The following is a 115,343-nucleotide window of genomic DNA, read 5'->3' on the forward strand; positions in this document are numbered from 1 at the left end:
CCAGCGCCCCGGCCTCCCTGCGGTACGGGCCCGACGGCGGCGCCGGCGCCACCTTCACGGCAGCCTCGCGCGACGCGCCCCTGCACCCTGTCCCGGCCAGCGCCACGGCTCCCACAACCCCGGCCAACGCCGCGCGCCGGGAGGGATACCCTGTGTCATACGTCCTCATACTGGGCTTGAGTGGATTCCCCGCGGACGGGTTCCTTCCCGGGGGTGTGAGTTGCCCTACGGATCCGCGGGCGGCACGCATCGGGCGTCTCGGTCCACAGCCGCGCCCGTGGACGCAGGTCGTCCCCCCGCTGTTCCGCTGAGTGGCCGGGCGCTGTTGTGACGTCGGGGCGGTATGGCAGTTGGCGCAGGCCTCGTCGGATGGCGGTGATCAGGTCGTTCGGGTTGGCGAACGCGCGGTTGGCCGTGATGGTGCGTCGCAGCACCGACCAAATGCTCACGACGGGGTTGAGGTCGGGTGCGTAGGGCGGAAGCTGGTAGACGGTGAGCCAGTCACGCCCGGCGATGCAGCGGCGCATACCAGCGGTGAGGTGGGAGTTCACGTCGTCCCAAACCAGTACGGGCGGGCCGCCGAGCTGCTGGTGCGCGTCCTGGATCAGGTCGCGGTAGTCCTTCCAGGAGAAGCTCTTGCGGCCGTCGGGGCGGACGTCGGGGCAGGGCCGGTAGATCAGCCGGGACGGCTCGCCCGCTTTGTAGCAGGTCAGGGCGGCTACTGATAAGCGGCGGCGGGAGCGGCCCCGCACGCGGACGGGGTGTGGCCGCGGGGTGACCAGGTGCGAGTGGTCGGCGGCGTCATCGAGAACCCGGCCTCGTCCTCGAAGACGAGCCGGCCGTCGAGCGCCGCCACGGTCCTTCCGCGTCCGGCCAGGTCTCTTTCACCCAGTTCGCCACTCCTGCGTCGTCGCGCTCCACCGCCCGGCGGGGCGGCACCTGGCAGCTCCAGCCGTGTCGTTTCAGCAGCGCGGCGACACCCTGGACGGTGTAGCTCCTGTGGAACCGGCGCCCAATCAGGGTCTTGATCCGCGACAGGGTCCAGGTCTGGTCCGGCCAGCCGTGCGCCAACTCCTTCTCCAGTACGGCGAACAGTTCGTCGCTCAGGAGGGCAGGGACGCCGGCCCTTTCGAGGCCAGTGCTCTCGGCCCGTCCTGTGACCATGCCTTGCGCCGGCGCTGTACTGATCGGACGCTGAGCAGCAGGTCATGCGCAATGACCCTGTTCTCGACGCCCTGGGCAAAGCGCTCGGCCGCCTCCATCCTCAACTTCTCGCGGAGGACCTGCCGCTCGGCGGTCAGACCGCTCCGTGCCCATACCTCACGAACACGGCATACCGCAGGGATCAAGGACCGTCAGCCCCGCCGACACCGCCCTTTGAAGGTCGGTAGGTCCTGTCTGGAGTTCCCACACAGGAGCCAATCAGCACAACAGATGGTTGTTTCCATCGCGCAGAGGGTTGTTTGCGTGCCGGAGACCGCGAGGCTGTAATGCCTATCTGCACACCCACTGGTTTCCAAGGGATCACCGGGGGCGACACGTATCACTCACGGAAGATCCTGTCCCGACGGCTCAGCAGTTGGAGCACCGACCCCATGCGCAACGAACAACGCATCCGCAGTCGAACGCCCGAGTCCCGGGCCTTCGTGGAACGCGTACAACTCGTCATGACCTTGACGGCGCGTCTCAACGCCCTCCCCTTCGATGACCTCGACGCGAGGAGGACGCTGCTCGGAGAGATCTTCGGAAGACCCCTCCCCAACTCTCTGTCGATCCTGCCGCCCTTCTACTGCGACTACGGCCTCGGAGCCACCTTCGGCGAGAAGGTGTTCATCAACCAGGGTTGCTACTTCCTCGACCTCGGCGGCATCACGATCGGCGATCGGGTCCTGATCGGCCCCGGGGTGACGCTGAGCACCGCCGGTCACCCGGTCGAGCTCGATGAGCGCTACGACGGCATCACCCACGCCCCCATCGTGATCGAGGACGAGGTCTGGATCGGGGCTGCCGCCACGATCACGCCTGGAGTGACGATCGGTCGGGGCTCCGTGGTCGGAGCCGGCTCCGTGGTGGCGAAAGACGTACCAGCAATGAGCGTGGTGACGGGCACGAGCGTGGTCGAACGCCGACGGCTGAAGACACCGTCCGAAGCCGTCCGCGGTTCTGAACGCTGACTGTCCGCCTGGACCGATTCGACTTCGAGCTGCGTGTTGCGACCGTCCAGCGCAACCAGCTGCGGCCCCGCTACAAGCACGGCAGCGGCGACCGCTGCGGACGCAAGCCCGGCTTCTGCTCGCAGAAGGTCAACACCCGCCGGCGGCCTCTGGACGGAGAAGGCGTACGTGTTCGCCCCGCCCACCGGCGAGCCGCTTGAGCCGAACGCCGACCACCACGAGGGGAAGGCGCTCCTCAAGGCGGCTAAAGCACGAACGGGGTGAGCCGACACCGCACGGGCCGCCCGGCATCCAGCGCCGATCCAGCGTCCGTACCGATGACCACAACTGACGACAGGTGACGAGACGTCAGTCCAGCCCGCACGGATCCAGCGCGGATCCAGCGGGCGGTACGTCGACGGGGCCGGCCCCCACACGAGCCGACCCCATCTGACCTGCACGTTTGCGAAACAGTGCCACCTACGCCAAGGACACCCGCTACACGTTGAAGCGGAACCTTGACCGCAGACCTGCTACCTGCGCAAACAGGCCCCGCCGGTGTGCGCGTCCAGCACCGATCCAAGCACAGCGGGGCTTCATCCAGCCAGCTCACGGCACCTGACCACCGAGCAAGCCAGCCCGGCGGTACCCGATTGTGTGTTTTGTGCGGCAGACCCAGTCCCCCGAGTGGCGTGTCTGTCGGACCGAGGCACGGGGCTGGGGGCTCGGCGTTCAGGTGGGTGGCGCACGCGGGTGCCTCGGTCAGGCTCGAGGCACCCACAGCGTCGGAACCGTCTCGCAATCGTCGCGGAGCTGCGCGGGCTCGTGCCGGGGCTCGGACACCGGCTCGGCGCCCCCTGCGGGTGGGCCACTGCCGCCGAGACCGGCGACGGTGGCCCTACACGTCCACCACCGTTACCGTCAGCTACTGCCGTCAGGCGCCCCATTAGCGGCTACTGTCATGTAGGCCGTTGCGTTCGCATAGTCGAGCGTCTCGGACGAAAGATGGACCGTCTGTCCAGTCGCCTCAGAAATCACTCGCATAAATTCCACAACGTCTGCAATGTCTTTCTCCGTGTGAATACTTCGGGGGTCGCCTTGAAAGTCAATGAGTGTTGATGAATAGAACTGAGTAGTCCAGGACTGCCGACCCACTTGGACCGACAGGAGGTAGTCAACGTTATCGCCCTCATTGAACATTTCGGGATTTAGATCGACCGGCACATCCGAGTCGAAATGCTTCATTCCGAGGATGAAACCACCCACAGCGAGCCCTTCGATTACAGCGACCCATTGCTCATACGAAGCCGAAGTCACGAACACTTCGATCAGGCTATCTTCCTGCATCTTCAGGAACTGCAGGAGGTTCAAATACTCTGCATGTGTCACGGTGCGCCCATTCGGATGTTCGCATGATCCAGGAATCCAATGAATTCATCGGTGTCGGCATCCCACGCCGCACCCACGTCAGGGAGAAGGTAGCGTACGACATTGCGACCCTCAGGGTTCGTGTATCTCTGAACTGCGGACTTGGGATTCGTAAGCAAGTCGTTTACGAGATAATCCGACATGTCGACCCGATCTTTTCCAGAGTTGAGCTTGATCAGGCTTGTTCCTGGACGGTTCATGTGCTTCTGGTAGGCGCGAGAAGCTGCGCTGTCACCAGCTTTTCCATTGAGTGGATCGGTTGCGCTCCTGCTTAGATCATCGACGCTACTACAGTTGTGAACGAGGACCGGCGTGGCTCCTGCCAACACATAGTAGGTGTGTGTCGTCTCAACCGTGAGGTTGTATGTGACCATACGAGCCGCATAGGGGCGCAACGCGACGATGAGCGCGGTGGCGCCGTCACTGGTCTGGAGCAGGTGTCCTACGTGGAGCTGGCTGGCTTGCGTCCATGAGTGGGAGGTCGCGTCCCAGTACAGGTGGTGCGCCGTGCCGACGATTGACTTCGGGCCGCCTTCCGTGGCGACGGTCACGTTGACGTAGCCTCGGTCATTGAACGTGACGTGCGTGCCGGTGACGGTGTGGGCCTGGTCCTTCGTCCCGCCTTCGACTCCGGGTGAGGAATCGGCGACCGTGTCACCTGGCTTCACCTGGCTGATGGGGCGACTCTTGCCGTCGGGCATGAGGACTGGTGTGTCTCCTGCGAAGCTGTTGCATCCCGAGAACACACTAAGATTCACTTCGCTGTTTTGTGAATCGTAATGTGCGACAGCAAATGTTTCCGGTAGGCCCGCACTCCCCTTGCCACTCCATCCTTGGGCTGCACCGGTCGCATACACGAGAGCGCCACCGAAACCCTTACCGCACCCATCAAGTGAGAACTCGCACTCGGAGAACATCAGACCGGCGGTGAAGTCGTCCGTGTTCTCCATTTGTGCGAGGTGGAGAGCGTCAACGATCGCCTGGTTACACAACCCTTTGTCGTGTGCGCACACGTCTTCCCAGAGAAGGTCGTCTTCCCAGGCCGTAATGGACTCGCCAGGTTTCAGCCACCCGTAGTGCTTACGGTATTCGGCGTCGTAGTCCTTGGCGATTCGATGCAGGAGTTTGGTGTCTCCTTGAACCAGAACAGTCGGGCTGACCGCAGTGTAGAGCGGGATCGTGGGGGTGATGCCGGATCCCAGACCGGCGCCGGTGCCGGGCGTTGTTGATACGGCTGCCGGGCCCTGGATCCAGCCGCCTTCGTTGGGGCAGGGAGCGCCCTGGACCCAGCCGCCGCCGCACAGTCCTGTGGGGTCGGATTGGCCGACGGGGTTGTTGGCTGTGTAGGTGTAGCCGTTAAGGGTTTCGGGGGCGGAGTCGATGAAGAGGGGGTCGAGGCTGATGAAGTTGCCGGTGCCTGGGTCGTATTCGCGGGCGCCGATGGTGGTGAGGCCGGTGGTGGTGTCGGTGGGCTTGTTGAGGAAGCCGCGGTCGTCGAGCCAGGTGGTGGAGGTGCCGCGGGGGGCGCCGTAGGGGGTGAATTGGCGCCAGGTGGGGGTTTGGGCGGTGTTGTCGAGGTAGAGGCCGCTGGTGCCGTGGGGGTCGCTGATCTCGAAGTTGTAGTGGGTGGTGGTGCCGGTGCGGACGACGGTGCCGCCGCCGGGGAGAGCGATGTAGCGGACGGCTGTTGTGGTGTTGGTGGTGGTGTTCAGGGTGATCTGCTGGCCGGGCAGGTAGAGGGTCTTGCTGGTGGGGTCGGCCTTGATCAGCAGGTTGCCGTCAGCGTCGTAGATGTAGGAGACGCCTGCATCCGGGGTGGTGACAGCGGTGAGTTTCCCTGCGTTGTTCCAGGTCAGGGACTGGCTGCCCTGGTCGGGGGTGTTGCGGGTGATCATGTTGCCGTCGGCGTCGTAGGCGTAGGAACTGCCGCTGGTGCTCGTACCCGTGGCGGCGGTCTCGCTGGTGAGGGTGTGGGGCTGGCCCTTGCCGTTGCCGTCGTAGGCGTAGTGGGTGGTGGTGTCGGCGCCACCGGTGGTGGAGTGTTCGGTCTGGGTGTCGCGTTCGCTGCCGGCCGTGAACATCCAACTGGTCCAGTAGGCGCTGGCCGCGCCGAGCGGGTCGCCGACCATGGAGGAGTTGGTCGCGGTGGGTTCGGTGGCGCAGTCGTCTGTGGCGGTCCAGACCGTGTCGAGGCGGTCGAGGGTGTCGTAGCTGTAGCACTGGGTCTCGGCAGTGGTGCTGGAACCGAGGCGGGTGGACACCTGCTGGGTGATGTTGCCGACGGCGTCGTAGGTGTATTTCTGCTCGTCGACCTTGGCCTTGGTGACGGTGCGGGTGACGAGTTGGTCGGTCAGTGCGCCTGTGTGGTCGTCGTAGGTGTTGGTGATGTAGGCGAGGTTGTCTCCGGTGCCGAGTTCTTCCTGGAGGACCTGGCCGTAGGCGTTGTAGGTGGTGTTGCGGGTGTAGCCGTAGTCGGTGGTGCCGAGCCCGTTGGGCAGGTCGAAGCCGGTGGCGTAGGTGTGGGTGACGATCTCGTTGGGGAGGCCGCTGCCCAGCGGGTAGTTGTCCGTGTCGGGTAGGCCGGTGGTGGGGGTGTAGGTGTGCTTGAAGGTGTAGGACTTGCCGAGTTGCGTGCCCTGTGCGGCCGACGGGATGGTGACGGTCTCGCCGAGTGATTCGCCGAAGACGTTGAAGCCCAGGGCTTGGGTTTTGTAGGCGTAGCCGCCGGTGTAGGAGGTGGCGGTGGTCAGGTGACCGATCGCGTTGGTCACGCCGCTGACGCCGTTGGCGTTGTCGTACACCCACGAGGCCGTCTCGTTGTCCGCGGACTGGCTCGCGGTGTCCGCGGCGTACTGGGCGGTCTTCCGGTTGAAGGCGTCGTAGGTGGTGGAGGTGTACGTGCTGCGGGCGTCCTCAATCTGGGTGAGGTTGCCGTTGGCGTCGTACCACATGCTGCTTTTGCCGGCGTCGGGGTCGGTCTTGGAGTCGATCTGGCCCAGGAGGTTGTAGGTGGAGGTCCAGGTGCTGCCGGCGCTGGTGGTGGTGTTCTTCTGGCCGTGGCCGTCGTAGCCGTAGGTGGTGGTGTTGTGGGTGCCGCCGGTGACGTACCAGGTCCCGTTGAAGGTGTTGGAGGGCTTGGTGAGGGTGGGCGCGGTGGTGTACTCCTCCAGGGCGGTGGTGCGGCCGAGCGGGTCGGTGACGGTGGCCTTGGTGATCCCGCCGTCCGGCGGGATGACGGTGGTGGTGTCGCCGTTGTAGACGGTGGTGGTCTCCTGCTTGGTGACTGAGTACTTCTCGGAGTCGGCGACGACGACGCGGCCGAGCCCGTCGTAGGTGTTCCGCACCTGACTGGGGATCTTCGAGTCCTCGAAGGAGGCGACCTGGAGAGCCGGTACGTGGTCGGGGTCCCAGTAGGCGTTGTTCGTCTTGCGGACCCAGCCGTGGGAGTCGTAGAAGGACTCAGAGATCAGCCGGCCGCCCTGGGGGGTGGGAGCCTGGCTCTGGCGCGTGCGCCCGAGGGAGTCGTAGACGGTCAGCGACGTCACGTAGCCCTGGGAGTCATTGAGCCGTTGCGCCGTGCTTCCGGACACTCCGGACGCTGTGATGGTGTAGCTGTACAGGTAGTTGGCCGGGGCTGTGGTGGGGCGGGAGGCCAGCCACAGTGCGGTGACCCGGCCGAGCGCGTCGTACTGGCTGGTGGTGACCACGCCGTTGGTGTCCGTGGTCGACAGAACCAGCCCGCGGGCGGGGGCGTCGGTCTGGACGACCTGGTGGGAGGCGGGGTCGGTGACGGTGTGGCTCGTGGTCAGGCCGACGCTGTTGACGGTGTAGGCGATGGTGGTCTTGTTGCCGTTGCCGTCGTAGGAGTCGTGCTGGCGCCCGTAGATGTCGTAGGTCTTGCGCTGCGCGGTCTGCCAGGTGAAGGCGCCTGCCGCGTAGCCGGAGGCCTGGCGGATCATGGTGACGTCGCCTGTGGTGGGGGCGGCGGTCTGCGGGAAGGCGGTGCCGAAGGCGGTGTCGTCGTAGAAGGTGCGGGTCGCGGACACCACCTGGTCGGGGCGGCTCACCGAGGCCGGAGCGCCCAGGGTGTTGAGGGCCTTCGGGACGGTGGCGACGGTGCCTTCGGTGAAGCCGGAGCAGGCGACCGTGTCGGTCTCCTGGGAGGCGACGAGTCCGGCGAGGTTGGTGGAGGTGTTGGCGGGCGCGTAGGTGGTGGCGGCGCAGCGGTCGTAGGCGGTGTTCACCGGGACGGTGTGGCTGTAGCTGTAGGTGAGTTCGCCGAAGGTGGTGTGTGCCGGGTCGTCGTCGTAGGTGTTGTCGGTCTCGGTGTAGCGCCACTTCGTGGTGCCGCCGTCGGTAAGGGCCTGGCGGCTCCATCCCTCGGCGAGTTTGACGGTGTTGGCGGTCAGGTCCGGCAGGCCGGTGCGGGTGCGGGTGGCCAGTTCCGGGGAGACCCAGTAGGAGCTGATCGAGGAGTGGTCGATGGTCCCGCCGGCGCCGGTGTAGGCGGTCTGCTCCAGGGCGTTGCCGGCGAGCTGGTCGGTGTCGCGGTGGACGCCGCCCTGGGAGTCGGTGAGCGTGACCGAGCGGGTCGAGGATGCGGACAGCCAGTCGCCGTCCATGCCGCGGTAGTACGTGGACACCGACTTGGTCTGCGGGTCGTTCGCGCCGTCACCTGTCAGCGTGGTGACGGTGCCGTAGCCGCGGAACTGGCCCCAGGTGCGGTACTTGGCCTTGACAACCTCGTTGTCGTCGTGGTGCCAGGCAGCGCCGCCGCTGTAGGCGTAGTTGGTCCGCTGGGCGACCGCGCCGCCGGTGGTATCGGTCTCCAGGACCTGGGTGACCGCGTACTTCTCGAACCAGTCGCGCACCGGGGAGGTGTAGTCCTTCGGCGTCCAGTAGACCGGGTAGCACGACTTGGTGTTCTGGGCGGGGTCGGCCGAGGCCACGTACGCGACGGTGCAGGCGTCGGGCAGGTCGTAGGTGATGCCGGTGATGCCGCCCATCTCGTTGGTGACCGACGAGATGCGGTAGCGGTACAGGCCGGGGAAGGACGAGGTGTCGACGCGGTTGGCCAGGTCGATGCCGCCGAAGGTGACGCTCGGCAGGCTGATCGATGAGGTGGAGCCGCCGCCGGAGGTGTCGTTGCCGGTGTGGGTGATGGACGACAGCCACAGCGTCGGCGAGGTGCCGTCGCCGGTCGCGGGCTCGGACTGGCCGAGGGTGTAGGTGTCGACGGGCAGGTACTTCGACGCTGACGTCGAGTACTGCTGCATCGTGATCGAGGTCAGGCGGACGGTGGAGTAGAACGACGGCGAGTAGGCGGCGCAGGTGTCTCCCGATGCGCACGCGAGGTAGTACGGGACGTCCGGGTACTGCGTGGGTGCCGTGGTCTTCGACAGCGCATCACAGGTGTCGAGGGTGCAGCGCCCGGCGGTGCCGAACACCACCTGGTCCGGGACCGTGCCGTACGCGCCGCCGGCGCGGAAGCCGTAGTCGATCCGGGTCAGGTGCGAGTCGCGGACGTAGGAGACGTTGTCGGCGCCCTTGTTGCGGCCGTAGTAGTTGGTGTCCTGGGCGTAGTAGTACGCCATCGCGTTGTCGTGCGTGTCGGTGACGTAGTCCAGGTGCCACTTGTAGGCCGTGGTGCACACCGACGAGGTGAACCCTGCGGAGTTGTAGCACGGGTCGCCCGAATGGGCGGAGTACACCGGCACCGTGTCGACCGAGTGCGTGGTGGCCTTGCCCGATGACCAGCCGGGCAGCTGGTTGCGGCCGAACATGTAGCTCATGCCGGTGCGTTCGGTGACGATCCAGTAGTCCGTGTTGTACGTCCCCGTGCCGTTGTCCGCATCGGTGACGTGCGTGACCTTCTCGCCGCTGCCGTCCGCCGCGGTGTAGGTCTTCGCGGTCTTGTCGTAGACCAGCGCGGTGGACGAGCCGTTCAGCGACAGGGTGAGGATCGGGCCGTCGTAGCACTGGTCGCTGGTGGAGACGGGCGACGCGGTGCCCTCGGGGCTGTCCGAGCACGACGTGAAGGTCTGCTCGATGTAGCTGTCCGGGGTGCCCCACCCGTCACCCACCCAGGAGGCCTGCGCCTGGGTCGACGACGTCTGACCGTCGAGCGCACCGGAGTCATAGGACAGCCCCACCGTCGGCAGCAGTGACGAAGACGCACCCGGCACGGACATCGGGTAGCTGTAGGAGAACGTGCCCGTCGATCCACCGCCGGACCACGAGCCCTCAGGCTTCAAGGCAGTGGCGCTGTAGCTGCCCGCCTCGCCGCCGTCCCCGTCCGACCCTGCCGTCGCCGCCAGTACCACCGGCTGCACAACGGCGGCCTGAGAACCGGTGACGTAAGAGGCCTGCGCTGCCGTCGTCCCCGAGGCTGTGCCAGACGCGCCGCCCAGCGTCAGGTCGGCCGCGAGACTGCCAGCCGTCTCGTCGTGCGTGGTGTGCAGAGGCGTCTGCGCGCGGCACTCCGCCCGCCCCGGGTCGGTGAGAGCGCATGCCGGCAGCCGCACCAGTTGCAAGTGGGAGGCGTAGTTGCCGCCGAACGCCTGGGCGAAGCTGGCGTAGTCGAGGCCCACCTGGACGTCGCCCTGGCCGCCGGCCTGCGCGCCGACGGTGAACACCACGCCCGTCACGCCCAGCCGGGAGGCGTCGGCGTGCGGCAGGACGCGCACGTCCACACCACCCGGACCGCGGTACGAGCCCTTCTTCGGCGCGACCGCGCGCGCCCACACCGGCGTACCGGCGGCCTTCGCCTTGGCTCCCTGGTGCTGCCCGGTTGCGGGCAAGGTCAGCGCGGCTGCGCCAGAGGCAGCGGCTGGCCACGTGATCGCTGTGGGGTGGTAGGCGCGCTTCGTCTGGTCCTCGACCTTGACCGCCTTGTGCCCGAGGACTTTGCCCCCGGTGACAGCCGCGCTCTGCTTCACCGCCGGCGCCCCGGCGCGGGCCGGCTTCGCCACGGCCGGACCGCCGGCACCAACGAGGGACAGCGTCAGGGCCATCACCGATGCGGCACCGGCCCAACGCCGCAGCCGTACCCCTCGACGACCCGTCCTCCGGCCGATCCACGCTATCCGCGCCATGGTTTGCCCCCACCCCCACCTGCGGGCCGATGAGGGCCCGTCATGACCTACCGCGACCCCTACGGGTCGGCGGCCGAGCGATCATGGCACGCCGTCGACCCGGATGCCGATGGGGACGACTCCGTCATTTTTCGCATCCCACTCCTGACATGATCACGATATCGAAACGATTCACAACGCCTCGAAGGGCGAACTGGGCAATCCCATGCACACCAGTCATCCACGCAAGCTTCACGCGCTGTCCACTGATGCGGTAAACCAGCCTGCCCGTATCGGGGCATGCAACCGTCTCCACGAGCAAATGGGATCCGTTCACGTGAAGCCACGTCCTCAACGCCGCGTACTCGGCATCGCCCTCGCGGCGACCCTCAGCGCGCTGTCCGTCAACGGGTGGAACTCACCCGCGAACGCGGACACCCCACCAGTCGCGTCAGCATCTGCCCCTGCGTCAACCGCCCCGCTGGACGAGGCGCACGCCTCTCTCAAGGCCCAGGCCACCGGCAAGCCCGTGGCCGTGGGCGCGGCCACCACCCCGACGGCCCAGGAGGTCGCCAACCCCGACGGCACCTTCACCCTCACCCAGTCCGTCGCCCCGGTGCGCAAGTACACAAGCGGAGGGTGGAAGTCCCTGGACGCCGACCTTGCCCGCCGCTCCGACGGCGCTGTCGCTCCCGCCCTCACCACTGACGGACTCACTCTGTCCGGCGGCGGCAATGGGCCCTTGGCGGAGATGAAGGACCTCGGACGGTCCCTGTCCCTGTCCCTGCCCACCTCCATCCCCTCCCTCCCGACGCCCAGCCTGGACGGCCCGACCGCCACGTACTCCGACGTCTTTCCGGACGTCGACCTGAAGGTCACTGCGGACGCCCAGGGCGGGTTCTCCGAAGTCCTCGTCGTCAAGAACGCCCAGGCCGCCACTAATCCGGCGCTTGCTACGCTGAGTTTCCCCGCCCACACCGACGCAGTGACCCTTTCCGCCGACGCGGCGGGCAACATCAGGGCCAAAGACACCTCCGGCAACACGGTCTTCGCGGCGCCCGCCCCCCTGATGTGGGACTCGGCCACCACGGAGTCCGCCACTACCGCCTTCTCGGCCACCTCCGACGTAGCCGAAGCCCCCTCAGGTGCCCCGGACCCTGGCGACCCTGGCGCCTCGAGCGCGGAGGCTCCGGGCCCGAACGCGCACGTCGCACCCGTCCAGGCCGAATACACCTCAGGCACCATCAAGCTCACGACCGACGCCGACCTGCTGACCGGCACCTCGACGGTCTACCCCCTCTACATCGACCCGTCCTACACCGCGAGCGGCGGCAAACTGCAGAACTGGACGTACGTCGACTCCCACTGGCCGGACAACAGCTACTGGGACACCACCGACAGCAAGGGACTGCGGGTCGGATACAACGGCTGGGACGCCCCTTACTACAAGGCCGAGGCGTTCGCCAAGCTCTCCGTGAGCAGCCAGATCTACGGTGCGACGATTGTCTCGTCGACCTTCTACGCCACCGAGATCTACGCACCCTCGTGCACGGACAAGCGACCGGTTGAGGTGTGGGAGACCGGGGCGATCTCCAGCGCCACCACGTGGGACAGCCGGCCAACCTGGAAAACCAAACTGGACACCCAGACCGAGGCATACGGCTACAGCGCCGACTGCCCCGTCCACTCCATCGGCTGGAACGTCAAGTCCGCCATGCAGGCGATCGCCAACGCCAAGACCGCCAGCAGCATCACCCTCGGCCTGCGCGCGAGCGACGAGGACGACATGTACGGGTGGAAGAAGTTCGACCACGCCACCATGTCCATCTCGACCACCTACAACCACAAGCCGGAAATCCCCACCCCGCTGACCACCTCCCCGGCCGGCAACTGCACCACCAGCGTCATGGGCGACGGCGACGTCACCCTCTACGCGGGTGTCCGCGACACCGACGGCGGCACGGTCACCGCCACCTTCCGGGTCACCCACCCCGCCGACGGATCGCTCATCGTCTCCTCCACGCCCGTCAGCGCCACCAGCGGCACCAGGGCCGCCTACACCCTCACCAAAGCCACTCTGGAAAGCCTACTCGGCACCAGCGCCAAAACGCGTGTGGCGTGGACCGTGACAGCCAGCGACGGCACGGAAACCTCGGGAACATCCAAAGCGTGCGTGTTCACTTTCGACCCGACCAGGTCAGGCGCGCCCCACATCAAGGACGCTGCCAGCAGCGAGTGCAGTGCATCGACTCTCTCCTACCAGGTGGGCACGCCAGCAACCTTCACCTTGGCGCCCAACGACGACGACACGAGCGGTACGAAGCCTGACCACTATCTCTACCAGCTCAACGGCGCCGCACCGGCGACAACCGCCGGGACCAGCATCAGCGTCACACCCACGCGTGGCACCAATGTTCTGGCCGTCACCGCCGTCTCCACCGGTGGCAACATCGGCGACACCGCCAACTGCTTCATCTTCGCCGCCCCCGCAGCCACCGCCTCCGACGGCGACCTAACCGGCGACGGACACCCCGACCTCACAGCGGTCGGCGCCCAGGTGGGTCTCCCCAGCGGCTACTGGCTCGCCCACGCCACCGACGCCAACCAGATCTCCGCGGGCGCCACCGACATCGGCGCCCAAGGCACCGGCGTCAACCCGGCGGGCTCGCCCACGGACTGGAACGGCACCCAAGCCATCACCGGCCACTTCAACACCGGCGACGGTTTCAACGACGTCCTCGACTACAACCCCGCAACCGGTGCGGGAACCATCATCTACGGCAACGGCGACGGGTCACCCCTCAGTCCCTACAGCGGCAACGAGGTCAACGTCAGCACAACCACCTTCACAGACGAGACGGGAAACACCGCCACGAGCATCACCAACGGCGGCAATCTTTACCACTACCTCAATCAGAACCCGGAAGACTGGACCGGGTATCCCGACCTCCTACTGATCAACGACGGTCAACTCTGGGACGAGCCCGCCGATCCCGTCCCCGGCGCCTTCACCCACATGGCCAACGCGCTGTCGATCTCGACAGCCAATCCCACCGGCAACGGAGACTGGACCGGCTGGAGCATCACCACAACCCTCGACAGCAACGGCCTGCCCGGCCTCTTCGCCCGCGACACCAGCGGCAGCGCACTGTACTACTACACCGCCGATGACCTGCAGAATCTCGCCATGGGCAGTTCCGCCACGCCCGTCCAGCTCCCCACCAACGGCTTGACCGTCAGCGAGGCCCCGATCATCCAGGCCGCCGACCTCAACGGCGACGGCACCCCCGACCTGCGGCGAATCGACGCCAACGGCAACGTCACCGCCTACCTCTTCAACGGCAGCACAATCACGCCACAGACCGCGCAGAAGATCAGCAGCCCGGACCACGTCTGGCCGCTCGACGACGGTGACGACGGCAGCGCCGCCACCACCGCCGTCGACACCACCGGGAGTCTCACCCTCACCGGCTCCGCGACCGGTACCACCTGGGACACCGACGAAGCCCTCGGCAACGTCCTGCACCTGGACGGCACCGGATCGATGACCACCAGCGCCGCGCTGTCGATGTCCGCTTCCTTCTCGGTGTCCCTGTGGGCCAAGCCCGCCGCCGTCGGCGGCGTCATCGCCTCCCAGGACGGCACCAAGAACTCCGGATTCCTCCTCTACTCACAGTCCAACCGCGAGTGGTCCTTCTGCATGGCCATCACCGACACCACCCGCGGGTACGACTGCATCGCCGGCGGCACCGCCGTCATCGGCCAGTGGGCCCACCTCACCGCCACCTACAACCCCACCACCAAGGCCACCAACCTCTACGTCGACGACCGCCTCGTCGCCCACGGCACCCACGAAGCCTCCAAAGACCCGTTCACCGGGAAGTTCACCCTCGGCAACAACCTCAACAACGGCGCCCGTGCCTCCTACTTCAACGGCAGCGTCTCCAACGTCCAGACCTGGAACGGCACCGTCCTGACCACCGACCAGGTCGCCACCATGGCGAACCTCCCCCTGCCCACCTGGCCCTACACCTTCACGGACGTCGCCGACTACGACGGCGACGGCAAAGCCGACATCGTCGCCGCCGACCCCACCGGGGACCTGTGGCTCTACCCCGGCACCGGCACCGGCAAATTCGCCGCCGACTCCCTGTACATCGGCACCGGCTTCGCCGGCCACACCTTCGCCGGCATCGCCGACTTCAACAAGGACGGCTTCGCCGACATCATCGCCCTGACCCCCAGCGGCGCCCTCCACCTCTACCCCGGAGACGCCGGCCACGACCTGCTCACACCCAGCCCCACCTTCCCCAGCGGCTGGTCCGGCTACGCCTTCGCCGGAGTCCGCGACTTCAACAAGGACGGCAAGCCCGACATCATCGGCCGCAACCCCAGCGGAGTCCTGTACCTCTTCCCCGGCACCGGCACCGGAGCCGGCATCGGCTCCCCCATCCAGCTGGGCACCGGCTGGAACAACCTCACCCTCGTCGGAGTCGCCGACATCGACGAAGACGGCAACCCCGACGTCGTCGCACGCGACAGCGCCGGCCTGCTCTGGAACTACCACGGCAACGGCAGCAACGACGTCAGCAGCCCCACCCAGATCGGCACCGGCTGGAACGACTACACCATCGCCGGGATCAACGACTTCAACAGCGACGGCAACCCCGACGTCATCGCCCGCTATACCGACGGCAGCCTCTGGCTCTATCCCCGCACCGCCACCGCCTTCAGCCTCCGCGTCCTGATCGGACACGGCTGGTAGCGGATAACACCTGAACGGAGCTCCTACTCTGACGCCTCCTCACCTTCCTGTCTCCTCCGGGTCCCCTTCCCGGCCCGTGAGTCCGGAAGGTGAGGGGGCTTCTCCCTTTCGAGCCGTGCGGTCATCATGACGAAAGGGGCCGAAACGTCAGTCCGTCCAGCGTGGATCCAGCGCACAACAGAGCGACGGAGCCGACCCCAACCCGGGCCGGCCCCGTCCGGCCTGCGCGCCTGCGCAACGGCGCTGCCCTCGCCACACGCATCCGCTACAAGTTGGAGCGCATATCGACCGCAGAGCTGCCACCTGTGCAAACAGGCCCACCAGAGTACGCGTCCAGCGCCGATCCAGCGCTGCAGAGATTCACCCAGCCAGCTGACGGCACCTGACTGCCGAGCAGGCCACAGCCCGGTGATACTCGATCGTGCGGCAGGCCCACCAGCCGAATCCCGCCTTGTGGATCGCCCGGCATCCGCTGCACAGCCACCTACGCTCATGACAAAGGGCTACGGCCAGCCCCGTCGTGCCCCGCAGGAGGAGAGGATCGGCTGGGTGCTGCTTGATCGCTCGCCCCGGTCCGATCTTCGATCGTTACTCAGACGCCTCAGACAGTTGCGAATCCCGGGGCGATGCGGACCCTCACCGGCCTCGACCGCCGCACCGTGCAGCGGATGTTGCGACCCCGGCGGGAGGCGATGCGGACCCTGGCCCTGGCCCACCCCGACCACCCGGTCGACACGTTGCGACCCCCGCTGGGAGCGATGCGGACGAGCCGCAAGCGGTTCATCGTCACCGATACCCTCGGCCTCCTCCTGACCGTCCATGTCGTGGCGGCCAGCCTCCAGGACCGCGAGGGGGCGAAGCGGTCGCTGCTGTGGACCCGCCTGGACAACCCCACCGTGACCCAGGTCTGGGCGGACCAGGGCTTCGCCGGCCGCCTGGTCCAGTGGGCCGCGGACATCCTCCGCCGCGACCTCGACATCGTGCGCAAACAACCGGGACAGCGCGGCTTCCAGGTACAGCCCGAGCGCTGGGCGGTAGAACGCCCGTCCGCGTGGATCACCATGCGACGACGTATGGCCGGCGACCACGAGCGCGACCCTTCCGAAACCATGATCCGCTGGGCCATGACCGACGTGATACTCCGCCGACCGCGGACAACCCGCCACCCGCCCAGGAGTAATTCCTACGAAAAGCCCGCTCACCCGAAGCGTGAACCGCCGGAGAAGAAATCGGTCCTCTCACCGCGACGCGTACCGGCTACTGCATGATCGTCCGGGGCAGATGCCTCGGGTCGGCCAGGCAGTAGTAGAACTGGAGCGCGTAGCCACGCCCGATCTGAATCTGTGTGGGCTGGTATACGTCAAGATCCGCGTCCGGGTCTTCCTCGACCATCGCCTGCAGTTCCAGGGCGGCCAGCTCCCCCTGCCCGCCCCGCTCTCGTTCCCACCCACGGTCAACAGCGCCTCGACGGGGCCGCCACACTCACCGCAGCGCAATTCGTCGGCGTCCGCCGGATCGCGGAAGGTGAACTCCGCCGGCCAACCGCCCGCCTTCCATCCCGGCGCGACCGACAGCTCCCACTGATACTCCAGCGACATGGCCTCCGACCAGGCCATGACGCGCTTGCCCAGCACCTCGTCCAGCAGATGCAGAGGCGGGAGCTCGCCGATCGCCTCCGGGTCCAGCACGCACGGCCGTGGCACATGCTCGTCCATCTCCACAAACTCCAGCTCCGGTGGTTCTGCCAGCACCTCGCGGACATCGGCCGCCGTCCGCCACCGCAACTGCACCGCCGGCCAGCACCCCTCGAGGTCCGGGACAGGCAGCCACAGCACCTGGAGCACGTCCGTTCCCTCCGGGAAGGGAAGTCCCGGCACGTCCCGCGCATACAACTGCGCGACCGGGATCAGCGGCTCCTCACATATCTGCCCCGACGCTTCCTGGCCGTAGGGCAACTGCTCGGGATCGAACCGCGGACACTCCTCATCCACAGGCCACAGCAACGGCCCGCCCACCGAGCTGTCGTGCACCGTCGGTGCCCCCGGTGTCGGATGCAGCCGAAGCGCTGCCCGCGTCATTCTCCCGAGCTCCGGAAAGACCGCGCTCACATCAACCGGACGCGGCGGCGTCGTACGTGCCATGCCTCCCCCTTTACGCCCCGGCACCACACCCACCAGCGCCGACGCGCCCGTCAAACCACCTGCCCCGAGCGCAACGGCCGGTGGAACAGCCGCCAGCCGGGCTGCACAGGCCCTGTGCGTCTTGATGAGTCGGCTCGACACGCTCGGCTGTCGAAAAGGGTTCCCAGCACCCACCTGCACCCAGCCTCGACAACCCACACGAACAGCTCAGCTGCCGGATGTCAAAGGCGCTCGGAGAGGCAACCACGCGGGTGGGAAGTCGGCTCGTCCTGCCTCAGACGGGCCGCATCACCTGGGCCCCACCCTCGGGAGTGTCCTTCACCTCCGGGGGCGGGCCTGGGTTGCTCCAGTAGGTCACACCACCGATCGTGACCTTCCCCGCTGCCTCGGACAGCGGCAGATACTCAGTGCGACCGTCGGCCGGCCCACCGACGAAGGTCACCAGAACACTGATCCCACTCGGCTCCATCGAAGCTGTCGCCTCCACATTCTTCGTTTCACCCGAGGGCGCGGCACCGCCACCGGAACCACCACATCCCACGAGCGCAACCAGCAGGCCAACGCAGCCCACCGCTCTCAAGATCTTCACTCAGGCATCCTGCCAGGACCACGTCAGACCGCCTACAGCAGAGGTGATCTCGTCCCAGCCAGACCAAGATCGCGAACCATCAACTGGGGACGTTCATCCGTACGCAATTGGGGAGCTGAGGACGTACGCCGACACCTCCGTGAGCAGATCATCCAGCAGTGGGGTGGTGGACCCCCACGGGTCGCCCAGGGCTGATTCAGCTGAACCGTCTCGACGATCTCCAGTTCACCCCCGCCATCCGGTTCTGCCCGTCCCCATGCTCCGGGTCCCCGCCGAGGGTTCGAACCTGCGCAGTGTCCCCCTACATGCCGCGCCGATCACTTGGTCACGGAAGCATGCCGCACCAACCGGACCCTGCCAATCCCCCCTCCCGGGGAGAAAGAGGATGGCGACACCACGTGGGCGCCCGCCCGGCATCCAGCGCCGATCCAGCGTCCGTACCGATAACCACGGATGACGACAGGTGACGAGACGTCAATTCAACCCGCGCGGATCCAGCGCGGATCCAGCGCCCGGCATGCCATCGGGGCCGGCCCCCACTCGGGCCGGCCCCATCTGACCTGCACGTTTGCGAAACCCACCCAAGGACGCCCGCTACACGTTGAACCGAAACTCCACCACGTCGCCGTCCTGCATGACGTAGTCCTTGCCCTCCATGCGGGCCTTGCCCTTGGCGCGGGCCTCGGCGACGGAGCCGGTTTCGGTGAGGTCGTCGAAGGAGATGACCTCGGCCTTGATGAAGCCCTTCTGGAAGTCGGTGTGGATGACGCCGGCGGCCTCGGGGGCGGTGGCGCCGCGCTTGATGGTCCAGGCGCGGGATTCCTTGGGGCCGGCGGTCAGGTAGGTCTGGAGGCCGAGGGTCTCGAAGCCGACGCGGGCGAGGGTGGCGAGGCCGGGTTCGGTGGCGCCGACGGATTCGAGGAGTTCGAGGGCGTCGGCCTCGTCGAGTTCGGCGAGCTCTGCTTCGAGCTTGGCGTTGAGGAAGATGGCCTCGGCCGGGGCGACCAGGGCGCGCTGCTCCGCCTTGAAGGCGTCGTCGGTCAGCTCGTCCTCGTCGACGTTGAAGACGTAGAGGAAGGGCTTGGTGGTGAGCAGGTGCAGGTCGTGCAGGAGGGCGGCGCGCTCGGTGCCCTGGAGGACGCCCTGGGAGAAGAGGGTGTCCCCGCGCTCCAGGATGGTCTGGGCCTCCTCGACGGCGGCGACCTTGGGGGCGACGTCCTTCTTGATGCGCGCCTCCTTCTGGAGCCGCGGGAGGACCTTCTCGATGGTCTGGAGGTCGGCGAGGATCAGCTCGGTGTTGATCGTCTCGATGTCGTCCTTCGGCGAGACCTTGCCGTCGACGTGCACGACGTTCTCGTCCTTGAAGGCCCGGATGACCTGGCAGATCGCGTCGGACTCGCGGATGTTCGCCAGGAACTTGTTGCCCAGGCCCTCGCCCTCGGAGGCGCCGCGCACGATGCCGGCGATGTCGACGAAGTCGACCGTGGCGGGCAGCACGCGGGCGGAGCCGAACAGCTCGGCGAGCTTGTCGAGGCGCGGGTCCGGGACGCCGACGACGCCGACGTTGGGCTCGATGGTCGCGAACGGGTAGTTGGCCGCGAGCACGTCGTTCTTGGTGAGGGCGTTGAAGAGCGTCGACTTGCCGACGTTCGGCAGGCCGACGATTCCGATGGTGAGCGACACTGGCGACTTCCCGTTGCATCCGCGGCGGCCCCCTGGCGGGCCGCGCGCCCGCGGGGCGGGCGCGACGCCAGTCTACGGGGCTCCGGCCGGGCGGCCGCCCCTGCTTCGAACAGCGGCGCCCAGCCGGGGGAATGTCGGCGTACGCTGCCGGATTTCCGGACGGGATACAAATACGCTGAGTAGGTGGATCAACACAGTGCGCGCACGGGTGGGCCTGCCGGCGGAGCCCCCGCGCCCGTCGCCCCGCGGCCCGCTCCCGCACGCCCGGCGGGCGGGGGCACGGGGAGGCCCCGCAGGCCGGGCAGGTTCGGGAGGGCCGGGCGACCCGGCGGACCCGGCGGTCCGGAGGGCAGCGGCAACCGCAGGGCGGCCCTCGCCGCCCTCGTCCGGCGGCTGCGCGCCCTGCGCCGCCCCCGCCCGCGCCTCACGGGCCTCGGCACCGGGGTGCTCACGACCCTGGTCACCGTGCTCGCCGGCGCCCTGGACGCGCTGCTCTTCGACGGGCCCGGGGTCTTCTTCGGTGTCGTCTTCGTCCTGGTGAGCGTGACCGCGGCGGTGTACGTACGCCCGTACGACCTGGTCGCGGCCCCGGCGTCGGCGCCGATCGCCTTCGCCGTCGGGATCGCGCTGACCGCCGACAGCGGCGACGGGAGCTTCGTCGGGCGTCTGCTCGGGCTCTTCACCGGGCTCGCCCTGATGACCGGCTGGCTCTACACCGGCACCGTCGCGGCGGCGGTGATCGTCGCCGTCAGAGCTTTGCGGCTGCCATCGCGGCGCCGACGATCCCGGCGTTGTTCTGCAGCTCCGCGGGAACGATCTCCGCGCTGAGGCCGTGCCCGTGCAGGTAGGGCAGGAACTTCTCGGCCTTGCGGCTCACCCCGCCGCCGAGCACGAACAGATCCGGTGAGAAGAGCATCTCCACGTGCGCGAGGTACTTGCGCAGCCGGTGGCCCCAGTGCTCCCAGCTCAGGTCCTCGTCCTCGCGCGCCTTGACCGAGGCGCGCGACTCCGCGTCGTGGCCGTGCAGCTCCAGGTGGCCGAGCTCGGTGTTGGGGACGAGCCGGCCGTCGACGAAGACGGCGCTGCCGATGCCCGTGCCGAGCGTGAGCACGATGACCGTGCCCCCGCGGCCGCGGCCCGCGCCGAAGGTCATCTCGGCGACGCCGGCCGCGTCCGCGTCGTTCATGACGACGACCGGCAGGCCGAGCCGCTCGCTGAGCACCGTGCGCGCGTCGACGCCGATCCAGCCCTTGTCGACGTTGGCGGCGGTGCGCGTCACGCCGTCGACCACCACGCCGGGGAAGGTCACGCCGAGCGCTCCCGACCAGCCGAAGTGCGTGACGACCTCGGCCACGCCCTCGATCACGGCGTCGGGGGTCGCCGGGTGCGGGGTGAGCACCTTGTACCGCGCGTCGGCCAGGTCGCCCCTGTCGAGGTCGACCGGGGCGCCCTTGATGCCCGTACCGCCGATGTCCACACCGAACACGTTCATGACCTCCAGGCTAGAGGCGGGCCGCCGGCCCCACCTCTTGTGGCTCCCCCCGCGGGAGGCGGACAGCAGATCGGCCGGACGCGGTCCGGACGGGAAGACACGCAGTCCTTACGAGGCTTCCCCGGCCGCGGCCTCCGCACGCAGATCACGCCGCAGTTCCTTGGGCAGCGAGAACTGGATGTGCTCCTCGGTGGAGGTGACGACCTCCACGTCGCCGTAGCCGCGGGCGGCCAGCCATTCCAGGACGCCTTCGACCAGGATCTCGGGCACCGACGCGCCGGAGGTGACGCCGATCGTGCGGACGCCCTCCAGCCACGCCTCGTCGATCTCCTCGGCGAAGTCGACCAGGTGCGCGGCGCCCGCGCCGGCCTGGAGGGCGACCTCGACGAGCCGGATCGAGTTCGAGGAGTTGCGCGAGCCGACGACGATCACGAGGTCGGCGTCCGCGGCGATCTGCTTGATGGCGACCTGGCGGTTCTGCGTGGCGTAGCAGATGTCGTCGCTGGGGGGCGAGAGCAGGTTGGGGAAGCGCTCCTTGAGCGCGTCGACCGTCTCCATCGTCTCGTCGACGGACAGCGTGGTCTGGGAGAGCCACACGACCTTGTTCTCGTCGCGGACGGTGAGCCCGGCGACGTCCGCCGGGCCGTCGACGAGGTGGGTGCGCTCGGGCGCCTCGCCCATCGTGCCGATGACCTCCTCGTGGCCCTCGTGGCCGATGAGGAGGATGTCGTAGTCGGAGTCGGCGTAGCGGACGGCCTCGCGGTGGACCTTGGTCACCAGCGGGCAGGTGGCGTCGATCGTGGCGAGGCGGCGGGCCCCGGCCTCCTCGTGGACGACCGGCGCGACGCCGTGCGCGGAGAAGATCACGATGGAGCCCTCCGGCACCTCCTCCGTCTCGTCGACGAAGACCGCGCCCTTCTTCTCCAGCGTCTGGACGACGTACTTGTTGTGCACGATCTGCTTGCGCACGTAGACGGGGGCGCCGTACTGCTCGAGCGCCTTCTCGACGGTGATCACGGCCCGGTCGACGCCCGCGCAGTATCCGCGGGGGGCGGCGAGCAGGACGCGGCGGCTGGCTTCGGTCGTCATGCCGACCATCGTACGGGGGCGCTCTTGGCGGGCACGTGGGCGCTCGGGGTTTCGCGCGCCGCCTGCCGCGCTCCCGCGCACTCCGGGCGGGACGGGGTGTCGGAGGGCGGCGCTATGGTCGGGGGATGGCTCTCAGCACCTCGGCGGAAGCGCCGATCCCGGTCGGCGAGGTGTCCCGGCTGATCGGCGGGTGGATCGACCGGCTCGGCGCCGTCTGGGTCGAGGGGCAGATCACCCAGCTCAGCAGGCGGCCGGGCGCGGGCGTCGTCTTCCTGACGCTGCGCGACCCCTCGCACGACATCTCCCTCACCGTGACGTGCTTCCGCGGCGTCTTCGACCAGGTCGCGGACGTGGTCGGGGAGGGCGCGCGGGTCGTGCTGCACGCCAAGCCGGAGTGGTACGGGCCGCGCGGCACGCTGTCGCTGCGCGCGGTGGAGATCCGCCCGGTGGGTGTGGGCGAGCTGCTGGCCCGGCTGGAGCGGCTCAAGCGGCAACTGGCCGGCGAGGGGCTCTTCGCGGCCGACCGCAAGCGCCCGCTGCCCTTCCTGCCGCAGCTCGTCGGCCTGGTCACGGGCCGCGCCTCGGCCGCCGAGCGGGACGTGCGGGAGAACGCGCGGCTGCGCTGGCCCGCGGTCCGCTTCGAGGTGCGCAACGTGCCCGTGCAGGGCGCGAGCGCCGTGCCGCAGGTCATCGCGGCGGTGCAGGAGCTGGACGCGCACCCGGAGGTGGACGTCATCGTCGTGGCACGCGGCGGCGGCAGCGTCGAGGACCTGCTGCCCTTCTCCGACGAGCAGCTGGTGCGCGCGGTGGCGCGGTGCGGCACGCCGGTCGTGTCGGCGATCGGGCACGAGCCGGACTCGCCGCTGCTGGACCTGGTCGCCGACGTGCGGGCCTCCACGCCGACCGACGCGGCCAAGCGCGTCGTGCCCGACGTGCGCGAGGAGCTGGCACGGGTGCGGCTGGTCAGCGACCGCGCGCTGCGGGTGGTGCGGGGGCTGCTGGACCGGGAGGAGCGCGGGCTCGCGGCGGCGCTGAGCCGGCCGGTGATGGCGCGGCCCGGGCGGATGGTCGACGAGCGGGCGGAGGAGGTGGCCGACCGGCTGGAGCGGGCCCGCCGCTGCCTGCGGCACGCACTGGACCGCGCGGACGCCGACCTCTCCCACACCCTGGCCCGCGTCGTCGCCCTCTCCCCCGCCGCGACGCTGCGCCGCGGCTACGCGGTGCTCCAGCGTGCGGACGGCGCGGCGGTCCGCGACCCGGCGGAGGTGGCCGCGGGCGACGAGCTGCGGGCGCGCGTGGCGGAGGGGGAGTTCGCGGTACGGGTGGCGGCGGACGGCTGAGGCGGGGAGGCCCGCCGGGACGGGGCTGTCCGCGGGCGCCCCTAGTCTTGGGCGCATGGGAGCAGACCAGGACACCACCACCGCGGCGCTGGGCTACGAGCAGGCGCGGGACGAGCTGATCGACGTCGTACGCCGGCTGGAGGCGGGCGGCGCCACGCTGGAGGAGTCGCTCGCCCTGTGGGAGCGGGGCGAGGAGCTGGCGCGGGTGTGCCGGCACTGGCTGGAGGGCGCGCGCAGGCGGCTGGACGCCGCGCTCGCGGCGGAGGAGGCCGCGGACGCCGGGGACGGGGGCGCCGGGGACGCCGGCCGGGCGGGGGACGAGCACGGCGAGGGGTGAGCCGCGCCGGCGGCGGACACATGGTCACGCGCGGGGGAAAGTGACCGCCGTCACAATTGAACGCGGAATGGTTGAGTGTTCACACATGTTGGATCCGGTGTCCCGCCCGCGGGACATGCGTACCGACCGCTCAGAACGACTCTCCCCCCAAGAGGTGCCCCATGACGCTCGCACTCGACCCCGCCGCCCAGGACCTGCTCTTCCGTGAGGCCCGCACCGCCAACACCTTCACCGACGAGCCGGTGACCGACGAGCAGGTCCAGGCGATCTACGACCTGGTCAAGTACGCCCCGACGGCCTTCAACCAGCAGCCGCTGCGCGTCGTCCTGGTGCGCTCATCCGAGGCCCGCGAGCGCCTGGTGCAGCACATGTCCGAGGGCAACCAGGCGAAGACCTCGACCGCCCCGCTGGTGGCGATCCTGGCCGCGGACTACGAGTTCCACGAGGAGCTGCCGACCGTCCTCCCGCACTTCCCGCAGGCCAAGGACCTCTTCTTCTCCGAGCGGCCGGTGCGCGAGGCCTCCGCGGCGCTCAACGCCGCGCTCCAGGTGGGCTACTTCATCATCGGCGTGCGCGCCGCGGGCCTGGCAGCGGGCCCGATGACCGGCTTCGACGCCGAGGGCGTCAACAAGGAGTTCTTCGCCGACGGCGAGCACTCGGTGCTGGCCGTGGTCAACATCGGCAAGCCGGGCCCGGACGCCTGGTACCCGCGCAACCCGCGCCTGGCCTACGACCAGGTCGTCACCACCGTCTGACGTGCGAGAAGGCCCCGCCGCACGGCGGGCCCCCATGTACCGCGCCGCCCGCGTCCCCCGCGCGGGCGGCGCTTCGCCGTTCCCGGCCTACTTCCGGCCGCCGCGCTCCTGGACCAGATCGGCCACCGAGGTGATCTGGGCGAGCGGGCCGGTGCCGAGCACCACCGTGGTGTACCCCTTCTCCTGGTGCACCAGCGCGGTGTAGCGCTTGCTCTTCCACTGCTCCCACCGCACGCCGCCGGCGCTGACGGTGTCCGCGCCCTGCCGCTTGCCGTCGAGGGTGACCTCGGCGATGAAGGCGGCCGCGGCGGCGTTGCTCTGCTCGACGCCGACGTACTCCTTGTCCGTGCTGACGAACCCGAGGTGCCAGGTCACCTTGTGCGGGTCGGTGGCGTCGAAGGTGTCGGAGGTGGGCGTCCACTCCTTGCCGAGGCCCTCCGGGGCGGCCACCGGGTAGGGGGCGTAGCGCCGGGCCTGCTCCAGCGAGGCGGTGTAGTCGACCTTGAGCGACTTGACCGGCGAGGCCTTCGAGTCGTGCGGGACGAAGAGGTAGATCACGGCGACGACGACGGCGAGGACCGCCAGGGACAGGAGGAGGTCCTTCACCGTCTTGTTGCCACGCTTGTCTGCTGCCACGCCCCTATCGTCCCCCATGCCCCGGCGCGTCCGGACCGCCGGGTGGGGCGCCGGGCGGAGACTGCGCGCAGGGCCGCCGGGCGGCCACGGCGCGTATCCGCTCATGTGTGGGGTGCCGTGCTCATATTATCGGGCAGCAGGTAGGTTGGCGGCACCCTCAACCACCGGCCGTCCTCGTACAGGAAGGTGCGCTGCGATGACCGAGCACAACGGACAGAACCTGCCCCCCGCCTTGGAAGTGGCACCCGAGGCACCCGACCGCAACCTCGCCCTGGAGCTGGTCCGGGTCACCGAGGCCGCCGCCATGGCCGCCGGGCGGTGGGTCGGGCGCGGCGACAAGAACGGCGCGGACGGCGCGGCCGTCAGAGCCATGCGGACCCTGGTGCACACGGTGTCGATGAACGGCGTGGTGGTGATCGGCGAAGGCGAGAAGGACGAGGCGCCGATGCTCTACAACGGCGAGCGGGTCGGCGACGGCACCGGGGCGGAGTGCGACGTCGCGGTGGACCCGGTCGACGGCACCACGCTGACCGCCAAGGGCATGCCCAACGCGGTGTCGGTACTCGCGGTGGCCGACCGCGGCACCATGTTCGACCCGTCGGCCGTCTTCTACATGGACAAACTGGTGGTCGGCCCCGAGGCGGCGGAGTTCGTCGACATCACCGCGCCGCCGTCGGTGAACATCCGCCGGGTGGCCAAGGCCAAGGGCAGCGCGCCGGAGGACGTCACGGTGGTGGTGCTGGACCGGCCGCGGCACGACGGCATCGTCAAGGAGATCCGCGAGACCGGGGCCCGCATCAAGTTCATCGCGGACGGCGACGTGGCGGGCGCGATCATGGCCGTACGCGAAGGGACCGGCGTCGACATACTGCTGGGCATCGGCGGCACGCCCGAGGGCATCATCGCGGCCTGCGCGGTGACGTGTCTGGGCGGCACGATCCAGGGCAGGCTGTGGCCCAAGGACGACGCGGAGCGGCAGCGCGCGCTGGACGCCGGGCACGACCTGGACCGGGTGCTCACCACGACGGACCTGGTCAGCGGCGAGAACGTGTTCTTCGTCGCGACCGGCGTGACGGACGGCGAGCTGCTGCGCGGGGTGCGCTACCGGCGCGAGACCGCGACGACCTCCTCGCTCGTGATGCGCTCGAAGTCCGGCACCATCCGGCAGATCGACTCCGTGCACCAGCTGTCCAAGCTGCGCGCGTACAGCACGATCGACTTCGACCGGGCGCGCTGAGCGCTCCCGTGCACCCGCCGCACGCACCCCCTGCCCGGACCCGGCCGCTGCGGTCCGGCGGCCGCCCGGGCAGGACGTGCGGCGAGGCGGTCAGCCCGCCACGGCTATCTGCGGCGCCGGGCGCTGGAGTTCGACCTCGCGGCGGCGTCTGCGGGCGAGGACGACCCGGCGCTCGGCCGCGGTCATGCCGCCCCACACCCCGTAGGGCTCGGGCTGGACGAGCGCGTGCTCGCGGCACTCCGGCATGACCGGGCAGCGCGCGCAGACCCTCTTCGCGGCCTCTTCCCTGGCCAGCCGCGCGGCGGTCGGCTCCTTGGAGGGGGCGAAGAACAGTCCGGCCTCGTCACTGCGGCACGCCGCGTCGGAGTGCCAGGGCCCGCCCAGGTCACGCGGGTGACCCGGTGGAGTGGTCGGTTCCGTGACGGGCTCGATCGGTTGAAGCACGGGATACTCCTGACGACGGCTCGTGGTGTGCCACGCCTGACGCCCGCCGACTGCTCCCCGTGCGCGGCGTACGACAGCGGCAGCGCGGCTGCGTGTCCCGTTCCCCTACCCGCTGTACGCGACTTCATGCGCACCGTGTTCGTCTGCGCGCACGCCACGGCACCCCCGCTGACCTGGAGTTGGCGTGAACACGCAGCACCGGTGGCGTACACACGCACCACCCGCGCCCCGGAGCCGCGGGCGCGAGTGGGGCGCGCCCGGCTCCTCAGCCGGCGAGCTGCCCCTTCGTCCAGTCCTTGACCTTCTTGCCGCGCTTGGCCTTGGCCTCGACGCCGCCCCAGAACGCCACCCCGTCGACCCGCACGACGGGCGCGCCGGGGTCGGGGGACTCGTACGCCTTGATGTCGGAGCCGCCCATGATGCCGATGACGCCGCCGCCGCGGAGCGTCACGTTCTCCGGCAGCTTGATCGTGACGCCGCCCATCACGGCGGTGCAGTGGATGACGAGTTCGGGCGAGGTGAAGGTCGCCTCGGACAGGTCGATGTCGACCCCGCCCATGATCGCCACCGCGGTGATCTTGTGCCCGACGCGCCAGCGGCCCTTGCGCTCGGCGCCGCCGAGGATGCCGACCAGGTTCGGGTTCTCGCCGCCGCCGTCGGCGTAGCCGCGCGGGGCGGCCGCCGGGGCCGCGGCCGGGTGGGCGGCGCCGGCGGGCAGATCGGCGACGAGCGGCTCCAGTTCGCCCATGGTCTTGGCGGCGTAGAGCCGGTCCAGCCGCTCGGAGTGCTCGGACGAGTCGAGCCGGCCCTCGGCGAGCGCCTCGCGCAGGATGTCGGCGACACGGTCCCGGTCGGCGTCGGACGCCCGCAGGCCGCCGGCCGCCGTGACCGGCGCCGGGGCCGGGGCGGCCGGTGCGGCGGCGGGTGCCACGGCGGTCTCGGCGGCGTCCGCCGGCTGCTGTCCGGGCTTCTGGAGCTGGGATTCGTCCACACGGCCACGCTACAAGGACGCGATAGATCGCGACCACCCCGGGAAAGCCGGAGCCGCCCCCCATCCGCCCCCTAGGGGACGGCGCCCGCGAAGGCTCCGGATCTCGGGGTGAGCGGGACCTCACAGCGGGAGGGCAACGGGGGCGCTCGTATGCTGGAAGCGCTTCAGCGACGACGCAGCCGAATGAGGAATGCCCGATATGCCCGACTTCGAATACACGGATCTGCTCCCTCTCGGCGAGGACACCACCCCGTACCGCCTCATCACCAGCGAGGGCGTGAGCACCGTCGAGGCGGGCGGGCGCACCTTCCTCCAGGTCGAGCCCGAGGCGCTGCGCCGGCTCGCGGCCGAGGCGATGCACGACATCTCGCACTACCTGCGCCCCGCGCACCTTGCCCAGCTGCGCCGCATCCTCGACGACCCCGAGGCCAGCCCCAACGACCGCTTCGTGGCGCTCGACCTGCTCAAGAACGCCAACATCGCGGCGGCCGGCGTGCTCCCAATGTGCCAGGACACCGGCACCGCGATCGTCATGGGCAAGCGCGGCCAGAACGTGCTGACCGCGGGCGGCGACGAGGAGGCCCTCTCGCGCGGCATCTACGACGCCTACACCCGGCTCAACCTGCGCTACTCGCAGATGGCGCCGCTGACGATGTGGGAGGAGAGGAACACCGGCTCCAACCTCCCCGCACAGATCGAGCTGTACGCGACCGACGGCGGCGCGTACAAGTTCCTCTTCATGGCCAAGGGCGGCGGCAGCGCCAACAAGTCCTTCCTCTACCAGGAGACGAAGGCCGTCCTCAACGAGGCGTCGATGATGCGCTTCCTGGAGGAGAAGATCCGCTCGCTGGGCACCGCGGCCTGCCCGCCGTACCACCTGGCGATCGTGGTGGGCGGCACCAGCGCGGAATTCGCGCTCAAGACCGCCAAGTACGCCTCGGCGCACTACCTGGACGAGCTGCCCGCCGAGGGGTCGCCCGCCGGGCACGGCTTCCGCGACAAGGAGCTGGAGCAGAAGGTCTTCGAGCTGACGCAGAAGATCGGTATCGGGGCGCAGTTCGGCGGCAAGTACTTCTGCCACGACGTGCGCGTGGTGCGGCTGCCGCGGCACGGCGCTTCCTGCCCGGTCGCGATCGCGGTGTCCTGCTCGGCCGACCGGCAGGCCCTCGCCAAGATCACCGCGGAGGGGGTCTTCCTGGAGCAGCTGGAGACCGACCCGGCGCGCTTCCTGCCCGAGACCACCGACGAGCACCTCGACGAGGACGTCGTCCGCATCGACCTCAACCGGCCGATGGACGAGATCCGGGCGGAGCTGACCAAGTACCCCGTCAAGACCCGCCTCTCGCTGTCCGGCCCGCTGGTCGTCGCGCGCGACATCGCGCACGCCAAGATCAAGGAGCGGCTGGACGCGGGCGAGGAGATGCCGCAGTACCTGCGCGACCACGCCGTCTACTACGCAGGCCCGGCCAAGACCCCCGAGGGCTACGCCTCCGGCTCCTTCGGCCCGACCACGGCCGGCCGCATGGACGCGTACGTGCAGCAGTTCCAGGCGGCGGGCGGCTCCTTCGTGATGCTCGCCAAGGGCAACCGCTCCCGGCAGGTCACCGACGCGTGCGCCGCGCACGGCGGCTTCTACCTCGGCTCGATCGGCGGCCCGGCGGCCCGTCTCGCACAGGACTGCATCAAGAAGGTCGACGTCCTGGAATACGCCGAGCTGGGCATGGAAGCGGTGTGGAAGATCGAGGTCGAGGACTTCCCGGCCTTCATCGTCGTCGACGACAAGGGCAACGACTTCTTCACCGACCCGGCGCCCGCCCCCACCTTCACCAGCATCCCGGTGCGTCAGGGGGCCTGAGCGCCACGGGTGTTCGGCCGCCACCGTGCGACGTTCGCCCCGCGAAACGGGGCGTATGGGGTAGCGGTGGCGGCCGAGTTGCGTTCAGGGCAGGCGGGCCGGTATCCACAGCGCAGGACGCTGGGAGGATGACGTGCCATGGCCGGTGTGATGAACGCGTGGAGGCGGTCCGCGGCCGGGCGGCTGACGAAGCAGGCGATGCACATCGAGCTGATGCACCGTTCGATGGGCTTCGCCGCACTGGGCTTCGTGACGCTCATGCCGCTGCTGGTGGTGGTCGCCGCCGCGACGCCGTGGGAGAACCGCCCGGGCTTCGCGCAGTGGGTCGTGGACGGCATGGGCCTCACCCCGGACGGCTCGCACCGGCTGCGCACCCTCTTCGCCGCGCCGAACACGGTGCTGAGCGCCACCAGCGCGTGGAGCCTGGCGTCGCTCGCGTACTTCGGGCTGTCCTTCGTGGCGAGCGTGGAGACCGGCTACCGGAAGATCTGGGACCAGCCGTCGGGACCGTGGCACCGCGACTACCGGCGCACGGTCTGGCTCGTGGTGCTGACGGCGTACCTCTTCGGCGAGTCGCAGAGCGCCGCGGCGATGGGCAGCAACCTGGCCGAGCGCGGCGCCCGGATCGCGGCCACCTTCGTCCTCGGGGTCGTCTTCTTCGCCTGGGGCCAGAGCTTCCTGCTGTACGGGGCGGTACGGATGCGCACGGCACTGCCGGGGGCGGTCTTCACCATGCTGGGGCTGGCCGGCCTGCGGATCTTCTCGCACCTGTTCTTCGCACAGCTCATGGTGAGCAACGGTGACGCGTACGGCCCCGTCGGCACCGTCCTGACCGTCGTGACGTGGCTGGTCGGCGTGGGCTTCGTGGTCTTCGGCGGCGCCCTGCTGGGACGGCACCTGCGGGACGTGCGGATCCTGCGGCGCGGCGCCGAGATCCCCCGGCCCCGGCAGGAGGGCTGGCTGGAGGAGCCGGAGGAGGTCGCGCCCGGCGTCCGCTGGCGCTCCGACGGCGCGGGCGGCGCGATCGACTGAGCGGTACCTCCGGCGCGGGCGCCCCGGCGCGGGGCCGCCGCGTACGCACCGGACGGCGGGAACAAAGCCCCCGGACGGGGCACTGTAGTAGTCATGGACGTACAAGGGACGGACGGCGCGGAGGGCTACCGGGTCGAGCACGACTCCATGGGCGAGGTGCGGGTGCCCGCGGCGGCGAAGTGGCGGGCGCAGACGCAGCGGGCGGTGGAGAACTTCCCCGTCTCCGGGCGCCCCCTGGAGCGCGCCCACATCGCGGCGCTGGCCCAGGTCAAGGCGGCCGCGGCACGGGTCAACGCGGCGCTCGGCGTGCTGGACGAGGACGTGGCCGCGGCCGTCGCGGCGGCGGCCGAGGAGGTCGCGGAGGGACGCTGGGACGCGCACTTCCCGGTGGACGTCTTCCAGACCGGCTCGGGCACCTCCTCGAACATGAACGCCAACGAGGTCATCGCGACGCTGGCGACCGAGCGGCTGGGCCGGCCGGTGCACCCGAACGACCACGTCAACGCCAGCCAGTCCTCCAACGACGTCTTCCCTTCCTCGCTGCACATCGCCGCGACCGCCGCCGTGACCGGCGACCTGATCCCCGCGCTCACCCGCCTGGCCGAATCGCTGGAGGGCAAGGCAGCGGAGTTCGCGGACGTGGTGAAATCCGGGCGCACCCATCTGATGGACGCCACGCCCGTGACACTCGGCCAGGAGTTCGGCGGCTACGCCGCCCAGGTGCGCTACGGGATCGAGCGGCTGAACGCGTCGCTGCCCCGGCTGGCGGAGCTGCCGCTCGGCGGCACCGCGGTCGGCACCGGCATCAACACCCCGCCCGGCTTCGCGGCCGCGGTGATCGCTGAGGTCGCGCGCGCCACCGGGCTGCCGCTGACCGAGGCGCGCGACCACTTCGAGGCGCAGGGCGCGCGGGACGGCGTCGTGGAGACCTCCGGGCAGCTGCGGACGATCGCGGTGGGCCTCACGAAGATCGCGAACGACCTGCGCTGGATGGCGTCGGGACCGCGTACGGGCCTGGCGGAGATCACGCTGCCGGACCTCCAGCCGGGCTCGTCGATCATGCCGGGCAAGGTCAACCCGGTGGTCCCGGAGGCGGTGCTCATGGTGGCCGCGCAGGTGATCGGCAACGACACGACGGTCACGGTCGCGGGCGCCGCGGGCAACTTCGAGCTGAACGTGATGATGCCGGTCATCGCGCGCAACGTGCTGGAGTCGGTGCGGCTGCTGGCGAACGTCAGCCGGCTGCTGGCCGACCGCACGGTCGACGGCATCACCGCGGACACCGGGCGGGCCCGCGAGTACGCGGAGTCGTCGCCGTCCGTCGTGACCCCGCTGAACAGGTACATCGGCTACGAGGAGGCGGCGAAGGTGGCCAAGCGCGCGCTCGCCGAGCGCATCACGATCCGGCAGGCGGTGCTGGACGGCGGCTACGTCGAGCGCGGGCTGCTGACGGAGGAGCAGCTCGACTCCGCACTCGACGTGTTGCGTATGACACGCCCGTAACGCCTGGTTCGTAAGATCTGTTCATGACAGCCCGAACCGAGGACGGGGCGGCGACCCCGGCAGGAGACCCGAACGGGGGCCGCTGGGCGCCCGGTGACCAGGTGCTGTGGCGCTACCGGGGCAACGGCACGGAGGACGGCTTCCACATCGCGCGCCCGGTCACGGTGGTGCGCGACGACCCGGACCTCCTCGCGGTGTGGATGGCGCCCGGCACCCCGGTGGTGCGCCCGGTGCTCGCGGACGGCACCCCCGTGCACCGCGAGCCGCTCGCGACCCGCTACGTCAAGCCGCGCACCACCCGGGTGGAGAAGTGGTGGGGCAGCGGCGTGCTGAAACTCGCCCGTCCGGGTGAGCCGTGGTCGGTCTGGCTGTTCTGGGACGCCGACTGGCACTTCCGCAACTGGTACGTGAACCTCGAACGGCCGCTGCACCGCTGGTCCGACGGCGTGGATTCGGTCGACCACTTCCTGGACATCGCGGTGCGCCAGGACCGCGCCTGGCGCTGGCTGGACGAGGACGAATTCGCGCAGGCGCAGACGGACGGGCTCATGCCGCCCGCGCTCGCCGCGCAGGTCCGGCAGGACGGGCGGCGCGCGGTCGAGGCCATCCGGGCGTGGGGCCCGCCCTTCCGCGACCCCTGGCCCGACTGGCGGCCCGACCCGTCCTGGCCCGTTCCCGCGCTGCCCGAGGACTGGGCCCGCGAGCCCGCGGCCGGTGCCGCGGGCGGGTCCGCCGCGCCCGCTCGGCCCGCTGCTCCGGACGCGCCCGGCGGCTCCGCAGCGGCGGGCGGCACCGGCGGGCCCGGCGTTCCCGCCGGCCGGGGAATTCCCGTCCGGCGGGCGAGACGATCGGCGTGAACCCCTTGTTGCACCCCCGAGCGGCAACCGTAGGATCGTTCTCCGGAGCATCGCAGAAACGCCGATCTCAGCCTAGAGTTTGACGCCGCGTCACCAGTACGCCCGGTGGACGCCGGGCTCCGTATCCTTCCGGGGTCCTGCCCCGGACGGCCCGGCACCAACGGAAGACCAGTCAGGGAGGCCCTGAGCAGTGGGAAGCGGCGGCGAGGAGCGCGCCGTGCCGAACGGGCACGGGAGCACGCACAGCACCCCGGCGGACCCTGCCGGACCGGACCCCGCCGACCCCGGCGCGGCCGGCTCCGAGGGTGCGGAGGGTGAGGACGGCGGGGACGCTTCCGGCGGCACGGACGGGCTCGACGCGCTCGAAGGGCTGGCCGGCTTCGACGACGACGCCGTACCGGACGGCGTACCGCCCGACGACCGGCCGTGGGGCCGCGCCGAGCAGGCCGAGGCCTTCGACGCGATCGGCGACCGCTACGACGAGGCCTTCCCCACCAAGTCGAGCCAGCTGGAGGCCGGCGAGTGGCTGGCCGGCGCGCTGCCGGCCGGCTCCCGGGTGCTGGACCTCGGCTGCGGTACGGGCATGCCGACCGCCCGCCAGCTCGTCGACGCGGGCCACCACGTCGTCGGGGTGGACCTGTCCGCCGGGATACTGGAGCTGGCCCGCCGCAACGTTCCGGAAGGCGAGTACCTCCAGGCCGACATCGCCCACCTGCCGCCCGGGCCGCCGCTGGAGCCGGGCGGCTTCGACGGCGTCGCCGCCTTCTTCTCGCTGCTGATGCTGCGCCGCTCCGAGATCCCGGAGACGCTGCGGGCCGTCCACGCGCTGCTCGCCCCCGGCGGCCTGCTGGCGCTGTCCATGGTCGAGGCGGACGTCGACGACGTGCCCATCCCCTTCCTCGGCCACACCATCCGGGTGTCCGGCTACCTGCAGGACGACCTGCGGGAGATCGTCACCGACGCGGGCTTCGAGGTGATCAAGGAGGATGCGTACACGTACGCGCCGGCCACCACGGACGTACCGCCCGAGCGGCAGATCTACCTCTGCTGCCGGCGGGTGTGAAACCACGCCCACACCCAGGACGTCCTCCACACGCAGCCAGGAACGCCAGTACCGATCACGAGCCCGCCGCGGCCCTCGCGTGGCGCCCAGACGGATGGAACAACTCGCGTGACCACGGACCCGCCCCGCCCACCCCGGCACCCCGCCGCGCCTGCGCCGGACCCGCGCGGCGGCTACGGCCTGCCCGAGAAGCCGGCCGACGAGGCGGCGGAGCCGCGCACCGGACCCCGTACCGGGCCCCGCGCCGGATCCTGCGGCGACCCGCGCACCGACCCGGCGCCCGAGGCCCCCGCCCGCCCGCGCCCGCTGCCGCAGGACGCGCCCGGGCACCGCGACCACGACCGGCCCGGCACGGGCGCCGAGCCGGACGACCCCGGCGGCGAGCCGCCCACCGCGCCGCGGACCGGCGGGGAGTCGCTGAACGCCTTCGTGAGCACCCCGCCGCGCGGCACCCCCGTCGAAGCGGCCGGCCACCCCGCGGACGAGGAGTCGGGCGGAATGCGCATCCCGATGCCCGCGCAGACCGGGCCCGAGGCGGACCGGCTGCGCTACGTCGGCGCCGCCACCCGGCGGATCGCCCGCGGTGTCGACCTCGACGAGATCCTGCTCGGCCTGTGCCGCTCGGCGGTGCCGGCCTTCGCCGACGCGATCCTGGTCTACCTGCGCGAACCGCTGCCGGTGGGCGACGAGCGCCCCTCCGGCCCGCTGCGGCTGCGGCTGCGCCGCTCGGACGGCGGACTGGAAGGCCCCGCCGAACCCGACGACGACCAGCCGGTCGGCGCCGCGCCGCTGCTGCCGTCGCTCGTACCCACGCTGGACCCCTCCTACGGCGGCGCCGGGGACTCCATCGGCGTGCTGCTGGACGGGCCGCTCGCGGAGGTACTGCGCGGGGTGCGCCCGGTCTTCGCCGACTCGCTGCGCGCCGCCGACGCGCTCGCCGAGCTGCTCGGCATCCCGCAGGACGAACCGGGCGCGCTGCCCACCGGCCGCCGCGCGCTGCTCGCGCCGCTGCGCGGCCGCCGCCGGGTGATCGGCGCGGCGGTGCTGCTGCGGCGCGTCGAGCGCAGCCCCTTCGAGACCGACGACCTGCTGGTGGCCGCGCAGCTCGCCACGCACACCGCGCTCGGCGTCGACAAGGCCGTGCTGTACGGGCGCGAGGCGTACATCGCCGACGCGCTGCAGCGCGAGATGCTCCCGGACTCGCTGCCGCAGCCCACCGGTGTGCAGCTGGCCAGCCGCTACCTGCCGGCGGCGGAGTCCGCCCGGGTCGGCGGCGACTGGTACGACGCGATCCCGCTGCCCGGCAGCCGGGTCGCGCTCGTCGTCGGCGACGTCATGGGCCACTCCATGACCTCCGCGGCGATCATGGGCCAGCTCCGCACCACCGTCCAGACGCTGGCGGGCCTGGACCTCGCCCCGCAGGAGGTGCTCTACCACCTCGACGAGCAGGCCCAGCGGCTCGGCCAGGACCGCATGGCCACCTGCGTCTACGCCGTCTACGACCCGATCGCGCACCGCCTGGTCGTGGCCAACGCGGGCCACCCGCCGCCGGTGCTGCTGCACGCCGACGGCCTCGCCGAGGTGCTGCGCGTCCCGCCGGGCGCGCCCATCGGCGTCGGCGGGGTGCCGTTCGAGGCCGTCGAGCTGCCCGCGCCGGCCGGCGCCACGCTCCTGCTCTACACCGACGGACTGGTCGAGTCGCGCTCCCGCGACGTCTGGGCCGGCATCGAGCTGCTGCGCGAACGGCTGCACGACGCCGCGTCCGTCGTCTCGCCGCCGCCGCTGGAGCCGCTGTGCGACGAGGTGCTGGAGATCCTCGGCCCCGGCGACCGGGACGACGACATCGCGCTGCTCGCCGCCCGCTTCGACGGCATCGCGCCGAGCGACGTCGCCTACTGGTTCCTGGAGCCGCAGCCCCAGACCCCCGGCCGGGCCCGCCGCCTGGTCCGCCAGGCGCTGCGGCGCTGGGACCTGGAGGACCAGCTGGAGGCGGCCGAGCTGCTGGTGAGCGAGATCGTCACCAACGCCGTACGGTACGCCGAACGCCCCATCACCCTGCGGCTGCTGCGCACCGACGTGCTGCGCTGCGAGGTCGGCGACGACGCCCCGCTCCTTCCCCGGATGCGTCACGCCGCCCCCGAGGAGGAGGGCGGCCGCGGCCTCTACCTCGTCAACCGCATGGCCCAGCGCTGGGGCGCCACCCGCCTGGGCGCGGGCAAGGTGGTGTGGTTCGAGCTCCCCCTCTAGGGCGTGTCGTTTGGATCTCCGTGGAGGAAGGAGCGGGGTCCGGTGCGTGCAGATGCAAGGCGGAGGAGGGAGGCAACGCGGAGCGTTGCCGACCGACGACAACGCGGCAGATGTGCGTGCCGGGGCACGCGACGCCGCGGAGATCCACACGACAGGCCCTGGTCCGCCGGGCGCCTGAAAACGCGCGGGGCCCCCGCGCGTCGGGGTGCGTCCGGCGTGCCGCGGCGGCGGGAGGGTGCGACGGTGGGGGCAATCGCACCCTCTACGCGGCGAGGACGTATGACGAACGTACCCCCCACCACGAACAACGCCGGCATTCCCGTCGAGAGTGACGAGCACTCCCTGACGCTGGGTCCGGACGGGCCGATCCTGCTCCATGACCACTACGTCATCGAGAAGATGGCCCAGTTCAACCGCGAGCGGGTCCCCGAGCGGGTCGTGCACGCGAAGGGCAGCGGGGCGTACGGGCGCTTCCGCGTGACCAACGACGTCAGCCAGTTCACCAAGGCGCACCTCTTCCAGCCGGGGCGCGAGACCCGCATGCTGGCCCGCTTCTCGACGGTCGCCGGCGAGCAGGGCAGCCCGGACAGCTGGCGGGACCCGCGCGGTTTCGCGCTGAAGTTCTACACCGAGCACGGCAACTACGACCTGGTCGGCAACAACACCCCGGTCTTCTTCGTCCGCGACACGATGAAGTTCCAGGACTTCATCCGCAGCCAGAAGCGCCGCACCGACAACGGGCTGCGCGACAACAACATGCAGTGGGACTTCTGGACGCTGTCACCGGAGTCCGCGCACCAGGTCACCTGGCTGATGGGCGACCGCGGCATCCCCCGGACGTACCGCCACATGAACGGCTACGGCTCGCACACGTACATGTGGATCAACGGCGGCGGCGAGAAGTTCTGGATCAAATACCACTTCAAGACCGACCAGGGCATCGACTTCCTGACGCAGCGCGACGCCGACGCGCTCGCCGGGGAGAACGCGGACGCGCACCGGCAGGACCTGTGGGAGGCGATCGAACGCGGCGACCACCCGTCGTGGACGCTGTACGTGCAGGTCATGCCGTTCGAGGAGGCGGCCGGCTACCGCTTCAACCCGTTCGACCTGACGAAGGTGTGGCCGCACGGCGACTACCCGCTCGTCGAGGTCGGCCGGATGACGCTGGACGAGAACCCCGAGGACTACTTCGTCCACATCGAGCAGGCCGCGTTCGAGCCGTCGAACATGGTGCCGGGCGTCGGGCCGTCGCCGGACAAGATGCTGCTGGGGCGGCTCTTCTCGTACCCCGACACGCACCGCTACCGGATCGGCCCCAACTACGCGCAGCTGCCGCCGAACCGCCCGCACGTACCCGTCCACTCCTACGCCAAGGACGGGCCCATGCGCTTCGAGCCGAACCGGGTGGGCGCCCCGTACGCGCCGAACTCGTACGGGGGTCCTGCCGCCTCCCCCGAGGCGTACGGCGACATCGCCGGCTGGCGGGCGGCGGGCGAGATGGTGCGGGAGGCCTACACGCTGCACCACGAGGACGACGACTTCGGGCAGCCCGGCACGCTCGTGCGCGAGGTCATGGACGACACGGCGCGCGAACGCCTGGTCGGCAACGTCGTCGGGCATCTGGGCGACGGGGTGAGCGCGCCGGTGCGGGAGCGCGCTTTCGCGTACTGGCGCAGCATCGACCAGCAGGTCGGCGACCGGATCGCGGCGGCGTTCACCTCCGCCTGACCCCCGCTCCCCCCGCGAGGCCGCAGCCCCGAGGACACGTGCCGACGCCCCGTGCCTCGGGGCTGCACCGTGCCCGGCCGGCCCGCGGGCTGGGCCTCGCCCATTTAATGTGCTATCACTTTGCTAGACCACCGGCCGGAGTGACGGCCGGGCAGCACCTCGGGACCTCAGGGGGAATCCGATGTCAGAGCACAAGCCCACGGCCGCCGCCGGCATACCCACCGCGCCGGCGCCCGACACCCCGCCCCTGCCCGCACCGCGCTTCACCGAGCGGCGGGCGGTCGGCATGTCGGGACTGCCGTTCATGCTCCTCGCACTCGTCGTCGTCGCGGGCGGCATCACGCTCATCGCGCTCGGCGGCACCAGCGCCAACAAGAACCCGAACCCGGGGGCCACCGCCGTCATCCTGCTCGGCGTGCTGATCGTGGTGTGCGCGCTCGTCACCCTCTTCGGGCTGACCCAGGTCGCGCCGGGCGAGGCCCGGGTGACCCAGCTGTTCGGCCGCTACCAGGGCACCATCCGGCAGGACGGGCTGCGCTGGGTGAACCCCTTCACCCGCCGCCGGAAGATCTCCACCCGGCTGCGCAACCACGAGACGACCGTGCTGAAGGTCAACGACGCCTACGGCAACCCCATCGAACTCGCCGCCGTCGTGGTGTGGCAGGTCGAGGACACCGCACAGGCGGTCTTCGCGGTCGACAACTTCGTCAGGTTCGTCGGCATCCAGACCGACACCGCGGTGCGGCACATCGCCACCAACTACCCCTACGACGCGCACGACGGCGACTCGCTCTCGCTGCGCGGCAACGCCGAGGAGATCACCGAGCAGCTCTCGCGGGAGATCGCCGTACGCGTCGCGTCGGCGGGCGTGAAGATCATCGAGTCGCGCTTCACCCACCTCGCCTACGCGCCGGAGATCGCCTCGGCGATGCTCCAGCGCCAGCAGGCGGGCGCGATCGTCGCCGCGCGGCAGACCATCGTGGACGGCGCGGTCGGGATGGTCGAATCGGCCCTCGCCCGGATCGCCGAGCAGGACATCGTGGAGCTCGACGAGGAGCGCAAGGCCAGCATGGTGAGCAACCTGCTGGTGGTGCTGTGCGGCGACCGCGCGGCTCAGCCGGTGCTCAACACGGGCACCCTCTACCAGTGACGGAGCAGCGAAGGTGACCGAACCGGGCCACACGGAGCCGGCCACCGGGGCCGGATCACCGGCGGCGGCCGGCGGCGGGGACGGCACGGAGGCGGCCGGGGCGGAGGCGGCCCCGGCCGCCCGCCGGGCCCGCAAGCAGGTGCTGCTGCGGCTCGACCCCGCCGTCCACGACGCCGTCGCGGCGTGGGCGGCGGCCGAGCTGCGCAGCACCAACGCGCAGATCGAATTCCTGCTGCGGCGCGCGCTGGGCGACGCCGGGCGGCTGCCGTCGGCCGCCCGGCCGATACCGCGCCGCGGCCGCCCGCCCCGCCGGGACGCGCCGGAGGATCCGCCCACACCCTCCTGACCAGGCTTCTTCCTCCCCGGTGTCGTTATTCCCCGCGCGTATACACACGATGTATACGCGTGGTGTAGTGTGCTCCGCATGTCAATCGGCCATGCCCTGCTCGGACTCCTGGAGTCCGGCCCGCGCCACGGTTACGACCTCAAGCGCGCCTTCGACGAACGCTTCGGACACGACCGCCCCCTCGCGTACGGGCAGGTCTACTCGACCATGGCCCGGCTGCTGCGCAACGGCCTCGTGGAGGTCGACGGCATCGAGCCCGGGGGCGGCCCCGAGCGCAAGAGGTACGCCATCACCGACGCCGGGGTCACCGACGTCGCCACCTGGCTCGCGCAGCCCGAGAAGCCCGAGCCGTACCTCCAGACGACGCTCTACACCAAGGTCGTCCTGGCCCTCCTCACCGGCCGCCCGGCCGCCGACCTGCTGGACACCCAGCGCGCCGAGCACCTGCGGCTGATGCGCGAGCTGACCCGGCGCAAGGGCACCGGCGACCTCGCCGACCAGCTCATCTGCGACCACGCCCTCTTCCACCTGGAAGCCGACCTGCGCTGGCTCGAACTGACCGCCGCACGGCTCGACGAACTCGCCGCGGAGGTGACCCGGTGACGCACTCCCCCACCACGGGTGAGGACGGCCGCGCCGCCGAGCCGCTCCTGCTGGCGCGCGGCCTGCACAAGACCTACGGCCGCACGCCCGCCCTCGACGGCGCCGACGTGTCGGTACGGGCGGGCGAGGTCCTCGCCGTCATGGGCCCGTCCGGCTCGGGCAAGTCGACGCTGCTGCACTGCCTGGCGGGAATCGTGCGGCCCGACTCCGGCGAGGTCCGCTACCGCGGGCAGGCGCTGTCGGCCATGTCGGACGGCGCCCGCAGCGCCCTGCGCCGTACGGACTTCGGCTTCGTCTTCCAGTTCGGGCAGCTGGTGCCCGAACTGACCTGCCTGGAGAACGTCGCGATACCGCTGCGGCTCGGCGGCCGGCGCCGCAAGGACGCCGAGGCCGAGGCGGCGCGGTGGCTGGAGCGGCTGGAGGTCGGGGACGTCGCGGGCCAGCGGCCCGGCGAGATCTCCGGCGGCCAGGGGCAGCGGGTCGCCGTCGCCCGCGCGCTGGTCGGCGGGCCCCGGGTGGTCTTCGCCGACGAGCCGACCGGCGCACTGGACTCCCTCAACGGCGAGCGCGTCATGCGGCTGCTGACCGCGGCCGCGCACGAGACCGGCGCCGCCGTCGTCCTGGTCACCCACGAGGCGCGGGTCGCCGCGTACTCCGACCGGGAGATCGTCGTACGGGACGGCAGGTCGCGCCACCTGGACCGCGTCTCATGACCACCTCCCCGGGCCCGCACGAGCCCTTCGCCGGCTTCGACGCCACCGCCCGCACCTCCCCCGGCCCCTCCGCGCCCGGCGGCCGGCCGCGCACCGGCCTGCGCGGCTGGGCGCACGACCTGCTGCTCGGCGCCCGCTTCGCCGCCGGTGGCGGGCGCGAGGGCTGGACCCGCACCGTGCTGACCGCCGTCGGCGTCGGGCTCGGCGTGGCGCTGCTGCTGCTCGCGGCGGCCGTACCGGCGATGATGCACACCCGCGACGAGCGCCGCGTCGCCCGCGACACCCTCTCCCTCGGTGAGCACCCGAAGCCGAGCGACCGCACCTTCCTGCTCGCCGAGGACAGCACCACCTTCCGCGGCGACCCGATCACCGGCGTGCTCGTCAAGCCGGACGGCGCGCACGCCCCGGTCCCGCCGGGCGTCGGCGCGCTGCCGCGGGCCGGCGAGATGGTGGTCTCGCCCGCGCTGAAGAAGCTGCTGGCCCACGAGCCGATCCTGCGCGAGCGCATCCCTTACACGATCACCGGAACGATCGGCAAGGACGGGCTCATGGGGCCCGCCGAGCTGTACTTCTACGCGGGCAACGACCAGCTGGTCGCCCGCGACCCGGCCGGGCTGACCGGCAACGCCGACCGGATGACCCGCTACGGCGCCCACAGCAACTCCGAGGTGCTGGGGCCGGTGTTCACCCTGCTGCTGATCATGGTCGTGGTGGTGCTGCTGCTGCCGGTCGGGGTCTTCGTCGCGACCGCCACCCGGCTCGGCGGCGAGCGCCGCGACCGGCGGCTCGCGGCACTGCGGCTGGTCGGCGCCGACATGCAGGCCACCCGGCGCATCGCGGCGGGCGAGGCCCTGCTCGGGACGCTTCTCGGCGTGCTGGTGGGCATCGGGTTCTTCCTGGGCGCCCGGCAGCTCGCCTCGTACATCACCATCCGGGACATCTCCGCATTCCCCTCCGACCTCACCCCCGACCCGCTGCTGACGGTGCTCGTGGTCCTCGCCGTCCCGGCCGCGGCGGTCGGCGTGACGCTGCTGAGCCTGCGCCGCACGGCCATCGAACCGCTCGGCGTCTTCCGCGGCGGGCTCGGGCGGCGGCGCCGGGTGTGGTGGCGGATCGCCGTCCCGGCGGTCGGCCTCGCGCTGCTCGCCCCGCTGTTCGGGAAGGTCAAGGGCGATGCGGCGATCAACGAATACCAGGTCGCGGCCGGCGCCGTCCTGCTGCTCGTCGGGGTCACCGCGGTGCTGCCGTGGTTCGTCGAGACCGCGGTCGGGCGGCTGCGCGGCGGCCCGGTCGCCTGGCAGCTCGCCACCCGGCGGCTCCAGCTGAGCATCGGCTCCGCCGGACGCATGGTCAGCGGGGTGACGATCGCGGTCGCGGGTGCCATCGCCCTGCAGATGCTCTTCCACGCCGTGGACGACGACTTCGTGACCGACACCGGCGCCGACACCGCACGGGCCCAGATGGAGGTCGACCACTGGGGCGCCGACAGCCGCACCGCCGCGCAGGACATCGCGCGGCTCGCCGCCACCAGGGGCGTGCGCGACGTGACCGGCTACACCAGCGCCTCGGTCAACCGGCCGGACGCGTACAAGCTCACCGGTGACGCGCTCGTCGCGGACACCGTGTCGCTGACCGTCGCCGACTGCGCGGGGCTGCGCCAGCTCGTGGCGATCGGCAACGGCTGCGGGCCGCACAGCGTCTACCTCGTGAAGCCGCCGCCCACGGAGGAGAGCCACCGCTCCTCCGCCTACGTCAGGGCCGGCGCGCGCGTCGACCTCAACACCGGGTACGGGGACCACTACACCGGCGCCCCGCGGCTCTGGACGATCCCGGCCGGCACCCCCACCGTCGACTCCCGCACCGACCCGCTGGGCGGCCGGATGTCGGGCATCTTCGCCGTCCCCGGCGTCATCGACGACGCACAGCTCTCCGTCTCGTACGCGGAGATGTTCGTCAACCTCGACGAGCGGACGCCGGACGCGGTCGAGTACGTCCGCAACACCGCCGCGTCCTTCGGCTTCGAGGCCTACGCGAACGACATCCACGGCACCACGGCCAAGGGCGCCTACACCCAGCTGCGGCGGGGGCTGTTCGCCGGGGCGGCCCTCACGCTGGTGCTCATCGGGGCCAGCCTGCTGGTGAGCATGCTGGAGCAGCTGCGGGAGCGGAAGAAGCTGCTGGCGGTGCTGGTCGCCTTCGGCACGAAGCGCTCGGCACTGGCCTGGTCGGTGCTGTGGCAGACCGCGGTGCCGGTCGTCCTCGGCCTGTGCCTGGCCGTGGCCGGCGGCATCGGCCTGGGCGCGGTGCTGCTGGCGATGGTCGCCCGGCCCATCCGGATGGACTGGGCGGGCGTGGCGTCCATGTCGGCCATCGGCGCCGCCGTGGTGCTGGGGGTGACCCTCCTGAGCCTGCCCCTCCTGTGGAGGCTGATGAGGCCCGACGGCCTCCGCGTCGAATAGGCCTCCGGGTCCGGGTCCTACGCCGGGTCCGGGGCGGGCTCCGCCTCCGCGCCGGGCTCCGGATCCGGCTCCGGTTCCGGGGCCGGCCCGGGCTCGGCCGGGGCGGGGGGCCCGGGCTCGGGGGCGGGTGCGGGGGCGGCTGCCACCGCGCGGTCGCGCGCGTACGCGCGGAGGTAGGCCACCACCGTGTTGGTGACGGCGACGAGCGGCACCGCGACCACCGCTCCCCCGATTCCCGCGACGAGCGACCCGGCGGCAACGGACAGGACGACGGCGAGGGGGTGGACGCGGACCGCCCGGCCCAGGATGAAGGGCTGGAGGACGTGGCCCTCGATCTGCTGGACGGCGAGCACCACCGCGAGCACCATCAGCGCTATGAACGGCCCCTCCGTCACCAGGGCGACGACGACCGCGATGAAGCCCGAGGCGACCGCGCCGACCAGCGGCACGAAGGAGCTCAGGAAGATGACCACCGCGAGCGGCACGGCCATCGGCACACCGAGGAAGAAGATGCCGATACCGATGCAGATCGCGTCGATCAGCGCGACTATGACCGTGCCCCGCACGTAGAGCGTGAGTGTCCGCCAGGCGCGCGGGCCGGCGCCCGCGAGCCCGTCGCGCGCGGCCTCGGGGAAGAGCCGCAGCACCCAGTTCCAGATGTTGGGGCCGTCGTAGAGCAGGAAGAGCGTGCTGAACATCGCCAGCAGCATGCCGGTGAGCAGGTCGACGATGACGGTGACGCCTTCGAGCCCGGCGTCGGTGAGCGCCTTGGAGTTGGAGCCGATCGCGTCGCTCAGGTTCTTCGCTATGTTGTTGATCTGGTCGTCGGTGACGTGGAAGGGGCTGTTGAGCAGCCACTTCTTGCCCTCGGCGATACCGTCCTGAAGACTCGTGGACAGGTTGTCGACGTTGTCCATCACCTGCCAGACGACGAACCAGCCGACCAGGCCCATGACGATGAAGCCGCCGATGAAGACCATCGCGGTGGCGAGGCCGCGCGGCACGCCGAGCCGCTTCAGCCGGGCCACGAACGGCTGGAGCAGCGCGGTGATGAGCAGCGCGGCGGCGAAGGCGAGGACCACCAGGCGGACCGCGCCGATGACCCGCATGAGCACCCACACCGTTCCGGCCAGGATCAGCAGCCGCCAGCCGATCTCGGCGGCGACCCGCATGCTCCACGGCACCACCGCCGCCGGGTCCCCCGGCGCGGGCGCGGCGCGCTGGGCGGGGATCGCGGCGGGTCTCGCCGCGGAGGGCTTCGCGGCGGCGGGTGGGGAGTCCGGTCCCGCGGAGGCGGGGCTCTCGGCGGAGCCCTCCGCGGGGGCGGGAGTCGGGAGGGCGCCGGAGGCGGGAGCCGCCCCCGGGAGGGGGCCGGGCACGGACAGTGCGGCGTCGCGCTCGGCCTCACGGGCGGTCACCCGGGCGTGCCGCTCTTCCAGCCGGCCGGCGAGTCCCGCCAGCCCGGCCGCGAGCGCCGTGCTCCAGTTGCGCTTTTCGGCCATCGCTCCCCGCCCCCCTCGACGCGTCGTTGTGGACCCGCTGTGCAGGACGACGTTACCTGTCCTTGGGGTTGCCTTTGCGACAGACCCGCACCCGGACGGCGGAACACCCCGGCACGTCCGGAGCAACACCGGCGGGCACGGGCGGGCACGGACGCGCGGAACCCCCGGGACCGTAACGGCCCGGGGGCTCCGAGGAATTCCGTACGCTGCGGCGTGGCGGCCTAGTAGTAGTGGTTGACCTGCCAGAAGGACCACGCGTCGCACGGGCTGCCGTAGCGCGAGTTCATGTAGTTCAGGCCCCACTTGATCTGGGTGGCCGGATTGGTGCGCCAGTCGGCGCCCGCGGAGGCCATCTTGGAGCCGGGCAGCGCCTGGACGAGACCGTAGGCACCGGACGAGGCGTTGGTGGCGGTGTAACGCCAGCCGCTCTCGTGCGACACGATGTTGGAGAAGCAGGCGTACTGGCCGCTCCCGACGATCTGCTTGGCCATCGCCTGGACCTGGGCCACGGTGTACGACGGCTGGACCGGGAAGCTGGCGTCCGGGTCGCCCTTGCCCGCGGCGAGCTTCTTCAGCCGCGCCTTCTCCGCGGCGGCGTCGGCTGCCTTCTTCTTGGCCGCGGCGTCCTTGGCCGCCTGCAGGCGGGCTGCCTGCTCCGCGCCCTGCCGCGCATGCGCGTCGGCAGCGTCCGACTGGGCCTGCACCTGCTCAGTCAGCGACGCCTGCTGGACCTGCTGTCCAGCCGGGATGTCAGCGAGGAGGGTCGTCGTCCCGGCAGCCTCGACGGGTTCGTTGGACCCGCCCTGGTCGGCGCCCGACGCGACGCCCACAACGGCGCCCACAGTGGTGACCGCAGTGGCTGACGCCACCGCGAATCCCCGGACCGAGATCCGGCTCACACGGTTTCCTTCCGGCATCGCCCGCTTGGTGACCGCGCGGACGAAATCGTGCCCCTGGCACGGCCCCCTGTTCCGGTCCGCCGTACGGGCCGGTCGGTCACGGGGGTCTGGCCCGGTGCGAAGTCCCTTTGCGGATTCGCGTGATGCTCGGGCGGCTCATGGCGGTCGATGTTGACTTGTCCGGTGGTACTGACCCGTCCCCCGAGGGGTAAGGGTGTGCCATGAGCGGGGCCTGACAGCCTCACACCCTGCCGTACGCAGACGCCGCGCGGCAATTTCCGGTTGAGTGGCAAAGCTCACATCGCGTATTGTGCGCCGATTACGGGACGGGGAAGCGGCGAAACGCTAAGCTGCTGCGCCCCTTTCCCCGGGGCGCAGCAGCGTGAACTCATATCAGATGCAGGGAAATCCGGACCAAAGGCCGCGGCCGGCCCCCGTCCCGCCCCGCGGATCAGCCGACGCCGTCCTCCAGCATCTCCGTGACGAGCGCGGCGATGGGGGACCGTTCGGAACGCGAGAGCGTCACGTGGGCGAACAGCGGATGCCCCTTCAGCTTCTCGACCACGGCCACCACGCCGTCGTACCGCCCCACCCGCAGGTTGTCGCGCTGCGCCACGTCGTGCGTGAGGACGACGCGCGAGCCGGAGCCGATCCGGGAGAGCACCGTCAGCAGCACGTTGCGCTCCAGCGACTGCGCCTCGTCGACGATCACGAAGGCGTCGTGCAGCGAGCGGCCGCGGATGTGGGTCAGCGGCAGCACCTCCAGCATGCCGCGGGCCACCACCTCCTCGATGACCTCCTTGGAGGTGACCGCCGACAGCGTGTCGAAGACCGCCTGGGCCCACGGGCTCATCTTCTCGGCCTCGGTGCCCGGCAGGTAGCCCAGCTCCTGGCCGCCCACCGCGTACAGCGGCCGGAAGACCATCACCTTGCGGTGCTGCCGGCGCTCCAGCACGGCCTCCAGGCCCGCGCACAGCGCGAGCGCCGACTTGCCCGTGCCGGCCCGGCCGCCCATGGAGACGATGCCGATCTCCGGATCCAGCAGCAGATCCAGCGCGATGCGCTGCTCTGCGCTGCGCCCGTGGATGCCGAACGCCTCCCGGTCGCCGCGCACGAGCCGCACCCGGCCGTCCGCGGTGACCCGGCCCAGCGCCTTGCCGCGATCGGACTGGAGCACCAGGCCGGTGTGCACGGGCAGTTCGGCGGCCTCCGGGAGCGCCACCGACTCCTGCGCGAACAGCGCGTCCACGTCCTCGGCACCCACCACCAGCTCGGCCATGCCCGTCCAGCCGGAGGTGATCGCCAGCTCCGCGCGGTACTCCTCGGCCAGCAGGCCGACCGAGGACGCCTTGACCCGCAGCGGCAGGTCCTTGGAGACGACCGTGACGTCGTACCCCTCGGCCTGGAGGTTGCGGGCGACGGCGAGGATCCGCGAGTCGTTGTCGCCGAGCCGGAAACCCGCGGGGAGGACCCCCGGGTCGGAGTGGTTCAGCTCGACGCGCAGCGTGCCGCCGAAGTCGCCGATCGGCAGCGGCGCGTCCAGCCGTCCGTAGCGGATCCGGAGCTCGTCGAGCAGCCGCAGTGCCTGGCGGGCGAAGTACCCCAGCTCGGGGTGGTGGCGCTTGGCCTCCAACTCCGTCACCACGACGACGGGGAGCACGACCTCGTGCTCGTCGAAGCGGGTGAAGGCATTGGGGTCTGCGAGCAGCACGCTGGTGTCGAGTACGTACGTGCGCCGGTCGTGAACACGGCGATTCTTGCTGGTCACCACGTGTGGACGAACCCCCTCGGGGAGAGGTGAGGCTGCAATCCGGCAGCCGCGGGCCGGATGCCGGTCTGCCAGTGGTATGCCCTGGAATTCCGGTACCCATGCGGCTGCATATGACAGTCATCCGACGGTCATGATCCGGTCACGGTCCGCTCGGCGCGGGGACGACTGCCGGTCACGCCCCGTAGCGGCGATGGCGCGCGGCGTAGTCGCGCAGCGCCCGCAGGAAGTCCACCTTGCGGAAGGCGGGCCAGAAGACCTCGCAGAAGTAGTACTCGGAGTGCGCGCTCTGCCACAGCATGAAACCGGACAGCCGCTGCTCGCCCGAGGTGCGGATCACCAGGTCGGGGTCCGGCTGGCCGCGTGTGTAGAGGTGCTCCGAGATGTGCTCGACGTCGAGGATCTCGGCCAGGTCCTCGATCGTGGTGCCGCGGCTCGCGTGCTCGTACAGCAGCGAGCGCACCGCGTCGGCGATCTCCTGCCGGCCGCCGTAGCCGACGGCGACGTTCACCAGCAGGCCGTCGATGCCGTGGGTGTCCTGCTCGGCCTCCTTGAGCACCGCCGCCGTACGGTCCGGCAGCAGGTCCATGGTGCCCACGTGGTGCACCCGCCAGCGGCCGGTCGCCGCCAGGCCCGCGACGCAGTCCTCGATGATGCCCAGCAGCGGGACGAGCTCCTCCTGCGGCCGGTCGAAGTTGTCGGTGGACAGCAGCCACAGGGTGACCACCTCGACACCGGTCTCCTCGCACCAGCCCAGCATCTCGGCGATCTTGTCCGCACCCGCCTGGTGGCCCTGCTCCGCGGTGCCGCCGGCCGCCTTCGCCCAGCGCCGGTTGCCGTCGAGGATCACGCCGATGTGCTTGGGGGCCTGCGCCACGTCGAGCCGGCGCTCCACCCTGCGGGAGTACAGCCCGTACACCAGGTCGCGCAGTTTCATCGCGTACCAGCCCCTCCTGCGCATCGTCGCCGGGCGCCAGGGTACTGCCCGAAAGGCCGTCCGGACGAACCGGGTCGCGGCGCCGGCGGCGCCCCCGCGTGCCACGCGCGGCCAGGGGGCGCCGCGTAGTAAGCGGTTAGACCGGGCGTGATAGGGAGAACCTGTGAACATCAGAGACCTCTACCGCGCCGCCGACGAGCGCTACGCCGGCATGGAGTACCGCAGGACCGGCCGCAGCGGGCTCAAGCTGCCCGCGATCTCCCTCGGCCTGTGGCACAACTTCGGCGACGACCGCACCCTCGACTCGCAGCGCGCGATCCTGCGCCGCGCCTTCGACCTCGGCGTCACCCACTTCGACCTCGCCAACAACTACGGCCCGCCCTACGGCGCCGCCGAGGCCAACTTCGGCACCCTCTTCGCCCAGGACTTCCGCCCCTACCGCGACGAGCTGGTCATCTCCACCAAGGCCGGTTACGACATGTGGCCCGGCCCGTACGGCGAATGGGGCTCCCGCAAGTACCTGCTCGCCTCCCTCGACCAGTCGCTCGGCCGCATGGGCCTGGACTACGTCGACATCTTCTACTCGCACCGCTACGACCCGGACACCCCGCTGGAGGAGACGATGGGCGCGCTCGCGTCCGCCGTCCAGCAGGGCAAGGCGCTGTACGTCGGCATCTCGTCGTACGGCCCCGAGCAGACCCGCGAGGCCGCGCGGATCCTGCGCGGCCTCGGGGTGCCCGCGCTCATCCACCAGCCGTCGTACTCGATGATCAACCGGTGGATCGAGACGGAGGGCCTGCTCGACGTCCTGGACGAGGAGGGCATGGGCTGCATCGGCTTCGTGCCGCTCGCCCAGGGCCTGCTGACCGACCGCTACCTCGGCGGCATCCCGGAGGGCTCGCGCGCGGCGCAGGGCAAGTCGCTCGACCCCTCCCTCGTCAACGAGGAGACGATCGCGCGGCTGCGGGCGCTGGGCGAGGTCGCCGCCGGGCGCGGCCAGTCGCTCGCGCAGCTCGCGCTGGCCTGGGTCCTGCGCGACCCGCGGGTCACCTCCGCGCTCATCGGGGCCTCCTCGGTGGCCCAGCTGGAGGCCAACGTGGCCGCGGTCGGCTCGGCGCCCCTCACGCCGGAGGAGCTGGCGGAGATCGACCGCCACGCCGTCGAGCCGGAGGGCGTCAACCTCTGGGGCTGACGCCCCTGCCCGCAGGGTGCCGTGCCCCGCGGAGGGGCCGAGCCTCCGCCCGCCGGGGCGGGGTCCCGCGCAGGACGGGACCTCCCCGGCGGGCCGGGTCCTCCGGCCCGCCGCGGGCGGCCCGCGCCGCGGGAGGGGGCCGCGCACGGCACCGCGGGGCCCCGCAGGCACCGCGCAGCTCAGGTCAGGAGCAGGCCCACCGCGGAGCCCAGCAGCATGAAGGGCCCGAAGGGGATCGGCGTCTTGCGGTTCGCGCGGCCCGAGGCCAGCAGGACCAGGCCGGCCACCGCGCCCAGCAGGAAGGCCGCGAGCGTGCCGTTGACGACCGCGGACCAGCCGTACCAGCCGAGCGCCAGGCCCAGCGTGGGGGCGAGCTTCACGTCGCCGAAGCCCATGCCCGCGGGGTTGACGAGGAAGAGCACCAGGTAGAGGACGCCGAGCGCGGCACCCGCCAGCAGGGCCCGCGGCCACGACCCGTCGTGCGAGGGCAGCAGCGCCGCGGCGCCCAGCAGCACCGCCGTACCGCCGAGGGCGGGCAGCGTCAGCACGTCGGGGAGCCGGAACACCCGCAGGTCCACCAGCGCCAGGGCCAGCCCGACGGGCACCAGCAGCAGCCACACGGCCAGCTCCGGGTGCACCCCGGTCACCGCCGTGATCCCGGCGCACAGCGCGGCGCACAGAACCGCCGGCAGAAGGCCCGCCCCGCTCCACCGCCCCGCGCCCCCGCAGCCGGCGCAGTGGGCGGGGCCCACCCAGCCGCGCGGCCCGGCGGGCAGCGGGTGCCCGGCACGGCAGCCGGCGGCCCACGGCTCCCCGGACGGCACCGCCAGCCGGTGCGCGGCCCGCGGCAGCAGCAGCCCGCCGGCCATTCCCCATACGGCCGCGGCCACGATCGGATAGACATGCACGAACGCCGACCGTACACGCCCGGCCCTCCCCGGCAGAGGGGGGACGGGACGCGACCGAAGGGAGCGCCCATGCACCGGCGTTGGCACGACGGCGCCGCCACCCTGCACACCCCGCGGGCCGAGGTGCCGCTGCGGGTCGCCGCCTCCTACCGCGCCCGCACCCGCGGGCTGCTCGGCGCGGACGGCATCGGGGGCGCGCTGCTGCTCACGCCGGCGTCGAGCGTGCACACGGTGCGGATGCGCTTCGCGATCGACGTCGCCTACCTCGACCGCCGCCTGCGCGTCCTGGCCGTCCGCACGATGCCGCCCGGCCGCGTCGGGCGCCCGCGCCTGCTGGCCCGCCACGTCCTGGAGGCCGAGGCCGGCGCCTTCGCCCGCTGGGGTGTGCAGCGGGGGGTGACGCTCACGGTGGCCGGCGGCCGGGAGCGCTGACGGTCCGCTCGCCCTCGTACGGCGGCAAACCGGTGTGCAGGCTCCCCCGTCCGGCTGATAGTCATGCGGAATGCACATCGGACCGGCCGTCGGTACGGCCCCCACCACGGAAGAGACACCCCCGTACGAGCCGCTCCCCAGTGACGACGAGCTGATCCGCTGGGCGGCGGGAGAACGGGACACCGCGCGGGTGTTCCGGCGGGGGGCGGCCGTCGCCGTCGCCGCGCCCGGGCTGTCGATGCGGGACCGGCTCGTGGTGGCCGGACCGCCCGCCGACGCGATCCCGCTCGTACGGGACGTCGCCGGGGAGGTGGGCCGCGGCTACCGGCCGTTCGGCGACCGGGGCCTCGTCGACGCTCTCGTGCACGCCGACCCCGCGCTCCGCCCCACCCCCGGCTTCGGCTGGATGCACCGCACCGGCTCCCCCGCGGTCCCGCCGGACGGCCGCGCCCGCTGGCTGCCGCCCGCCGCCGCACCCGCCGTCACCGCCCTGCTCGACAGCGCCTTCCCGGACTCCTTCGCCTACCCCGGCCGCCCCGGCTCCGCCGACCGCTGGGCCGGCGTGACGGCGGAGGACGGCCACACGCCCCTCGCGGTCGCTGCGCTCGCCTGGTGCGCCCCCACCGTGGGCCTGCTCGCGGGCGTCGCCACCTCCCCGGCCGCGCGCGGGCGCGGGCTCGGCCGCCAGGTGTGCGCGTTCGTGCTCGCCGAGGCCCTGGCGGCGTACGGGACGGCCGCCCTCGTCGTCGACGACGACAACACCGCCGCCCTGCGCCTCTACCGCTCCCTGGGCCTGGCCTACCGCCCGCTGCGGGCGGCGTCCTACCGCTGAGCGGGCGGTCCGGGACGCGGGAAAAGAAAACGGGCCGGTTCGCAGGGGGGGAGAGCGAACCGGCCCGAGGGGGGGAGTTACACCGTACCGCGTCTCGGCCCGCATCCCGCACGTTACGCGGCAGGAGGAGTGAAGGTGATTTCCACGCGGCGGTTCTGCTGGCGGCCGCTTTCGGTGGAATTGTCCGCAATGGGATAGTCCTCGCCGTAGCCGCGCACCTGGAAGGTGTGGGATGAGTCACCGGCGCTGCTCAGCGCCGCCGCCAGCACCTGGTAGACCGCCTGTGCGCGCTGTCGCGACAGCGTCACGCCGTGCTCGCTGCTCCCCAGGTCGTCCGTGAAACCGAAGACACGGATGGGTGACGTGACGTGCCGCGCGTTGATGTCCCCCGCGATCGCCCGGATACGGGACGTGGCGGCGGCCGAGAGCTTCGCGCTGTCCCGGGCGAAGGCGACCTCCGACTGGAGCGCGTAGGTCACCGTCGCGTTCGACGTCTCCTCGCGCTGCTCCGGCTGGTCGGCGGCGACGGACGACTCGTCCGACACCGACACGATGTCCAGCACCTTCGCCGGCGCGAGCTTCGACCCCTCCGGCAGCCGCAGATTCGGCGAGCTCGCGTCCACGTGCCCCGGCGCCCCCTGGCCCGTGCCCCCGGCGTCCGGCGGCGCGGTCGGCGCCCCGCCGTCCGCGGCGGCCGCGGCCGCCCCGGGCGCGACGGTCACGGCCGTGCCGCCGGCCAGCAGGACGACGCTGAGCGTGATGCTTGCGGCTGCCGTCGCGGGCTTCATACGGATCACCCCTCGGAGATGGTGATTTTGGCGGGGGGCATGGTGGGGAGTTCGAAGTCCACCTGCGCGGTCGTCTCCGGCGGCGCCGGGAACTGCGCGAAGAAGGGCCGGCTCTCCTCGGGTTCGATGTCGACGAGACCCATGGTGCACAGGCACATCCCGCCGGTGTCCCGCAGGACGTAATACCGCTTCTTCCCGGCCGGGTCGACGAGAACGGCGCCGGCCACGGAAGGGCCGGAGGGCACCAGTTCGGTCTCCGGGCCGCGCCAGTCGACGGCGTCGAAGGCGTCGTCCCCGTTGTTGGTGACCACACCCTGCACGGTGACGAAACCGCCCGGGTCGCGGCTCGCGGAGTTGATGGTGATGGTCATCCCCGCCTCCCCCTTGACCTGGGCGAGCACCGTGGTCGGCGTGGCCGAGGGCGTGCCGCCGGCGGACGCCGTCGCCCTGCCGCCGCCCTTGGCGGCCGACGTGCCCGACGTCGCGGGCGGCTTGCCGTCGTCGCCGCCCGACCCGCCTCCGCAGCCCGCCAGCGCGACCGCCGCCGCCGTCATCGCGACGGCGAGCGGGACTTGGTGCCGCTTCCTCATCGTTCCCCGTTCCCTCACCGCTGGACCGACCGCCTCACTTGCTCAGATGAACCGTGTAGAGAGCCGACAGGTCGAGCACGAACCCGCCCGCCGTGGGATCGACCGTCAGGCTGCCCTGGTCGCAGGCCAGCCGGACGGCGGTGCCGTCGAGCCCGTCGAGGGAGCAGCGCGGCTCCACCACCGCCGTCGCCTCGGCCGTCGGGTAGACGTCCTCACTGCCCTTCACCACCGAAGTACCCACCGACGAGCGCGAGGTGACCTTCACCGTGAAGCCGAAATCCGCGCCGGGCGCGAGGCCGCAGTCGTCCACCGTCGCGTCGTTGTCCGCGGCGAAGTCGGACGCCTTCCCGCACGCGGCCGCGACGTCCTGGGGCGAGTGCGCGAGCAGCGCCTTGAGCGCCAGCGGGTCCCCGGAGCCGAGCGCGGTCAGCACGGCGTCGTGCAGCGCGTCCCGGCCCTCGCGGGCGGCGGCGAGCGCGGCGGCGTCCGCCGCCGTCTGCGTCGTGTTCCTCGACACCGCGGCCTGCCCGACCGCGAAGTAGGCGAACGCCAGGAAGAAGAGCGCCGTCAGCGCCACGATGTACAGCCCGACCGTCTGGCCGTCGTCCCGCCGCAGCCCGAGCGCTACTTGCCGCCGCCGGAGATCTTGCGGATGGCCTTGAGGATCGCCTTCTGGATGGCGTCGCCGATGCTCGTGGTCGCCAGCACCCCGATGATCACCGCGATCACCACCGCAATCCCCAGGTACTCGAACGACGTCTGGCCGCGGTCCGTGCGGGCGGACAGGCGTGCCGAGAGGCGCGTGGTCGCGCGGTCCGCCTGGGCGCGGACCCAGATCTCGGCGGTGGTGTAGCGCTGGAGTGCCCACCTGGTCATGATTCTTCGCCCCATCCTCTGTCACCTGGCTGGTGGTACGTGCGGCGGTGGCCGTGGGGTGCCCGTCGGGGTCGGGGGTGGTGGTCACGGTGCACCGCCTCTCGCTGGTGGTCGGTCGTCGTCCGCAGCGGGTCATATCGGATTGCAGGTGCAAATATGGTTGCGAATGCAAAGGTACACCCGAACCTCGGGCATTCGCAGCCGGTCGTACGCCACCCGCCGGCCGGGTGGTCCGGCGGGCAAGTGGCCCCTACAGCATGACGGTTGCTCACGGCCCGTCGCAGCATGATCACCGATTCGGCCGCCTCACTCACCGCCGCCGCCGAAGATGTCGCCGAAGTGGATCTGCGAACCGATGATCGTCCCGGTGATGAGCAGGATCATCGTCGCGGGCACGAGCAGCACGGTGATGACACCGGTGGCGCGGGGGACCATGCGGGCGGCGCGGCGGCGGGCGTTCTGGGCCTCGGTGCGGCGCATGTCGGTCGCGATCTGGAGGAGGGTGCGGGCGATGGGTGCGCCGAGTTCCTCGCCCTGCTGGAGGGCGGTGACGAACTGGCCGACCTGGTCGCTGCGGTTGCGCTTGCGGAGCTGGTCGAAGGCGTCGCGGCGGCTGACTCCGACGTCCATCTGGCGCAGGGCGATGCGGATCTCGTCGGACCAGGGGCCCTCGTAGACGGCGTTGACGCGCTCCAGGGCCTGCCGGAAGCCGAGGCCGGCGCTGACGACGACGGCGAGGACGTCGAGGAAGTCGGGCAGGGTGCGCTCGATGTCGTCGCGGCGGCGGCGGATGGCGAGCCAGAGGCCGAGATCGGCCCAGAACCAGCCGTAGGCGAGCAGCACCAGGGCGAGGAACCAGTTGCCGCGGGTGACGAGGAGCAGCGCGGTGACGCCCCCGAGGAAGCCGTGGACGGCGCGCCGGGCGGCGTACCGTTCGACGGTCAACCCGTGCGGGTGGCCCGCGTGTTCGATGCGGGCGCGCATCTTCGCGACGCGCGCCGGGCCCATGAGCCGCATCACCAGCGGGGCCCAGCGGATGCCGAGCCGGTCGACGGCGTTGCCGGTGCGGGTGGTGCGGGTGCTGCCGACCTCCAGGGCGAGCGCGAGGTCGTCGGGGAGCTTGGCGTCGGAGCGCAGCAGGCCCACCGCGTGGACGACGCCGACCGCGCAGGCGGCCAGCGCGAGGGCGAGCCCGAGGCCGGCGAGGGTCATGGTGCTGCTGCTCATATGTCGATCCTCGACATCCGGCGGATCAGGGCGAAGCCGACGACGTACAGCCCGAGCGAGATCAGGACGCAGATGCGGCCGATGGTGGAGCCGGTCATGGCGCTCAGCGAGCCGGGCATGATGCGGTCCAGCAGGAAGAGCGAGCCGAGGCCGATGACGGGGACGGCGTAGGCGGTGACGGTGACCTGCGACATCTGGGTGCGGATCTCGCGCCGGGTCTCCTTGCGCTCCTCCAGGGTGACGGTGAGGTTGCGCAGCGAGTCGACGACCGAGCCGCCCGCCCGGCTGGACAGCACCAGCGTGGAGACCAGGACGATCAGCTCCCGGCTGGGCAGCCTCTGCTGCAGCTCGCCGAGGGCGTCCTCGACGGAGTGGCCGAGGGCCATCGCGTCGGCGACCTGCCGCAGCTCCTCGCCCGCGGGGGCGTCGAGCTCCTCCGCGGCCATCGACACCGCGGTGCGCAGCGCCAGTCCGGCCTGCGTGGCGTTGGCCAGGACGCGGGCGAGGTCCGGGAGCTGGGCGATGAAGCGCTCGGTGCGCACCCGGCGGCGCCACTCCAGGAAGGAGTACGCCGTCCAGCCCGCGATGAGCGCGGCGATCGGCCCGAAGAACGGCGCGAAGACCACCCAGGCGGCGACCCACGCCCCGGCCACGACGCCGATCGAGGCGGCCGTGAACTGCCCCGGCGTGAGGTCGGTGCCGGTGGCGGCGAGCCGCCCGGCGAGCCTGCGGCCCCAGGCGTAGCCGCGTACGCGGCGGTCGAGCCACGCGAAGGGCACGGACGGGCCGCGCGCGCCGCTCCCGTCGCCCAGCTCGGCGGCGAGCCGTTCGACGAGCGCGGCGCGGTCGGCGCGGCCGCCGCGCCACGCGTGCAGGCCCCACACCGCGAGCGCCAGGGCGAGCAGGGTGACGCCGAGCACCAGCAGCGGGTAGGGGCCCGTCGCGAAGTTCCGTCCCCCGGCGGCGAGGTGCGCCGGGACACCGCCCGGCAGGGCGGGGGGATGCGCGGGCCCGGCGGCGGCGGGGGGCGCCACGAGGGCCTGGAGGGCGCTCATTTGGCCTCCCTGCTGTCGAGTTCGAGTTCGCTCTCGCCCACCCCGAAGGCGGCGGGCACGTGTTCGCCGGCGAGGTAGAGCCGTTCGCCGATCTCCCGTGGCACGGGCCGGTGTTCGTACCAGCCGCGGACGATGCGGTCCACGCCGAGCGGTTCGGCGCGGAAGCGGGTCGCGGAGGTGAGCCGGAAGACGTCGCGGCCGCGGGAGGACAGTACGGCGATCTCGGCGATGCGGCGCGTGCCGTCGATGTGCCGGTTCAGCTGCACGATGACGTCGACGGCACTGTTGATCTGGTCGCGCAGCGCCTCGTAGGGGATCTTGACCTCGCTCATGGACGCCAGCGTCTGGAGCCGCAGCACCGCGTCCTCCGCGGAGTTGGCGTGCACGGTGGCCAGCGAGCCGTCGTGGCCGGTGGACATCGCCTGGAGCATGTCCAGTGTCTCGCCGCCGCGCACCTCGCCGACGATGATCCGGTCGGGGCGCATGCGCAGGCTGTTGCGGACCAGGTCGCGGATGGTGACGCGGCCCTCGCCCTCGACGTTCGGCGGGCGCGACTCCAGCCTGATCACGTGCTCCTGCTGGAGCTGGAGTTCGGCGGCGTCCTCGACGGTGATGATCCGCTCGCCGTCCGGGATCAGCCCCGAGAGGGCGTTGAGCAGCGTCGTCTTGCCCGAGCCCGTACCGCCGCTCACGATGATGTTGCACTTCGCGCGGACCAGGGAGGACAGCAGCAGGAGCATGTGCTCGTCGAGCGTGCCCAGCCCGATGAGTTCCTTGAGGGTGTACGCGCGCGGGAAGCGGCGGATGGTGAGCGTCGGCCCGGTGAGAGCCAGCGGCGGGATGACGACGTTGACGCGCTCGCCGGAGGGCAGGCGCGCGTCGACCATCGGGTTCGACTCGTCCACCCGGCGGTTGACCGTCGACACGATGCGCTCGATCGTCTGCAGCAGCTGCTCGGCGGACGAGAAGCGGGCGGCGACCTGCTCGATGCGGCCGCCGCGCTCGACGTAGATGCGGTCCGGGCCGTTCACCATGATCTCGGTGATCGACGGGTCCTCCAGCAGCGGTTCCAGGATGCCGAGGCCCAGTGCCTCGTCCACCACCCGGCGGATCAGCGCGGCGCGCTCCGCCGTCGACAGCACGGGGCCCTCGCGGCTGATGATGTGCCCGAGGACGCGCTCCAGCCGGGCGCGGCGCTCTGCCGGAGCGAGCGTCGACATCTCGGCGAGGTCGATCTCCTGGAGCAGCTTGGCCCGGTAGACCGCGACGAGATGGCTCTCCTGCGTCTGCGGGGTGGGCTCGTCGGCGGCGATGCGCGCGCGCAGGCTCATGGGGCGGTGTCCTCCCTCGGCATGGTCGCCGACCGCGACACGGGCCCGAACAGGTGCACTCCCGGCAGCACGGAGGGGACGTCGACCTTCGCCGTCGCGGTGTACGAGTCGGGGCCGTTCCGCCAGCTGATCGTGGCCGTCAGCCAGTCGCTCACGGCGTCGCCCCCGGCCCGCGTCCCGGCCCGCGTCCCCCCGTCCGGTGCCGGCAGCGCGGCGGTGCGCGCTGCCGCGCGGGCCGCCGTACCCGCCTGTTCGCCGCAGTAGGCGACGAGGCCGAGCTGGATCCCCGCGAGCGCGACGAGCAGCAGGAAGGGCAGCATCCCGAGGTATTCGAGCGAGGCCACGCCGCGCTCCCCCTTCCGCCGGGTGCCGCCGGGCCGCGGACGGTCGCCCGCGCGGGCCGCCGCGCCACCGGGCGGTGCCCCGCGGCGCGGACCGGTGGCCCTCACGGGCAGGGGGGACCTCATCCGGCGGGCCGTTCGCGGGGGATGCGGGCGTGGCCGTGGATCTCGGCCGGGAAGTCGATCGCGCCCGGGAAGAGGACCGGGACCTTCAGCGTCACCGTCACCGAGACGGTGCTGCCGGCGGAGGAGGTGTCGACGTCCGCGGAATCGGCCCAGGCGCCGGGGAGGTCGGACTTGGCGGCCTGCTCCGCCGCGGACTGCGGGTCCGCGGCGACGGCGGCGGCGCGCGCCGCCTCGTCCGCCGCGTTGCCGGCGAGGGTGAAGGTGTAGCCGGCGAGGACGGCCTGCCACACCAGGATGAGGGTGACGAGGATGACCGGTGTCATCCCGAGGGTCTCCAGGGTCACCTGGCCCCGGTCACCGCGGTCGCCGCGGTCGCCCTTCCCCGCGCCGGCGGCGTCGCGGCGCTCGCGGCGGGACTTCTTGCCCCGCGGCGCGGGAAGCGCCGCGCCGGTGACGACGCCGATCTCGCCGGCCAGCGCCCAGATGCCCGCCTTGACCGTCGAACGGGTGTCGAGGTCGTGGAGGCGTCCCGCGTCGATGACGGGCTGGAGCTCGCGGAAGGCGGCGGGGACGACGGAGGAGGCGATGCGGGTGCCGGTGATGCGGCCGACGAGGGTGGGCTGGATCTCGGTGCCGCGGGTGTGCCGATTGACGACGGCCACCGTGTCCTGGGGCTTGCGGACCTGGAGCCGGTCCCACATGCGCACCATGCGCTTGGCGGCGCGTACGGCGACGACGTCGGGGGTGGTGACGAGCACGGCGGTGTCGGCGACCTCGACGGCGACCGCGTTGGCGCTGGTGACCTGGGTGCCGCAGTCGACGACGACGACCTCGTAGCGCTGCCGCAGCGCGGTGAGGACGAGGCGGGCGGCGCGGTCGGTGACCTCCTCGCCGCGCTCGCCCTCGGCGGGGGCGAGCAGGAGCGCGAGGCCGGACTCGTGGACGTACATGGCGTCGTGCAGGACGCGCGAGGAGACGTCGCCGATACCGGCGAGGTCGGCGACGGAGCGGCGGAACTGCACGTCGAGGTAGGAGGCGATGTCGCCGCCCTGGAGGTCGAGGTCGACGAGCGCGGTGGAGCGGCCGGAGGCGAGGGCGGCGAGGGCGAGGTGGACGGCGGTGACGGTGGTGCCGACGCCGCCCTTGGCGCCCGCGACGGCCACCACGGTGCCGCCGGCGACGGCGGGCAGCGCGGCGGCGCGGGCCGGGCCGAGGTGCCGGCGCACACCGCCGGCCCAGGTCGCCGCGGCCTCCACGCGGGCGCCCAGCTCGTCGTAGGCGAGGGGGAGGCCGACGACGCCGCGCGCGCCGGAGTTCATCGCGGCGGCGAGCGCGGCCGGGCCGGTGTCGGGGGTGAGCAGGACGACGCCGATCGCGGGGAAGCGCAGCGCGATGTCGCGGACGAGGTCCAGTGCGGGCATCGGGCCGATCGCCTCGTGGACGATGACGACCTCGGGCAGCTCGTCGACGCCCGCCTCGGCGGCGCGCGCGAGCAGGTCCAGCAGCGAGCCGGAGTCGGGCAGCGCGGGGGCCGGTTCGGCGCCCGGGAGCTGGGCGAGCAGGCCGAGCAGGGCGCGGGCGGCGTCCTGGTCGGAGGTGGCGGCGACGATGCGGACGGTCACGGGCGGGCACCTCCCCCGCCGCCCGCGGTGTCGCCGGCCAGGGTGTAGTTGCGGGAGTCCGCGGGCGGCGCGGCGGTGTCGCCGGGGGCGACGAGGGCGAGCCGGACGTGCTCGGCGAACGACTCGGCGTAGGCGACGCGTTGGGCGTCCTCGGCGTCGAGCGCGAAGGTGATGGGAACGCCCTCGGTGGACTGGCGCTGGGACTCGGCGTCCTTGTCGAAGGCCTTGATCTCGCCGACGTCGACGACCTGCGCGCCGGCGACGATGATGCGCGAGACGTCGGGGGCCGCGTCGGTCTTGCCGGCGAAGGTCGCGAAGATGTTGACGCGTGCGCCCGGGGTGATCTTGCCGGCGACGCCCGTCTCGGCGTCGATCATGATGGCGATCTCCATCTGGCCCGGTTTGAGCTGGGGCCGGGGGGCGACCATGTCGGTCTGCAGGAGCGAGCCCTTGGCGAGTGCGACCGCGGCGATCTTGCCGCGGACCTGCGCGAGGTCGCGGACCGCGGTGTCCGGCAGCCAGCGCGAGGGCACCTGGACCTCGCGCACGTCGGAGGCGTCGAGCTGCTGGTAGGCGGGGACGTCGGTGGTCAGCTCGAACGCGGTGACCTTCGAACCGACCTCGGAGCGCGCGTCGTTCACGACCGCGAGCACTCCCGCGAAGGCGGCGACCGCGCAGACGGCGGACACCACCAGCAGGACGACGCCACGGCGCTGACGTGAGTTCATGTGCGGTCGCACCTATCGCTTGTGGGGTTCGAGTTGGGGGCGGCGCGGGGTCTCCACGGCCCGCCCTCGCGGGGCCGCGGCGTGCTTGGCCGGGGCGTTCCGCTCGCCCAGCCGGGTGGCGCAGAACAGGCACTGGTCGCCGATGACTTCGAGCGCGCACCAGGTGCAGGTGTCGCGCCGCACGGAGGTCACGAGCTGGTAGAGCATGCCGACGTCGGCGATGTAGGCGGTGAACTCGACGAGTTTTGACGTGCCCCACCAGCGGGCGGAGTCCGGCGGCAGCGGCACCTCGCGGACGTGCTGGGAGCGCCAGGCCGCGGCCAGCGGCCCGGTGACCCATCCCGGGTCCAGCCCCTTGCCCGCGAGCGCCAACTGCGTCATGTAGCCGGGCCCGGGCGGCACGGCGGCCGGGTCGGCCTCGCCGATGTACGGCTCGGGGTGCGCGAGGACGGCGAAGTGCCGCCCCGGCACGAGGGACTTGACGTGGCTGCCGACGCCGACCGGCACGCGGTCGAGTTTGGCGACGGAGCCGAGCAGCGCCCCGGAGTGCAGGTAGTACGACAGCAGCCGCGCGGCGCCGGCCAGCACGCCGGGCCCGAGGTCGGTACCGGTCAGCTGGCGCAGCTGCTCGCCCAGCAGGACGCGGGCCAGCGGCGGCAGGGCGAGCGGCACGATGGCCAGCCGGTCCGCCTCCAGGGCGGAGCGGACGGTGTGCAGCCGGCGCCGGGCGGCGTCGTCGGCCTCGGCGGGCGCGAGCGCGACGACGTGCCCGTGGGCGTCGAGCGCGGCGGCGACGTGTGCGACGTGCTGCTCCAGCGGCAGCGCGAGGTCGTCGGCTGTGGCCGTGATCACGCTGACCATCCGCAACCTCCCCCTTTCCGCCTGAACGGGCCCCTGGGCCTGGCGTTTTACGGTCGTCAGCTTATCGATGGGTAGCGACTTGGGTGCGCAAAGTTGCGGATCGGGTCGGTGAACGGCAGTCGTCGGTGAGAGGCCTTGACAACCCAATTGGTCTGGACCAACTTTCTCCCTTACCGGGACCACCCCGGTTTCTCTCCCTCCGCACTCCCACCACCCCCCAACTCCTTGCCCCCAGGAGGCAGTCGTGGAACGTGCATCGCACGCGGACACCGCGGGCCGTGCCCCTCGCAGAACGTCCACCAGGCAGCGCACCGTCGCCGTACTGAGCGCCGCGGCCGTGGTCGGCGCGGCAGCCGCCGTGGCCGTGAACGGCAGCGCCAGCGCCGCCACCACCAACCTGGTCGCCAACTCCGGCTTCGAGAGCGGCCTTTCCGGCTGGAGCTGCACCGCGGGCAGCGGCGCCGCGGTCACCGCTCCGGTGCACACCGGCTCCGGCGCCCTCAAGGGCACCCCGGCCGGCTCGGACAACGCCCAGTGCTCGCAGACCGTCAGCGTCCGCCCCAACTCCCAGTACACGCTGAGCGCGTACGTCCAGGGCAGCTACGTCTACATCGGCGCGACCGGCACCGGCGGCACCGACCCGTCCACCTGGACGCCGGGCGCGTCCTCGTACCAGCAGCTCAGCACCACCTTCACGACCGGCGCGAACACCACGTCGGTGACGGTGTACGTGCACGGCTGGTACGGCCAGCCCACCTACTACGCAGACGACTTCAGCCTCACCGGCCCGGCCGGCACCACGACCCCGCCGACCACTCCCCCGACGACGCCGGCCACGACACCCCCGACAACCCCGCCGACCACACCGGCCACCACGCCCCCGACGACCCCGGCCACCACCCCGCCGGCCGGGAACCTGCCCAAGCACCTGGTCACCGGCTACTGGCAGAACTTCAACAACGGCGCGACCGTCCAGACCGTCGCGCAGGTGCAGAGCCAGTACGACATCATCGCCGTCGCCTTCGCCGACGCCACCACCACGCCCGGCGCGGTGTCCTTCACCCTCGACCCGTCGCTCGGTTACAGCCAGGCCCAGTTCAAGGCCGACATCGCCGCCAAGCAGGCCGCGGGCAAGAAGGTCGTCATCTCGGTCGGCGGCCAGAACGGCACCATCTCGGTGCGCGACTCGGGCTCGGCGGCCAACTTCGCCAACAGCGTCTGGTCCCTCATGCAGACCTACGGCTTCAACGGCGTGGACATCGACCTGGAGAACGGCATCGACTCCACCTACATGCCGCAGGCGCTGCGCGCGCTGAGCGCCAAGGCGGGGCCGGGCCTCGTCATCACGATGGCGCCGCAGACGATCGACATGCTCTCGGCGGGCAGTGACTACCTGGCCACCGCGCTGAAGATCAAGGACATCCTGACGATCGTCAACACGCAGTACTACAACAGCGGTTCGATGAACGGCTGCGACGGCGGCGTCTACAGCCAGGGCTCGGTGGACTTCATCACCAGCCTCGCCTGCACCGCGATCCAGGCGGGCCTGTCCCCGGCGCAGGTCGGCATCGGCACCCCGGCGTCCACCAGCGCGGCGGGCTCGGGCTACGTGAGCCCGAGCGTCGTCAACAACGCGCTCGACTGCCTCGCCAAGGGCACCGGCTGCGGCACGTTCAAGCCGTCCACCACGTGGCCGGGCATCGGCGGTGCGATGACCTGGTCCACGAACTGGGACGCGAAGGCCGGCAACGTGTGGTCCAACGGCGTCGGCCCGCACGTCCACGCCCTCCCGTAGTCCGCTGGACCCCCGGGGCCCGGCCCCGGGGGTCCTCCGCGCCCCCGTCCCGCCGCCCGGCTCAGCCCAGGACGGCCAGGGCGTCGATCTCGACCAGCAGGCCGGCCGGGAGGCCGACGTACACCGTCGTACGGGCGGCGGGCGGCTGGGCCAGCGCGGCGAAGTACGCGTCGTAGAGGGCGTTGAACTCGGCGAAATGGGCCGTGTCCGTCAGGTACACGCGGACCATGACCGCGTCCTCCCAGGACGCGCCGCCCGCCTCCAGGACGGCCTGGACGTTGGCGAGGGTCTGGAGGACCTGGGCGCGCAGGTCCGGACCCGCCGGCGTGGGCTTCCTGCCCTCCTCCGCGGGCAGGAAGCCGACCTGGCCCGCGACCTGGAGGATGTTGCCCTTGCGCACGCCGTGCGAGAACCTCGCCGGCGGGGCGGTGTGCGTCGGCGGCGTGACCGCCGTCTTCCCGAGGGCCTCGGGCACTTCGCTCATCAGGTGGCACCTTCCGTCAGTGGAGCGGCGGTTGACGCGGGGCGGGACGGCGTGACGCCGGACAGCTCCGCCCCGACGGCCTCGGCGGTCCGCAGGACGAGCGGCCGCATCCGCAGCAGCTCCTCGGCGCTCACCACCACGTTGGGCGCCGAGACGGACAGGGCCGCGCACACCCGCCCGTCCGGCCCGCGGACCGGGGCCGCCACGCAGTTGATGGACTCCTCGTGCCCGCCCAGGTCGCTCGCCCAGCCCTGCTCGCGCACACGGGCCAGCTCGACGAGGAAGGCCCCGGCGTCCGGCGTCGAACGCGGCGTGTAGCGCGGGTAGTCGAGGCGCTCGGCTATGTGCCGGCGTTCGGCCTCGGGCAGGTCGGCGAGCAGCAGCTTGGCGACGGCGGCGACGGTGATGGCGACCGGGCGGCCGATGCGCGAGTACATCCGGACCGGGTAGCGGCTCTCGACCTTGTCGATGTAGACGACCTCGCCCTGCTCGTAGACGGCGAGGTGCACCGTGTGGCCGGTCTGCGCGTTGAGGGCGGCCAGGTGGGGGTGGGCCACACCGCGGATGTCGAGGGACTCGACGGCCTGCTGGGCGAGCGCGAAGAGCCGGGCACCGAGCCGGTAGCGCTGGTCCTGCTGGCGGTAGACCATCCCGTGCTCGTGCAGCGTGCGCAGCAGCCGCAGTGCGGTGGACTTGTGCACGTCGAGGCGGGTGGCGACCTGCTCCAGGCTCGCCGGTCCCTCGGCGAGCAGCGGCAGTATGGTCAGCGCCCGGTCGACGGTCTGGCTCACCGCGCGCCCTCCTCCGGCGAGTCGTCCGCCCCGCCGGTCCAGCCGGGGCCGAGTCGCAGTCTGCCCCATGCGGTGTCGTCGAGGGCGGCGAGGGCGTCCGCGCGCTCCCGGGACGGCGGTTCGGCCAGGTCGCCGGGCACGGTGAGGGCGGCGGCGGCCAGCAGGTGGCCGTGCCGCAGCCGGTCGCGCAGCGGCAGCCCGCGCAGTGTCGCGGACAGGAAGCCCGCCGCGAAGGCGTCGCCCGCGCCGACGTGCGCGACGACGTCCACCGCCGGGGCGGGCACCTGCACGCGCGTCCCCCCGCTGAAGGCCGTGGCACCGGCCGCGCCCTGCTTGACCACGACGGTCGCCGGCTCCGGCAGCGCGGCCCGCACCGCGTCCGCGTCCGTCAGGCCCCACGCGGCCTGCGCCTCGTCGTCACCGACGAAGACCAGGTCGCAGCCCCGCGCCACCTCCAGCAGCAGCCGCGGGTCGGCGTCCTGCCACAGAGCGGGGCGGTGGTTGACGTCGAAGGACACCAGCGGGCGGCCCGGCTCGCGGTGCGTGAGCTGCCGCATCAGCGCCTCGCAGGTGGCCGACAGGGCGCAGGTGATACCGGTCAGGTGCAGCACCCGCCCGGCCCACACGTCCCGCCGCTGCACCAGCGCGGGCGACAGCGCCGAAGCCGCCGAGCCCGCGCGGTAGTAGACGACCTCGCCCCGCCCCGGAGCGGCGTCCAGCGTCGTGGCGCGCTCGCCCGCCGTACGGAAGTAGATGCCCGTGGGCCGGTGCGGGTCGCGCTGCACGGCGCTGACGTCGACACCCGCGGCGGCGATCGTCTCGACGAGGTGGTCGCCGAAACCGTCGCTCCCGACCCGGCTGACCCACCGCGCGGTGTGCCCGGCACGCGCCAGCGTGCACGCGACGTTGGACTCCGCGCCCCCGATGCCGCGCGTGAAGACGGAGACGTCCGCGAGCGGCCCGCCGGTGCCGGGCACGAAGGTGACCATCGACTCGCCCAGGCACACGACGTCGGAACTCGGCGGCACGCTCACGTTCGCTCCCTGGGACCGGGTACGGGAATGCCGCCGTTGACCAGGCGCCGAAACGGATGTTAGACAGCTCGAACACGATATGCAACGACCGTTGCACATCACGCAACGCCGTACGGAGGGTGCATGGACGCCACCGCCGCAACAGTCGCCGAACGGGTCGCCGCGCTCCGCGACGAGCGGATCGACCACCGCTTCAAGGGGCTGCCGCCCGACGCGCACGGCCTCACCGTCGGCGAACTCACCGACCAGCGCCGCACGCTGGCCGACGGCGGCTTCACCACTCCCCTGCTGGTCCTCTCCTCGGAAGCCCTCGACCACAACCTCGCCTCGCTCGAACGCTGGACGGCCGAGCACGGGCTCGCCTTCGCCCCCCACGGCAAGACGTCCATGGCCCCCCAGCTCTTCGCCCGCCAGCTCGACCACGGCGCCTGGGGCATCACCGTGGCCCTCCCCCACCAGCTGCGCGTGGCCCGCGCGTTCGGCATCCCCCGCGTCTTCCTCGCCAACGAGCTGGTCGACCCCGCGGCCCTCCGCTCCCTCGCCGCCGACCAGGACGCCGACCCCGGCTTCGAGTGCGTCGCCTACGTCGACTCCGTCCGCGGCGTCGCCCTCATGGACGCCGCCCTCACCGCCGCGGGCGCCCGCCGGCCCGTCGACGTCGTCGTCGAACTCGGCGCGGGCGACGGCGCACGCACCGGCGTCCGCACCGAGGCGGAAGCCGCCGCCGTCGCCTCCGCCGCGGCCGCCTCCCCGCGCCTGCGGCTCGTCGGCGTCGCCGGCTACGAGGGCGAGGTCCCCGACGCCGACCCCGACCGCGTCCGCGCGTGGCTGCACCGCCTCACCGCCCTCGCCGCCACCCTCGACACCGCCGGGGCCTTCGCCGAGGCCGACCGCATCATCGTCAGCGCCGGGGGCTCCGCCTGGTTCGACACCGTCACTGAGGTCTTCGCCGGTCTCGGCGGCCTCTCCCGGCCCGTCCTCCCCCTCCTCCGCTCCGGCGCGTACGTCACGCACGACGACCAGCACTACGCCCGCATCACCCCCTTCACCCGTGTCCCCGGCCACCTCGAACCCGCCTTCCGCCTCTGGGCCCAAGTGGTCTCCCGGCCCACCCCCACCCAGGCCTTCCTCAACGCCGGCAAGCGCGACGCGCCCTACGACCTCGGCCTCCCCACCCCCCTGACCGTCCGCACCCCCACGGGCCTGCGCCCCGCCCCCGCCGGCCTCCGCGCCACCCGCATCTCCGACCAGCACCTCTGGCTCGACGTCCCCCCCGCCGATCCCCTCGACGTCGGCGACCTCGTGAGCCTCGGGGTCTCCCACCCCTGCACCACCTTCGACAAATGGCCCCTCATCCCCGTCTCCACGTCAGACGGCACGATCACGGACTACGTCCGCACCTTCTTCTAGGGCCCCACGCAATGCCCCCCCGGGCGGTGCCCGCCCGGGGCGAGTTGGCGGCTTGCCCACCGCCGGGGTGCCCGCGCCTGGCGGCGCCGCGCTCGGGCGGTGCCCGGCCGGGTACGTGGGCGGCTGACCGGCCGCGGGGGTGCCCGCGCCTGGCGGCGCCGCGCTCGGGCGGTGCCCACCCGGGGTGAGTTGGCGACTTGGCCGCCGCGGGGGGCTTCCCGCGCCTGGCGGCGCGGGGTGCTCCCACCCCCACCACCCGTGCAGATATGACGTCGGCTGACGGCCTTCTTGTGGGGGTGCGCCGCCGTCGGGGGCGAACCGCAGTCCCCGAACCACATTCACCCCCACCGGCAGGCAGCCGCCATACCGGCCCGGGAGGGGGACGATCCGGGGGTGCCCCCGCAGGAATGCGCACCTCTCCCCGCCACCTACCGGAAGAGGTCAGACGCGCATTCCGAGGAGGTACCCCCGGAGTGGCACCCGACCCCACCCCCCCGGGCACAAGCGCGATGCCCCGCCGGGCAACCCGGGGGCACGAGGAACTGCGCGAGCAACCACCCACCCACCGCAACATCGCGCGAGCCACCGCACCCCACCCCCCGCCAAGAGCCACGTATGGTCTGGACCATGGACCTCGTCGTGCGGGGAGCACGTGTCATCGACGGCACCGGCCGGCACCCCGCCTACCCCGCGGACGTCGGCATCACCGCCGGCCGCATCGCCGAAATCCGCCCCACCGGGGGCCGCCGCCTCACCGGCAGGAGAGAACTCGACGCGAGCGGCCTCGCCCTCGCCCCCGGCTTCATCGACATGCACGCCCACAGCGACCTCGCCCTCCTCACGGACCCGGCCCACGAGGCCAAGGCGGCGCAGGGGGTGACCCTGGAGGTCCTCGGCCAGGACGGCCTGTCGTACGCGCCCGCCGACGACCGCACGCTCGACACGCTGCGCACCCTCATCGCGGGGTGGAACGGCGACGGCTCGGACGTGGTGTTCGACTGGCGCACGGTCGGCGGCTATCTCGACCGCCTGGACCGCGGCGTCGCGGTGAACGGCGCCTACCTCGTCCCGCAGGGCACCGTGCGGATGATGGCGGTCGGCTGGGAGGACCGCCCGGCCACGCCCTCCGAGCTCGGCACGATGAAGCGGCTGGTCGCGGAGGGCATGGAGCAGGGCGCTGTCGGCATGTCGGCGGGCCTGACGTACACGCCCGGCATGTTCGCGACGGACGCGGAGCTGGCCGGGCTCTGCCGTGTGGTCGCCGCCCACGGCGGCTACTTCTGCCCGCACCACCGCTCCTACGGCGCCGGCGCCCTGCGCGCCTACGAGGAGATGCTGGCCCTCGCCCGGGGGACCGGCTGCCCCCTGCACCTGGCGCACGCCACGATGAACTTCGGCGAGAACGCCGGCCGCGCGGACGAGCTGCTGGCGCTGCTCGACGCGGCCACCGCGGCCGGCGCGGACGTCACGCTGGACACCTACCCCTACACCGCGGGCTGCACGACGCTCGCCGCGCTGCTGCCGAGCTGGGCCGCGGTCGGCGGGCCCGGCGCCACGCTCGCCCGGCTGCGTGACGAGCCCACCGCGGAGCGGATCCGGCACGCCCTGGAGGTGGAGGGCTCGGACGGCTGCCACGGCGTGCCGGTCGACTGGTCGACGATCGAGGTGTCCGGCACCGCCGACCCCGCCCTCGCCGTACGCGTCGGCACGCGCCTGGACGGCTGGCCCGCGGCCCGCGCGCTGCTGCTGGCCGACCGGCTGGGGACGACGATCCTCCAGCACGTCGGCGACGAGCGGAACGTCCGCACCGTGATGCGCCACCGCGCGCACACCGGCGGCTCGGACGGGATCCTGCACGGCGCGAAGCCGCACCCGCGCGCGTACGGCACCTTCCCGCACTACCTCGGCCACTACGTACGCGAGCTGGGCGTGCTGGGGCTGGAGGAGTGTGTGGCCCATCTCACCGGCCGCCCGGCGGCCCGGCTGGGGCTCCCGGACCGCGGCCTGGTCCGCGAGGGCTACCGCGCCGACCTGGTGCTCTTCGACCCGGAGACGGTCGCGGCGGGTGCCACGTACGACCGTCCGCGCACCCCGCCGGCCGGCATCCCGTACGTGCTGATCGACGGCCGTTTCGTGATCGAGGACGGCCGCCGCACGGACGTGCTGGCCGGCCGCTCGGTGCGCGGCCCGGGCCGTCGCGCGGCCGGCGGCCGGGGGGGCTGAGGCCGCCGCCCGGGGCCCTCGCGGCGTCCCCCGGGTGGCGAAAAACACCGCGCGGCCCGCGTGGCACCGCCGTAAGGTGACCGGCATGCAGGTGATCCAGTCGACGAAGCTCGCAAATGTCTGTTACGAGATCCGGGGACCGGTTCTTGAGGAGGCGATGCGGCTTGAGGCTGCCGGTCACCGCATCCTCAAGCTCAACACCGGAAACCCGGCCCCCTTCGGTTTCGAGTGTCCTCCCGAGATCCTGGAGGACATGCTGCGGCAGCTGAAGGACGCGCACGGCTACGGGGACGCGAAGGGTCTGCTGAGCGCGCGCCGGGCGGTGATGCAGCACTACCAGACCAAGGGCGTCCCGCTGGACGTCGAGGACATCTACCTCGGCAACGGCGTGTCCGAGCTGATCCAGATGTCGATGCAGGCGCTGCTGGACGACGGCGACGAGGTGCTGGTCCCGGCGCCCGACTACCCGCTGTGGACGGCCTCGGTCTCGCTCGCGGGCGGCACCGCCGTCCACTACCGCTGCGACGAGCAGGCCGACTGGATGCCGGACCTCGCCGACATCGAGCGCAAGGTGACCGACCGCACCAAGGCGATCGTCATCATCAACCCGAACAACCCGACCGGCGCGGTCTACGACGACGAGCTGCTGCGCGGCCTCACCGACATCGCGCGACGGCACCGGCTGGTGGTGTGCTCGGACGAGATCTACGACAAGATCCTCTACGACGACGCCACCCACACCCCCACCGCCGCCATCGCCCCCGACCTGCTGACGCTCACCTTCAACGGCCTGTCCAAGGCCTACCGGGTGGCGGGCTACCGCAGCGGCTGGCTCGCGGTGTGCGGGCCCAAGTCGCACGCCTCCAGCTACATCGAGGGCCTGACGATCCTGGCGAACATGCGGCTGTGCGCGAACATGCCCGCGCAGCACGCGATCGCGACCGCGCTCGGCGGCCACCAGTCGATCAACTCCCTCGTCCTCCCCGGCGGCCGCCTGCGCGCGCAGCGCGACGCGACGTACGAGGCCCTGACCGCCATCCCGGGTGTGACGTGCGTCAAGCCCAAGGGGGCGCTGTACGCCTTCCCGCGGCTCGACCCCCAGGTCTACAAGATCAAGGACGACCGGCAGATGGTCCTCGACCTGCTGCGGGCCGAGAAGATCATGATCGTGCACGGCACGGGCTTCAACTGGATGGAGCCCGACCACTTCCGCATCGTCACGCTGCCGCGCGCGGAGGACCTGACCGAGGCCATCGGCCGCATCGGCCGGTTCCTCCAGGGCTACTCCCAGCCGTAGCGGGTGGGGGCGCGGGCGGTCACCCGGCCCGCGCCCCCGGCACCGCCCTGCACCGCCCTACGCGGTGGCCAGGCGCTCGACGAGCGCCTCGTACTCCGCCCACAGCTCCGGCGGGGTGTGCGACCCGAAGGTCTCCAGGTGCGCGGGGATCAGCGACGCCTCCTCCCGCCAGGCCGCGGTGTCGACCGTGAGCAGCAGGTCCAGTTCCGCCGGGGACAGGCCGAGGCCCTCGACGTCGAGGGCGCCGGGCGCGGGCAGGATCCCGATGGGGGTGCGGACGCCTTCGGCCGTGCCGTCCAGGCGCTCGACGATCCACTTCAGCACGCGTGCGTTCTCGCCGAAGCCGGGCCACACGAAGCGGTCGGCCGCGTCCTTGCGGAACCAGTTCACGTAGTAGATCTTCGGCAGCTTCGCGGGGTCGTGGGCGCGCCCGACCTCCAGCCAGTGGGCGAAGTAGTCGCCCATGTTGTAGCCGCAGAAGGGCAGCATCGCGAACGGGTCGCGGCGCAGTTCGCCGACCCTGCCCTCGGCGGCCGCGGTCTTCTCGCTGGCGATGTTGGCGCCGAGGAAGACGCCGTGCTGCCAGTCGAAGGACTCGGTGACGAGCGGCACGGCGGTGGCGCGGCGGCCGCCGAAGAGGATCGCGGAGATGGGGACGCCGCGCGGGTCCTCCCATTCGGGGGCGATGATCGGGCACTGGCTCGCCGGGACGGTGAAGCGCGCGTTCGGGTGCGCGGCGGGGGTGCCGGACTCCGGTGTCCAGTCGTTGCCCTTCCAGTCGGTGAGGTGGGCGGGGGGCTCCTCGGTCATGCCCTCCCACCACACGTCGCCGTCGTCGGTACGGGCCACGTTGGTGAAGACGGTGTTGGCGTACATGGTCTTCATGGCGTTGGCGTTGGTGTGCTCGCCGGTGCCGGGGGCGACGCCGAAGAATCCGGCCTCGGGGTTGATCGCGTAGAGCCGGCCGTCGTCGCCGAAGCGCATCCAGGCGATGTCGTCGCCGATCGTCTCGACCGACCAGCCGGAGACGGTGGGCTCCAGCATCGCGAGATTGGTCTTGCCGCACGCGGAGGGAAAGGCGGCGGCGACGTAGCGGGACTCCCCGCGGGGCGGGGTGAGCTTGAGGATGAGCATGTGCTCGGCGAGCCAGCCCTCGTCGCGGGCCATGACGGACGCGATGCGCAGCGCGTAGCACTTCTTGCCGAGCAGCGCGTTGCCGCCGTAGCCGGAGCCGTACGACCAGATCTCGCGGTCCTCGGGGAAGTGCGAGATGTACTTGGTGCTGTTGCAGGGCCAGGGCACGTCGGCCTGGCCGGGGGCCAGCGGGGCGCCGACGGAGTGGACGGCCTTGACGAAGGCGCCGTCGCTGCCGAGCTCGTCCAGGACGGCGCTGCCCATGCGGGTCATGGTGCGCATCGAGACGGCGACGTACGCGGAGTCGGTGATCTCGACGCCCATCGCGGACAGCGGGGAGCCGAGGGGGCCCATGCAGAAGGGGACGACGTACATCGTCCGGCCGCGCATGGCGCCGCGGAAGAGGCCTCCCGGGGCGCCTTCCCCGGAGCCCTCGGCCCGGGAGGTGCCCCCACCGGTGAAGATCTCGCGCATCTCGGCGGGGTCCTTCCAGTGGTTGGTGGGGCCGGCGTCCTCCTCCCGCTGCGAGCAGATGAACGTACGGTCCTCGACGCGGGCGACGTCCGAGGGGTCGGACGCCGCGTGGTACGAGTCCGGCCGCAGGGTCGGGTCGAGCCGGGTGAAGGTGCCCTTGGCGACGAGTTCGGCTGCGAGCAGGTCGTACTCGGCCTGCGAGCCGTCGCACCAGACGACCTCGTCGGGCTGGGTGAGCTCGGCGATGTCGCCGACCCAGCGGATCAGTTCCTGGTGGTTGGTGGGAGCCGCACTGTCACGGTTGCCGCGCGCCACGATCGCTCCATCCCGCCGGGTCCGCACAGACCGGCGTGAGAGGTGAGGGTTCGGTTCGGCCCCTTGGGGGCTGCGGCCCGGACGCGTGCACGACCGCCCGCCAGGCGGGTGCTCATCCGGTGCCGACCGCACTCATATGAGTGTGATCCCGCTCAGTCGAGTCTGTCCAGGGCGCGAGAGGTGAGGCACACCACCCGGCTACACCTACCGGAACGGCCGATTCCGGCCCCTGGACGGCCGATGCGACGCGCTCGCGCACCGGGCAACCTACGGTGGCGTAGGTAGGATTGACGCCATGAGCGCCGTCGATCAGACTGCTGAAATGTCCGCCGAAGTCGATGCACTCGATTCGTTGAAACCGATAAAGCCCAAGCTCAGAGGGTGGCTGCACGCCGGCATGTTCCCGGCCGCGCTCATCTCGGGTGTCGCGTTGACCGCATTCGCCCAGAGCACCAGAGGACGCCTCGCGTGCGCCGTCTTCACGGTGACCGCGTGCGCGCTGTTCGGTGTGAGCGCGCTGTACCACCGCGGCAACTGGGGGCCGCGCGTCTCAGGAATTTTGCGCCGGCTTGACCATGCGAACATCTTCCTGATCATCGCGGGGACCTACACACCCCTGGCGATACTGCTGCTGCCGGGCGGTACGTCCCACCTGCTGCTGTGGCTGGTGTGGGCGGGCGCGCTCGCGGGCATCGCCTTCCGGGTCTTCTGGGTCGGCGCGCCACGGTGGCTGTACACGCCGTGCTACATCGCGCTCGGCTGGGTCGCCGTCTTCTTCCTGCCCGACTTCCTGCGCACCGGCGGCGTCGCGGTGATGGTGTGCGTGATCGTCGGCGGCGTCCTCTACAGCACGGGCGCGGCGGTCTACGGCTTCAAGCGGCCGAACCCGTCACCGCGCTGGTTCGGCTTCCACGAGGTCTTCCACTCCTTCACGCTGGCGGCGTTCATCGTCCACTACGTCGGCATCTCGCTGGTGGCGTACACGCACAGGTAGCCGCGGACGACCGCGACGGCACCGCTCGGCGAAGGCCCGCACCCCTCGGGGGTGCGGGCCTTCGCCGTGTCCGGGCGCGGGTGCGCGGGGGCGGGTTGGCACCCGGCGAGGTGACAGCTACTCTTTTTTGAGAGTCACTGTCATTTGATACTCACTCGCAGGAGTTCGCCGTGTCCTCATCCACGTCCCCGCCCCCTCCCGCTCCCTCCGCTCCCTCCGCGCCGACCCCGCCCGCCGCCCCGCCGGCCGACCCGCGGCGCTGGCTCGCGCTCGTCGCCCTGTGCCTGAGCATGCTCGTCCTCAGCTTCGACACCACGATCCTCAACGTCGCCCTGCCGACCATGGCCGACGACATCGGCGCCACCACCGGCGACATGCAGTGGATCGTCGACTCGTACACCGTCGTCTTCGCCGCCGCGATGCTGCCCGCCGGGCTCGTCGGCGACCGCTTCGGGCGGCGCCGGATCCTCATCGCCGGGCTCGTGGTCTTCCTCGCCGGATCGGTGCTGGGCTCGCTGGTCGGCAGCCCCGGCGCGGTCATCGCCGCCCGCACGGTGATGGGCGCGGGCGGCGCCTTCGTCATGCCGCTCGCGCTGTCGGTCATCCCCGGGCTGTTCGGGCCGGCCGAGCGGCCCAAGGCCGTCGCGATCGCCAGCAGCGCGATCGCCTTCGGCATGCCGCTCGGGCCGATCATCGGCGGCGCGCTGCTCAAGAGCTTCTGGTGGGGCTCGGTCTTCCTGGTCAACATCCCGCTCGTCGCGCTCGCGATCGCCGCGTGCGTGTGGCTGCTGCCCGAGACCCGCGACCCGGCCGCCCCCAAGGTGAGCGTCAGCAGCACCTTCTGCGCCGCCGCGGGCCTCGGCGCGCTCGTCTACGGCATCATCGAGGCGCCCGGCCGCGGCTGGGGCGACCCGCTGGTCGTCGCCGGGCTCGCCACTGGCATCCTGCTGCTCGCGGTCCTCGTGCTGAGCGAACGCCGGGTGCCGCGGCCGATGCTGGACATGAGCCTGCTGCGGCAGCGCGGCTTCCTGTGGAACGCGGTCGCCGCCACGCTGGTGAGCTTCGTCCTCACCGGCACGGTCTTCGTGGTTCCCTCCTACCTGCAGACCGCGCTCGGCCACGACGCGCTCGGCACGGGCCTGCGGCTGCTGCCGATGATGGGCGGCCTCACCGTCGCCGCCCGGCTCGCCCCCTCCCTGGTCGCCAAGGCGGGACCGCGCACGGTGATCGCCGCGGGCCTGCTGGTGCTGGCCGCGGGCGGCTTCCTCGGTGCCACCACCTCCGCGGCGGACGGCTACGGGCTGATCGCGGTGTGGCTGACCCTCGCCGGGGCGGGGCTGGGCCTCAGCGTCGTCCCGTCCATGAACGGCGCGCTCGGCGCGCTCCCCCGCGAGCGGGCGGGCAGCGGCTCGGGCCTGCTCCAGACGCTGCGCCAGACCGGCGCGGCCGTGGGCGTCGCGATCCTCGGCAGCGTGCTGGCCGCCGCCTACCGCGGCCGCCTCGCCACGGCGGGCCTGCCGCCCGACGCCGCGCACGCCGCCCGTGAGTCCCTGGCCGGCGCGCACGCGGTGGCCGGCCGTACCGGGAACGCCGCCCTCACCGCGTCGGCGGACGCGGCGTACGTGCACGGGATGGACGTCGCCCTCGCCGTCTGCGGGGCCGCGGCGCTCGCGGCGGGGCTGCTGCTGGCCGTCTTCCTGCCCGGCGCGCGGCCGGTGGGGGCGGAGACGAAGGCCGCGGAAGGGGCGACGGACCCCGGGGCGGGGGCGTTCGCCGGGCCGCGGGCGGATGCCCGACAATGAACCCATGCCGCCCTACCCCTGCGACGACGTTCCCGCCGACCCGCCCCAGGCCCTCGGCCTGCGTGAACGCAAGAAGGCGGCGACCCGGCAGGCGATCCGCACGGCGGCCTACCGCCTCTTCGCGGAGCACGGCTACGACGCCACCTCCGTCGACCGGATCGCCGCCGAGGCGGACGTCTCGCCGAGCACGGTCTTCCGCTACTTCCCGACCAAGGAGGACATCGTCCTGACGGACGAGTACGACGACGAGATGGCGGCGGTCCTGCGGGCCCGCCCGCTCGACGAGCGTCCGCTCGCGTCCGTGCGGTACGTCATGCACACCGTCATCGGCCGCACGCTGCGGGATCCGGCGAACCGCGAGGAGATGGTCCGGCGCGAGCAGCTCGTCCGGGACGTCCCGGCGATCCGCGCCCGCGCGCACGAGAGCATGTCCGCGACCGGCCGGCTGCTCGGCGGCATCATCGCCGAGCGCACCGGCCGGCGGGCGGACGACCTGGAGGTGCGGGTCTTCGCGGCGGCCGTCTTCGCGGCGCTGCACGAGACGACGATGTACTGGCTCGAACACGACCGCGACGAGGACTTCGTCCAGCTCCTCGACCGCACCCTGGCGATGCTGCGGCACGGCCTCGACCTGCGGACCCACTGACGGCCGCCGCCGCGCGCACCCGCCCGGCCCAGCCGGGCTCCCGGCGGGCTGCGGCATCCGCGGCTGCGCCGCTCAACCGCCCGGGCGGAGCTGGCTGCGGAGGGTGCGCGGATCGGACGTGGGCGCGTCGCACACGAAGTTGCGGCACACGTACGCGGCGGCCCGCCCTCCGCGGGTGGCCCGCCGGTAGAGCAGCGGGAACTCGCCCGCACCCTCCTCGCCGACGGCCACCACCACGCCCGGCGCGGCCGCGAGCAGCGCGGTGCGGTGCAGCTCGGCGGTCAGCGGGTCGCCCGTGTCGCCCACGACGGCGACCTCACGCGGCCCGTCGAGCACTGCCTCGGCGACGGCCAGGCCCCAGCCGATGAAGCGCGGCGCGCGCCCCGCGAGCGCGCCGACCACGCCGAGCGCCCGCTCGGCGGCGGAGCGGTGCGGTTCCGCACCGGTGTGCGCGGCATACGTCAGCATCGCCCCGGCCGCCGCCGTCCAGCCGGAGGGCGTCGCGTTGTCGGTGGGGTCCTGCGGCCGGCGGATGAGCGTCTCGGCGTCGTCGGCGGTGTCGTAGAGGGTGCCGTCGTCGCCGGTGAAGTGGTGGAGGACGGAATCCAGCAGCAGACCGGCGAAGTCGAGCCAGACGCCCTCGCCGGTCACCGAGGCGAGCGCGAGGAAGCCCTCGGCGACGTCCGCGTAGTCCTCCAGCACGCCGTCGTTGGCGCCCGCGACACCGTCCCGCGAGGTGCGGGTGAGACGCCCGCGCCCGTCCATGTGCACCCGCACCAGCAGATCGGCCGCGTCGACGGCGGCCTGGACGAGGTCGGTGCGGTCGAAGTACGCCCCCGTCTCGGCGAGCGCGGCGATGGCCAGGCCGTTCCATGCGGCGACCACCTTGTCGTCCCGCCCCGGCCGCGGCCGCCGGGCCCGCGCCGCGAGCAGCCGCTCACGGACGGACGCCACCCGTCCGGCGTCCACCACCCCGCCGCCCTGCGGGAGTTGCAGCACCGAGGCGCCCTCCTCGAAGGTGCCGTCCTCGGTGACGCCGAAGTAGTCGGCGGCGAACCTCCCGTCCGCCTCGCCCAGTTCGGCGGCGAGCTGCTCCGGCGTCCAGACGTAGTAGGCGCCTTCGGCGTGCCGGCCGCTGCCGTCGTCGCTGTCGGCGTCCAGCGCGGACGCGAAACCGCCCTCGTCGGTGGCGAGTTCACCGACGATGAAGTCCGCGGTCTCCAGCGCGACCCGCCGCGCCAGATCCGAGCCGGTGGCCCGCCACAAATGGGCGTAGACACGCGCCAGGAGCGCGTTGTCGTACAGCATCTTCTCGAAATGGGGCACCACCCATTCGCGGTCCACGCTGTAACGGGCGAAGCCGCCGCCGAGCTGGTCGTAGATGCCGCCGCGGGCCATCGCCTCGCACGTGTCGCGGGCCATCTGCAGCGCGCCCTCCGCGCCGGTGCGCGCATGGTGCCGCAGCAGGAACTCCAGCACCATGGACGGCGGGAACTTCGGCGCCCCGCCGAAGCCGCCCCGCCGCGCGTCGTACTCCCGCGTCAGCCCCAGCAGCGCGGCCCCCGTCTCCGCCTCACCCGGCAGCGCGCGCCCCTCGTACACCGGCCCCCGGTCGGCGAGATCCCGCACGATCCGCGCCGCGACGTCCGCGACCTCCTCGCGCCGGTCCCGCCACGCGGCCACCACCCCGCGCAGCACGTCCATGAAGCCCGGCATCCCCTGCCGCGCCTTCGGCGGGAAGTACGTGCCGAAGTAGAACGGCTCCCCCTGCGCCGTCAGGAACACCGTCATCGGCCACCCGCCCTGCCCGGTGGCCGCCTGCACCGCCTCCATGTACACCGCGTCGACGTCCGGCCGCTCCTCCCGGTCGACCTTGACGGACACGAAGTGCTCGTTGAGATACGCCGCCGTCGCCTCGTCCTCGAACGACTCGTGCGCCATCACATGGCACCAGTGGCACGCCGAGTACCCGACGCTGAGCAGCACCGGCACCCCCCGCCGCGCCGCCTCCGCGAACGCCTCCGCCCCCCACGGCCACCAGTCCACCGGGTTGTCGGCATGCTGCAGCAGATAGGGCGAAGTAGCGTCCCCGAGTCGATTCACGCGGCCACCCTCTCATGCACCGCCCCCGCACCGCCGCCCATGCCGCCCGGTGTTGCCGCACCCGCCCCGTCTGCCGGGGCCGGGACGGAACGGCTCGCCGCCCGCCGCGGAAAAAATCCTCCCGCCCGTGTCGAATCGGCCGGGCCGCGTTCGACGCAAGGGTGAGGGCCGGCCGGAGGGGCCGGACCAGGATCAGGAGAACACCGTGCGCTACATGATGCTGCTGCGGCTCGACCCGGCCAAGGCACCCGCCGAGGGGCCGAGTCCGGAACTGATGGAAGAGATGGGCAAGCTGCTGGAGGACATGGCCAGGAACGGCGTCATGCTCGACACCGGAGGGCTGCGGGCGAACGAGCCGGGATCGGTGATCCGGCAGGTCAAGGGGAAGCAGACGGTACTGGACGGGCCGTTCACCGAGGCCAAGGAGGTCATCGGCGGATACGCGATCATCCAGGCCAAGTCGCTGGAGGAGGCCACGCAGTGGGCCTCGCGCTTCCTCGCCATCCACGGCGAGGAGTGGGAGATCGAGGCCGAGGTGCGGCTCGTGGAGGAGCCGGAGTAACGCCCGGCACGGGGCGTCGGCTTTGCACCGGCGCCCCGCGGCTGCTGTGATGGGTGACCGTGACGGCACCCGGCGAGCAGAGGGCGCGACGCGCGGTGGAGGCCGTGTGGCGCATCGAGTCGCCACGGCTGGTCGCGGGGCTCACCCGGCTCGTCCACGACATAGGCGTCGCCGAGGAACTCGCCCAGGACGCCCTGGTCGCCGCACTGGAGCAGTGGCCGCGCGACGGCGTGCCGCGCAACCCCGGCGCCTGGCTCATGACCACCGCCAAGCGGCGCGGCATCGACCTCGTCCGCCGCAACGAGGCCTTCGCCCGCAAGCTCCAACTGCTCGGCCACGAACTGGAGACCGCGCGGGGCGCGGCCGCCTTCGAGCAGCCGGCCGACGACACCATCGAGGACGACCTGCTGCGGCTCGTCTTCGTCGCCTGCCACCCCGTCCTCTCCCGGGAGGCACGCCTCGCCCTCACCCTCCGCCTACTCGGCGGCCTCACCACCGACGAGATCGCCCGCGCCTTCCTCGTCGCCGAGCCCACCGTCGCCCAGCGCATCGTCCGCGCCAAGCGCACCCTCGCCAAGGAGAAGGTGCCCTTCGAGGTGCCGTACGGCGCCGAGCTCGCGGACCGGCTCGCCTCCGTCCTGGAGGTCGTCTACCTCGTCTTCAACGAGGGCTACTCCGCCACCGCCGGCGACGACTGGATGCGGCCCGCCCTCTGCGAGGACGCCCTGCGGCTGGCCCGCGTCCTCCAGGGGCTGCTGCCCGCCGAACCCGAGGTCCACGGGCTCGCCGCCCTCCTGGAGATCCAGGCCTCCCGCTCCGCCGCCCGCACCGCACCCGACGGCGCGCCCGTCACCCTCCTGGAACAGGACCGCAGGCGCTGGGACCGGCTCCTCATCCACCGCGGCTTCGCCGCCCTCGCCCGCGCCGACGCCGCCGCCCGCACCCGCGGCACCGCACCCGGCCCCTACGCCCTCCAGGCCGCCATCGCCGCGTGCCACGCCCAGGCGGTACGCGCCGAGGACACGGACTGGGCGCGCATCGCCGGCCTCTACCGCGCGCTGGGCGCCGCCGCGCCCTCGCCCGTGGTCGAACTCAACCGCGCGGTCGCCGTGAGCATGGCCGAAGGGCCCGCCGCCGGGCTCGCCCTCGCCGACGCGGTCGCCTCCGGCGGGGCGCTGGACGGCTACCACCTGCTCCCCAGCGTCCGGGGCGACCTCCTCGCGCGCCTCGGCCGCACCGCCGACGCCCGCGCCGAATTCACCAGGGCCGCCGCCCTGACCCGCAACACCGCCGAACGCGCCCTCCTCCTCCGCCGCGCCGCCGCCCTCCCCACCACCGACCCGTAGAGCCCCCCGGGACACGCCTCCCCCGCCCCGGGGGGTGCCCGCGCCTGGCGGCGCGCCGCTCCGGACGGTGGCCACCCGGGGTGCGTTCGCGGCTGACCCGCCGCCGGGGTGCCGCGCCTGGCGGCGCGGGGTGTTCCCACCCCCACCACCCGTGCAGATACGACGTCGGCTGACGGCCTTCTCGTGGGGGTGCGCCGCCGTCGGGGGCGAACCGCAGTCCCTGCGGAGACTTCACCCCCACCGGCAGGCAGCCGCCACACCGGCCCGGGAGGGGGACGATCCGGGGGTGCCCCCGCAGGAATGCGCACCCCGCCGCCCACCAACTCAGGGAGAGGTCAGACGCGCATTCCGAGGAGGTACCCCCGGAGTGGCACCCGACCCCACCCCCGCACGGACAGCGCGATGCCCCGCCGGGCAACCCAGGGGCGCGGGGAACTGCGCGAGCAACCCACCACCCACCGCAAGATCGCGCGGCGAACCGCACCAGGCACCCCGCAGCGCAAAAGACCCGCGGGGAACCCCGCGACCAGCCCCCACCGGGCGAACGGCGAACCGCCCACCCCAAGCCGCACCCCCAGGGGCGCGGGGAACGGCGCGAGCAACCCCCCACCCACCGCAAGGCCGCGGGCCACCGCACCACGCACCCCCCGCCGCGCAAAAATGGGCCGCAGCGAACCCCCGTGCCTACCCCGAACCGTTACCGCGTAACAGAGTTGGGACGAATTAGGGCCCGAGCGAAGCGCTTGACGCGCATCGTGGGCGGGCACGAACACCATTCGACCAACCATCCGGGGGAGGACGCTGTGCCGGAGGCACGTATCGCGCTGCGGGAGACGGACCGCGTGGCCGCGGAGCGGCTGTTGGCGCGGGTGGCGGCGGAGCTGGGAGCCGCGGACACCGCGCCGGAGGTGCGCGCCGCGCGGGAGCGGTTCGACGAGATCGTCGGGGCGGCGGCGGGCGAGTACGCCGCGTACCGGCGGGCGGTGGAGGCGCACCCGGCGGGGCGGCCGGCTCCGCGCGGGGCGGGCGGCGCGGGCGGGCGGACGGCGGGCGGCGTGGCGACCGGCGTGGCCGCGCTGACGGCGTTCGGCGTGGACGTGGGTCAGGGCCTGTCCGTGGGCGCGGCCCTGGCGACGGGCGCGGCGGTCGGAGCGGCCGGTGTCGCGGCGCTGGGCACGGCGGCGGCCCGCGGCCGGGCGGCCCGCCGGGCGGCGAGCGCCGAGGAGCGCACCGCGCCCGGCGGCGCGGAGCAGCTGCGGCTCCTGTGGCTCGCGGCCCTGGAGCGCCGCGGTATCCGCCCGTTCCTCGAAGCCGCGGCGGTTGCGGAGCCGGAGGCGGCCGAGGAGGCCGGGTCTTCCGTGGAAGCGGGCGGCGGCACCGTCCGCAGCGGCACCGCCGGCACCGGCACCAGACCCGCCCCCACCCCCAGCGGCAGCGGCAGCGGCACCCGCACCGGCCCGTCGAAGCCAGGGCCCGCCGCCACCGCCGCGAAGAAGTCGACCCCCCTGGTGCAGCTCGTCCGCACCGCGTCGGAGCTGCCGAAGGGCCGCCGCGCCGGGGGCGACCGCAGTGCCGCGGCCCGCACCCGGGCCGTGCTGGACCAGTCGTTCGGCCAGCTCCCCCTTGCCGACGGCCCCTTCACGGGCCGCGAGGAGGACCTCGCGTTCATCACGCGTGCCGTGCAGCAGGCCCGCGCCCATGTCGCCGTGCAGCCCACCGTGGTGGTCCTGCACGGCGAGCCGGGCAGCGGCCGCACGTCCCTCGCGGTGCGTGCGGCGCGGCAGTTGAAGGACCAGTTCCGCGGCGCGTGCGTGGTGGACCTGCGCGGCGCGGACGAGTCGCGTGCGGCGCTCCCGACGCGCGACGCACTGCTGCACCTGCTCAACCGGCTGGGCGCGCCGCGCGAGCAACTGCTCTTCCGCGACCGGCAGAACCGCCAGGACAGCCAGAGCGGCCAGGCGGTCCCGGGCCCGGGCCCGGGCCCGGGCGGCCAAGCAGGCGCGGGCGCCCAAGCGGGCCCGGGCGCGGGCGCCGAGAGCGCCCAGAGCGGCCAGGAGAACCAGCAGCACCTGCGCCGGCTCAGCGAGACGTACCAGCAGCACCTCACCGGCGTGCCGGTGGTGATCGTGCTGGACGACGCCACCGACGCCGCGCAGGTGCGCGCCCTGGTGCCGGAGCGTTCGGAGAGCCTGGTGCTGGTGACCGCCCGCGAGCCGCTGGAGCTGGACCTGCCGGACGCGCGGGTCCACCACCGGGCGGTGGGCCCCCTGCCGCCCGCCGGCACACAGGCGCTGCTGGGCCGGCTGGCCGAGGCCGGCGGGCTGGAGGCGCCGGACGCGGCGCAGGCCGAGCGGATCGGCGCGCTGTGCGCGGGCCTGCCCCTGGCGCTGCGGATCGCCGGCGCGGCGCTGGCCGACCACCAGGGCTACGACCGGCTCGTGGCCGACATCGAGGTGTTCGGGCCGCTGCCGGCGGTGGACCGGGTACTGGCGCTGCGCTACCACGACCAGCCGGAGCCCAACCGCCGCCTGCTGCGGCGGCTCGCGCTGGCCGGGCGGGCCAGCTTCGGCGCGGCGGCAGCGGCGGCGCTGCTGGCCACCGACGACCAGGAGGCGGCCCGGCGGCTCGACGAGCTGGCGGCGGCCGGGCTCGTGGACCACGTGCGCGGCAGCCGCTACCGTCCGCACGACCTGGTGCGCGCCTTCGCGGCCGCGCGGCTGCTGGACGAGGAGGATCCGGTGGAGCGGGCGGCCGCCCAGGAGCGGCTGATCATCTCTTACGCCGACCTGGCCAACACGGTGGTGCGGCTGGTGGAGGGCAAGACCTCGACGCGTGCCGGGCGCTTCGGGCAGCACGGCTTCGCGTCGCTGGAGTCGGCGCTGCGCTGGCTGGACGAGGAGTCCAGCTTCATCACGGCGGCGCTGCGCGAGACCGAGGGCGTGGACCGGGCGGCGGTGCAGTCGCTGCTCGGGGCGCTGTGCGACTACTGCCTGCTGCGCGGCGACCTCTACCGGCTGGGCGAGATCAGCGAGCTGGCGCAGGCGCAGCAGACCAGGACGGCCCGGGACGGCCAGGACGAGGACCGTTCGGTGCTGGTGCGCTCGGTGCAGTGGCGTACGGGCATCGCGGCCCGGCAGCTCGGCGAGCTGGACCGCGCGAAGTCGACGCTGAGCACGGTGGTGGACCTGTACTTCGAGGCGCAGCACCCGGCGGGCGCCGCCCGCGCGCTGGACAGTCTCGGCATCACGCTGCACCACCAGGGCAACCTGCGCGAGGCGGAGACGAAGCTGCGCGAGGCGCTGGCGATCCAGCAGACCCCGGAGCTGGAGGAGGACCGGGCCTGGACGATGCACGCGCTGGCCGCGGTGCTGCGCGACATGGGCCAGCTCGCGGGCGCGCTGGAGCTGCTGCACGAGTCGCTGGAGCTGCACCGCGCGAACGAGAGCGTGCAGGGCCAGGCGTGGGCGCACCTCCAGCTGGGCCAGGTGTACCTGCTGCTCGGCCGTCTCGACCGGGGCGAGCGCGAGCTGCGGGCCGCGGGCCAGGCCTACGCGCAGGCCCGCGACCCGCGCGGCACCGCCTGGACGACGACCCAGCTCGCCCGCGCCCGGCTGCTGCGCGGCGAGGCCCGCGAGGCGTCCGCCGACCTCGACGCGGCCGTGCAGCGGCACCGGGCGAGCGAGGACGCCCGCGGCGAGGCCTGGTCGCTGTACTACCTGGGCCTGGCCCTGGAGGAGAGCGGCAGCACGGACGCGGCCCTGCGCACCCTGGAGCGCTCCCGGTCGATGTTCTCGCGGATGCGGGACGTGTACGGGCTGGCGTGCGCCCGGCACAACTCCGCCCGCGTCACCCGCGACCAGCGCGCCGCCCGTACCGGGAACCTGCGCAACAGCGGCTTCGCCCGGCAGCTCCTCCAGGACGCCCGGCAGGACTTCCGCCGGATCGGCGTCGAGCACGGCGAGGCGTGGTGCTGCGTGGAGCTGGCGGTCATCGACGCGGGCAACGAGCGGCTGGTCGAGGCGCTGAACCTGCTGGACGAGGCGCACGGGCTCTTCGCCTCGCTCGGCGACCGGCGCGGCCTGGACTGGGCGGTCTTCCTGCGCGCGACCGTCCTCCCGCTGCTGTCCCCGGAGGGGGCGGAGCAGGCTCTCGCGGATCTGCGCGCCCTCGCCGGGCGCGATCCGTACCCGGGGCGCGATCACGACCTCGACGGCTACGTTGCGGCGTACGCGGTCCTCCTGGAGCGCGGCTCCGTCTCCGAGGGCGATCCCTGGGAGGCGTGGCGCCTGACGATGACCCCGGGGCGCGCGGCGCGCATGGTCATGGCCGTCCCCGTCTAGCGGCCGCGGCACGCCCGCGCCCGGCGAGCGCTTCGGGGACGCGGCCGGGCACGTCTCGGGGCGTGGGGAACCGCCCGGCCGGCCGGGGGTCCGGGCCGGACCGCTCTCCGGGCCGGAAGCGGCCCTCCGGGGAAACCCGGAAAACCGGGGAAGCCCCGGGAGGCCCGGGAGAGCCCGGAAACGCGGCCGCCTCCCGCGGAGGGCGGCTCCGGCGGGGTCAGGACCCCGGGGTCCTGGGGGCCGGGGTGGCCGGGCGGTCGGCGGCCGGAGGGGCCGGCTGCTCCTCGAAGTCGATCTTCTTCATCTGCTTGCCCATGTTCTTCATGAGGAGCCACAGCCCCGCGGCGATCGCGGCGAAGATCACGAATCCGAGGAGCCCCGGTGTCACCTTGTCCTGGTTCACCTCGGCAAGGTGGACCAGGGGATGGCCGGAGAAGGCGTGGGAGGCCTGGGATGCAGTCACGCCCCCCATTGTCGCCTAGGCCTCCCGGATCCCTGCAAAGAGGTCGTCCTCGGGGAGCGAGACGTCGACGCGGGACTTCGCGAGCTCGTAGTCCTCGTAGGGCCAGACCTCCTTCTGGAGGTCCATCGGGACGCGGAACCAGCCGCCGTCCGGGTCGATCTGGGTGGCGTGCGCGAGCAGCGCCTTGTCGCGGATCTCGAAGAACTCCGCGCAGGGCACGTGGGTGGAGATGTTGCGCTCGGGGCGGGCGAACTCCTCCCAGCGCTTGAGCCACTCCCCGTAGGGGGACTCCAGGCCGCGCGCTTCCAGGGCCTCGTGCAGGGCGAGGGTGCGGGGCTTGTTGAAGCCCTGGTTGTAGTAGAGCTTGAGCGGGGTCCAGGGCTCGCCGGCCTCCGGGTAGCGCCCGGGGTCGCCCGCGGCGTCGAACGCGACCATGCTGATCTTGTGGGTCATGATGTGGTCGGGGTGCGGGTAGCCGCCGTTCTCGTCGTAGGTGGTGATGACGTGCGGGCGGAATTCCCGGATCAGCTTCACGAGCGCGCCGGCCGCCTCGTCGACGTCCTGGAGGCCGAAGCAGCCCTCGGGCAGCGGGGGCAGCGGGTCGCCCTCGGGAAGGCCGGAGTCGACGAAGCCGAGCCAGGCCTGCTTGACGCCCAGGATCTCGCGGGCCAGGTCCATCTCGCGGGCCCGCACCTCGTGGATGTTCTCCTCGATGTAGGTGTCACCCTGGAGTTTGGGGTTGAGGACGGAGCCGCGCTCGCCCCCGGTACAGGTGGCCACCAGGACGTCCACCCCCTCTGACACGTACTTGGCCATCGTGGCGGCACCCTTGCTCGACTCGTCGTCGGGGTGAGCGTGTACGGCCATCAGTCGAAGCTGCTCAGTCAAGGCTGCTGTCCTCAAAGTCCGGTGATCCGTTGAACCCCCTCGGTCGGCGGAGGGGGCACGCCTCCTATAGTGACCGAGCGGGGGGACCAATAATTCCGCGGCCGGAGAACGGGAGTGACGATCATGACGGCTGTACAGGCCGGTACGGCCGGCACCCCGGGCCCGACCCCGCCCGCGGGCCGCTACGGGCCCGGCGCCGACGCGCGCGCGGACCGCAGGCTGCGGATCGCGGCGGTCGTGGCGGGCGTGCTCGTCGCGGCCGGAGTGGGCTGGTACGGCTACGCCACGCTCTCGGGTGACAAGGTCAGCGCGCAGGTGGTGGCCTTCGAGGCGGTGTCCGACCAGGAGGTGCAGATCCACCTGGAGGTCCACAAGGGCGAGGACGCCGTCACGGTGTGCACGCTGCGCTCGGTGGACGCCGACCACAACGAGGTCGGCCGCAAGGACGTCCGCATCGACCGGCACGCGAAGCAGGTGGACACGGTGGTCACGGTACGTACCACCGCCCGCGGGGAGACCGGCGAGCTGCTCGGCTGCAGTACGCCCTCCGGCAGCTGACAGGCCCGGCCCGCCCCCGCCGGACCGCCCGCCCGCGACGTCCGGCCATGACGCCTTTCTGACGCGTTGCGCGGACTTATCCGCTCCCGTCCGTCGCCCGTAATTGTTAGGCTCGTGGTTTCGTCCCGGCTACCGGTGGCAATGCAATTCTTCACGACAGTACCGACGAGGAGCACTCTGTGACCCAGACCAGCGACAACGTCACCTGGCTGACTCAGGCGGCGTACGACCAGCTCAAGGCCGAGCTGGAGCAACTGTCTGGTCCGGCGCGCGCCGAGATCGTCGCCAAGATCGAGGAAGCCCGTCAGGAAGGCGATCTCAAGGAGAACGCCGGTTACCACGCGGCGCGCGAGGACCAGGGCAAGCTGGAGCTGCGCATCCGGCAGCTCACCCAGATCCTGGAGACGGCGAAGGTCGGCGAGGCCCCGGCGGACGACGGCATCGTCGCCCCGGGCATGGTGGTCACGATCGCCTTCGACGGCGACCCGGACGACACCCTGACCTTCCTGCTGGGCTCGCGCGAGGGTATCTCCAGCGACCTGGAGACGTATTCGCCGCAGTCGCCGCTGGGCCGGGGTGTGGCGGGCAAGCGGGCCGGCGACGACGCCACGTACGAGCTGCCGAACGGCAAGACGGCGTCGGTGAAGATCCTGGAGGTCAAGCCCTACCGGGGCTGACGGCATACGCGAACGGGCCCCCGGCGGACGTGCCGCCGGGGGCCCCGTGCTGTCCGCGGGCCGTACGCCCCCGTGGTCCGTACGGTCCGCGGACGGCCGTCAGGCGGTCGCGGAGCGGTACTTGTGGACCGCCCAGGTGCGGAAGACGGCGATGATGACCACCGACCAGATGAGCGACGCCCACACCGGGTGCTCCATCGGCCAGGCGCTGGACTGGCTGACGCCCGGGTTGCCGAAGAGCACGCGGCAGGCCTGGACGGTGGCGCTGAACGGGTTCCAGTCCGCGACGGGCTGGAGCCAGCCCGGCATCTGCGAGGAGTCCACGAAGGCGTTGGAGACGAAGGTGACCGGGAAGAGCCAGATCAGGCCGCCGGACGTGGCCGCCTCCGGGCTGCGCACGGACAGGCCGATGAGCGCGCCGATCCAGGAGAAGGCGTAGCCCAGGAGCAGCAGCAGCGCGAACGCGCCGAACATCCTCGGCACGCCGTTGTGGATGCGCCAGCCGACCAGCAGGCCGACGCAGGCGAGCACGACGACGGTGAGCGCGGTCTGCACCAGGTCGGCGAGCGTGCGGCCGGTGAGGACGGCGCCGCGGGACATCGGCAGCGAGCGGAAGCGGTCGACGAGGCCCTTGCTCATGTCGTCGGCGATACCCGCGCCGGCCCCCGCGGTGGCGAAGGTGACCGTCTGCGCGAAGATGCCCGCCATGAGGAAGTTGCGGTAGGCGTTGGGGCTCAGCGAGCCGCCGACGGCGACGGAGCCGCCGAAGACGTAGCTGAACAGCACCACGAACATGATCGGCTGGACGAGGCCGAAGATCACGACCTCGGGGATGCGCATCATCCGCAGCAGGTTGCGCTTGGCCACGACGAGCGAGTCGTGTGCGGACTGCGCGATGCCGCCGCGCGGCTTGGGCGCGAGGGTCAGCTGCGGGGTCTCGGTCGTCGCGCTCACTTGGCGCCCTCCTTCACAGTGCCGCCGGGGGTGCCGGTCACGGTGCCGGATCCGGGCTCCTCGTCGTCCTCCCCGTTCCGGGGCTCCTCGGCGGCGTGGCCGGTGAGCGAGATGAAGACGTCGTCGAGCGTCGGGCGGCGCAGGCCGATGTCGTCGATCTCGATGCCCTGCGCGTCCAGGTCGCGGATGACCTCGGCGAGCAGCTTGGCGCCGCCGGTGATCGGGATGGTGATCTTGCGGGTGTGCTGCTCGATCTTGGCGTCGCCCTTGCCGTGCTGGCGCAGGGAGCGGGCGGCGTCCTCGATGCGCTCGCGGTCGTGCACGACGACCTCGACGCGCTCGCCGCCCGTCTGCGCCTTGAGCTGGTCGGAGGTGCCGCGCGCGATGACCTGCCCGTGGTCGATGACGCAGATGTCGTGGGCGAGGTGGTCGGCCTCCTCCAGGTACTGCGTCGTGAGCAGCATGGTGGTGCCGCCCGCGACCAGGTCCTCCATGACCTCCCACAGCTGCTGGCGGTTGCGCGGGTCGAGGCCGGTGCTCGGCTCGTCCATGAACATCACCGGCGGGCTGACCACGAGGGCGGCGGCCAGGTCCAGCCGGCGGCGCATGCCGCCGGAGTAGGTCTTGGAGATGCGGTTGGCCGCGTCGGCGAGGTTGAAGCGCTCCAGCAGCTCGTCGGCCCGCCGCCGGGCGGCCTTGGCGCTGAGCTGGTAGAGCTCGCCGACCATCTGGAGGTTCTCCCGGCCGGTGAGGAACTCGTCGACGGCGGCGAACTGGCCCGACAGCCCGATGTGGCGGCGGACCTCGTTGGGGTGCTTGACCACGTCGATGCCGGCAACGGTCGCGGTGCCGCTGTCCGGCTGCAGAAGGGTGGTCAGGACGCGGACGGCGGTGGTCTTCCCCGCCCCGTTGGGTCCGAGCAGACCGAGGACCGTGCCTTCCGGCACGTCGAGGTCCACTCCCCCCAGTGCCCTGACATCGCCGAAGGTCTTGACCAGACCTTCGGCATGGATGGCGCCCGGCATCTTTTCGCTCCCGTCCCTGCTCTTGGTGCGTGAGCCCCCGTGGTGCCCCGAGGGCTGCGACTGGCTGGTTGGCTTGTACGGCTGTACGACCGGTCGGCCGGCCGAAACTCATCGGCAGGCGGACGGCCGGAGCGGCACTCTCGCGATACACCGCGAGAATGCCAGACGCGATATATCGCGTCAACCCCGATACGCGCGCCGTCGGCGGGACCGTGCGGGGTCAGGCGATCACCACGTACCCGGCGTCCTCCAGCGCCGCGCCGACCGCGGCGCAGTGCTCGGGACCCTTGGTCTCCAGGTGCAGTTCGACCTCCGCCTCGGTGAGCCCGAGCCGCGGGTCGGTCCGCACATGACTGACGTCGAGCACGTTAGCGTCGACCACTGACAACACCCCCAGGAGCGTCGCGAGCGCCCCCGGCCGGTCCGTCAGCCGCAGCCGCAGCGACAGGTAGCGGCCCGCGGCGGACATGCCGTGCCGCAGGATGCGCTGGAGCAGCAGCGGGTCGACGTTGCCGCCCGACAGCACGGCGACGACCGGCCCCTCGAAGGCGTCCGGCGCGGCCAGCAGCGCCGCGACCGGGCTCGCCCCGGCCGGCTCGACGACCAGCTTGGCCCGCTCCAGGCACAGCAGCAGCGCCGACGACAGGTCGTCCTCCGACACCGTCACGACCTCGTCGACCAGGTCCCTGATCAGCGCGAACGGTACGTCGCCGGGGCGGCCGACCATGATGCCGTCGGCCATCGTGGCGACCTGGCCGAGCGCGACGGGGCGGCCCGCCTGGAGCGAGGGCGGGTAGGCCGCGGCGCCCGCCGCCTGCACACCGACGATCCGCACGTCCGGCCGCAGCGCCTTCACGGCGACCGCGACGCCCGCCGCGATGCCGCCGCCGCCGATGCCCACCACGATGGTGCGCACCTCGGGGCACTGCTCCAGGATCTCCAGGCCCACCGTGCCCTGCCCGGCGATGATGTCGGGGTGGTCGAAGGGGTGGATGAAGACCGCGCCGGTCTCCTCCGCGTAGCGCGTCGCGGCCTGCAGCGTCTCGTCCACGACCGTGCCGTGCAGCCGCACCTCGGCCCCGTAGTCGCGCGTCGCGGCCACCTTCGGCAGCGGGGCGCCGACCGGCATGAAGACGGTCGAGCGCACCCCGAGCAGCGAGGCCGCGAGCGCGACGCCCTGCGCGTGGTTGCCGGCGCTGGCCGCGACCACTCCGGCCGCGCGCTCCTCGGGCCGCAGGCCGGCGATCCGCACGTACGCGCCGCGGATCTTGAAGGAGCCCGTGCGCTGGAGGTTCTCGCACTTGAGGTGGACGGGCGAGCCGATGAGGGACGACAGATGCCGGCTGCTTTCCAGCGCGGTCATCCGGGCCACGCCGGAGAGCATCTTGTGGGCGCCGCGCACGTCGTCGAGGGTGATCGGGTGGGGCGCGGCGGAAACCGGTCGGTCCATGGCACCAGTCTCGCAGCCGGTCACGCACGGGGCGCGCAGGGGAGGAGGACACGCCCGGGGGCAGGGATGCGCCGCGGGCCGCACGGCAGGGTCAGGACCCGGTTGCGGTTTGTGCGTGCGGGGTCACTGCGGCGGCCCGGCCGCGTACTCTTCATCCCAACTTCACGCCCCTTCGAGCCTCTTATCCTCCGTACGATCCACCGCACGACCCGTACCACCCGCGTCCCCGCCCCGGCGCCCGCGGCCCCCGGCAGCACTCATCCCTCTTGTTGAATCGACAGAACGCGAGCTTCAAGGTCATGTCCAATCCGACGGAGACCTCGACCGAACTCCTGGAGCGCCTCCAGCACCAGGTGGCCCTCTTCGCGCGCCGCGCCGAGCAGACCCGGCTCGGCGGCGTAGGCAAGGCCCGCAACTCCATGGACCGCGCCGCCTACCTGCTGCTCAACCGGCTCGACCGGGAGGGCCCGATGGGCGTCAAGGCGCTCGCGGAGTCCATGGGCATCGACTCCTCGACGGTCACCCGGCAGGTGGCCCCGCTGGTCGACACCGGCCTGGTCAAGCGCACGTCCCACCCGGACGACGGGCGGGCCGTGGTGCTCGCGGTCTCCCCGCGCGGCCGGGCCCGGCTGGACGACGTACGCGACTCGCGCCGCCGGCTCATGGCCCAGGTCACCGAGGGCTGGACGGACCAGGAGCGGGAGCTGTTCACCGCCCTGCTCATCCGCTTCAACGCCGGGCTCGCCGACTGGCACGCCGGGCTGAGCCGCGGCGACGACGACCCGGAGGTCCAGGGCGCGGCCAGCGGTGCGGGCGGGGCCGCCGGGGCGTGAGCCGGCCGTGAGGGCGAGCCCGGCGCGAGCCGGGCGCAAGGGGGGAGGGCAGGGGTCTTGACCCGGAACACCCGCTTGCCGTCCCATGGCCGCGTGGGGAAGCGCCGGGCGGCTGCCGAGACCCGACGGGACGCCGAGTTCGCGGCGTTCACCGCCGGGGCCGCAGGACGGCTGCTGCACACCGCGACCCTGCTCACCGGCGACCGCGAGCAGGCCGAGCGGCTGCTCACCGCGACCCTGGCCCGTACGTACGCGGACTGGCTGCGGATACGCTCCGACGACCCCTACGACCAGGCCCGTACCGAGCTGGTGCGGCGCTTCGCGTGCCGCCCGTTCTGGCGCAGGCCGCGCGGCGGGGTGCTGGAGCGGCTGACCCCGCAGGAGCGGATGGTCGTCACGATGCGCTACTTCGAGGGTGTCGCCGAGGAGCAGGCCGCCGCGCAGCTGGGCCTGCCGCCCGACCGGGTGCGGGCCCTCTGCGCCCGCGCGGCCGCCACCTTGCGCAGCCGCCCGCCGGGCCCGCCGCCCCGCGGCGCCGGCGGGGCCCGCCCGGGCGGCGGCCCCCCGGGAGGTACCCGCCCGCGCACCGAGATGCACGGGGCAGCCCGTTGAGCCCGGCGCGCAACCGGCGCGACGACGAGGTGCGCAGGCTGCTGGACACCCCGCACCCGATCGTGCCCGCCGGCCTGGTCGCGCAGGCCGTCGCGCGGGGACGGCGTACGGTCCGCCGCCGCCGGGTGCTGCTGCGCGCGCTGTGGGTGCTGCTGGCGGCGGCGGTGGCCGCCGGGATCGTGCTCGCGGTCATGTTCTGGCCGGACGACCCGGGCGGCAGCGGCGGTGGCACCGGCGACGGCACGTGGTGGGGGCAGGCGGCACTGCTGCCGGCGCGCCTGCCCCGCCCGCCGTCGGGGTGAAGGGGCTCAGCCGAGCGCCTGCGTGAGGTCGGCCAGCAGGTCGTCGGCGGATTCGATGCCGACCGACAGCCGTACCAGGTCCGCGGGCACCTCCAGCGCGGAGCCCGCCGCCGAGGCGTGCGTCATCCGGCCGGGGTGCTCGATGAGCGACTCGACGCCGCCCAGCGACTCGCCCAGGGTGAACAGCTCGGCCCGGTTGCACACCTCGACCGCCGCCTCCTCGCCGCCCGCGACGCGGAAGGAGACCATCCCGCCGAAGGACCGCATCTGCTTGGCCGCGGTCTCGTGGCCCGGGTGCTCGGGCAGGCCCGGGTAGAGGACGTGGGTGACCTTCGGGTGCGAGGTCAGCATCTCGGCGACGCGGGCGGCGTTGGCGCTGTGCCGGTCCATGCGCACCGCGAGCGTCTTGACGCCGCGCATGACGAGCCAGGCGTCGAAGGGCCCGGCCACCGCCCCCATGGCGTTCTGGTGGTAGGCGAGTTCGTCGCCGAGCGTGGCGTCCGAGGTGACCAGGGCGCCGCCGACGACGTCGGAGTGGCCGCCCATGTACTTGGTCGTGGAGTGCACGACGACGTCCGCGCCGAGCGCCAGCGGCTGCTGGAGGTAGGGGCTGGCGAAGGTGTTGTCGACGACCAGCCGCACGCCCGCCTGCCGGGCGACCCCGGCGAGCGCGGCGATGTCGGAGACGCCCAGCAGCGGGTTGGACGGCGTCTCGACCCAGATGAGCCTGGTCTGCGGGCGCAGCGCGTCGCGTACGGCCTGGACGTCGGAGGTGTCGGCGACCGACCAGGACACCCCCCAGCGCTCCACGACCCGCGAGAAGAGCCGGAAGGTGCCGCCGTAGGCGTCGTTCGGGATCACGACGTGGTCGCCGGGCGCGAGGACCGTACGCAGCAGGCAGTCCTCGGCCGCCAGGCCGGAGGCGAAGGCGAGGCCGCGGCTGCCGCCTTCGAGGGCGGCGAGGTTGGCTTCGAGCGCGCTCCTGGTCGGGTTCGCCGACCGGCTGTACTCGTAGCCGCCGCGCAGGCCCCCGACGCCGTCCTGCTTGTACGTCGACACCTGGTAGATGGGGGTGACGACGGCGCCGGTGGCCGGGTCCGCGGGCTGCCCGGCGTGGATGGCGAGGGTCTCGAACTGGCCGCCGTGCTGATCGGTGTGCTGATCGCTCATGCCGCCGAGGGTAGTGCCCCGGCACCTCCCGCACGGCGGTTCACCCGCCGGTACCACGCCCCCGTGACGGCCAGTGCGACGAGCGCGGCGCCCCCGGCGGCGCCGCCGGGGACGAGGCCGGGCGGGGTGAAGTCGCACCGCAGCGTGGTGGCCCGGCCGTCCAGCGGCACCGCGACGAGGCCGAGGTACTTGCGCGCGGGCCTGGCCGCCGCGTCGCCTGCCGCGCAGCTCCAGCCGTCGATGCGGGGGACGGCGACCAGGGCCGTGCCGGTGCTGCCCGCGGGGAGGGTGGCGGCGAGGTGGTGGCCGTCGACGCGCACCGCGGTCGCGCCGGTGGCCGTCAGCCGCTGCACGGCGGCGGTCAGGCGGCCGCGGTCCAGGCAGCCGAGGGGCTGCTGCGGGAGCCGCAGGTGGCCGAAGAAGCCCAGGGCGACCTGGACCCTGCCCGAGGCGGGCGTGGCGCCGACCGGCACCATCGGGGCGCGCACGGCGGGCAGGTGGCCGTCCACGGTCACCGGCGCGCCGCCGCCCAGGGCCGCGGTGCCCTTGAACTGCGGTGCCCAGAAGAAGACCTGGGAGCCGGGCGCGCAGGTGGCGGTGAGCAGCGCGGCGCCGGTGCCCGTGCCGGTCCGGGTGACGTGCGGCTGGTCGTAGACGGTGGCGCCGAGCAGGAGTTCCTGGTTGCTGAAGGCGGAGTCGGTCCACCGCGGCGCGGCCCCGGCGAGGTCCAGGTCCTGCCGGACGGTGACCAGCGGCGGCACGGGGGTGGTGGTGGACGTCGTGGTGGCGCGCGGCAGCGCGGTGCTGCTGGGTTTCCCGGTGGGGGTGGAGTGCATGCGGGTGCCGACGGAGAAGATCGCGTCGGTGACCGGGTTGTCGAGCGTCACCGGGTGGCGGCCCTTGGCGTAGTAGCCGAAGCCCAGTTCGGACAGCGTCCAGGAGGTGGTGTCGGAGGTGAGGCTGCTGTAGTACTCCGCGCCCTGACCGCCGACGACCAGCTCGTCGTTGCCGCCGGGCACGTCGCCGGGGTCGGTGCGTGAGCGCGGCCAGTCGTCCCGGGCGGCCACCGCGGCGGCCATGTCCTGCTGGGCCGGCCCGAGCCGCGGCGTCCAGGACACCTCCTCGAGCTGGTCCCGCACCACCCGGCCGGCGGACACCGCGGACTCGCCGCCCTGCGCGAGCAGCAGCAGCACCGCGGCCGCGGCCGGCAGCGCCCGCGCGCCCCATCCGTACCGCTGCCGGGCCAGCAGCGCCGCGGCGGCGGCGAGGCCCAGGAGCAGGGCGGCGGCGAAGGCGGGGTAGGTCCACCGGTCGTCGGCCTGCCGGCCGTGCCCGGCGAGCGCGATCAGCAGCACCAGGGCGGTGCCGCCGAGCAGCGCCGGCAGCGCGGGCGGCCCGCCTGCGGCGGACAGCCACCCGGCGATCAGCAGCAGCCCGCACAGCACGAAGGTCTGCCGGTAGGGCACACCGTTGGGCGAGGCGCCGGCGTGCCAGACCAGGTGGGTGGGCTCCCAGTTCAGCGACAGCGTCACGAGCACCGCGGCGGCCGACCACCAGGCCCTCACCCGTACGGCGACGGCCCGGTTGAAGGGCAGGCCGAGCGCGAGGACGAGCGCGGGGGTGCCGATGTAGAGGGCGGGGGTGGCGGTGCTGGTGGTGGCGGGCAGGAAGCGGGCGGCGACGTCCGCCCACGCGGCGGGCTGGAAGGTCACCTCCGGGGTGGGGTCGGCGACCTTGGTGGCCCGGTAGACCACCAAAACCAGCGGGGCGGCCAGGCCCACGCCGATGAGCATGCCGCGGGCCGCGTGCAGCAGGGCGGCCAGCCGCGCGCGGGCGGTCTCGCTGCCCTCGGCGGTGAACAGGCGCACCAGCAGCACGACGGCGGCGCCGAGGGTCGCCATGTAGGCGGTGTAGAAGTTCGACACCCAGGCGAGCGCCACCACGAGCGGGGCGAGCACCGGGCGGCGGGCGGTGCGCGCCCACTCGCCGACCAGGCACAGCAGCGGGAAGGCGAGCAGGCCGTCGAGCCACATGGGGACGACGGTGCCGTTGTCGAGCGTCCAGCCGGACAGCGCGTACGCGGCCCCGAGCAGCGCGGCGAGCGGCCAGGGCCCGCGGCGCAGCCGCAGCAGCAGCACCGCCATCGCGGCCGCGGCCGCGGTGACCTTGGCGACCGTGATGACGTAGAGCGCCAGCTCCGGGCGGTCGGCGGGGAAGAGCACCACCATGAGGTCGAAGGGGCTGCTCAGGTAGGTGCCGACGTCACCGAGGAAGTTGGTGCCGAAGCCGGAGTTCCAGTTGACGAAGAGGTCGCCGTCGGCGCCGCCGAGCAGCACCTTGCGCCAGTAGACGTGGTAGGGCAGGTACTGGTTGCCGAGGTCGACGACGTTGCGGGTGTGCGAGCCGAGCGGGTAGCTGCCGGCGAGCAGGCCGCCGAGGCAGAAGAGCACGCAGGCCAGTGCCGCCGCCGCGGCGCCCGCCCGAAGGGCCGTGCTGCTCCGGGCCCGGCCGCGCCACCGCCCGCCCGCGCGCCGCGGCCGGGCGGCCGCCGGGCCTGCGGGATTCTCCTGGGCCGTTGCGGTCTCGGCTGCGGACACGGGTCCTCCGGGGTGTGGTGCGCTGCGCCTGGGGCGTCCGGCCCGCGGGTCCTGTCGCCGCGCGGGTGCGACGAGCCATCCCACACCGGCCCGGCGACACCGCCCCGACGCCCCGGCGAACCGCGGCGCGCGGCCGGGTGAACGCCGGGAGTCACGGCGGGCTGCACGCCGGCCGCCGGCCGCCCGGGTGCCGGGGACCCGGGCGGCCGGCGGCCGGCGTCAGGTGCGCGGGCGCGTCACCACGGGGACGGGGCGGGCGGGGCCACGACGTCCGGACGGTCGTTGCAGGTGATCGTGCGGGGCAGCTCCCACGGGGCGAGCCAGGGGCCGGTGGTGCCGCCGCCGTCGTTGCCGCCGAGGTCGGTGACGGTGAACTCCGAGCCGGCCGGGGTGAAGTGGAAGGAGCCGCAGTTGTTGACGCCCACGGCCCCGACGTTGCGGGCGTCGACGTTCTCGAAGGTCGCGCCGCCCGCGGACCGGGCGCTCAGCACCGAGGTGCCGGTGCCGTCGACCTGGATGTCCTTGAAGTGCACGCCGGTGATCGCGTACCGGTCCTTCACCGGGAAGTCGGTGACCAGCATGATCGCGTTGTAGGTGCTGTCGAGGTAGTGGTCGCCGGTCACCTGGACGTCGGCGCCGATGTCCTTCTCCAGCGCGTAGAACCAGATCGCGCCGAGCCCGATGTTCCAGTTCAGCTCGTACGTGCCCGCCCGCACGGTGGTGTTGCCGGAGATCTTCAGCGAGCCGGTGAACGCCTCGGCACCGAAGCGGGAGCCGACCTGGATGGCGCTGCCCTCGCGGACGGGGTCGGCGATCAGGTTCGCCGACACGGTGTTGTCCGTACCGCCGTACAGGGCGATGCCGTTGGCGAGGACGGGGGTCTGCACGGTGTTGTGGTCGACGGTGTTGCCCGCGTCCTCGGCCCGCTCCGACCACAGGGCGAGCGCGTCGTCACCGGTGTTGCGCAGGAAGTTGCCCGAGATGACCGAGCGCGTCACGCCGGTGTGGAAGTTGATGCCGTCCGCGATCTGGTCGACGATCACGTTGCCGGTGATCCGCAGGTTGCTCATCGGCCCGTCGAACCACATGCCGACCTTGGTGTGCTGGATGTACAGGCCGTCGATCGTGGAGTCGCTGAGCGCGCCGCCGATGCCGTTGACCTGGTCGGTGTCGATGCGCTCGCGGACGTCGCCCTCGATCGCGAAACCCGACAGGTGGACGTCCGAGCTGCCGCCCTGCGCCGCGTCCCTGCCGTAGAAGCCGATCCCGGTGTGCACGGACCCGTCCCCGGGCGCGGGCGCGGCGAGGTCCACCTGGTGGCCCCTGAGGATCGTGTACCAGCTGCCCGCGCCCTTGATCGTGACGTGGTCGACGACGATGTGCCGGCTGACCTGGTAGGTGCCCGGCGGGATGTAGACCGTCCGGTGGGCGCGCTGCGCGAAGGCGACGGCCTTCTCGATCGCGCCCGCCGAGTCCCGCCGCCCGGTCGGGTCGGCGCCGAACAGCAGCACGTCGGCGGCGCCCGGGGCGACCTCGGGGGGTGCGACGAGCTGCGAGTCCAGGAGGTCGACGGTGGTGGCCGCGGCCCCCGGCGGCACGCTCAGGCGCACCTTCTCGCCCGCCCTGTACGTGCGGCCCAGCAGCAGCCGCTGCTCGTCGTAGAAGTGGTTGGGCCTGAAGGGCTTGGCGAAGACCGGTGCCGGGGTGGTGTCCTGCGGGACGCAGCCGCACTCGGTGACCCAGTAGTCGGGGTGCAGGATGCCGGCGCCCGGGTCGTTCGAGAACGGGTAGAGGTTGTAGAGCCAGGCGTACTGCGAGGTCAGCGTCATGGTCTTCGTCGTGCCGCCGACACGCACCTTCAGCGGCGAGGTGATCCCGCCGCCCTGGGGCGCGTCCGGGATGCTGTAGCGCACGTTGACGGCGTTGGCCGCGCCCGGCAGCGTGAACTCGACGTACTGCCCGGGCCGGAGTGTCACGGCGCTGCGGCCGGACGCCTCCGCGGGCAGCGTGTACGCGTCCCGGCCCGGCCCGATGACGGTGCCGTTGGTGACGGCGTTCTCGGCCTCCTGCTCGGCGAAGCCGACGCTCGCGCCGCGCCCGGCCGTCAGCGCCGGGTCGAGCGCCGCGCGGGTGACGTGGGGTGTGCCCTGCGGCTGCGCCCGCGTCCTCGCGGCCGCCGCTCCGGCGCCCAGCACTCCGAACGCCGCGGCGGCCGCGGTGACCGCGGCGACCGTCACGACGGCTCTTCGCCGCGGGCCTGTTGACCATCTCGCCATCGAACAGCTCGATTCTCTCGGACGCTCAGGGTGGGGTGCCGCCCCGCGCGGGCGGGCGGTGAGGGCGAATCTAGGACGCCCCGGAGCGGCCGCACAAGGTGCGTGCGCGCAGTATTTCGCGTCCCTGCTGAGCAACTTCATCAGATTGCGCGTTTCTTGCGTTCCGGGTTCGGTGCATTGCAGAGACGCAAGGGGCGGAGGGGAGCGGCCGGACTGGTGCCGGTCCGACGGGGCAGACGAGGGGGGCAGGACGGCACCGGAGGCATCGGCAAACGGCAGGGGGCTGAGGCATGGGCATGGGGAGCGCGACGTCGGCGGCGTACGGCACCCGGAGGCTCCTGCCCCGGCCACCGCGCATCCCGCTCCCCGACCGGCTCCCCCACCTGCTCCCGGAGCTGGCCCTGCTGCTCGCCGTCCAGGCCGTCTACAAGTACGGCCGCAAGGTCGCCAACGGCCACACCGAGGAGGCGTACCACCACGCCGGCCACGTGTGGTCCTTCGAGCGCGCGGTCCACCTGCCGAGCGAGCACGACGTCCAGCAGCTGCTGCTGCACAGCGAGACGCTCGTGCACATCGCCAACTACCTCTACGCCACTGTGCACTTCCCGGCGATGGTGCTCTTCCTGGGCTACATGTTCGTCCGCAGGCGCGCGCACTACCTGTGGATCCGGCGCGCGATCGTCATCCAGACGATGCTGGCGCTGCTGGGGCACCTGCTCTTCCCCCTCGCGCCGCCGCGCCTGCTGCCCGGCGACGGCATGGTCGACACCGCCGCGGTCTACGGCCCCGCCGTCTACGGCAAGCCCGAGACGCACTCGATGGCCAACCAGTTCGCCGCGATGCCCTCCCTGCACGTGGGCTGGGCGCTCGCCATCGCGGTCGGCCTCATCGCCTCCCACCGCTCGCGCCTGCGCTGGCTGTGGCTGCTGCACCCGGCGCTGACCATGCTCGTCGTGGTCGGCACGGCCAACCACTACTGGCTCGACTGCATCATCGGCTCGCTCCTCCTGGGCCTCGCGCTCGCCCTCGTCCCGGCCCCGATGCCCGAACCCTCCTCCCCGCGCCCCCTCCGCGACTGGGTCTGGCCGCTGCGCCCCCGGGCGGCCACCGGCGGCGCGGGCCGTCCCCGGCCCGAAGGAGCGGACCGGTCCGATCCGGAGCGCCGGCCGGTGGCGGGCTGAGCGCGCGGCCCCACCGGCGGACGACCGCGACACCCCCGCACGGAGCCACCCCCCGGAGCACCCGTGACAGAGACGGATTCAGTGCTTAGGGTGCGTGAATATGGATATGCAGACCGTGCTCATCGGCCCCGCGGGGGCCACCTCCGGGGACGTACTGGCCGTCGCGCGCGCGGGCGCGCAGGTCCGGCTCTCGGAAAGCGCCGTCGAGGCGATGGCCGCGGCCCGCCGCGTCGTGGACGCCCTCGCGGCGAAGCCGGAGCCGGTGTACGGCGTGTCCACCGGCTTCGGCGCCCTCGCCGTCCGCCACATCAGCCCCGAGCTGCGCGCGCAGCTCCAGCGCTCGCTGGTGCGGTCGCACGCCGCCGGCATGGGCCCGCGGGTCGAACGCGAAGTGGTGCGCGCGCTGATGTTCCTGCGGCTCAAGACGCTGGCGTCGGGCCGCACCGGCGTACGGCCCGTGGTCGCGCAGACGATGGCCGCGCTGCTGAACGCCGGCATCACCCCCGTCGTCCACGAGTACGGCAGCCTCGGCTGCTCCGGCGACCTCGCCCCGCTCGCGCACTGCGCCCAGGTGCTGATGGGCGAAGGGGAGGCGGAGGGCCCGGACGGGGACGTCCGCCCGGCGGGCGAGCTGCTCGCCGCGCACGGCATCGACCCGGTGGAGCTGCGCGAGAAGGAGGGCCTGGCCCTCATCAACGGCACGGACGGCATGCTCGGCATGCTGGTCATGGCATGCGCAGACCTCGCCCGCCTCTTCACGTCGGCGGACGTCACCGCGGCCCTCACCCTTGAGGCGCTGCTCGGCACGGAGAAGGTGCTCGCACCCGAGCTGCACGCGATCCGCCCGCACCCGGGCCAGGCGGCGAGCGCGGCGAACATGCTGAAGGTGCTGGCGGGCTCGGGCCTGACGGGCCACCACCAGGACGACGCCCCGCGCGTGCAGGACGCGTACTCCGTGCGCTGCGCCCCGCAGGTCGCGGGCGCGGGCCGCGACACGCTCGCGCACGCCCGTACGGTCGCGGACCGCGAGCTGGCGGCGGCCGTCGACAACCCGGTCGTCATCGTCGGGGGCGCGTCCGGGGCCGAAGGGCCCGGCGGCGGCAGGATCGAGTCGAACGGGAACTTCCACGGCGCCCCCGTCGGCTACGTCCTGGACTTCCTCGCGATCGCCGCCGCCGACCTCGCCTCCATCACGGAGCGGCGCACCGACCGGCTGCTGGACAAGAACCGCTCGCACGGCCTGCCGCCCTTCCTGGCGGACGACCCGGGCGTGGACTCGGGGCTGATGATCGCGCAGTACACGCAGGCCGCGCTGGTCAGCGAGCTGAAGCGGCTCGCGGTACCGGCGTCCGTGGACTCGATCCCGTCCTCGGCGATGCAGGAGGACCACGTCTCGATGGGCTGGTCGGCGGCACGCAAACTGCGCACCGCGGTGGACGGACTCGCGCGGGTGGTGGCGGTGGAGCTGGTCGCGGCGAGCCGCGCGCTGGAGATCAGGACCTTCGGCGGCGGCACTCCCGCCCCCGCGACGGCGGCGGTGCTCGCGGCGGCGCGCGAGGCCGGGGTGCCGGGGCCGGGCCGGGACCGCTTCCTGGCGCCCGACCTGGAGGCGGCGTACGCGTTCGTCCGGTCCGGCGCCCTGGTGAGCGCGGCCGAGCAGGTCACGGGCCCGCTCGCGTAGGAGCGCGCGGGACCGCGCGGCAGGAGGGTCAGGGCGCGGAGTCGGGCTCCGGCTCCTCGGCCTGGCGCGCGCGGCGGGTCGACTCGGCGAGCAGGCCCGCGCCGACGACGAGGAAGACGGCGCCGCCGATCAGGTAGGGCCGGGTGTTGAAGGCGCCGGTGTCGGCGAGGCCGCCGTCCTCGTCCGCCTTCTGCACCTCGGGGGCGGCGGCGTGCGCGGCCGGGGCGGCGGCGGGGGCCGGGGCGTGCTCGGAGCTGGCGCTCGCGGTGGGGACGAAGTACAGCGCGGCAAGGACGGCACCGGCGGCAGCGACCACGTAAGGGCGGGGCGAGGCCAATGGAACCCCCAGGGGTTGCGACGACTTGACCGTGGCCACCGATCGTAGTGACCTCCGCCACCCCTTGGGAAGCCGCCCCCCGGTACGCGCGCGGGCCCCCGCCCCGTCGGCCTACCCCCGCCGGCACCCCCGCGCGAGCCGGTGCGTGGCCGCCCGGACACGCACCGTCCGCCCTCGCGTGGGATGGAACACAATTTCGGACAGAAAGGGTGATTTGCCCCGTCGTGGCTGTTTCCATGGTCGGAAGAAGCCCGCAGGCCGCACCGGCCGCGGGGGACTACTGCCGCATTGGAGAGCTGCGTGACGCCGCCCGAGAACGGATCCGCCCCGACCGAGGCCCCTGCCAAGCACCGCAGGATCACCACCCGCCGCACCCTCGCGGCGGTCGCCGTGCTGATGGGCGGTGCCGTCGCCCTCACCGCGTGCAACAGCGGCGGCGGGGGCCACGCGGACGGTACGGCGTCCCCGGCCTCGTCCGCGACGTCCTCCGCGCCCACCCCCTCGACGTCCCCCTCGTCGACGAGCCAGGCCACCGAGGACGCGGCCGCGGCCAGGCACGCCTCCTCCGCGAAGATCACCATCACCCCGAAGAACGGCTCGACCGGCGCGAAGGTCAGCGGCGCGGTGAAGGTGACGGTCAGCGGCGGCACGCTGGGCAAGGTCACGATGCAGGCGACGTCCGGCGGCAAGGCCGTGGCCGGCAAGCTGTCGGCGGACAAGAAGACCTGGACGCAGAGCGGCACGCTCGCGCACAGCACCCGCTACACCGTCTCCGCGACCGCGAGCGACGCGCACGGCACCCCCACCACGTCGACCGCGACCTTCGCGACGGCCGCCGCGAAGCCGTCGACCTTCACCGGCTACTTCACGCCCGAGGACGGCTCGACCGTCGGCGTCGGCATGCCGGTGTCGATCAACTTCGACCACGCGATAGCCGCCGGCGACCGGGCCGGCGTGCAGCGCGCCGTCACCGTGACGTCCACGAGCCACCAGACGGTGGTCGGCCACTGGTTCAACGGCAAGCGGCTGGACCTGCGCCCGCAGAACTACTGGGTCGCCGGCACGCACGTGACCGTGACGATGAACTGGAAGGGTGTCGAGGGCGCCCCCGGCGTCCACGGCACGCAGCACAGGACCATCGGCTTCGACATCGGCCGCTCGCAGGTCTCGACCGTCGACACCCGGTCCCACATGATGACCGTCGTCCGCGACGGCCAGGTCGTCCGCACCCTCCCGATCTCCGCGGGCGGACCGGACCACACCACCTACGACGGCCAGATGGTCATCTCCGAGAAGCACGAGACGACCCGGATGAACGGCGCCACCGTCGGCTTCACCGACGACGACGGCAAGGGCGAGTACGACATCCCGGACGTGCCGCACGCCATGCGGCTCAGCAACTCCGGGACCTTCATCCACGGCAACTACTGGGGCGACCCGTCCGTCTTCGGCAACGCCAACACCAGCCACGGCTGCATCGGCATCGAGGACGTCAAGGGCGGCGGCGACCCCACCACCGACGCCGCGTGGTTCTACGACAACTCGCTGGTCGGCGACGTCGTCACGGTCGTCAACTCGCCGGACAAGGTCATCCAGCCCGGCAACGGGCTCAACGGCTGGAACATGACGTGGAGCCAGTGGGTGGCGGGCTCGGCTCTGTAAGGGCCCGCTCCGCGACCGTACGGATCCACGTCGCGGGGTCGTCCAGCACGGTACGCACCGAGCTGTAGGCGGCCCCGCGCAGCACGCCGTCCCGGCCCAGCCGGGAGATCACCACGTCCTGCGCCCGCCACCGGCGGTCCGTGACCCGCGCGGCCAGCTCGCGCCGCACACCCGGCAGCATCCAGGGCGCCAGCTCCGCGAGCGGGCCGCCCACCACCACCGCCTGCGGGTCCAGCAGGTTCACCGCGCCGCTCAGGGCTATGCCCAGGGCGGCGCCCGCCTCCTCCAGCGCCCGCAGCGCCGCCGGGTCGCCCGCGGCCGCCGCCGCCCTCAGGGCCGGCCCGCGCCCCGCGCTCACGCCCGCGGCCCGCAGCAGCGCCTCCTCACCGGCGTACGTCTCCAGGCATCCCGTCGCCCCGCACGAGCACGGCGGCCCCTCCGGGCGTACGGGCACGTGCCCCAGCTCGCCCGCGAAACCGCGCGCCCCGCGGAAGAGCCGGCCCTCCACGACCAGGGCGGCACCGATGCCGATCTCGGCGGAGACGTGCACGAAGTCCGCGAGGCCGCCGTCGTGGCCGCCGAGCCACAGCTCGGCAAGGGCGCCGAGGTTGGCCTCGTTCTCCACCGCGGTGGACGTCTGCGGGAAGGCCGCGGCGAGGGTCACGTCCTCCCAGCCGAGGTTGGGGGCGCGCAGGACGGTGCGGTGGTCGGGGCCGATGAGCCCGGGGACGGCGACGGTCGTCCGTACGGCCGTCAGGCCCGCCTCCGCCGACCGCGCCATGACCTCGTCGGTCAGCTCGGCCAGCTCCGCGAGCACGGCCTCGGCGGGGCGGCCGCGGTTGGCCGCGGGCCGCTCGGCACGGGCCCTGATCCGGCCGCGCAGGTCCACCGCGCACGCGGCGAGGTGGTCCACCCCGATCTCCGCGCCGATGCCCGCGGGGCCCGTCTCGGTCAGCGCCAGCACCGTGCCGGGGCGGCCGACCGTACCGGGGCGCTGCGCGCCCTGCTCCTCCAGCAGCCCGGCCGCGAGCAGCTCGTCCACGAGTGTCGACACGGTGGCCCGCGTCAGCCCGACCTCCGCGGCGACCGCGGCCCGCGTCACGTTCTCGCCCGCGGCGAGCGCCTTCATGACCAGCGCCATGTTCCGCCGGCGCAGCCCGGCCTGCGCGCCGGTGCCCTTCCCCACGGTCTCCTCCGGAGGTGCTCAGCTTCCACGTCCGGGCCGGTGCGGCCCGGGCCTGCTCTTCCCGTCTCCCCTCCAGCCCTCCGGGCTGCCCCTTCCTGTCCGTGCCGGGATCCCCCCGCCGTCATGGCTGGTCGCGCAGTTCCCCGCGCCCCTGATTGTCGCCGTCCTCCCCCAGCCCCCGGCCCCGAGGGGTCCGTTGCCGCGCGGGGCAAGCGTTTCCGGGGGCGCGGCCGGCCCGCAGCGCGCCCCGGGCGGCAGCCCGGAGCGCGCAGGGCCGGCCCTACCGCTGCGCGGCGGCCAGCGGCATGGCGGCCGCGAGCCGGGCACGCGTGCCCTCGTCCAGGGGCAGCGCGGCGTGCACGCGGCCGGCGGTCGTGTTCCAGCGGGCGGCGATCTCCGCGGGCGCCTCGCCCGTGAGTGCGGCGGCGGCCTGCACGGCCGCGCCCAGCGCGACGAGCTCGCCCGCGTCCGGCACCTGCACGGCGCGGCCGGACAGCCGCCGCACCGTCTCCAGCCACGCGGTGCCCCGCGAGCCGCCGCCGATGACCAGCAGCGGCTCGTCGGACGGGGCCCCGCCGTCCACGGCGAGCACCTCGTCCAGCGCGCCCAGCAGCGCGTAGACGGCGCCGTCGTAGGCCCCCTGGAGCACCTGCCCGGCGGTCGTGTCGTGCCGGAGCCCGCTGAGCAGCCCGGAGGCGTAGGGGAGGTTCGGGGTGCGTTCGCCGTCGAGGAAGGGCAGGAAGGCCACCGAGCCGCCGGGCTCGACGTCCTCGCGCTCGCGCCCGAGGAGCGCGGCGACCTTGTCGACGGCCAGCGTGCAGTTCAGGGTGCAGGCCAGCGGCAGCCAGCCGCCGTCCGCGGAGGCGAACCCGGCGACGACCCCGCTGGGGTCCGTCGGCCGCTGCCGCGAGACGGCGTAGACCGTCCCGGACGTGCCGAGGCTGAGCGCCGCGCGGCCCGGGGTGAGCCCGAGCCCCAGGGCGGCGGCCGCGTTGTCGCCGGTGCCGGGCGCGACGATCGCGCCCGCCCGCAGCGGCAGCCCGTCCCGCACCGTACCGGCCCTCTCGCCGGGCCCGAGGACGGTGGGCAGCAGTGCGGGCGCGAGCCCGAGGGAGCCGAGCAGCTCCTCGTCGTAGCTCTCGGTGTCCGAGCGCCACCACCCGGTGCCGGACGCGTCACCGCGGTCGGTGACCCCCGCGCCGGACAGCCGCTCGGTGAGGAAGTCGTGCGGCAGCCGCACCGCGCGGGCGGCCGCGGCCGCCTCCGGCTCGTGCTCGGCGAGCCACGCCCACTTGGTGACGGTGAAGCTCGCCCCCGGGACGGACCCGAAGCGCTGCGCCCAGTGCTCGGCCCCGTACTTCTCGACGAGTGCGGCGGCCTGCGGCGCGGACCGCACGTCGTTCCACAGCATCGCCGGCCGCACCGGCCGGCCCTCCGCGTCGAGGACGACGAGCCCGTGCTGCTGCCCGCCGACGGAGACGGCCTCCGCGCGCCCCGCCCATTCACCCGTCTGGCCCAGCGCGTCCTGGAGCGCCGTCCACCACACCTCGGGGTCGGTCTCCCGGCCCGCGCCGGTGCTGACGGTGTGCCGCGCCTGGCCGGAGGCCAGGACGGCGCCCGTCTCGACGTCCACGGCGAGCACCTTCGTGGATTGCGTGGAACTGTCGACTCCGAGGACTACCGCCCCGTGCGCCCCGTTCTGCCCCATGTGATTCCTGTCCCTTCCGGAGCCCGTCGCGAGCTGCCACTTCCCATCATCGGCCTCGCATACTAATTTGTTCAACAGTCTGACGAATAGGAGCGAGCCCTCATGACTTCCGAGACGAACCTCACCCCGGGGCCGGAGCACAAGTTCACCTTCGGCCTCTGGACGGTCGGCTGGCTGGGGCGCGACCCGTTCGGCGATGCCACCCGCGCCGCGATCGACCCGGTCGAGTCCGTCAACCGGCTCGCCGAGCTGGGCGCGTACGGTGTGACCTTCCACGACGACGACCTGATCCCCTTCGGGTCGTCCGACGCCGAGCGTGACGCGATCATCAAGCGCTTCCGCGCCGCCCTCGACACGACCGGCCTGGTCGTGCCGATGGCCACCACCAACCTCTTCACCCACCCCGTCTTCAAGGACGGCGGCTTCACCGCGAACGACCGCGACGTCCGCCGCTACGCGCTGCGCAAGACCATGCGCAACATCGACCTGGCCGTCGAGCTGGGCGCGAAGACGTACGTCGCCTGGGGCGGCCGCGAGGGCGCCGAGTCCGGCGCCGCCAAGGACGTCCGCGTGGCCCTCGACCGCTTCAAGGAGGCGTTCGACCTGCTCGGTGACTACGTCACGGAGAAGGGCTACGACATCCGCTTCGCCATCGAGCCGAAGCCGAACGAGCCGCGCGGCGACATCCTCCTGCCGACGATCGGCCACGCCCTGGCGTTCATCAACTCCCTGGAGCGCCCCGAGCTCGTCGGCCTCAACCCCGAGGTCGGCCACGAGCAGATGGCCGGGCTGAACTTCCCGCACGGCATCGCGCAGGCCCTGTGGCACGGCAAGCTCTTCCACATCGACCTCAACGGCCAGACCGGCATCAAGTACGACCAGGACCTGCGCTTCGGCGCCGGCGACCTGCGCTCGGCCTTCTGGCTGGTCGACCTGCTGGAGAACTCGGACTACGAGGGCCCGCGTCACTTCGACTTCAAGCCCCCGCGCACCGAGGACTACGACGGCGTCTGGGCCTCCGCGGCCGGCTGCATGCGCAACTACCTCATCCTGAAGGAGCGCGCCGCCGCCTTCCGCGCCGACCCGGCCGTCCAGGAGGCGCTGCGCGCCGCCCGCCTCGACGAGCTGGCCCAGCCGACCGTCGCCGAGGGCGAGGGCCTGGCCGGCCTGCTGGCCGACAAGTCCGCGTTCGAGGACTTCGACGTCGAGGCCGCCGCCGCCCGCGGCATGGCCTTCGAGCGCCTCGACCAGCTGGCGATGGACCACCTGCTGGGCGTCTGACCCTCCGCGGTTCACACGCTCCTCCAGGCTCGCGGGGTCCCGCGCGACCGGCCTTGTACGACGTCCTTGTCAACGTCGTCCCCCTTCCCGGGGGGCCGGTCCGCGGGGCCCCGCGCCCTTTTCCCCCGCCCCCGCCGGGTGAGCCCGGCGGGGCCGGTCGCCGCCGGGAAGGGCGCGTCCCCGTCCGCCGGGCCGGTGCGGCGTCGGCGTGCGGGGGCCGAAGGCCGACGTGCGTGCGTACGCGGCGGCGTCATAAGCGCGGGTGATCACGGACCGCGCGAAAGCGGCGTTGATCCCCTCCGGCCTGCGGGAGAAGGTGGGTCACGGCGCGTCCGGACACTCCTGGAGAACCACCGTCCGGACGCGCCGGACCACGTCAGGACCGCTCCGCGGTCCCGCAACCAACGGGGGAAAGATGCTCATCCGCCAAGCCCTGGCAGCGGCGGCCGCGACGGCGGCTCTCATCGGAGCCGGTCTGTTCACCGGCGCGTCGGCCGCCTCGGCCAGTGTCCTGCCCCCGGAAAGCTCACCCGGCGCGGTTCAGCTCGTCAACCAGAACAGCGGCAAGTGCCTGGAGGTCGCCGACTGGCGCACCGACAACGGCGCCCCGGTACGGCAGTGGGACTGCACGGGCGGCGCCAACCAGAAGTGGGTCCCGGCCGGCTTCTACTACGCCTGGAACACCTATGTGAACGTCTACAGCGGCAAGTGCCTGGAGATCGCGGACTGGCGCACCGACAACGGCGCCCCGGCCCGCCAGTGGGACTGCACCGGCGGCGCCAACCAGAAGTGGGCGATCTCGTCGAGCGGCGGGGACAGTACGTACGGCCTGCTCAAGAACTACAACAGCTACCGCTGCGTCGTCGTCCAGGGAGTCCAGAACGGGAACACCGCGTTCCAGTACGACTGCGACGACTGGTACGCCGACCAGATCTGGCACGCCGTGTGACCCCGGCCGCCGGGCGGCGCTGCGTGAGCAGGCCCGGGCCGGCTCACGCAGCGCTGTTCGCGCCGCCCGCGGGGAGCGGGCCCAGGTCGGCGGCCACGCGGGCCAGGGAACGGATGGCGTCGCCCTCGCTGTCCGTACGCCACACCATGGCGAAGGTCAGCGGGGGCAGGCCGTCGGCGGGGCGCCAGGCGATGTCGGGACGGGACCAGTAGGGGACGGAGTGCGCGGGGAAGAGGTGGAACACCTCCCCGTGGCTGATCAGGGACAGCAGCCGCTCCATGTCGGTGACCAGCGGCCCGCGTTCGATGAGCCGCCCGGCGGGGGTGTGCAGGGGGACGAGGGTGTTGCCCCAGTACGAGGGCATCCGGGCGCTCGTGATCGCGAAGTCGGCGAGCATCTCCACCTGAACCCGCTCCCGGCCGGCGAGTTCGTGGTCGACGGACACCGCGACGGCCCTGCCGTCCGCGAACAGCACCGGCCCGACGGTGAGATCGTCCTCCTCGACGGGCAGCCAGGTGACCAGGACGTCCAACTCGCCTTCCCGGAGCGCGGCGAAGGGATCGGTGAACGGGGCGTGCCGGAACTCCAGCGCGACGTCCGGGTGCCGGCGGCGGAACTCCCGCCAGTAGCCCCGCAGATAGTGGAGGTTCCCCGGGATCATGCCGACCCGCACGGTGTTGGCGAGCCGCCGCGTGGCGACGCGTGCCCGCTCCAGGCTCTCCCGCATGCTCGCGTAGACGGGCAGCAGGTCGTCCCGCAACTGCCGCCCCACGGGCGTCAGCCGGACGTCCCGCCGGTTGCACCGGTCGAAGAGCACCGCGTTCAGCCGCCGCTCCTGCTTGGCGATGGCCTGGCTGACCCGCGCCTGCGAGACGTACAGCCGTTCGGCGGCCCGCCCGAAGTGCAGTTCCTCTGCCAGGGCCAGGAAGATCTCGATGTCCCGCAGCTCCACGGCGCCACCCTTCCCGTCACCAGCCCGTGTCGGACGCGGACGGTACGGCAGTGCGCCAACAGCCGGCCAACAGCCGGCCCACAGCGCGCTACTCGCCGGGCGGCGCGCAGTCGATACCGGCGACCGGGGCGGGCGCCGGGGGCGCGGGGGCCTTGTCGCCGCCGCGCGCGGCGTGGATCCGCAGCAGGCCGTCGATGCCGCGCAGCAGGGTCTCCCCCGCCAGGACGGGGTCACCGAGGTAGCCCGCGCTCATCGCGCCGTCGCGGAGCATGACGAAGTGCCGTCCCGCGTGGTCGGCGGAGTCGGTCGCGATCTCGGCGAACAGCCCGGTGACCGTCTCCAGGAACCACGCGCGGTGCTGCACCACGGCACGGTGGACCGGATGGTCCGGATCCGGGTACTCCGCCGCCGCGTTGAGGAAGGCGCACCCGCGGTAGCCGGGTGAGCGGATCTGCTCGACGAGGGACGCGCCGATGCCCCGCAGGATCGCGTCGGGCGGGGCCTCCGCGGCCGTGAGGGTGCCGATCTGGGTGCGGATCGCGTGGTCGACGCTGCCGATGTAGGCGACCGCCAGGTCCTCCTTGCTGCGGAAGTGGCGGTAGAAGGTGGCGTTGGTGACCTTCGCCTCCGCCACCAGGCGGTCGACGCCCACGGTGTGGATGCCCTCGGCGTAGAAGAGCTGCCCGGCCGTGGCGAGCAGCCGCTCCCGCGCCTTCGACACTCTCCCGGTGGCTTTCGTCATGCCGCCCAGCTTAGCAGGGAGAACGTTCTCTCTTGTTTCCTCGGCGAGAGTGTGCCAGGCTCAAAAAAAGAGAGAACGTTCTACCTACGAGGAGCACGTCATGGCTTCCGCCGCCACCACCGCGCCCACGCCCGCGACCGGCCCCGCCGCCGCCCTGCGCAGGCTCTACGCCGCCCGGTTCGTCTTCGCCGCCGCCTGGGCGGCACTCCTGCTCGCGTCCGGCTCCGGCCTCAGCGCCCCGGCCAAGGTGCTGCTGATCGTCTACCCCGCCTTCGACGTCGCCGCCGCCGTCGCCGACGCGCGGTCGGCCCGGGGCACCGGCCCGGTCAAGGGCCTCTACGCGAACATGGCCGTCAGCGCGCTCGCCGCCGCCGGTCTCGCGATCGCCACCACCTCCGGGGTCGCCGCCGTCCTGCGCGTGTGGGCCGCGTGGGCGATCGTCTCCGGCCTCGTCCAGCTCCTCGTGGGCGTCGTCCGCCGACCGATGGGCGGCCAGTGGCCCATGATCGCCAGCGGCGGCATCTCCGTCCTGGCCGGGGCGTCCTTCCTTCGCAGCGCCGCCGGCGACGACCCGTCCCTCACCGCCCTCGCCGGGTACGCGGCCCTCGGCGGCGTCTTCTTCCTCGTCTCGGCGCTCCGGCTGCCCCGCAGGGGCTGAGCCCCTACGGGTGGTGGCCGCGGATGTGGCGGCGCTCGGTCGGGTCGGTGGGCGGCGGGGCGTCGGCCAGGTGGAGGACCGGATCCTCCGGGCCCTCGCGGCCGGCCACGACGGGGTACGCCGCCCGCAGGGCCTTCGCGCGGTACTGCGCCGCGTCCGCGAGCCGGAAGAGGCGGCGGGCGGAGCGCACCGGGCCGATCGGATCACCCGTGGAGGCGACACCGCAGGCCACGCCCTCCCCCACGTCGAGCTTGGCGGCCCGCAGGCACAGCTCGGTCGCCGCGTGGACGACGTCGTCCGCGGAGCTGCCCACCGCCACGATGCAGAACTCGTCACCTCCCAGCCGGGCCGCGAGGCTCCCCGGCAGCATCGCGCCGCACAGGCTCAGCAGCGAGCCGAACCGTTCCAGCAGCCGGTCGCCCACCGCGTGCCCCAGGCGGTCGTTGACCGTCTTCAGGCCGTTGAGGTCACACACCACCAGGCTGACCGGCACACCTTCCGCCCGGTGCCGCTCCAGCGCCTCGTCCAGCCGTACGTCCACCGCCCGCCGGTTGCCCAGGCCCGTCAGCGGATCGGTGAACGCCAGCCGCTGCACCTCCGCCAGCCGCTCCGTCTGGGCGATGCCCGAGGCCAGCACCGCGGCCAGCACCGTCGCGAAATCCGCGTCCGGCCGCGCGAAGGGCGGCTCCCCCACGCCGCGTGCCACGTAGATCTCGCCCCAGGCCCGGCCGTGCAGTACCAGCGGCGCGACCACGCAGCTCCCGCGGCCCCGGCGGCGCAGCGCCGCCGCCCTCCCCCACGAGCTGCCGCCGGGCGAGGCGCCCGTCCCCTCCGCCGTCTCCACCCACGCGTGCGGGGCGCCGCCCCGGGCCCAGCTGCCGTGCAGGAACTCGGCGATCTCGGGGAAATCGTGCACCGAATACGACTCGTCCGCGGGCTCCGGCTCCTCGCCCGGTGCGAGTTCCCCGTCGTTCACCAGCACCCGCAGGCGCCCCGTCTCCCGCTCCCACGCGGACACCGCCGCGAAGGAACCGCCCATCGCGCGGCGCGCCCCGCGCGCGCCCGCCCGGGCCGCTTCCTGCGGGGTCTGCGCCGTCGCCAGCGCCTGGGCCAGTTCGACGACCGCGGCGAGCCGTCCGTCGGCCGTCCCGTCCTCCATCTCCCCAGGCTAGAAAGCTTTTGCGCTCTCCGGGCGCCGAATACTCCGAACGGCCGTCCGCCCACCCCTCGGGCCTCCCCCCGACGGGGGCCGCCTCTCCCCGGCGGGGGCTGCCTTCCCCCCGCGGGGGGCTGGGGACACGTCGGCGGCTTCCCGCCGCGGGGGGTGCCCGCGCCCAGCGGCGCGGGTGTCTCCCACCCCCACCATCCGTGCAGGTGGTGGCGAAAACTTCTGTCGACCTGTGGGGCTGCACCACCGTCGGGGGCTGACCCGCCGTCCCTGAAACATCACCCCCACCGGCAGGCAGCCGCCAACGCAACGCCGGGAGGGGGACGATCCGGGGGTGCCCCCGCAGGAATGCGCACCCCGCCGGGGGCCGAACCCGGGAAGCGGCCAGACGCGCATTCCGAGGAGGTACCCCCGGAGTGGCACCCGACCCCACCCACCGAAGCAGAAGCGCGATGCCCCGCCGGGTAACACCAGGGGCGCGGGGAACGGCGCGACCGGCCACAGCGAACGGACGATCGCGACGCCCACCGCAAGCGGCAGCTCAGAGCGTCACACCCCCGGCCACTGCGGGGGCCGCTTCTCGTTGAACGCCGCCACCCCCTCCGCCCGGTCGCCGGAGAAGGCGACCGTGCGCCAGCCCGCGTCCTCGATGTCGAGTCCCGTACGGAGGTCGAGGCCGTGGCCCAGCCGCAGCGCCCGCTTGGCCGCCCTCAGCCCCACCGGCGAATGGGCGGCGATCCGGCCGGCCAGCGAGAGCGCGGCGTCCCGCGCGGACGTGCCCTCCTCCGCGAGGATCTCGGCCATGCCGAGGGACACCGCCTCGGCAGCGCCCACCCGGCGCGCCGTGAAGACGAGCTCGGCGGCACGCGCGGCGCCGACCCGGCGGGGAAGGAGCTGGGTGCCGCCCCCACCGGGGATGACGCCCACCGAGACCTCGGGGAGGCCGACCACCGCCGTGCCGTCCACCACGATGACGTCGCACGACAACGCGAGCTCGTACCCCCCGCCGAGCGCGTACCCGTGCACCGCCGCGACCGTCGGCACGGGCAGCTCCAGGACACCCGTGTAGGCGCCCCGCGCGATCGGCCGCTGGGCGAGCAGCTCCGCGTCCGAGAGGGAATTCCGCTCCTTCAGGTCGGCCCCGACGCAGAACGCCTTCTCGTTCGACGACGTCAGCACGACCACGCTCACGGACGTGTCGGCGGAGAGCGCCGCGCACGCCCCCGCGATGGACTCGGCCATCGCGGACGACACCGCGTTCATCGCCCGGGGCCGGTCCAGCACCAGCTCGGCGACCCGGGGGGCGGGCCGCTCGACCCGCACCCACTCGCCGTACCGCACCCCGTCGTCCTGCGCACCCATCGGACCGCCTCCCGGTTAACGACCGTGAACCCCCTCATCGTGCCACGAGGGTCCGACAGGCGGGACGGGGTCACCCGGCCGGTGCGGGCTCGCGCTCACCCGCCTCCGGAGCGGCCGGCGCGGAGACCGCCCGCGACTTCTCCGCCAGCGCCTCCACCCCCAGCAGGTCGTCCGGCAGGGCGTCCGGCATGTCCGTGTCGAACCGCGCCAGCCGCCGTGTCCGCAGCGCGCCGACGACGACCAGCGCCATGCCGGCCGAGCACAGCAGGAACATGAAGGCCACGCCACGGCCCGGTCCCGTACCGACGATGTGGCCCGCGCTGGACGCGAGGGCCCCGTGCTCGCTGAGCAGCCGGTTGAAGAGGTCGGAGCCGAGCGGCGCGACGAGGCCCATGCCGATGGGCAGCGTGGACCACGCGACCAGCGTGTTCAGGGCGAACACCCGACCGTGGTAGCGGTACGGCACCTTGAGCTGGACGATCGTCGTGTAGACGGAGTTCATGATCGTCAGGAAGAACGTCAGGGCGAACGCGCCCGCCCCGATGAGCCACAGCGACGGCCGCAGGCTGACGAGGAAGCCGCCGGCGGCCATGCACACCGTGGTGACCAGCACCCCGCGGAAGCGCTTGACGCGCGGCCCGCCCCACACGGCCATGGTCGTGCCGCCGAGCATGACCCCCAGCCCGCTGACGACCGAGACGCGGCCGACGTCGGCGAGCGTGCCGAAGGAGAGCACCAGCGGCGAGACGAGCAGCAGCAGCGGCGACATGAAGAGGTTGAGCACCGCGAAGAAGGTCAGGACGGAGCGCAGGCCGCGGTCGTTCCAGGTGTAGCTGAAGCCCTTGGCGATCTCCGTGGTGAGCGGCTCGCGCGGCCGCCACGGCAGGGTGTTCGGGAAGCGGACGAAGAGGACGACGGCGACGGCGAACGCGTAGCTGATGACGTCGATGAGGACGATGCCGTCCAGTCCGATGACGCTGAGCAGGCCCGCCGCGACGAGCGGGACGACGAGCTGCGCGACGCCGTTGGTCATCTGGGTGACGCCGATCGCGTGGCCCAGGTACTGCTTGGGCACGAGCTGCGGCACGGCGGAGCCGTAGGCGAGGCGCTGGAAGGTGGTACTGATCGACAGGGCCGTGACGAGCAGGTAGATCTGCCAGACGTGGATGCCGTCGGTGAGGATGAGCGCCCACAGGACCGCCTCGATGGCGCCGGAGGCGGCGTCGGCCCACAGCATGACGCGCCGCCGGTCGCCGCGGTCGACGATCGCGCCCGCGAGCGGCGAGATGATCAGCCCGGCGAGGTTGAGCACGGCGATGAGCGAGAACTGCGCGAGGGACTTGTTGTCCACGAGCACGGTGAGCGGCAGCGCCCAGCCGGTGAGCGCGGAGCCGATGAGGGAGATCTGCTGGCCGCTGGCGATGGTGAGGAAGCGGCCCATGCTGGGCCGCACACGGTCCGCGTCGGCCTTCAGGGCCTCCTCGGACTCCGGGGTGGCGACGTCCTCGACCCACCAGGTGTCGCCGTCCGCCCGCCGCGGCGGGTCGGGCAGCCGGGTGTGGGTGCGCAGCGCGGCGGCGACCTCCGCGGCGCGGTAGCGCAGGAAGAAGTGGCCGCCCTCGTCGAGGACGACGAGCGCCGCGGTGTCGGTGAAGGCGCGCCACTCCTTGAAGCGCTCCTCGTACATCTGCGTGGCGGGGTCGCGCTCGCCGATCAGCGAGACGATGGGGGCGCGGAGTCTGCGCCGGTCGGGCTGGTCGAAGAGCTTGGTGAAGTACTCCTCGGCGGCCTTGGAGTCGTGCCGCATCGTGCGGATGATGCGGTCGGCGACGGCCGGGTCGAGCTCGTCGAGGTCCACGCCGCGGGACTTGAGGGAGTCCAGGTCGCTCTGGCTGCTGCGCAGCCGCTCGAAGAACTCGGGGCGGGCCAGCCGCCGCCACATGCCCGCCGGTTTGGCGAAGGGGAAGATCGCGCCGATGTAGCAGGCCTCCAGTTCCCGCCCGGCGGCCTCGACGCGCCGCGACAGCTCGACGGCGAGCGCCGCGCCCACACCGCAGTGCCCGTAGATCACCAGCGGGCCCTCGATGGCGAGGATCTCCTCGGTCGTCCGGGCGGCCAGCTCGTCGAACTCCATCGGCTCCTCGTCGAGCCCGATGTCGTTGCCGGGAATGGACAGCGCGTACAGCGCCTCGTC

93 protein-coding genes and 2 pseudogenes (2 of these 95 running past the window's edge) are annotated in these 115,343 nt (G+C 72.7%); 44 read left to right on the forward strand and 51 right to left on the reverse strand.

All coding sequences use genetic code 11. The annotated features are described in order from the left end of the window. From ACH4SE_RS28065 to ACH4SE_RS28080, 4 genes and pseudogenes are all read right to left on the reverse strand, one after another. On the reverse strand, positions 1 to 58 hold the 5' portion of the coding sequence (locus tag ACH4SE_RS28065) for a PIG-L family deacetylase (RefSeq protein WP_398546280.1). 1,619 nt of this gene lie to the left of the window's left edge; 58 of the gene's 1,677 nt are visible here — the first part of the coding sequence; its start codon is at positions 56 to 58; its stop codon lies off the left edge, out of view. A 271-nt stretch (positions 59 to 329) separates the two neighbouring features. Beyond that, positions 330 to 805 (reverse strand): annotated as a pseudogene (locus tag ACH4SE_RS28070) (transposase); the annotation flags it as partial. Next, positions 802 to 1,164 (reverse strand): winged helix-turn-helix domain-containing protein, encoded by a 363-nt coding sequence (locus ACH4SE_RS28075; protein ID WP_398546281.1) that lies wholly within the window; start codon positions 1,162 to 1,164, stop codon positions 802 to 804. The gene ACH4SE_RS28075 and the pseudogene ACH4SE_RS28070, both read right to left, overlap by 4 nt. After that, complete coding sequence (locus ACH4SE_RS28080) at positions 1,104 to 1,262, reverse strand: hypothetical protein (protein ID WP_398546282.1); 159 nt, start codon at positions 1,260 to 1,262, stop codon at positions 1,104 to 1,106. The genes ACH4SE_RS28075 and ACH4SE_RS28080 overlap by 61 nt, the downstream gene beginning before the upstream one ends. Before the next feature lie 333 nt (positions 1,263 to 1,595). Between ACH4SE_RS28080 and ACH4SE_RS28085 the strand changes: the two genes are divergently transcribed. Then, positions 1,596 to 2,174 (forward strand): sugar O-acetyltransferase, encoded by a 579-nt coding sequence (locus tag ACH4SE_RS28085; protein WP_398546283.1) that lies wholly within the window; start codon positions 1,596 to 1,598, stop codon positions 2,172 to 2,174. A gap of 900 nt (positions 2,175 to 3,074) precedes the next feature. Here ACH4SE_RS28085 and ACH4SE_RS28090 read toward each other — a convergent pair. Both ACH4SE_RS28090 and ACH4SE_RS28095 read right to left on the reverse strand, forming a co-directional pair. Beyond that, a complete protein-coding gene (locus ACH4SE_RS28090; RefSeq protein ID WP_398546284.1) occupies positions 3,075 to 3,542 on the reverse strand; it encodes a hypothetical protein in 468 nt (155 codons plus the stop codon). After that, a complete protein-coding gene (locus tag ACH4SE_RS28095) occupies positions 3,539 to 10,552 on the reverse strand; it encodes an RHS repeat-associated core domain-containing protein (RefSeq protein WP_398546285.1) in 7,014 nt (2,337 codons plus the stop codon). The genes ACH4SE_RS28090 and ACH4SE_RS28095 overlap by 4 nt, the downstream gene beginning before the upstream one ends. Positions 10,553 to 10,991: 439 nt before the next feature. On the opposite strand from ACH4SE_RS28095, the gene ACH4SE_RS28100 reads away from it, so the two are divergent. Then, positions 10,992 to 15,419, forward strand: coding sequence for an FG-GAP-like repeat-containing protein (locus tag ACH4SE_RS28100; RefSeq protein ID WP_398546286.1), 4,428 nt, complete (start codon positions 10,992 to 10,994; stop codon positions 15,417 to 15,419). A 626-nt stretch (positions 15,420 to 16,045) separates the two neighbouring features. Beyond that, positions 16,046 to 16,687: a transposase gene (locus ACH4SE_RS28105; protein ID WP_398546287.1), complete on the forward strand. Its 642-nt coding sequence runs from the start codon at positions 16,046 to 16,048 to the stop codon at positions 16,685 to 16,687. Here ACH4SE_RS28105 and ACH4SE_RS28110 read toward each other — a convergent pair. The 3 genes from ACH4SE_RS28110 to ychF form a co-directional block, all read right to left on the reverse strand. After that, positions 16,658 to 17,560, reverse strand: coding sequence for a hypothetical protein (locus ACH4SE_RS28110; RefSeq protein ID WP_398546288.1), 903 nt, complete (start codon positions 17,558 to 17,560; stop codon positions 16,658 to 16,660). The genes ACH4SE_RS28105 and ACH4SE_RS28110 overlap by 30 nt on opposite strands. Positions 17,561 to 17,834: 274 nt before the next feature. After that, the gene (locus ACH4SE_RS28115) at positions 17,835 to 18,149 is read right to left on the reverse strand and encodes a hypothetical protein (protein WP_398546289.1); all 315 of its coding nucleotides are present in this window, start codon (positions 18,147 to 18,149) and stop codon (positions 17,835 to 17,837) included. 594 nt (positions 18,150 to 18,743) lie between these two features. Then, on the reverse strand, positions 18,744 to 19,832 hold the full coding sequence (gene ychF, locus ACH4SE_RS28120) for a redox-regulated ATPase YchF (protein WP_398546290.1): 1,089 nt from the start codon (positions 19,830 to 19,832) through the stop codon (positions 18,744 to 18,746). A gap of 183 nt (positions 19,833 to 20,015) precedes the next feature. Between ychF and ACH4SE_RS28125 the strand changes: the two genes are divergently transcribed. Next, the gene (locus ACH4SE_RS28125; RefSeq protein WP_398546291.1) at positions 20,016 to 20,660 is read left to right on the forward strand and encodes a DUF6542 domain-containing protein; all 645 of its coding nucleotides are present in this window, start codon (positions 20,016 to 20,018) and stop codon (positions 20,658 to 20,660) included. Here ACH4SE_RS28125 and ppgK read toward each other — a convergent pair. Further along, on the reverse strand, positions 20,581 to 21,324 hold the full coding sequence (ppgK, locus tag ACH4SE_RS28130) for a polyphosphate--glucose phosphotransferase (protein WP_398546292.1): 744 nt from the start codon (positions 21,322 to 21,324) through the stop codon (positions 20,581 to 20,583). The genes ACH4SE_RS28125 and ppgK overlap by 80 nt on opposite strands. Positions 21,325 to 21,432: 108 nt before the next feature. Continuing rightward, positions 21,433 to 22,413 carry a 4-hydroxy-3-methylbut-2-enyl diphosphate reductase gene (locus ACH4SE_RS28135; RefSeq protein WP_398546293.1) on the reverse strand — a complete coding sequence of 327 codons (981 nt, stop codon included), beginning with the start codon at positions 22,411 to 22,413 and terminating at the stop codon, positions 21,433 to 21,435. 125 nt (positions 22,414 to 22,538) lie between these two features. Here ACH4SE_RS28135 and xseA point away from each other — a divergent pair, with 125 nt between their 5' ends. The 3 genes from xseA to ACH4SE_RS28150 are packed head-to-tail and all read left to right on the forward strand — an operon-like array spanning position 22,539 to position 24,845. After that, on the forward strand, positions 22,539 to 23,753 hold the full coding sequence (gene xseA, locus ACH4SE_RS28140; RefSeq protein WP_398546294.1) for an exodeoxyribonuclease VII large subunit: 1,215 nt from the start codon (positions 22,539 to 22,541) through the stop codon (positions 23,751 to 23,753). 55 nt (positions 23,754 to 23,808) lie between these two features. Further along, on the forward strand, positions 23,809 to 24,090 hold the full coding sequence (locus tag ACH4SE_RS28145; protein ID WP_398546295.1) for an exodeoxyribonuclease VII small subunit: 282 nt from the start codon (positions 23,809 to 23,811) through the stop codon (positions 24,088 to 24,090). A 56-nt stretch (positions 24,091 to 24,146) separates the two neighbouring features. Then, positions 24,147 to 24,845, forward strand: a complete 699-nt coding sequence (locus tag ACH4SE_RS28150) for a malonic semialdehyde reductase (RefSeq protein ID WP_398546296.1) — start codon at positions 24,147 to 24,149, stop codon at positions 24,843 to 24,845. Between the two features lie 87 nt (positions 24,846 to 24,932). On the opposite strand, the gene ACH4SE_RS28155 is transcribed toward ACH4SE_RS28150, so the two are convergent. Then, entirely contained in the window at positions 24,933 to 25,481 is a 549-nt protein-coding gene (locus tag ACH4SE_RS28155; protein ID WP_398546297.1) for a DUF4245 domain-containing protein, read from the reverse strand. Positions 25,482 to 25,677: 196 nt separating this feature from the next. Between ACH4SE_RS28155 and glpX the strand changes: the two genes are divergently transcribed. Next, complete coding sequence (gene glpX / locus ACH4SE_RS28160) at positions 25,678 to 26,718, forward strand: class II fructose-bisphosphatase (RefSeq protein ID WP_398546298.1); 1,041 nt, start codon at positions 25,678 to 25,680, stop codon at positions 26,716 to 26,718. Positions 26,719 to 26,808: 90 nt separating this feature from the next. On the opposite strand, the gene ACH4SE_RS28165 is transcribed toward glpX, so the two are convergent. Beyond that, complete coding sequence (locus ACH4SE_RS28165) at positions 26,809 to 27,162, reverse strand: WhiB family transcriptional regulator (RefSeq protein ID WP_398546299.1); 354 nt, start codon at positions 27,160 to 27,162, stop codon at positions 26,809 to 26,811. A gap of 265 nt (positions 27,163 to 27,427) precedes the next feature. After that, the gene (locus ACH4SE_RS28170) at positions 27,428 to 28,153 is read right to left on the reverse strand and encodes a DUF1707 domain-containing protein (RefSeq protein ID WP_398546300.1); all 726 of its coding nucleotides are present in this window, start codon (positions 28,151 to 28,153) and stop codon (positions 27,428 to 27,430) included. A 199-nt stretch (positions 28,154 to 28,352) separates the two neighbouring features. Here ACH4SE_RS28170 and ACH4SE_RS28175 point away from each other — a divergent pair, with 199 nt between their 5' ends. From ACH4SE_RS28175 to ACH4SE_RS28230, 12 genes and pseudogenes are all read left to right on the forward strand, one after another. Continuing rightward, positions 28,353 to 30,008 carry a fumarate hydratase gene (locus tag ACH4SE_RS28175; RefSeq protein WP_398546301.1) on the forward strand — a complete coding sequence of 552 codons (1,656 nt, stop codon included), beginning with the start codon at positions 28,353 to 28,355 and terminating at the stop codon, positions 30,006 to 30,008. 138 nt (positions 30,009 to 30,146) lie between these two features. Beyond that, positions 30,147 to 31,040: a YhjD/YihY/BrkB family envelope integrity protein gene (locus ACH4SE_RS28180; protein WP_398546302.1), complete on the forward strand. Its 894-nt coding sequence runs from the start codon at positions 30,147 to 30,149 to the stop codon at positions 31,038 to 31,040. 93 nt (positions 31,041 to 31,133) lie between these two features. Next, complete coding sequence (locus ACH4SE_RS28185) at positions 31,134 to 32,543, forward strand: class II fumarate hydratase (protein WP_398546303.1); 1,410 nt, start codon at positions 31,134 to 31,136, stop codon at positions 32,541 to 32,543. Positions 32,544 to 32,566: 23 nt separating this feature from the next. Beyond that, positions 32,567 to 33,253 (forward strand): annotated as a pseudogene (locus ACH4SE_RS28190) (DUF402 domain-containing protein); the annotation flags it as partial. 517 nt (positions 33,254 to 33,770) lie between these two features. Beyond that, a complete protein-coding gene (locus ACH4SE_RS28195) occupies positions 33,771 to 34,463 on the forward strand; it encodes a class I SAM-dependent DNA methyltransferase (protein WP_398546373.1) in 693 nt (230 codons plus the stop codon). Positions 34,464 to 34,571: 108 nt separating this feature from the next. After that, positions 34,572 to 36,710, forward strand: coding sequence for a SpoIIE family protein phosphatase (locus ACH4SE_RS28200; protein WP_398546304.1), 2,139 nt, complete (start codon positions 34,572 to 34,574; stop codon positions 36,708 to 36,710). Between the two features lie 279 nt (positions 36,711 to 36,989). Then, entirely contained in the window at positions 36,990 to 38,441 is a 1,452-nt protein-coding gene (locus ACH4SE_RS28205; protein WP_398546305.1) for a catalase, read from the forward strand. Between the two features lie 181 nt (positions 38,442 to 38,622). Next, positions 38,623 to 39,591 (forward strand): SPFH domain-containing protein, encoded by a 969-nt coding sequence (locus ACH4SE_RS28210; RefSeq protein WP_398546306.1) that lies wholly within the window; start codon positions 38,623 to 38,625, stop codon positions 39,589 to 39,591. Between the two features lie 13 nt (positions 39,592 to 39,604). Then, positions 39,605 to 39,937 carry a hypothetical protein gene (locus ACH4SE_RS28215; RefSeq protein WP_398546307.1) on the forward strand — a complete coding sequence of 111 codons (333 nt, stop codon included), beginning with the start codon at positions 39,605 to 39,607 and terminating at the stop codon, positions 39,935 to 39,937. A 78-nt stretch (positions 39,938 to 40,015) separates the two neighbouring features. Beyond that, positions 40,016 to 40,540: a PadR family transcriptional regulator gene (locus ACH4SE_RS28220; RefSeq protein WP_398546308.1), complete on the forward strand. Its 525-nt coding sequence runs from the start codon at positions 40,016 to 40,018 to the stop codon at positions 40,538 to 40,540. After that, the gene (locus tag ACH4SE_RS28225) at positions 40,537 to 41,253 is read left to right on the forward strand and encodes an ABC transporter ATP-binding protein (RefSeq protein WP_398546309.1); all 717 of its coding nucleotides are present in this window, start codon (positions 40,537 to 40,539) and stop codon (positions 41,251 to 41,253) included. Before ACH4SE_RS28220 ends, ACH4SE_RS28225 begins: the two co-directional genes overlap by 4 nt. After that, a complete protein-coding gene (locus ACH4SE_RS28230; RefSeq protein ID WP_398546310.1) occupies positions 41,250 to 43,712 on the forward strand; it encodes an ABC transporter permease in 2,463 nt (820 codons plus the stop codon). Before ACH4SE_RS28225 ends, ACH4SE_RS28230 begins: the two co-directional genes overlap by 4 nt. A gap of 17 nt (positions 43,713 to 43,729) precedes the next feature. Here the strand turns inward: ACH4SE_RS28230 and ACH4SE_RS28235 are convergent, their stop codons facing one another. From ACH4SE_RS28235 to ACH4SE_RS28250, 4 genes are all read right to left on the reverse strand, one after another. Continuing rightward, positions 43,730 to 45,214 carry an AI-2E family transporter gene (locus tag ACH4SE_RS28235; protein WP_398546311.1) on the reverse strand — a complete coding sequence of 495 codons (1,485 nt, stop codon included), beginning with the start codon at positions 45,212 to 45,214 and terminating at the stop codon, positions 43,730 to 43,732. 221 nt (positions 45,215 to 45,435) lie between these two features. Then, a complete protein-coding gene (locus ACH4SE_RS28240; RefSeq protein WP_398546312.1) occupies positions 45,436 to 46,131 on the reverse strand; it encodes a transglycosylase SLT domain-containing protein in 696 nt (231 codons plus the stop codon). A gap of 433 nt (positions 46,132 to 46,564) precedes the next feature. Beyond that, on the reverse strand, positions 46,565 to 47,884 hold the full coding sequence (locus tag ACH4SE_RS28245) for a PhoH family protein (protein WP_398546313.1): 1,320 nt from the start codon (positions 47,882 to 47,884) through the stop codon (positions 46,565 to 46,567). 172 nt (positions 47,885 to 48,056) lie between these two features. After that, positions 48,057 to 48,818: an isoprenyl transferase gene (locus ACH4SE_RS28250; RefSeq protein ID WP_031520425.1), complete on the reverse strand. Its 762-nt coding sequence runs from the start codon at positions 48,816 to 48,818 to the stop codon at positions 48,057 to 48,059. Between the two features lie 163 nt (positions 48,819 to 48,981). On the opposite strand from ACH4SE_RS28250, the gene mgrA reads away from it, so the two are divergent. Next, positions 48,982 to 50,010, forward strand: coding sequence for an L-glyceraldehyde 3-phosphate reductase (mgrA, locus tag ACH4SE_RS28255; RefSeq protein ID WP_398546314.1), 1,029 nt, complete (start codon positions 48,982 to 48,984; stop codon positions 50,008 to 50,010). A gap of 179 nt (positions 50,011 to 50,189) precedes the next feature. Here the strand turns inward: mgrA and ACH4SE_RS28260 are convergent, their stop codons facing one another. Further along, positions 50,190 to 50,918 (reverse strand): prepilin peptidase, encoded by a 729-nt coding sequence (locus tag ACH4SE_RS28260; protein WP_398546315.1) that lies wholly within the window; start codon positions 50,916 to 50,918, stop codon positions 50,190 to 50,192. Between the two features lie 69 nt (positions 50,919 to 50,987). Here ACH4SE_RS28260 and ACH4SE_RS28265 point away from each other — a divergent pair, with 69 nt between their 5' ends. Then, entirely contained in the window at positions 50,988 to 51,350 is a 363-nt protein-coding gene (locus ACH4SE_RS28265; protein ID WP_398546316.1) for a DUF192 domain-containing protein, read from the forward strand. A gap of 70 nt (positions 51,351 to 51,420) precedes the next feature. Beyond that, complete coding sequence (locus ACH4SE_RS28270; RefSeq protein ID WP_398546317.1) at positions 51,421 to 52,182, forward strand: GNAT family N-acetyltransferase; 762 nt, start codon at positions 51,421 to 51,423, stop codon at positions 52,180 to 52,182. A gap of 113 nt (positions 52,183 to 52,295) precedes the next feature. Here the strand turns inward: ACH4SE_RS28270 and ACH4SE_RS28275 are convergent, their stop codons facing one another. The 11 genes from ACH4SE_RS28275 to ACH4SE_RS28325 form a co-directional block, all read right to left on the reverse strand. Beyond that, positions 52,296 to 52,970 (reverse strand): OmpA family protein, encoded by a 675-nt coding sequence (locus ACH4SE_RS28275; protein WP_398546318.1) that lies wholly within the window; start codon positions 52,968 to 52,970, stop codon positions 52,296 to 52,298. 5 nt (positions 52,971 to 52,975) lie between these two features. Beyond that, positions 52,976 to 53,560 (reverse strand): hypothetical protein, encoded by a 585-nt coding sequence (locus ACH4SE_RS28280; protein WP_398546319.1) that lies wholly within the window; start codon positions 53,558 to 53,560, stop codon positions 52,976 to 52,978. Positions 53,561 to 53,594: 34 nt separating this feature from the next. Next, entirely contained in the window at positions 53,595 to 54,176 is a 582-nt protein-coding gene (locus ACH4SE_RS28285) for a pilus assembly protein TadG-related protein (protein ID WP_398546374.1), read from the reverse strand. Positions 54,177 to 54,184: 8 nt separating this feature from the next. Continuing rightward, positions 54,185 to 54,436: a hypothetical protein gene (locus tag ACH4SE_RS28290; RefSeq protein ID WP_398546320.1), complete on the reverse strand. Its 252-nt coding sequence runs from the start codon at positions 54,434 to 54,436 to the stop codon at positions 54,185 to 54,187. 306 nt (positions 54,437 to 54,742) lie between these two features. Beyond that, entirely contained in the window at positions 54,743 to 55,663 is a 921-nt protein-coding gene (locus ACH4SE_RS28295; RefSeq protein WP_398546321.1) for a DUF5936 domain-containing protein, read from the reverse strand. Continuing rightward, on the reverse strand, positions 55,660 to 56,718 hold the full coding sequence (locus ACH4SE_RS28300) for a type II secretion system F family protein (RefSeq protein ID WP_398546322.1): 1,059 nt from the start codon (positions 56,716 to 56,718) through the stop codon (positions 55,660 to 55,662). Before ACH4SE_RS28300 ends, ACH4SE_RS28295 begins: the two co-directional genes overlap by 4 nt. After that, the gene (locus ACH4SE_RS28305; protein WP_398546323.1) at positions 56,715 to 58,049 is read right to left on the reverse strand and encodes a CpaF family protein; all 1,335 of its coding nucleotides are present in this window, start codon (positions 58,047 to 58,049) and stop codon (positions 56,715 to 56,717) included. Before ACH4SE_RS28305 ends, ACH4SE_RS28300 begins: the two co-directional genes overlap by 4 nt. After that, positions 58,046 to 58,393, reverse strand: a complete 348-nt coding sequence (locus ACH4SE_RS28310) for a TadE/TadG family type IV pilus assembly protein (RefSeq protein WP_398546324.1) — start codon at positions 58,391 to 58,393, stop codon at positions 58,046 to 58,048. Before ACH4SE_RS28310 ends, ACH4SE_RS28305 begins: the two co-directional genes overlap by 4 nt. A 119-nt stretch (positions 58,394 to 58,512) precedes the next feature. Further along, positions 58,513 to 60,138, reverse strand: coding sequence for a CpaE family protein (locus tag ACH4SE_RS28315; protein ID WP_398546325.1), 1,626 nt, complete (start codon positions 60,136 to 60,138; stop codon positions 58,513 to 58,515). Further along, a complete protein-coding gene (cpaB, locus tag ACH4SE_RS28320; protein ID WP_398546326.1) occupies positions 60,135 to 60,866 on the reverse strand; it encodes a Flp pilus assembly protein CpaB in 732 nt (243 codons plus the stop codon). Before cpaB ends, ACH4SE_RS28315 begins: the two co-directional genes overlap by 4 nt. Before the next feature lie 12 nt (positions 60,867 to 60,878). Then, a complete protein-coding gene (locus ACH4SE_RS28325; protein WP_398546327.1) occupies positions 60,879 to 61,727 on the reverse strand; it encodes a hypothetical protein in 849 nt (282 codons plus the stop codon). Positions 61,728 to 61,971: 244 nt separating this feature from the next. Between ACH4SE_RS28325 and ACH4SE_RS28330 the strand changes: the two genes are divergently transcribed. Beyond that, positions 61,972 to 63,522 (forward strand): chitinase, encoded by a 1,551-nt coding sequence (locus ACH4SE_RS28330; RefSeq protein ID WP_398546328.1) that lies wholly within the window; start codon positions 61,972 to 61,974, stop codon positions 63,520 to 63,522. A 61-nt stretch (positions 63,523 to 63,583) separates the two neighbouring features. On the opposite strand, the gene ACH4SE_RS28335 is transcribed toward ACH4SE_RS28330, so the two are convergent. From ACH4SE_RS28335 to ACH4SE_RS28345, 3 genes are read right to left on the reverse strand one after another with little or no spacing between them, the layout of a single operon-like run. After that, complete coding sequence (locus ACH4SE_RS28335; RefSeq protein WP_398546329.1) at positions 63,584 to 64,006, reverse strand: RidA family protein; 423 nt, start codon at positions 64,004 to 64,006, stop codon at positions 63,584 to 63,586. After that, a complete protein-coding gene (locus ACH4SE_RS28340; RefSeq protein ID WP_398546330.1) occupies positions 64,006 to 64,797 on the reverse strand; it encodes an IclR family transcriptional regulator in 792 nt (263 codons plus the stop codon). The genes ACH4SE_RS28335 and ACH4SE_RS28340 overlap by 1 nt, the downstream gene beginning before the upstream one ends. After that, entirely contained in the window at positions 64,794 to 65,831 is a 1,038-nt protein-coding gene (locus ACH4SE_RS28345) for a sugar kinase (protein ID WP_398546331.1), read from the reverse strand. The genes ACH4SE_RS28340 and ACH4SE_RS28345 overlap by 4 nt, the downstream gene beginning before the upstream one ends. Before the next feature lie 123 nt (positions 65,832 to 65,954). Here ACH4SE_RS28345 and ACH4SE_RS28350 point away from each other — a divergent pair, with 123 nt between their 5' ends. The 3 genes from ACH4SE_RS28350 to ACH4SE_RS28360 all read left to right on the forward strand — a co-directional run bounded on the left by ACH4SE_RS28350 (position 65,955) and on the right by ACH4SE_RS28360 (position 70,761). After that, entirely contained in the window at positions 65,955 to 67,241 is a 1,287-nt protein-coding gene (locus ACH4SE_RS28350) for an alanine racemase (RefSeq protein WP_398546332.1), read from the forward strand. A 627-nt stretch (positions 67,242 to 67,868) separates the two neighbouring features. Next, positions 67,869 to 69,464 carry an amidohydrolase family protein gene (locus ACH4SE_RS28355; RefSeq protein ID WP_398546375.1) on the forward strand — a complete coding sequence of 532 codons (1,596 nt, stop codon included), beginning with the start codon at positions 67,869 to 67,871 and terminating at the stop codon, positions 69,462 to 69,464. Between the two features lie 85 nt (positions 69,465 to 69,549). Further along, positions 69,550 to 70,761: a pyridoxal phosphate-dependent aminotransferase gene (locus ACH4SE_RS28360; RefSeq protein WP_398546333.1), complete on the forward strand. Its 1,212-nt coding sequence runs from the start codon at positions 69,550 to 69,552 to the stop codon at positions 70,759 to 70,761. Positions 70,762 to 70,818: 57 nt separating this feature from the next. On the opposite strand, the gene ACH4SE_RS28365 is transcribed toward ACH4SE_RS28360, so the two are convergent. Beyond that, on the reverse strand, positions 70,819 to 72,684 hold the full coding sequence (locus tag ACH4SE_RS28365) for a phosphoenolpyruvate carboxykinase (GTP) (RefSeq protein ID WP_398546334.1): 1,866 nt from the start codon (positions 72,682 to 72,684) through the stop codon (positions 70,819 to 70,821). A 322-nt stretch (positions 72,685 to 73,006) separates the two neighbouring features. Here ACH4SE_RS28365 and ACH4SE_RS28370 point away from each other — a divergent pair, with 322 nt between their 5' ends. The 3 genes from ACH4SE_RS28370 (at position 73,007) to ACH4SE_RS28380 (ending at position 76,126) form a co-directional block, all read left to right on the forward strand. Beyond that, positions 73,007 to 73,678, forward strand: a complete 672-nt coding sequence (locus ACH4SE_RS28370; RefSeq protein ID WP_398546335.1) for a hemolysin III family protein — start codon at positions 73,007 to 73,009, stop codon at positions 73,676 to 73,678. Between the two features lie 290 nt (positions 73,679 to 73,968). Next, complete coding sequence (locus ACH4SE_RS28375) at positions 73,969 to 75,480, forward strand: MFS transporter (RefSeq protein WP_398546376.1); 1,512 nt, start codon at positions 73,969 to 73,971, stop codon at positions 75,478 to 75,480. 4 nt (positions 75,481 to 75,484) lie between these two features. Beyond that, the gene (locus ACH4SE_RS28380) at positions 75,485 to 76,126 is read left to right on the forward strand and encodes a TetR/AcrR family transcriptional regulator (protein ID WP_398546336.1); all 642 of its coding nucleotides are present in this window, start codon (positions 75,485 to 75,487) and stop codon (positions 76,124 to 76,126) included. Between the two features lie 72 nt (positions 76,127 to 76,198). Here the strand turns inward: ACH4SE_RS28380 and ACH4SE_RS28385 are convergent, their stop codons facing one another. Continuing rightward, on the reverse strand, positions 76,199 to 78,229 hold the full coding sequence (locus ACH4SE_RS28385; RefSeq protein WP_398546337.1) for a thioredoxin domain-containing protein: 2,031 nt from the start codon (positions 78,227 to 78,229) through the stop codon (positions 76,199 to 76,201). A 214-nt stretch (positions 78,230 to 78,443) separates the two neighbouring features. Here ACH4SE_RS28385 and ACH4SE_RS28390 point away from each other — a divergent pair, with 214 nt between their 5' ends. From ACH4SE_RS28390 to ACH4SE_RS28400, 3 genes are all read left to right on the forward strand, one after another. After that, on the forward strand, positions 78,444 to 78,791 hold the full coding sequence (locus tag ACH4SE_RS28390) for a YciI family protein (RefSeq protein ID WP_398546377.1): 348 nt from the start codon (positions 78,444 to 78,446) through the stop codon (positions 78,789 to 78,791). A 53-nt stretch (positions 78,792 to 78,844) separates the two neighbouring features. After that, on the forward strand, positions 78,845 to 80,137 hold the full coding sequence (locus ACH4SE_RS28395) for an RNA polymerase sigma factor (protein WP_398546338.1): 1,293 nt from the start codon (positions 78,845 to 78,847) through the stop codon (positions 80,135 to 80,137). An 803-nt stretch (positions 80,138 to 80,940) separates the two neighbouring features. Further along, positions 80,941 to 84,477 carry a tetratricopeptide repeat protein gene (locus ACH4SE_RS28400; RefSeq protein WP_398546339.1) on the forward strand — a complete coding sequence of 1,179 codons (3,537 nt, stop codon included), beginning with the start codon at positions 80,941 to 80,943 and terminating at the stop codon, positions 84,475 to 84,477. A gap of 217 nt (positions 84,478 to 84,694) precedes the next feature. Here ACH4SE_RS28400 and ACH4SE_RS28405 read toward each other — a convergent pair whose 3' ends face one another. Together ACH4SE_RS28405 and mca are read right to left on the reverse strand one after the other, a co-directional pair. Further along, positions 84,695 to 84,940, reverse strand: coding sequence for a hypothetical protein (locus ACH4SE_RS28405; protein ID WP_398546340.1), 246 nt, complete (start codon positions 84,938 to 84,940; stop codon positions 84,695 to 84,697). 15 nt (positions 84,941 to 84,955) lie between these two features. After that, on the reverse strand, positions 84,956 to 85,828 hold the full coding sequence (mca, locus tag ACH4SE_RS28410) for a mycothiol conjugate amidase Mca (RefSeq protein WP_398546341.1): 873 nt from the start codon (positions 85,826 to 85,828) through the stop codon (positions 84,956 to 84,958). A gap of 123 nt (positions 85,829 to 85,951) precedes the next feature. On the opposite strand from mca, the gene ACH4SE_RS28415 reads away from it, so the two are divergent. Together ACH4SE_RS28415 and greA are read left to right on the forward strand one after the other, a co-directional pair. Then, the gene (locus tag ACH4SE_RS28415) at positions 85,952 to 86,386 is read left to right on the forward strand and encodes a DUF4307 domain-containing protein (RefSeq protein ID WP_398546342.1); all 435 of its coding nucleotides are present in this window, start codon (positions 85,952 to 85,954) and stop codon (positions 86,384 to 86,386) included. A gap of 179 nt (positions 86,387 to 86,565) precedes the next feature. Further along, positions 86,566 to 87,063, forward strand: a complete 498-nt coding sequence (gene greA, locus ACH4SE_RS28420; protein ID WP_398546343.1) for a transcription elongation factor GreA — start codon at positions 86,566 to 86,568, stop codon at positions 87,061 to 87,063. Between the two features lie 99 nt (positions 87,064 to 87,162). Here the strand turns inward: greA and ACH4SE_RS28425 are convergent, their stop codons facing one another. From ACH4SE_RS28425 to ilvA, 3 genes are all read right to left on the reverse strand, one after another. Further along, positions 87,163 to 88,017 carry an ABC transporter permease gene (locus ACH4SE_RS28425; protein WP_398546344.1) on the reverse strand — a complete coding sequence of 285 codons (855 nt, stop codon included), beginning with the start codon at positions 88,015 to 88,017 and terminating at the stop codon, positions 87,163 to 87,165. Further along, a complete protein-coding gene (locus ACH4SE_RS28430) occupies positions 88,014 to 89,042 on the reverse strand; it encodes an ATP-binding cassette domain-containing protein (RefSeq protein ID WP_398546345.1) in 1,029 nt (342 codons plus the stop codon). The genes ACH4SE_RS28425 and ACH4SE_RS28430 overlap by 4 nt, the downstream gene beginning before the upstream one ends. Before the next feature lie 220 nt (positions 89,043 to 89,262). Then, complete coding sequence (gene ilvA / locus ACH4SE_RS28435; protein ID WP_398546346.1) at positions 89,263 to 90,492, reverse strand: threonine ammonia-lyase; 1,230 nt, start codon at positions 90,490 to 90,492, stop codon at positions 89,263 to 89,265. A 299-nt stretch (positions 90,493 to 90,791) separates the two neighbouring features. On the opposite strand from ilvA, the gene ACH4SE_RS28440 reads away from it, so the two are divergent. From ACH4SE_RS28440 to ACH4SE_RS28450, 3 genes are all read left to right on the forward strand, one after another. Continuing rightward, positions 90,792 to 91,325 (forward strand): MarR family winged helix-turn-helix transcriptional regulator, encoded by a 534-nt coding sequence (locus ACH4SE_RS28440; RefSeq protein ID WP_398546347.1) that lies wholly within the window; start codon positions 90,792 to 90,794, stop codon positions 91,323 to 91,325. A 93-nt stretch (positions 91,326 to 91,418) separates the two neighbouring features. After that, on the forward strand, positions 91,419 to 91,937 hold the full coding sequence (locus ACH4SE_RS28445; protein ID WP_398546348.1) for a sigma factor-like helix-turn-helix DNA-binding protein: 519 nt from the start codon (positions 91,419 to 91,421) through the stop codon (positions 91,935 to 91,937). Then, complete coding sequence (locus tag ACH4SE_RS28450; protein WP_398546349.1) at positions 91,934 to 92,239, forward strand: hypothetical protein; 306 nt, start codon at positions 91,934 to 91,936, stop codon at positions 92,237 to 92,239. Before ACH4SE_RS28445 ends, ACH4SE_RS28450 begins: the two co-directional genes overlap by 4 nt. A gap of 6 nt (positions 92,240 to 92,245) precedes the next feature. Here the strand turns inward: ACH4SE_RS28450 and ACH4SE_RS28455 are convergent, their stop codons facing one another. The 3 genes from ACH4SE_RS28455 to ACH4SE_RS28465 form a co-directional block, all read right to left on the reverse strand. Next, positions 92,246 to 93,409, reverse strand: coding sequence for a cystathionine gamma-synthase (locus tag ACH4SE_RS28455; RefSeq protein ID WP_398546350.1), 1,164 nt, complete (start codon positions 93,407 to 93,409; stop codon positions 92,246 to 92,248). Further along, a complete protein-coding gene (locus ACH4SE_RS28460; protein ID WP_398546351.1) occupies positions 93,406 to 96,006 on the reverse strand; it encodes a YfhO family protein in 2,601 nt (866 codons plus the stop codon). The genes ACH4SE_RS28455 and ACH4SE_RS28460 overlap by 4 nt, the downstream gene beginning before the upstream one ends. 236 nt (positions 96,007 to 96,242) lie before the next feature. Next, complete coding sequence (locus ACH4SE_RS28465) at positions 96,243 to 98,282, reverse strand: glycosyl hydrolase family 28-related protein (protein WP_398546352.1); 2,040 nt, start codon at positions 98,280 to 98,282, stop codon at positions 96,243 to 96,245. 290 nt (positions 98,283 to 98,572) lie between these two features. Between ACH4SE_RS28465 and ACH4SE_RS28470 the strand changes: the two genes are divergently transcribed. Both ACH4SE_RS28470 and hutH read left to right on the forward strand, forming a co-directional pair. Next, positions 98,573 to 99,463, forward strand: coding sequence for a phosphatase PAP2 family protein (locus ACH4SE_RS28470; protein ID WP_398546353.1), 891 nt, complete (start codon positions 98,573 to 98,575; stop codon positions 99,461 to 99,463). Positions 99,464 to 99,563: 100 nt separating this feature from the next. Then, complete coding sequence (hutH, locus tag ACH4SE_RS28475; RefSeq protein ID WP_398546354.1) at positions 99,564 to 101,144, forward strand: histidine ammonia-lyase; 1,581 nt, start codon at positions 99,564 to 99,566, stop codon at positions 101,142 to 101,144. A gap of 28 nt (positions 101,145 to 101,172) precedes the next feature. Here hutH and ACH4SE_RS28480 read toward each other — a convergent pair whose 3' ends face one another. After that, positions 101,173 to 101,460, reverse strand: coding sequence for a hypothetical protein (locus ACH4SE_RS28480; RefSeq protein WP_398546355.1), 288 nt, complete (start codon positions 101,458 to 101,460; stop codon positions 101,173 to 101,175). A 417-nt stretch (positions 101,461 to 101,877) separates the two neighbouring features. Between ACH4SE_RS28480 and ACH4SE_RS28485 the strand changes: the two genes are divergently transcribed. Continuing rightward, entirely contained in the window at positions 101,878 to 103,143 is a 1,266-nt protein-coding gene (locus ACH4SE_RS28485; RefSeq protein WP_398546378.1) for an Ig-like domain-containing protein, read from the forward strand. On the opposite strand, the gene ACH4SE_RS28490 is transcribed toward ACH4SE_RS28485, so the two are convergent. Both ACH4SE_RS28490 and xylB read right to left on the reverse strand, forming a co-directional pair. Then, positions 103,091 to 104,272, reverse strand: coding sequence for an ROK family protein (locus ACH4SE_RS28490; RefSeq protein WP_398546379.1), 1,182 nt, complete (start codon positions 104,270 to 104,272; stop codon positions 103,091 to 103,093). The genes ACH4SE_RS28485 and ACH4SE_RS28490 overlap by 53 nt on opposite strands. A gap of 337 nt (positions 104,273 to 104,609) precedes the next feature. Next, the gene (gene xylB / locus ACH4SE_RS28495; protein ID WP_398546356.1) at positions 104,610 to 106,037 is read right to left on the reverse strand and encodes a xylulokinase; all 1,428 of its coding nucleotides are present in this window, start codon (positions 106,035 to 106,037) and stop codon (positions 104,610 to 104,612) included. A 102-nt stretch (positions 106,038 to 106,139) separates the two neighbouring features. Between xylB and xylA the strand changes: the two genes are divergently transcribed. Further along, positions 106,140 to 107,318, forward strand: coding sequence for a xylose isomerase (gene xylA, locus ACH4SE_RS28500; protein WP_398546357.1), 1,179 nt, complete (start codon positions 106,140 to 106,142; stop codon positions 107,316 to 107,318). A gap of 415 nt (positions 107,319 to 107,733) precedes the next feature. Continuing rightward, positions 107,734 to 108,267, forward strand: coding sequence for an RICIN domain-containing protein (locus tag ACH4SE_RS28505; RefSeq protein WP_398546358.1), 534 nt, complete (start codon positions 107,734 to 107,736; stop codon positions 108,265 to 108,267). Positions 108,268 to 108,310: 43 nt separating this feature from the next. Here ACH4SE_RS28505 and ACH4SE_RS28510 read toward each other — a convergent pair whose 3' ends face one another. Further along, positions 108,311 to 109,219: a LysR family transcriptional regulator gene (locus ACH4SE_RS28510; protein ID WP_398546359.1), complete on the reverse strand. Its 909-nt coding sequence runs from the start codon at positions 109,217 to 109,219 to the stop codon at positions 108,311 to 108,313. Positions 109,220 to 109,307: 88 nt separating this feature from the next. Next, the gene (locus tag ACH4SE_RS28515; RefSeq protein WP_398546360.1) at positions 109,308 to 109,961 is read right to left on the reverse strand and encodes a TetR/AcrR family transcriptional regulator; all 654 of its coding nucleotides are present in this window, start codon (positions 109,959 to 109,961) and stop codon (positions 109,308 to 109,310) included. A gap of 100 nt (positions 109,962 to 110,061) precedes the next feature. Here ACH4SE_RS28515 and ACH4SE_RS28520 point away from each other — a divergent pair, with 100 nt between their 5' ends. Next, positions 110,062 to 110,619, forward strand: a complete 558-nt coding sequence (locus ACH4SE_RS28520; RefSeq protein WP_398546361.1) for a hypothetical protein — start codon at positions 110,062 to 110,064, stop codon at positions 110,617 to 110,619. A gap of 4 nt (positions 110,620 to 110,623) precedes the next feature. Here ACH4SE_RS28520 and ACH4SE_RS28525 read toward each other — a convergent pair whose 3' ends face one another. The 3 genes from ACH4SE_RS28525 to ACH4SE_RS28535 form a co-directional block, all read right to left on the reverse strand. Continuing rightward, positions 110,624 to 111,778: a diguanylate cyclase domain-containing protein gene (locus tag ACH4SE_RS28525; protein WP_398546362.1), complete on the reverse strand. Its 1,155-nt coding sequence runs from the start codon at positions 111,776 to 111,778 to the stop codon at positions 110,624 to 110,626. Between the two features lie 558 nt (positions 111,779 to 112,336). Next, positions 112,337 to 113,149: an enoyl-CoA hydratase/isomerase family protein gene (locus ACH4SE_RS28530; RefSeq protein WP_398546363.1), complete on the reverse strand. Its 813-nt coding sequence runs from the start codon at positions 113,147 to 113,149 to the stop codon at positions 112,337 to 112,339. A gap of 70 nt (positions 113,150 to 113,219) precedes the next feature. Beyond that, positions 113,220 to 115,343, reverse strand: the final stretch of a protein-coding gene (locus ACH4SE_RS28535; RefSeq protein WP_398546364.1) for an amino acid adenylation domain-containing protein. Its footprint extends 3,348 nt past the window's final position; the window shows 2,124 of its 5,472 coding nt (coding positions 3,349-5,472); the start codon falls outside the window, past its right edge — the gene reads right to left on this strand; its stop codon occupies positions 113,220 to 113,222.

This window comes from Streptomyces sp. NPDC020983 (assembly GCF_044333485.1).
In the GTDB taxonomy this organism is placed as follows: Bacteria; Actinomycetota; Actinomycetes; order Streptomycetales; family Streptomycetaceae; genus Actinacidiphila.

Excerpts from the sequence above, each read along its gene's own strand:
- ACH4SE_RS28075 (WP_398546281.1), bottom strand. The coding sequence starts at position 1,164 with ATGGTCACAGGACGGGCCGAGAGCACTGGCCTCGAAAGGGCCGGCGTC.
- ACH4SE_RS28080 (WP_398546282.1), bottom strand. The coding sequence starts at position 1,262 with ATGGAGGCGGCCGAGCGCTTTGCCCAGGGCGTCGAGAACAGGGTCATT.
- ACH4SE_RS28085 (WP_398546283.1), top strand. The coding sequence starts at position 1,596 with ATGCGCAACGAACAACGCATCCGCAGTCGAACGCCCGAGTCCCGGGCC.
- ACH4SE_RS28105 (WP_398546287.1), top strand. The coding sequence starts at position 16,046 with ATGCGGACCCTCACCGGCCTCGACCGCCGCACCGTGCAGCGGATGTTG.
- ACH4SE_RS28110 (WP_398546288.1), bottom strand. The coding sequence starts at position 17,560 with ATGGCACGTACGACGCCGCCGCGTCCGGTTGATGTGAGCGCGGTCTTT.
- ppgK (WP_398546292.1), bottom strand. The coding sequence starts at position 21,324 with ATGAACGTGTTCGGTGTGGACATCGGCGGTACGGGCATCAAGGGCGCC.
- ACH4SE_RS28135 (WP_398546293.1), bottom strand. The coding sequence starts at position 22,413 with ATGACGACCGAAGCCAGCCGCCGCGTCCTGCTCGCCGCCCCCCGCGGA.
- xseA (WP_398546294.1), top strand. The coding sequence starts at position 22,539 with ATGGCTCTCAGCACCTCGGCGGAAGCGCCGATCCCGGTCGGCGAGGTG.
- ACH4SE_RS28145 (WP_398546295.1), top strand. The coding sequence starts at position 23,809 with ATGGGAGCAGACCAGGACACCACCACCGCGGCGCTGGGCTACGAGCAG.
- glpX (WP_398546298.1), top strand. The coding sequence starts at position 25,678 with ATGACCGAGCACAACGGACAGAACCTGCCCCCCGCCTTGGAAGTGGCA.
- ACH4SE_RS28175 (WP_398546301.1), top strand. The coding sequence starts at position 28,353 with ATGCCCGACTTCGAATACACGGATCTGCTCCCTCTCGGCGAGGACACC.
- ACH4SE_RS28180 (WP_398546302.1), top strand. The coding sequence starts at position 30,147 with ATGGCCGGTGTGATGAACGCGTGGAGGCGGTCCGCGGCCGGGCGGCTG.
- ACH4SE_RS28185 (WP_398546303.1), top strand. The coding sequence starts at position 31,134 with ATGGACGTACAAGGGACGGACGGCGCGGAGGGCTACCGGGTCGAGCAC.
- ACH4SE_RS28205 (WP_398546305.1), top strand. The coding sequence starts at position 36,990 with ATGACGAACGTACCCCCCACCACGAACAACGCCGGCATTCCCGTCGAG.
- ACH4SE_RS28210 (WP_398546306.1), top strand. The coding sequence starts at position 38,623 with ATGTCAGAGCACAAGCCCACGGCCGCCGCCGGCATACCCACCGCGCCG.
- ACH4SE_RS28220 (WP_398546308.1), top strand. The coding sequence starts at position 40,016 with ATGTCAATCGGCCATGCCCTGCTCGGACTCCTGGAGTCCGGCCCGCGC.
- ACH4SE_RS28230 (WP_398546310.1), top strand. The coding sequence starts at position 41,250 with ATGACCACCTCCCCGGGCCCGCACGAGCCCTTCGCCGGCTTCGACGCC.
- ACH4SE_RS28235 (WP_398546311.1), bottom strand. The coding sequence starts at position 45,214 with ATGGCCGAAAAGCGCAACTGGAGCACGGCGCTCGCGGCCGGGCTGGCG.
- ACH4SE_RS28240 (WP_398546312.1), bottom strand. The coding sequence starts at position 46,131 with ATGCCGGAAGGAAACCGTGTGAGCCGGATCTCGGTCCGGGGATTCGCG.
- ACH4SE_RS28250 (WP_031520425.1), bottom strand. The coding sequence starts at position 48,818 with ATGAAACTGCGCGACCTGGTGTACGGGCTGTACTCCCGCAGGGTGGAG.
- ACH4SE_RS28265 (WP_398546316.1), top strand. The coding sequence starts at position 50,988 with ATGCACCGGCGTTGGCACGACGGCGCCGCCACCCTGCACACCCCGCGG.
- ACH4SE_RS28270 (WP_398546317.1), top strand. The coding sequence starts at position 51,421 with ATGCACATCGGACCGGCCGTCGGTACGGCCCCCACCACGGAAGAGACA.
- ACH4SE_RS28275 (WP_398546318.1), bottom strand. The coding sequence starts at position 52,970 with ATGAAGCCCGCGACGGCAGCCGCAAGCATCACGCTCAGCGTCGTCCTG.
- ACH4SE_RS28280 (WP_398546319.1), bottom strand. The coding sequence starts at position 53,560 with ATGAGGAAGCGGCACCAAGTCCCGCTCGCCGTCGCGATGACGGCGGCG.
- ACH4SE_RS28290 (WP_398546320.1), bottom strand. The coding sequence starts at position 54,436 with ATGACCAGGTGGGCACTCCAGCGCTACACCACCGCCGAGATCTGGGTC.
- ACH4SE_RS28295 (WP_398546321.1), bottom strand. The coding sequence starts at position 55,663 with ATGAGCAGCAGCACCATGACCCTCGCCGGCCTCGGGCTCGCCCTCGCG.
- ACH4SE_RS28300 (WP_398546322.1), bottom strand. The coding sequence starts at position 56,718 with ATGAGCGCCCTCCAGGCCCTCGTGGCGCCCCCCGCCGCCGCCGGGCCC.
- ACH4SE_RS28305 (WP_398546323.1), bottom strand. The coding sequence starts at position 58,049 with ATGAGCCTGCGCGCGCGCATCGCCGCCGACGAGCCCACCCCGCAGACG.
- cpaB (WP_398546326.1), bottom strand. The coding sequence starts at position 60,866 with ATGAACTCACGTCAGCGCCGTGGCGTCGTCCTGCTGGTGGTGTCCGCC.
- ACH4SE_RS28325 (WP_398546327.1), bottom strand. The coding sequence starts at position 61,727 with ATGGTCAGCGTGATCACGGCCACAGCCGACGACCTCGCGCTGCCGCTG.
- ACH4SE_RS28335 (WP_398546329.1), bottom strand. The coding sequence starts at position 64,006 with ATGAGCGAAGTGCCCGAGGCCCTCGGGAAGACGGCGGTCACGCCGCCG.
- ACH4SE_RS28350 (WP_398546332.1), top strand. The coding sequence starts at position 65,955 with ATGGACGCCACCGCCGCAACAGTCGCCGAACGGGTCGCCGCGCTCCGC.
- ACH4SE_RS28355 (WP_398546375.1), top strand. The coding sequence starts at position 67,869 with ATGGACCTCGTCGTGCGGGGAGCACGTGTCATCGACGGCACCGGCCGG.
- ACH4SE_RS28360 (WP_398546333.1), top strand. The coding sequence starts at position 69,550 with ATGCAGGTGATCCAGTCGACGAAGCTCGCAAATGTCTGTTACGAGATC.
- ACH4SE_RS28370 (WP_398546335.1), top strand. The coding sequence starts at position 73,007 with ATGTCCGCCGAAGTCGATGCACTCGATTCGTTGAAACCGATAAAGCCC.
- ACH4SE_RS28375 (WP_398546376.1), top strand. The coding sequence starts at position 73,969 with ATGCTCGTCCTCAGCTTCGACACCACGATCCTCAACGTCGCCCTGCCG.
- ACH4SE_RS28380 (WP_398546336.1), top strand. The coding sequence starts at position 75,485 with ATGCCGCCCTACCCCTGCGACGACGTTCCCGCCGACCCGCCCCAGGCC.
- ACH4SE_RS28390 (WP_398546377.1), top strand. The coding sequence starts at position 78,444 with ATGATGCTGCTGCGGCTCGACCCGGCCAAGGCACCCGCCGAGGGGCCG.
- ACH4SE_RS28415 (WP_398546342.1), top strand. The coding sequence starts at position 85,952 with ATGACGGCTGTACAGGCCGGTACGGCCGGCACCCCGGGCCCGACCCCG.
- ACH4SE_RS28430 (WP_398546345.1), bottom strand. The coding sequence starts at position 89,042 with ATGCCGGGCGCCATCCATGCCGAAGGTCTGGTCAAGACCTTCGGCGAT.
- ilvA (WP_398546346.1), bottom strand. The coding sequence starts at position 90,492 with ATGGACCGACCGGTTTCCGCCGCGCCCCACCCGATCACCCTCGACGAC.
- ACH4SE_RS28440 (WP_398546347.1), top strand. The coding sequence starts at position 90,792 with ATGTCCAATCCGACGGAGACCTCGACCGAACTCCTGGAGCGCCTCCAG.
- ACH4SE_RS28455 (WP_398546350.1), bottom strand. The coding sequence starts at position 93,409 with ATGAGCGATCAGCACACCGATCAGCACGGCGGCCAGTTCGAGACCCTC.
- ACH4SE_RS28465 (WP_398546352.1), bottom strand. The coding sequence starts at position 98,282 with ATGGCGAGATGGTCAACAGGCCCGCGGCGAAGAGCCGTCGTGACGGTC.
- ACH4SE_RS28470 (WP_398546353.1), top strand. The coding sequence starts at position 98,573 with ATGGGCATGGGGAGCGCGACGTCGGCGGCGTACGGCACCCGGAGGCTC.
- hutH (WP_398546354.1), top strand. The coding sequence starts at position 99,564 with ATGGATATGCAGACCGTGCTCATCGGCCCCGCGGGGGCCACCTCCGGG.
- ACH4SE_RS28485 (WP_398546378.1), top strand. The coding sequence starts at position 101,878 with ATGGGCGGTGCCGTCGCCCTCACCGCGTGCAACAGCGGCGGCGGGGGC.
- ACH4SE_RS28490 (WP_398546379.1), bottom strand. The coding sequence starts at position 104,272 with ATGAAGGCGCTCGCCGCGGGCGAGAACGTGACGCGGGCCGCGGTCGCC.
- xylB (WP_398546356.1), bottom strand. The coding sequence starts at position 106,037 with ATGGGGCAGAACGGGGCGCACGGGGCGGTAGTCCTCGGAGTCGACAGT.
- xylA (WP_398546357.1), top strand. The coding sequence starts at position 106,140 with ATGACTTCCGAGACGAACCTCACCCCGGGGCCGGAGCACAAGTTCACC.
- ACH4SE_RS28505 (WP_398546358.1), top strand. The coding sequence starts at position 107,734 with ATGCTCATCCGCCAAGCCCTGGCAGCGGCGGCCGCGACGGCGGCTCTC.
- ACH4SE_RS28515 (WP_398546360.1), bottom strand. The coding sequence starts at position 109,961 with ATGACGAAAGCCACCGGGAGAGTGTCGAAGGCGCGGGAGCGGCTGCTC.
- ACH4SE_RS28520 (WP_398546361.1), top strand. The coding sequence starts at position 110,062 with ATGGCTTCCGCCGCCACCACCGCGCCCACGCCCGCGACCGGCCCCGCC.
- ACH4SE_RS28525 (WP_398546362.1), bottom strand. The coding sequence starts at position 111,778 with ATGGAGGACGGGACGGCCGACGGACGGCTCGCCGCGGTCGTCGAACTG.
- ACH4SE_RS28530 (WP_398546363.1), bottom strand. The coding sequence starts at position 113,149 with ATGGGTGCGCAGGACGACGGGGTGCGGTACGGCGAGTGGGTGCGGGTC.